Genomic DNA, 95,239 nt, shown 5'->3' with positions numbered 1-95,239 from the left:
GGCGTAGTGTCGAAAATCGTCGAGTAATTCGCGTAAGCGAATGATCAAATGGAAAGGGCGCCCATCCGGCGCCCTTTTTGATGCTAGGTTCTGATCAGTGCGTTTTCCTCAATGTAATCAGCGCATTCTGAGAAGCCACGCAAACGAATCTTTTGCAGTTCGTTCACTGTTACCGGAAGGTCGTACCCTGCTTGTCTGGATAGCCCTTCGCACTGGGGGCCAACTCTGGCGGCGCAACCAGACAGGACACCAGTTCCGATCCAAATCAAAATCAGAAATCGCATTGCGGAACCTCAACTATCGTTTCTTCGTTGTAGATGGTGCTGTCCACAAGTGTCATTTGCCCTCGTAGCATAATCGCGTTTTCGCTGGTTATGCCTTCCGGCAGCTTGAGTGACAGAACTCGGGCAAAGGTCTCACCAATTTTTGCCGCGTTTTCCAAAGTCATTACTTGCTCAGATATTCGGAGCTGATTGTCCGGCGCATCGACAATTTCCCGGTAGTCGAGCTTATATGCCTGAATGGAAAAACTGACGGGCTCAATAATTATTCCTTTTGGGTTTTTCACCTGGATTCTGGCGGCAAGCGTACAGTCATCGTGAATTTTCGAGGTAACGGTCAAGGTCGCGTGGGAAGAATGATCATGTCGAACAAGAACATACCAACCAGCGACCAACGCGGCTGTTATCACAACAATTTTTTGGACAATGTCCAACAACTTATCGGCAGTTTCCATTCACTAACTCTCCACCATCGTTTGGTCACCTGCGGCATTGGCACGCAAGAAAATGCCAGGCAAAGCCTATTTGAGGTGAACCATCGTATATTGGTTGGCTTGAAATCAAGAAGTTAGCTGGAATTTCCCCCGGAACCCTTCTGTGGCCACCAAAAGGCGTGAGATCCAGAAATGCGACAACAAGAGGAGTGGTCCTTACCTGTGCCAGTTTGGTAAGGGTCGACAATTTGAGTGTGACCACTCGTGATCAGCCTGCTCGGAGTTGCGAAGGATCAATCCGCCGCCAGTTGAGCAGCAGCCCTAACAGCCTTGATATTCTTGCCGTAAATTTCAGGTTTGTCCACCGACCCGCCCTTGAAAACCGCCGATCCGGCGACCAGAACATCGGCTCCTGCTTCCGCAACCAACGGGGCAGTTTTGGGGTCTACACCACCGTCGATTTCGATGTGCACCGGGCGGTCGCCGATCATCTGGCGCAGGCGGCGGATTTTGCTGGTCATGTCGATGAACTTCTGGCCGCCAAAGCCGGGGTTTACAGTCATAACGCAGATGAGATCGGTCAGGTCCAGCAGATGCTCGACCGCTTCGGCCGGAGTGCCCGGGTTCAGCGCGATACCGGCCTTCATCCCTGCGGCGCGGATGGCCTGCAGGGTGCGGTGCGAATGCGGTCCGGCCTCGATATGGGCGGTCAGCACATCGGCCCCGGCATCCGCATAGGCCTGAATGTAGGGATCGACCGGCGCGATCATCAGATGCACGTCCATCACCGTTTTGACATGCGGGCGGAAGGCTTTGACGGCGGGCGGGCCAAAGGTCAAGTTCGGGACAAAATGGCCATCCATCACGTCGATATGCACCCAGTCGGCGCCCTGCGCCTCGATGGTCTGAATCTCGGCACCGAAATTGGCGAAATCGGCGGACAGGATCGACGGGGCGATCTTGATAGTGCGGTCAAAGCTCATGGTGGCCTCGTGTCATCTGAACAGTTGAGGATGCGTATAGCGTTGAGGTCAGATGATGGATAGCCCCCGCGACAATCGCGCCGTAACAAAACTTTCACCTTACTGACACACAGCCGTTGAACAGTGGCTGTAGCTGACCGCCAAGACGAATTGGGGGTGGCCTGTGCTGCGTATCGACAAACTGACCAAACGCTTCGGCGATAATCTAGCCGTGGATGCGGCGACCTTGGATGTGGACAAACCGTGCATGATCGGCATCATCGGGCGATCCGGCGCCGGGAAATCCACCCTTTTGCGGATGGTCAATCGCCTGACCGATTCCAGCGAAGGCAAGATCCTGTTCGAAGGCCGCGATGTCACCCAGTTGAAGGGGCGGGACAAGCGGGCCTGGCAAGCCGAATGCGCCATGATCTTTCAGCAGTTCAATCTGGTCCCGCGCATGGATGTGGTGTCGAACGTGCTGCATGGCACGCTGAACCACCAATCGACGCTGGCCACCATGTTCAACCTGTTCCCGATGGAAGACATCCACCGCGCCATCGACATTCTGGATCGTCTGGGCATTGCCGAACATGCGCCGAAACGGGCCGAGGCCCTTTCGGGCGGACAGCAACAGCGTGTCGCTATTGCTCGGTCGCTGATGCAGGACCCGAAAATCATTCTGGCGGACGAACCGATTGCCTCTCTGGACCCGATGAATGCCCAGGTGGTGATGCAAGCCCTGCGCCGCATCCACGAAGAGGATGGCCGCACGGTCATCGCCAACCTGCACACGCTGGATACCGCGCGCCGCTATTGCGACCGCGTCGTCGGCATGCGCGATGGTCGCATCGTCTTTGATGGGCTGCCGGAACAGCTGACCACCGGCGTCGCCCGCGAGATCTATGGGGCCGATGCGAGTTTCTCGGAAGAGGCGACCTCGACCGAGATCGAGACGCTCGACGCCACCCAGAAGGCCCTGATGGAAGCCGAAGCCACCATCTGAGCCACCCCAACCACCTTTCATCGCCCGACCCGATGAGAGGTCGGGGACATCAACCTGGAGAGAGACAGATGAAAAACCTAATTGCTGCCCTTGTTGCGACCACTGCCATGGCCGCGCCCGCTATGGCGCAGGAAATAAGCGAATTCCGCATTGGTATTCTGGGCGGCGAAAACGCCCAAGACCGAATGAGCAAAAACGAATGCCTGCGCGAATACACCGAAGAGCTGCTGGGCGTTCCGACCAAGCTGTTCGCCCCTGCCGATTATAACGGTGTGATTCAGGGCCTGCTGGGTGGCACGATTGACGTCGCTTGGTTGGGTGCGTCGGGTTACGCCAAAACCTATCTGAGCGATCCCGAAGCGGTTGAGCCGGTTCTGGTCAAGGTCAACAGTGATGGCGGCTATGGCTACTACGCGGTAGGCTTTGCGCGCAAAGACAGCGGAATCGCTTCGCTGGACGACATGAAGGGTAAGGCCTTTGGTTTTGGTGATCCGAACTCGACCTCGGGCTACCTGATCCCTTCGATCGAGATTCCACAGGCCACCGGTGCGACCATGGACTCGGGCGATTACTTCGGTGAGGTCAAGTTCACCGGCGGTCACGAACAGACTATCGTTGCGGTAAACAACGGTGACGTTGACGGCGGCGTGACCTGGGCCGACGGTCTGGGCGATTGGGAAGACGGCTATCAGTCGGGCGCGCTGCGCCGTGCTGTGGATGCCGGTCTGGTCGACATGAACGATCTGGTCCAGATCTGGAAATCTGCTCCGATCCCGGAAGGCCCGGTTGTTCTGCGCAAGGCTCTGCCCGAGGATGTCAAAGTTCAGGTCACCGAACTGTGGAATACGCTGGATGAAAAAGACCGCGAGTGTTTCTACGGCGTGGCAGCAGGCGAAGCCAAGAGCTTTGATCCCATCACGCACGAAGCCTACGAGGTCATCATCGAAGCGCGTAAGCTGAAGTCGAACTAAGCCTGCAACTCACATGATCGGGGTCCGGTGTTATACCGGACCCCGTTTTCTCAGGAGCATTCTATGACAGACCTGACCGCAGGGTCCCACAGTGTCGATCAGATCCGCGACGAATACTCAGAAATGACCCGGCGAAAACGGGCTTATGGTGGCATTCTCCTGATCCTGTTTGTGGCTTTGATGGCCGCAGGGTTCCGCACTGCGGATGATCGAAACGCAGGCAGTTTCGTTGACGGTTGGCGCAGGGTTTTCGACTATCCGGCCGAAGTTCTCTCGGAAGCGTGGGAAAAGATCGGCGCGATGCCGGAAAATCTGATCCGGTTCTTTCCGGCCTTGATCGAGACGATCAATATCGCGGCAGCATCAACCCTGATCGGTACGATTGTGGGGACATTTCTTGCCCTGATGTCGACACGGGGCATGGCGCAGTGGCCATCTCTGATCCCATTGTTTCGTCGGATTTCCGATATCTGCAGGGCCATCCCTGAAATCGTTATCGCGCTGGTTTTGATCTTTATTCTCGGCGGCGGTCCGGTTCCAGCAATGATTGCGATTGCCATCCATACCGCCGGTGCATTGGGCAAGCTATTCTCGGAAGTGAACGAGAACGCTTCGCTGAAGCCGATTGAGGGGCTGCATTCGGTGGGCGCGAACTGGTCGCAACGGATGTATTTGGGCGTGATCCCACAGGTCGGACCGAACTATGTCAGCTATGCCTTGCTGCGGTTCGAGATCAACATCCGTGCCTCGGCCATCCTTGGCTTCGTCGGTGCTGGCGGGCTGGGCTATGAGCTGCGCAACGCGATGTCATGGGGGCAGGGGCGCTACGACGAGGCCGCGGCCATCTTCCTTCTGCTTTTTGTCACAATCATGGTCGTGGATCAGCTGTCCGGCTATCTGCGGGATCGCCTGACCCACGGGTCTGAAAAAGGAGCTTCGGCATGACGACCTTTGCCACTGATCTGTCGACAGTTGACCTCAAGGCCGAGGCCGGTCGTCTGTTCAACCGCAAACGGATCGTGAATTTCGGGTTGCCCGGCCTTGTCGCTTTTTACCTGATTTACGTGTTCTTTGCCTTTGACGTGCCTGGTATTGCCGGGCGTGCAAATTGGGAAAACGGCAAGACGCTTGTTGCCGACAGTTACAGCTACAAAACTCATGTCACGCGGGATAACCGCAATGGTGATGTGTCCGTTGCGGTCGAAGGGGACCGCAAAGGCACCTATCCTGACGGGACCGCACCCGACTGGGTGGCGTTGGGCGAAACCACGATCATTGACCTGGAAGATGGTCACGTGGTGCGTTTCGGCCCCGAGACAATCGAATACGATATCCCTGGCTATGGCGTCGTGCGCGCTTCGCCCAGCCGGGCCTCTGGTGTGCAAGCAGAGTTACCGGCGGGCGATGTTCCAGACTGGATCAATGTCTCGAAAAATCGGCTGGCGATCACCACCGATGCCGGGCGTCTGACCGTGACCCGCAACCGGTCCGAAGTGTTTCGCTATTTCCCAGGGTGGGAGCTGTTTTGGTTCACCCTCGACAGCCCGTATTATGGCAAATCCTTCCCCGAGTTGGTCAGCCGCGCCACCGCCGGTGAGGCCGGTGCTATTTTCAACGATTTCTGGACCAACAAGATCTGGCGGCATAAGGATGTGGCCTGGGCCATCTTCGAGACGATCCTGATGGCGTTTCTGGGCACAATGGGGGCAGGGATTATCGCCTTGCCACTGGCGTTCCTGGCGACGCGGAACTTTAACCCCTTGCGGTCGGTGCGCTTTGCCACACGGCGGGTGTTCGACTTTGTACGCGGTGTGGACGCCTTGATCTGGACCGTTGTTCTGGCACGGGCCTTCGGACCGGGGCCGCTGACAGGAGCACTGGCAATTCTGGTGACCGATACCGGGACATTCGGCAAGATATTCTCAGAAGCGCTGGAGAATGTGGATGAGAAGCAAATCGAGGGCGTGCAGTCGACCGGTGCGAATGCGCCGCAGCGCTATCGCTTTGGCGTGATCCCACAGATCACTCCCGTGCTGTTGAGCCAGCTTTTGTACTTTCTCGAATCCAACACCCGCAGCGCGACCATAATTGGCGCGATTACTGGCGGCGGCATTGGTCTGTTGCTGACGCAGGCGATCATCACTCAGAAAGATTGGGAAGAGGTCGCCTATTACATCGTTCTGATCATTCTCATGGTGATGTTGATGGATTGGTTCTCGGGCTGGTTACGGCGTCGTCTGATCCAGGGCGACAGCGGCAAGAAGAGCAAGCCGAGCAACGCGAAAACCAAAGATTTTATTCTGCCGTGAGCGCAGCTTGAAAGGTCAGGACTATGGCACGATTGCGCGTGGATGAACCGTTCATCCATCCCGATTGCCAGATTACCAACAGCAGCTTTGGTGCATTTGTCGAGATTGGCACCGGCAGCCGGATCGCCAACGCGGTCTGGGGCGACTATTCCTATTGCGACCGGACCTGCGACATCGCCAACGCCCAGATCGGCAAGTTTTCGAACATTGCCAGCTTTACCCGGATCGGCGCCACGGATCACCCGTTGCAAAAGGCCTCGCTGCATCATTTTAGCTATCGGTCTGCTGACTATTGGGACGATGCCGAGGATGATGCGGAGTGGTTTGCCCATCGCGCAAGCCGGATCGCATATATCGGGCATGACACATGGATCGGTCACGGAGCGATCATCAAGCCCGAGGTGACAATCGGTAATGGTGCGGTCATCGCATCCGGGGCGCTGGTGACCAAAGACGTACCGCCCTACATGATCGTTGCTGGGGTGGCGGCCCAACCACTCCGCCCCAGGTTCCCACAAGCGGTTGCGGATCGGATGGAGCAGTTGGCCTGGTGGGACTGGGACAACAGCGGCTTGCGTGACGCATTGCCGGATTTTCGCAAACTAGAGGCTGAGGCGTTTTTGGAGAAATACGAATAGCTGGCCCTGTGACCCTGGGTGCTCCGCGCCCGCAGAAGCATCGGCTTCGCCGATCCCCCTTTGCGGCCTTGGGCCGGGCGCCGCGCTTTGCGCGGCGCTACGCCCAATGGGATGAAACCTCCGATAGGAGGTTGAAGACGGGCGGGAGGCTTACGGGATCAATCCTCGTTCAGGGTCAGCGTAACTCGTTCCCCGGCAAAGGTTGTTCTTCCGTACTCGACAGGATTGCCCTCGGGGTCTGCATTGATGCCGATCGAAAACAAGACTGGTGCGCCCTCGGACAGGTGCAGGTGCAGAGCTTGAGTTGCCGTGGCCGCGCGCGCGGTCAGGCGGGTTGAGATGCGCGTGTAATCCGGCACATCGCATCTTTGCAGGGCTTTGGTGACGGATTGGGTTTCGGTCAGAATCTGCAGAATATCAGGAAATCGCTTGGCCGGAAAAACGCTTTGAAACAGGCCGATGGGTTGCCCGTCGGCCAGAGACAGACCGTCATAGACATGCACCGTGTCGCCGGTTTCAAGCCCCAATGCATCGGCCTCGGCTTCATCCGCGGCCCGTGTGGTCAGGGCGAGGATCTTCTTGCCGGGCATCTTGCCGCTGGCCGAGATGCTCTTGTGGTATCGCACCCGCTTACCAATCGGATACTCGGTTGGTCGGGTGGCGACGAATACACCGGCCCCGCGCCTAGAATGGACCAGCCCCTGGTCGGCCATGTCAGACAGCGCCCGACGAACCGTGTGGCGGTTAACGCCATGCGTTGCGGCCAGTTGCGCTTCGGTCGGCAGCCGGTCACCGGTTTGATATCGCCCTTCGGCAATGTCCGACGTCAGGCTTAGGGCGATGCTTTTCCAGATCGGCGTTTTGTTCATGTCACCAAAAATTCACACAGTTGCGATTGCGAGTCGCCGGGCGGCGGTCTATGATTTGTATAGTTGTATAGGATAAGTAGACAACCCCGCCAAGAGGCTTTGATGACACAACAGACAGATTCCGCGACCGAGGCGCGTAAGACCTGGATGGGCCTGCTGGCCCGCGCGCCAGATGACGCCACGTTGGCGCTGTGGAAGGGCCTCACGGACCGTCCCGGCTTTGAATGGCTGCGCAGCCCCGAAGTGGGCGGCGTGATGGTGCGCGGACGTACCGGCGCCACCGGGGCGCCCTTCAACCTGGGTGAAATGACGGTCACGCGCTGCTCGGTGGTCTTGCAGGATGGCACGGTCGGACATGGCTATGTTCAGGGCCGGTCAAAGCCCAAGGCCGAAGCTGCAGCTGTGATTGATGCGATGATGCAGACTGCGGCAGCAGACCATGTGCGGGAAAACCTGCTCGGTCCGCTGGAACAGAAAATGCTGGAGGTCAAAATCGCGCGGGCGGCAAAGGCGGCGGCAACCAAAGTAGAATTCTTCACGCTGGTTCGGGGAGAAGATTGATGACTGCGCAAACTCAATTCTCGGGCGGGTTCCAGAACATACCGGTTGATTCCGCGCATGCTTTTCGCGCGGCGATGACGGTGATGGCACGCCCTGGCGAAATCCGCAGCCTGTCAGGGGCCGTGCCCCCAGCGCCTTTGTCGGTAGCAGCGGGCACCTTGTTGCTGACATTGTGCGACCCGGAAACCAAGGTACATCTGGCGGGTGAGCTCGACACCGACGCTCTGCGCGAATGGCTGACCTTCCACACCGGCGCGCCGCTGGTTCCTGCTGTCGAGGCGGATTTCGCCGTCGGCACTTGGGGCGAGCTTGGTGGGCTGGATCGCTATCGCATCGGAACTGCCGAGTATCCGGATCGGTCAACCACTCTGATTGTTGAGCGTGACAGCCTGGATCAGTCCGGTGCCATTTTGCACGGTCCCGGTATCAAGCAGAGCGCAGGCTTGAACCTACCCGATATCCCTGCGTTGCAACGTAATGCGGCTCTTTTCCCTTTGGGATGTGACTTCTTCTTTACCTGCGGTGACAAGGTCGCGGCCCTGCCGTGCAGTACCCAGATCAGCGCGGAGGGTTAAGCGATGTACGTTGCCGTCAAAGGAGGCGAAAAGGCGATTGAGAATGCCCATGCCTGGTTGGCCGAAGAGCGCCGAGGCGCCCCGGATGTGGCCGAGCTTAGCCTGGTCCAGATCCGGGAGCAGCTGAGCCTGGCGGTGAACCGGGTGATGGCAGAAGGATCGCTGTATGATCCGGACCTTGCCGCACTGGCGATCAAACAGGCGCGTGGCGATCTGATCGAAGCGATCTTTCTGATCCGCGCCTATCGCACGACATTGCCGCGTTTTGGTTATTCCGAACCGGTTGAAACTGGCAATATGGCCTGTGACCGTCGGATATCGGCGACGTTCAAGGATGCGCCGGGCGGGCAGGTGCTGGGCCCGACATTCGACTACACCCACCGCCTGCTAGATTTCAAACTGGCTGCGGATGGCGAAACTCTACCCGCGCCCGAAGGTACGGCGCGACACGAGCCGACCCCGCATATCACCGAATTCCTCAAGGGTGAGGATATCATTCAGGACGAGCCGGTCAGCGATGCTACGCCCGGCGACCTGACCCGCGAGCCGCTGGAGTTTCCGGCGGGCCGTCCGCTGCGGTTGCAATCGCTGGCGCGCGGGGATGAGGGGTTTGTGCTGGGCATGGCCTATTCGACTCAGCGCGGCTATGCCCGCAACCACGCCTTTGTTGGCGAGCTGCGGATCGGCAAGGTCGCGGTCGAAATGGACATTCCCGAACTGGGCTTTGCCATCGAGATCGGCGAAGTTGAGTTGACCGAATGTGAGACGGTGAACCAGTTCCAAGGCTCAAAGACTGAGCCGCCACAGTTTACACGCGGCTATGGGCTCGTCTTTGGCCAGTCTGAACGCAAATCCATCGCCATGGCTCTGGTCGACCGGGCGCTGCGGTGGGAGGAGCTGGGCGAGGACAATCTGGGCGCACCTGCACAGGACGAGGAATTTGTCCTGAGCCACTCAGACAATATTCAGGCAACGGGTTTCCTCGAACATATCAAGCTGCCGCATTACGTGGATTTTCAATCCGAACTGGAACTGGTGCGGAAGCTGCGACGCGAGGCCGAGGAACGGACTGCATCGAGGGAGGCTGCGGAATGAGCTCTGAACGCTTTGCCCTACAGGCTCGTCCTACGGTTCAAAAACCAGTCGCTGCCCTGATTGGGCGATTTTCTGCCGAAAGCTTCGCGCGAATTCACGATTTCAAGCGATTCCCATTCGCACGAAAGGTCGCGGGCCATGGCCCCGAGGCGCCACTTTGCGCGAAAATTGCGCCAGATAAAATAGAGCATAATCGCCAAAAAGAGCGAACAAATACCAAATACGTCCATAAAAACACCAGAAACAAAATAGTTACATCAAATGACTGAATATAACTTCGCATATCTGGACGAACAAACCAAGCGGATGATCCGTCGGGCGATCCTCAAGGGGTTGGCTATTCCCGGATATCAGGTGCCATTTGCCAGCCGAGAGATGCCGATGCCTTATGGCTGGGGTACCGGAGGCGTGCAAGTATCTGCCGCAACTTTGACCCCGGACGATACGTTCAAGGTGATTGATCAGGGCGCGGATGATACGACCAATGCCGTGTCTATCCGTAAGTTTTTCGAGAATACGGCGGGCGTCGCCACCACCGAGGAAACCGAGAAGGCGACGGTCATCCAGACCCGCCACCGCATCCCCGAGGCGAAGCTGCGCGCGGATCAGATTCTTGTCTATCAAGTGCCGATCCCGGAACCGCTGCGGTTTCTGGAACCGCGCGAGACCGAGACACGCAAGATGCACAGCCTCGAAGAATACGGGTTGATGCACGTGAAACTGTACGAAGACATCAGCCAGCATGGTGCGATCTCAACCGCCTATGCCTATCCTGTGATGGTCTCGGACCGCTATGTGATGGACCCGTCCCCGATCCCGAAATTCGACAACCCAAAGCTTGAGATGGACGCGATCCAGCTGTTTGGCGCGGGCCGCGAGCAACGCATCTACGCGGTACCACCGCATACCAAGGTCGTCAGCCTCGATTTCCAGGACTACCCGTTCGAGGCCACCAAGGCCGACCATCCCTGTGATCTGTGCGGGGCCGAGGACAGCTATCTGGATGAAGTCATCATGGATGATGCAGGCACCCGCATGTTTGTTTGCTCGGACACTGATTATTGCCGGTCGCGCCGCGAGGCGGGCCATGTGGGCCGTTTGGCCAGAGAGGATGCCGCATGAAACGAGAAGATGTGCTTGGAATTGACCACCTTGGCCTTACGGTTTCGGACCTCGACGCCACTCGGACGTTCTTTGTCGATGCGCTGGGTTGGGAGGTCTTCGGCAGCAATCCGGATTATCCGGCGGTTTATGTAACCAATGGCGCGGCGAAGCTGACGCTTTGGCAGCAAAAAGGCAAGGGGCTACAGGGGTTTGACCGGCACAAGAACGTGGGGTTGCATCATGTTGCCTTGAAAGTTCCCGATGAAGAAGCGCTGACTGCGGTTTTCGATGCGGTCAAAGACTGGCCTGCCGTCGCTGTCGAGTTTGCACCTGAACCCTCGGGTTCAGGTCCGAAACTCCATTTCATGATCCGAGAGCCGGGCGGCAATCGGATCGAGTTTTCATATGACCCAAGGTGAATGAAATGACACCGCTGCTGAGTGTACAGGATATCAGAAAATCCTACGGGGCCCGTATCGGCTGTACCGATGTGAGTTTTGATCTCTATCCCGGCGAGGTGATGGGGATCGTGGGTGAGAGTGGTTCGGGCAAGTCAACCCTGCTGAACTGTCTGGCGGGTCATCTGGTGCCGGATGCGGGGCAGGTGATCTTTGACACTCGTGCAGACGGTCCGGTGGATACCGTGACCATGTCGGAACCTGAACGCCGGATGCTGAGCCGCACCGATTGGGCATTCGTGCACCAACATGCGCGCGATGGCTTGCGTATGTCTGTCAGTGCGGGCGGAAATATAGGCGAACGACTGATGGCCGTAGGTGGCCGCCACTATGGCGATATCCGCGACAAGGCGATCGACTGGCTGGGTCGGGTTGAGATCGAAGCGGAGCGGGTTGATGATCGTCCGTCCGCGTTTTCCGGTGGCATGCAGCAGCGCCTGCAGATCGCGCGGAATCTGGTGACCGGCCCCAGGCTGGTCTTCATGGATGAACCGACTGGTGGTCTGGACGTCTCGGTACAGGCTCGCCTGTTGGACCTGTTGCGCGGGTTGGTTCGGGAAATGGGGCTGAGCGCCATCATTGTCACCCATGATCTTGCCGTTGTCCGTCTGCTGGCGGATCGGCTGATGGTGATGAAAAGCGGTCATGTGGTCGAGGCCGGATTGACTGATCAGGTTCTGGACGATCCGCAGCATGCCTATACGCAACTGCTGGTGTCCAGCGTGTTGCAGGTATGAGGGCCGGGACAATGATTGAACTGAACAATGTCAGCAAAAGCTTTACCCTGCACAATCAGGGGAGCGCGGTGATCCCGGTCATGCAGGGCGCTACGCTCAGGGTTGAACCGGGTGAATGCGTGGCGCTGACCGGCGCGTCGGGGGCAGGTAAATCCACCTTGATGAGGGTGATCTATGGCAACTATCTGGCTGCCTCGGGCCAGGTTCTGGTCGGTGGTTTAGACGTCGCCAAGGCTGAACCGCGCGAGATCTTGACCCTGCGGCGCGAAACGCTGGGCTATGTCAGCCAGTTCCTGCGTGTTGTGCCCAGAGTGCCAACGCTTGAGGTCGTGGCCGAGCCGCTTCTTGCCGTTGGTTGCGATAAACAGAAGGCACTGGACAAGGCCGCGGGTCTGCTCGAGCGTCTGAATATTCCTGAACGGCTCTGGTCCCTTAGTCCGACGACCTTTTCGGGCGGCGAACAGCAGCGCGTGAACATCGCGCGCGGCTTTGCCCATGAATACCCGGCCATGCTGCTGGATGAACCCACAGCCAGTCTGGATGCGCAGAATCGCGAAACCGTCCTGTCCCTGATCCTTGAGGCGAAAGAGCGCGGAGCGGCGATTGTCGGCATCTTCCATGATGTTGACGGGCGGAAGCAGGTTTGCGATCGCGAGATCAACGTTTCGCAATTCACGCCGGGAATTGCGGCATGACGCTTGCCCCGGTCATAGCGGTTGTCGGTCCGTCAGGTGTCGGCAAAGACAGTGTGATTGAGGCGTTGGAAACCCGCGCAAAAGGTATCCAGCGGCTGCGCCGTGTCGTCACCCGCCCCGAAGGCGAAGCGGGGGAAGATTTCAAACGGGTCACAGATGACGCGTTTCGACAGATGCAAGGTGAGGGCGCATTCGCGCTCAGCTGGCATGCACATGGGTTGCTCTATGGTGTGCCGAAAGAGATTGCGCAGCAACGTCAGGTGGCGGAGGCAGTTCTGGTCAACCTGTCGCGTGCTGTGTTGTTGCAGGCGCAAGAGATCTTTGGCGATCTGATTGTTATCTCGTTGACTGCAGACGCGAGCGTTCTAGAGCAACGCTTGTCATTGCGCGGGCGCGAAAGTGACAGCGAACAGGCGCGTCGGTTGGGCCAGGCCAAGACCCCATTGCCTAAGGGGCTGGTCCGGGTGATCGAGGTCGACAATTCTGGTGCTCTGCAGGATACGGTGGCAAAAATTTTGTCCCGCCTTCAGTTGGAAAGCGCATAGCGATGGATCAGGTGAAACCGTCCATCCTCGGCCTCGCCCATCAGGGCCAGATCCGCAATTCGAAAGGGCTTCGGCAAAAGCGGCCCCAGATGGTTTTCCAGGGTGCGCTGGACCGAATCCAGCACGGGCTTGTCCAACCTACCGCTCAAGGTGATGTGAAACCGAAACGCGTTCAGCACATAAGGGTAACCCCATTTGACCAGGTTGGCGTCCTGATCCGGCGTCAGTCTGGAGGCGCGGCGATGGTCAAGTTCAGCCGCCGACGGTGGGGACCGGAACATATCAAGCTCTTGAACACAGGCGGCGGCCAACGCGTTCAGCGCGGCTATGTCGCCCAGTGGTCGCAGGGCCAGAAACCGGCCAAGGCGGGCAATCTCAAGACCCTCCATCATGATTGCGCATTGGCTGGCAGCAAGGGTGGCGCAGGCCTCTTGCAACGCTGTGACGGATTGCCCCTCGCGCAGGCGGAACGGGGGTTTCATGGTCGCGTGCAGCCCGTATTTTCGCGGTACCTCCGTAACCGCTGCAACATCCACACCATCCAGCCCAGGATGGGCGACCGCGGTGCCAGCCTCCATGTCCCAGCCCAGCCAACGGGTTGCGAATTGCGTCCACTCCGCCGTGGCGGGTGGCGCAAAATAGATCGCGTATCGCGTGAATGTCACATTGGCCTCCTATTGCGTGGCCTTCCAATACCTCAAACTGTGTGAAGTTCAGATGACAGAAGAATTGATCCTTGCCAATGCCACGCTGATCCTGCCCGACGAAACCATTACCGGCAGCGTCCGGGTTCAGGGCGACAGCATCACCGAGATCGATACAGGCGCGGCGGTTCCAAGCGGTGCAATCGATTGTGAGGGTGACTATGTCAGCCCCGGCCTGGTCGAGCTGCACACAGACAATCTGGAACGTCATATCCAGCCCCGCCCCAAGGTCGACTGGCCCCATGCGGCGGCAATTCTTGCCCATGACGCCGAGCTGGCCAGCACGGGCATCACAACCGTGTTCGATGCGATGCGCGTCGGGTCGATCCCGACTGGTCCGCGCTACAACAAATACGCACGTGGCCTGTCCCGCGAGCTGTGGCAGTTACGAGAGCAAGACGCCTTAAAAATCAGCCATTTCCTGCATTTGCGGGCCGAGTTGTGTTCAGAAACGCTGGTCGAAGAACTGGATGAATTCGGCCTCGAAGACCGTGTCGGGCTAGTGTCACTGATGGACCACACGCCCGGTCAGCGTCAATTCCGCGATATCTCAAAGCTCGAAAGCTATCTGAAAGGAAAGCTGGGGTTGGAGGGCAAGGAATTCCAGCAGCATGTCGCGGACCTCAAGGCGATGAGGGACAGGAACGGCGAAAAGCACGAGGTGGAAACCGTAAAGGCGGCCAAACGTTTTGGGGCCATGCTGGCCAGCCATGACGACACCACCCGGGAACAGGTACATGTGTCAGCGGGCCACGGTATCCGGTTGGCCGAATTCCCCACTACCGTCGAAGCGGCGCGGGCTTGCCATGATCACGGGATCAAGGTGATGATGGGGGCGCCGAATGTAATCCGGGGCGGGTCACATTCGGGGAATGTCGCCGCCAAACAACTGGCCGATCTGGGACACCTGGATATTCTGTCATCGGACTATGTGCCGGCCGCGTTGTTGCTGTCGGCGGCACGGCTGGGCGAGATGTGGGGCAACATGGCCCGTGGACTGCGGACCGTTACGATGTCCCCGGCGCAGGTGGTCGGGCTGGAAGACCGTGGCGAGCTGCGCGCAGGCGCACGCGCCGACGTCATACGGTTCCGGATGCGTGAAGGCGCGCCTGCCCTGAACGGAGTGTGGTCGCAAGGGCGACGTGTGGCCTAATCAGGCCCTGTAGAAAAGGTATCGGTCGGGTGCGATGGTCTCCGGTCCGGTGATCTGTTCAAACCCAACCAGTGGTTGGCCGGATATCAGCAGCCCACCGGGCAGCATGACCTGAGCGATCAGCGGGCTGAGCATCGCCGCCTCAGCCACATCATCCTGCTTGATACCGCGCCCGAAATCGTAATGTGCCAATGCTATTTTCGGGCCACCGGCTGCTAGTTTCTTTAACATAGGACCCGCTTCGCCCTGCAGAAAATCCTCTGCCGGAGGGGTGCTGGACGGGTGGCACTGTAAAACCCGGTCCATGACCCAGATGCGACGGTCTGGTAGAATTTCACGTAGGTGATCATAGGTGCGGCCATTCCCCAAACCCATGTCCAGTATATCGCCGCTCGTATCTGTAATCTGATCGACCGCCCAGTTCAGCCCGTCGCGTTGGGCCGTCAGGCGGCGCAGCATTGAATCCAATCGGCTCATTCGGGTCTCCGTGATTTATCGTTTTTTGGGGCGGTCCAGACGGTCGCCGGACCATCCAGAAACCGCGTCAGAATGTCCCGCGTAAAGGACCAGATATCTTCATCATGCACCAGGTGATGCGTCAGGATGCCAAACGGCTCGGTATTGTCCGCAGGCCCTTCGCGCCTGTCCCGCAGCAGATCTGTGGCCTGAGCGATCAGCTTGTCCCGAGGGGCCAACCCCCGTGACCCGCGCCAGTCGATCGGGTCCAGATGCGTGTTGACCTGCATAAGGCCAGGTGCCGCCATCTTTACCTTTCGGGGGGTGGCGGTGGACAGGATGCGATATCCCAGGCCCGGCAATTCCTGAACCATCTCTGACGCGATCCGGTTCCAGGGTGGCACAAACATAGGGCACAGCTTGTCTGGGAACAGGCTCTGTAACCGGATCAGCCCGGCCCGCGCATCGCTGCGGATGTCCTGAATGGGGCGATGCAGTCGAAACTCCGATTTTTTCTCGTTTGTCGGAGCGTGGTTTTGATGGGCCCAGCCATGGACCACCGGTATCAATGCGGACGAGCCTTCGACATGGGTAACTAGATCTTCATCTGCGTCACGCGGAATAATCGCCAGATGAACCGGCAGTTCCAGTGATGCGGACAGCGCCTCCAAACGTTCCAACTGTGGCGTGACACAGACCGCGTCATCATCCCTCCACCACAGCGGCAGAGACAGCCCGTCCCGCCGCCACAGATCAAGCTCGGTCATCAGGGGGTGCCAATCACCGGTCATGAGCGTGATCCAACAGTGATCTTACAATCTCGACAGATTTTGCAGCCCCGTCAAAACCCTGACCGGCACTTGGCCGCGCGGGGGCGGCCAGAACGGCCTCGACAGCCTGCACCAGGGTATCTTCGGTCAACTTGTTGCTTGGCAATACGTCGATCGCGCTGAGCTTCGACAGGCTTTGGCTGCGCAAAGTCTGTTCGACTTCGCTTCCGTCGTCGAAGGGGATGAAAACCGAGGGTACGCCAGACTGCAGAATGTCCAACGCCGTGTTGTAGCCGCACATGCTGACCGATGCGGCGGCCAAGGGCAGCATTTGTCGAAAGTCCGGGCGCACCGGTTCCAGCGTGACAGGGGCGTCGCCAACACCTGCTGTCAGGCGTTCTATGCGTGCTGCGGAGTCCAGCCCGCCTACCAACAGGCGCCAGCGCCAGTTGGTCATCTTTCGTGCGGCCTCGATGGCTGCCCGAAAGATCGGCTCGCCCACCGATCCACCGCCAGCGCTCACCAGAATCTCACCTTTACCAATCCCGTCGGGATGCGGGGTCGGTGCCGTAGGGGCCACGAACCCGGTATAGAACAGGCGATGCGCCAGACGTTCCGAGACTGGCCAGCTTACACTCAGCGGGATCATGCTTGGGTCTGAATGGACAAGGACACCGTCAAAGAGGTCAAGAATGATCTCCTCGGTGCGCTGGGCTTTGGCAGGTTTGGACGGGGGCGCCAGTATATCCCTGACTGATCCCAAAATAACCGGACGGGGACCCTGTGCGTGGGCCGCCTCCAACAGGGCGTCGAACTCATCCGCCAGGGATCTGCGGCCAAAGGGGTACAGCTCGGTGATCAGCGCATCCGGGGCAAAGCTCCGCAGCGCTTCTGTCAGGGCAACTTTGCGAGCGTCGAAATAGGCAGCATCTGCGACCTCATCCGTTTGCGTCAGCAATCGCGTGAAATTGGTGCCGTCTGAGCGCAATGGCGGCAGCCCTAGCAAGTCGATCCCGATATGGTCCAGCTGCGGCGCGGGCATTCCACCTGAGACCAGCAATACCTTGTGACTCTTATCCGCAAAGGCCCGGCCCAATGTAAGCGCGCGGCTGAGATGTCCGGTGCCCAGCAGATGGGTCACAACAATCATCACCCTCATATGCGGGTCTCCTGCCGGATCAAACGGATAGGGTCAGTTTCGGGGCGCATGGACTCCATGTCCACGATATAGAGGCGGTTGCGCTTGATCTTAAAGGGGGCGGGGCCGTCAAAATCCCATTCCCAGGCGCGGGCCAGAATGACCCGCATGATACCGATATGGCAAACGGCTACGGTATTTTCGCCAAGACTGGCAAGCCAAGGTTCCAGCCGCTGCCAGATTTCGGCAGGGCTTTCACCTCCGGGGGGTAGGAAATCCCAACCCCAATCCTCGATATGGCGATAACCGCTTGCGGGATCGGCAATGAGATCGGTGCCGTGCTGCCCCTCCCAAGCACCCCAGTTCATTTCCGTGAGGGCCTCGGACTTCAACGGTTCGCGCCCAGTAACCAGTTGTGCCGTCTGGGCCGCACGCGCCAAGGGACTGGACCAGACCATAGCTTGATCCCAAGGGGAGGGCAGGGAATAGCATGCCAGTTCTGTCTGAGCCTGTTCATCCAATGGAATATCGCTGCGCCCCTGAATGCGCCCGGCGCGGTTCCACGCCGTATGCCCGTGGCGCAATAGGGCGAGCTTGCTCATGTGGATGCCTCCAGCAAAGGATCAACAGCCGTCCAGAACCGATTAGTTGCATCGGGCATCAGGTGGCGCGCGGCTATATATGCGGCCGATTGGCTGCCTTGAGAAGACCGCAGTGCCGGATTGTCCAGAAGAGTGCGCAGCCTTGCGGCCAGCCCTACGGGCCCATCCGCAACCGAAGGATAGTCGGACGGCATCAGCACATCCCGAACGCCCGGCCTGTCCTGTGCAACCACGGGGATACCATGTGCCTGAGCCTCTAGATAGATCATGCCATAGGCCTCATTCACGCCGGGCCAGACCATCAGGGATGCGGTAGCATAAGCCTTGCGCAGCGCGTCGCGATCAAGTTGCCCCAGAAACCGGACTTTAGTGCCAAACTTGGCCATCAGCGCTTCGATTTCGGCGCGGGCGGGACCATCGCCCGCAATAGACAGGGACCAATCGCCCGGCAGGTGGCGCAGTGCCTGTTCAAGCACCCGGTAAGAGGCCAGCTTGTCGCCGTGTCGCATCATGCCCACGGCCAGCATCGGGCCATCGCAGCTAGAGGCGTGCGGCAGCGAGGAGGCGGGAAGAAACGGCGGAAGCTCGACAAGCGCCTGATTTCCGAACTGCTCGCGTTCCAGCGTGATGAGGTCTTTGGCGGTGTGATAAAAGATCACCCGGGCCGCGTCGCAGGCCTGATGGGCCGCTTGGGCAAACTCTGACCATGGCCCCTGAAGGCGGCTGTAGGCACGGGTGCTTTCAAGCTGAACATAGGGTATGTTTCGCGCTTTACTTACACGGGGTCCAATCAGATCAGGGGCCTTGTAATAATTGTGATAGGTCACCCATAGTGCAGTGTCAGCAGGCAGGTCGCAGGTCAGGCGCAGCACCTCGGCATCAGCCTCATGGCGTAGCTTGGCCTGGACCTCTTTGTCGCCGTGCTTGTCGAATACGCGTAGGTCCGAGGCCAGATCCACCGCATCCCCTCGGGCTTGGATTGCCAGAAGAAGATTTCGGGCCATTTCCCGGTCCCCCGACGGCACCGGGCTGTTGGGGGATTTCATCGGGGCATAGAAGGCGATGCGCGGCATCAGCTCTTATGCGCGCCCAGCGCGCTTAACCTGGCAGACAAAAGCGCTATGCCCGGGTCCATGCGGAATTCGGCGATCAGGCGATCATAGGCAGCGCCCGCCATACCAGCAGCCTGCGCGGGGTTGGCCGCCAGCTGTGCAATCGCATTTGCCAGCGCGACCGGATCGTCATCCGTCAGGACGCCATGCGTGCCTGTCTCGATAAACTCAGGAATAGCAGAAACGGGGGTCGACAGGATCGGCAGATATTGCGAGGCGGCTTCCATCAACACATTGGGCAGGCCATCCCGGTCCCCATCTGCGGCGATCCGGCTGGGCAGAACAAAGAGGTCTGCTGTGCGCATCGCGGCGATGACCTCGGGTTGGTCACAGGCCCCTTTCCAGGTGATGCGCCCGGACAACCCGGCCGATGCGGCCCGGTTCTGCAAGGTATCGCTCAGGCTTCCTCCGCCGATATGCGTCCAGTGCCAGTCAAGATCGTCCGGCAGCATGGCGAATGCATCAATCAGGCGATCGAAGCCTTTCTTTTCGACCAACCTCCCAACGGACAGCATATGAAAAGGGCTGTCAGCGGGGCGTAAGCCGCGTTCCGGCGGGGCGGGAAAGCGGCCCAGGTCCAGCCCGTGATAGATCAGTTCAACCCGTGCTGGATCGTCGGCGAGGCTGCGCAGATGCTGGGCGCCGATCGCGGTGCAGGTTGCACCAAAAGCTGCTCCGTAAGTGTCCGAGTGCAACTTTTCCGATTTTTCCCAGTCCGGTGACGTCCAGATATCTTTTGCATGGGCTGAAAAGCTCCACGGAAGGCCGCGCATGATCGCGGCATAGCGCGCGACCGACGAGGGCGTATGCATGAAATGCGCATAGAGAACCTGTGTGCTGGCGGGCAATTCCGCAGCCAGAACGCAGGCCTGGCCGAACCGACGGATGCGGTTATGCGTGGGATCGCGGCGCAAATCAGCGCGCCAGACCTTATGGGCCGCGCCGTATCCCGGCAGGCGCTGCGTTAGTTCGCGCGCAGCCCATATGCGCTGAGGTTCTTGATACAGATATTCCGGCAGATATCGAACCTGGCCACGAAACCTGTCGTGCAGCGGATGCCGTTTCACATCGGTTGGATGACGCAGGGACCAGATGTCGAACTGATGGCCTGCCTCTTGCAGAGCAACAAGTTCCTGCGCGATGAACGTTTCGGACAGGCGCGGCCACCCTTTGACCAGCACCGCCAGATTGGGCGCGCCTGCGGTCATCCGGTTGCCCGTTCCTGTTCCTGATTCAGCAATACCTCAATGCGCCCGGTGACATAGTCCAACCCGTCCAGCAGGCCCTGTTCAATGGCCTGAGACGGCAATGGCTGATGTGGTAGATCGCGAATGGCACGGACCATGGAATCGGTTGTTAGCCCGTCACGGAACTCGTCCAACATCCGGATCAGTCCCAGATCCTCGGCGCGTGAGGCACGGATCCACTGTTCCATACGCGGACTGGTCCGTGGAACAATGACGGCGCGTTTGTCAAAGGACAGGACCTCGCAGAACGTATTATACCCACCCATACAGACGACGCCAGCCGCGCCGTGGAACAGCGTTTCGATCTGGGATTCAAAGCCGACGGCGGTCACACGCCCGTTCAAGGCGGCCACACGGGTTTCGAATTCGTCCCGCAGATCACCAGACAGGAACGGGCCATAGACCAATACCGCTCGTGGTGACAGGTCGGGGTCCTTTTCGTAAGCCGAAAGAACCAAGTTTACCATCGCCTTGCCGTCCCCACCACCACCTGGGGTAATCAGGATATAGGGCTGTTCCGGTGGGGTACCGATTGGCCCCAGATCACGACGCAAATAGCCAGTCCAGTGAATGCGCGACTGGGCCGCGTGATTCAGAGGCAGCCCCTTGGTCGGATCATAGATCGAACGCAGTCCGTAAACCCAGATTTCATGATAGAATCTTTCGGTCGCTGCAGTTGCCTCTTTCCGTTCCCACTCTGCGGCCAGAACTTCGGGTTCATCCAGAACATCACGCAAACCCAGCACCAGTTTGGTGCGCTGCGAGAGCAACAGGTTTTCGAGTGTTGGCAATAGCTCGCCGCGGAACCCGGTGGGTTCTTTGTCTACGATCAGAATGTCCGGGTCGAACTGCTGAACGGCGGTCTGAATCAACCCCGATCGCAACTCGGTCACCTCGTCGATCCCCATCCCGATTGTCTGAGACGCGTATGACCCGTCCGCCCGTTTGGTCACGCCAGGCAGACGCACGTGGTCGACCCTGCGCGGAAATGTGAACCGGCCAGCGACAGGCGATCCGGTCAGGATCAGGGATGATGCTGTTGGATCCGCCTGCGTAATTGCGGCGGCCAGTGCACGAGACCTGCGCAGATGGCCCAGCCCGAACGTGTCATGGCTGTAGAACAGGATCCGTGGCGCGCGGCCAGTAGTATCGTTTTTTCTTCCTAGGCTCATGCCTTCGCCTGTCTTAAGTGTCTTGGTGTCGGTCCGCGCATCGGCACCTGTTAGCTTATCGTCTTTCACCCGTCTTGCCAAAGGGCCTTGTGACCCGCCGACTGGAAGGGACTGCGTAAAACGTCAGCCATTCCCCTGGTAAGCCGCAAAGTGCCTTTTCGTTTTTGCGCAAAGACCTTAGCTGCTTGCCCGAAAGTGTATGCCCAGCCCGTCATATTCAGTTTTGAAGCGGATGAAAACATCCGATTCCAACTCATTGCACCCGGAACACGCCTGTGCACTTTATCGGGACCGCAGCGGCGCACAAATTGAAGTGTTCGGAAAGCTTCTGTAACCTGCCACAACATGCGACCCGGAAGCGAGAATTCATGAGATTTAACCTATTGGCTGCAATGGCCCTGTTCGTCTGGGTGGCTATGCTATCTCTGGGGTCGGAAGCGACGGCGCAGACTTCGCTTATACCCGGGTATGGCTCGGGGTCTGGCACGACATCCGAAGCAGATAAGGAAAGCGATCTGGCTGACGCGATCCGATCGGCCACCGAAGCGGGTGCAAGCGTCATTGTCATCGACAGCGCCGGTCAGCTTGTCTCATCTGGTGGCAATACCGCCTCGACGCACGACGATATCGCCCATGACCCGATGTCCGAAGGGTCACAGTTGATGAAGGCGCAAGAGCGGTTCTCGAAGTTCCGCGAGTCGATGGAGTCGCGCCTGCAGGCTTTGCCGTATTCGATCTTCGAAGTGCAATATGTTTTGCGAGAGACCAGCCCGGACGGCCGAATACAGACCTATGTCGAAGTGTTGGGCTGGAATATACTCTTCCTTCTTCTGGGGCGCTGGCTGTCGATAGAAATCTACGGCAAGCGTCTTGCAAAAAGGCTGGTGGTGGCGCGGTCAAAAGAAGATCCGCAAGGCTATCGCGAAAAAATGCCCTTTCTGGTCTTTCGCTTTTTCATGGGTGTTGGGGCCACGATCTTCGCGATGCTGATGGCCCTGATCGTGGGCTATCTGATCTTTGGCGAGGCTGAAGATCTTTCGATTCAGTTCACGACCACCGCCATATTCACGGCTTTCTTTCTTGCACGCACAGTTTCCGATCTTTGGCGTATGGTGTTGTCTCCTTACCTCAGTCAGTACCGGCTGCCGCCCTTTTCCGACCGGGAGGCAAAACGCCTTTACGTCTGGGCCTCGGCAATCGCGACATATGATATCTCGGTAGTATTGTTTTCTACCTGGGTTGCGGATTTTGGTCTGAACTACAATGTCTATGCGATGGTCTATGGCGGCCTGACCATGTTTGGCGCCTTGGGCAATGTTCTGATGATTCTGTTCAACGCCCGCGCCATCTCGAACGCGATCCGAGGCGGGCGGTCAAAGGAACAGGTATCCTGGATTTTGCGCCTGATATCGATTGCCTGGGCGCCGGTTCTGGCAGTTTATATCGTGTTCAGCTGGTTCAAACTGGCTGTTGATCTGGTGCTTGAGAACGAGAATTCCATTCCGATTGTTGCCAGCAGCTATGCCATCTTCATGTCTGTGGTCATTGCCTATGGCGCGATGAACTATCTGCTTGAACGCTACTTCGTCCGCAATCGCCAGATTGAAGAGCTGAACACAGAGACTGGCGCCGGCGTTGAAGAGGATGAGATTCCCCAAACCCCGCAAGCTGAAAAGAGAAAGCACTCGATCGTCACCTATGAGGATCTGGCGCGACGTGTGGCCGGCATCCTGGCATTTGTCGTCGGGTTATATGCTCTGGTCGTAATATGGAATCCGGACGCAAGCTGGAGCGAAGACCTGCCTATTGAACGGGCTCTGGACGTGATGGTTATCCTGTTCATGGGCTATATCTTGTTCCATTTCTTCCGTGTCTGGATTGATACCAAGATTGCTGAGGAAGAAGACGTAGCCGGTGGAGAGGTTGAACTGGGCGACGAGGGCGGGGAAGGCGGGCAAAGCCGTCTTGCGACACTGCTTCCATTGTTCCGTGGCGCAATTCTGGCGGTTGTTGTTGTGACCATCGTTCTGATTGTCCTGATGGAATTGGGTATCAATGTCAGCCCGCTGTTCGCCGGTGCCGGTGTCGTGGGTCTGGCCGTTGGGTTCGGGTCGCAAACGCTAGTCCGAGATATCTTCTCGGGCGCGTTCTTCCTGATGGATGATGCCTTCCGCAAAGGCGAGTATATCGACATTGGCGATGTGAAGGGGACGGTCGAGAAAATCTCGGTCCGGTCGTTCCAGTTGCGGCACCATCTGGGCGCACTGAATACGATCCCCTTCGGCGAGATCAAGGTTCTTACCAACTATTCGCGTGATTGGGTGATCATGAAGCTGCCCCTACGGGTGACCTATGACACCGATGTCGAAAAAGTACGGAAACTCATCAAGAATTTGGGCCAAGAGCTTTTGAGCGATCCGGTGATTGGGGATAATTTTATCCAGCCGTTGAAATCGCAGGGCGTGATCGAAATGCAGGATTCGGCGATGATCATTCGGGTCAAGTTCATGACCAAGCCGGGCGATCAGTGGCTGGTGCGTAAGAAGGTCTATCAGGATATCCGCGAATTGTTTGCCCGCGAAGGGATCAAGTTTGCGCATCGTGAGGTGACCGTCAGGCTTGCCGACGGAAAAGAGGCCGAAAACCTGACACCGCAGGAACGCGAAGCGGTGACCGGTGCAGTGCATGCGGCCATCGACGAGGATTATCTGGACGATATCGGTCCTGGAGGCGACGACCGCTAGGGACCGCTCCCGCCTCTTTGGGCTGCGTCTCTGACGAGACCCCTTCCAAAGCGTTGGGCCGGGCCGCGCGGCTGCCGGCGAGGGCGTAGGCGTAGGGCTATGACCAGGTGGCGCTCGACGTGCCCAGCTTGCTTGCGGGCAGGTCCCACGACATCTGGGCCGGACCAACTGAGAGCGCGGGCTTCAACCTGTGACCAGGTCCCCATCCAGAGGTTTCGGTCTTGGTCGTGAAATCCGCAGGAACCGAAGCGCCAATTTCTGTCTTGGTGTCGAACTTGCCTAGAATGGTCAGCAGGTCAGCCGTGCGTGCCAGCGACAATCGGGCCTGCATGATCGGCGCACCCTTCGCGGCTTCGGACAATGCTGACAGGACGGCGGCAGCCATCAGATATCCAGTCGCGTGGTCCAGCGCCTGCACCGGCAGGGGTGTCGGCTTGTCTGCACCGGCCCATACCCGACCTGCATCGGCAATCCCGCTGCTCATCTGTACGAGGCTGTCAAATCCGCGCCGCGAAGACCATGGGCCTTGCCAGCCATAGGCATTCAGTGTGACTTCTACTCTGTTCGGGGCAAGCTCGTCCCGTTTGGCTTGGGTGAGGCCCAGCGCGTCCAGTGCGCCAGGGCGATAGCCGTGAATGAAGACATCCGCCTGGGTCAGCAAGCCGTGTAGCAACTCGATCCCTGCGGGGGATTTCAGGTCCAGATAGGCACAGCGCTTACCCAGAGAAATATCCGGGATCACACCCGGCTCGTCCCAGTCCGGAGGATCAATGCGCAGAACCTCTGCCCCGAACCCCGCCAGAGTTCTAGTTGAAACCGGACCGGCCAGAACGCGGGTCAGATCAAGCACGCGCAGACCTGCCAGCGGGCGCTTGGCCGTTGCCTGTGGCCGATTGCGAAGCGTAATCTGTCGGGGTTTGTGCCACCCGATCAGCGGATCTCGTGAAACCGCGCGCCCCTGTGGATGATCCTGCCATTCCCCGCGGCTGCGCATGGCGGCTGCGACACCGCCCTCGGCCACGATAGCGTTTTCAAGACTGGCCGCCGACAAGGTTGCAACGGCCTTTGTAACCGCGTCCCGATCTCCTTTGACCTTCAGGACTTTCAGGGCGGCCGCACGGTGCTGAGGCAGGTTCGTGTGCAACCTGATCCAACCGTCATTGGCAAGGTAGTCACCGGCGATGCTGTCCCAGAGGTTGGGCATTTCCCAGCCATCGGGTTTGAAAGAATATCCGTACCAGAGAGACGCCAACCGGTGATCGACCAAAATCTCGGGCGGGTTTTGTGTCAGGTTCAGCGCGCCCATCAGGTGTGCCAGTTCCTGGCCAACAGCCGCAAAGCTGGCGGTCGCCAATTCGGAGACTGCATACACGCTGGGTCGGGCTCCGGTGCCGGTTGTCCGATACCCTTCGGGTGATGGCAGTACGGATAGCAGTGTCATTGCTGATACGGATCCAGGCTGTCACGAAGCCCGTCACCCAGAAAGTTGAATGCCAGCACGATGACAATGATCGGCAGCATCGGGATGGCCGTCCAGGGGTAGATCTCGATCGACGCAAGGTTCTGCGCATCGTTCAGCATCACACCCCAGCTGACGGCCGGGGCGCGCAGCCCAAGCCCAAGGAAGCTGAGCGCCGTTTCGCCCAGGATCATTGCCGGGATCGACAGGGTTGCCGATGCGATCAGGTGCGACATGAAGTTGGGTAGCAGGTGCTTGCGGATCACCCGGCCCGAGCTTGCTCCCATCATTTCGGCTGCACGTACGTATTCTTCTTCGCGCAGCGATAGGAATTTGGCACGAACAGATCGCGCAAGGCCAGGCCAGTCGAGAATCCCCAGGATAATTGAGATGATGAAGAATACCGCGACCGGGCTCCAATTCGAGGGGACCGCCGCTGATAGCGCGAGCCAAAGGGGCAATTCAGGTAGTGAGCGCAGAATTTCGATTATACGGTTAATCACCCAGTCGATTCTGCCGCCAAAATATCCCGCAATCGAGCCGAACAGGATACCAAGAAAGAAGGACACTGAAATCCCGATCAGACCCACCGTCAATGACAGCTGGGCGCCAAAGAGGATACGGCTGAATACATCACGGCCCAGCCGATCCGACCCCCATAGGAACAAAGTCGCGTCTTCAGGTGCGCAGAACAGATGCGTGTCCGACTTGATCAGACCCGCCAGCTTGTACTCGGCCCCTTCGCAGAAAAACTTGATTGGCCGCGGGGTGTCGGTGTCGGCGACAAACTTCCACTGGAAGGTCTCCAGATCCGCCTCGGCCACCATCGAATAGACATAGGGGCCGATGAATTCGCCCTCATGGAACCAGTTGATGCTTTGCGGCGGGGCATAGAGGTGCTCGTCATTACGTTCATTCGGGCCATAAGGCGCGATGAAACCCGCAAAGGGCAGCATGAGATAGCACAGCAACAGGAAGACGCCGGAAATCAGGCCCAGCTTGTGGGTTCGGAATTTGCGCCAGACCAGAATCCAGTTCGGAGCATCCAAATCGGCGCGCTCAAGTTGTTGCAGGGCGGCATCGGGATCGAATGGTGCGTCGTCGACATAGCGACCATCAGGATGTTGGGTCATGCTTCACGCCCCTCATATCGGATGCGCGGGTCCAGCATGACCAGCAGAATGTCAGAGATCATCGTACCGATCAGTGTCAGCAAAGCCACAAACATTAGGATGAAGGCGGACAGGAACTGGTCCTGGGTTTTCAGCGCGGTCAGCAATGTCGGGCCGATTGTCTGAAGGCCCAGAACAACCGATACCAGAACAGAGCCGGACACCATCGAAGGCAGCAGGTTTCCGATATCCGCGACAAAGGGGTTGAAGGCCACGCGCAGCGGGTATTTGGTCAGCATCCGCGACGGGGCCATGCCTTTGGCGATTGCGGTTTCCACATAGGGTTTGCCCAGCTCATCCAGCATATTCGCCCGTAATCGCTGCATCATCGCCGAGGCGCCAGATGTGCCGATCACAAAGGTCGGTACGATCAAATGGACGAGGATGGATTTCAGCTTTTCCCAACTCATCGGCAGCCCTTCAAAGGACGGGTCCATCAGGCCTCCGATTGGCAGGTTGAAATAGCGGTGCCCATAGTAGAACAGGATCAGTGCCAGTAGAAAGTTCGGCGTTGCCAGACCCAAATAGCCCACAAAGGCCGAGGTATAGTCGATCCAGGTCCGCGACTTCGCGGCTGCAAGAACACCCAGGGGCAGGGCCACTGCATATACGAACAGGATGGCGGCCAGATTGACCACGACGGTCAGCCACAGCGTGTCGCCCACGATTTCTGCGACAGGGCGGTCAAATTCAAAGGACCAGCCGTAGTTGCCTTGCACCAGCCCATCGAACCCATGCGGGCCAGGCCAGAAACCGATCCAGATCAGATATTGTTCCCACATGGGGCGATCCAGCGCATATTCCGCGCGCAGGAATTCTGCCTTGGCCACACCCGCCGATTGTCCGGACGCCTGCAGTTCAGCGATCTGGTTGCTGAGATAGTCGCCCGGGGGCAGGTTGATAATCACGAATACCAGAACCGACACCACCAGAAGGGTCAGCAGCATCGTGAAAAAGCGATAGACTGCATAGCGCAGCATGACCATGTGGCTGCTCCTGATCAGTCGGCGAAAAAGAATTCGTCCGGCCGGTGAATGCCGAAATGTGCGCCGGGTTCCCAGGCCCACATGGCCTGCTCGGGGACGTTGCGCAGGCGGTTCGATACGACGATAGGCTGAGGCGCACCGTTCAGAATGCCAATGGCATAAAGTTGGTCAGCGTGGATTTTCAGCATCTCATCCCATGCGGCCTTGCGTTCCTCATCAGTCGAGGCGACCTCCCAGTTATGGGCCAGTTCCATCAGGCGCTCGGCCTCGGGCATATCGGGTTTCTCACCAACATCGCCTCCGGTCTGATAGTACTGCCCCCATTTTGGCCAAGCCAAAAACACTTGATCGGTAGGGGCAAGATAAGCTGGTGAGGTGTGGTGTTGCGGGATGCCGTCATCCCAGCCGAACCAGACGGACGCCATTGTGCTGCCGGCAAACACCCGGTTGCGCAGAATGTCCCTGTCCAATGGGCGCATAATAAGATCGACGCCAATGTCGCGCCATGTGTCCGTGACGATTTGCAAGGCGTTTTCGACCTCTTGCCGCTCACCTGCGGTTTCGATGACCAGCTCCATCGGGCGGCCATCGGGCAACAGTCGCGTGCCGTCTTTGTCGCGCTCGGTCAGGCCGGCCTCGTCAAGCAGCGCATTCGCCAATTCGATGTCGTACTGTGCCCATGCCTTTGCGTTTTCTTCGTTGAAGAAGGGCGAAGCGGGCAAGACCGACATCGCGGCGGGATGGGCCAGTTTGAAATACAGCGCCTGATTTATCGTTTTGCGGTCGATTGCCAGAGACAGCGCGCGGCGAACACGCGCGTCACGCAAAACGGTACGCCATGCTTCGTCTTCGTAGTTCAGATTGGGGTAAATCGCGATCTGTGAGGCCACCCCGGTTTTCCATAGTAAGGTTTTGTAGTCTCCGCCAGCCTCGCCTTTTTTCAAGATCGAAGCGTCGCGGAACGCCAGTCCGCGCCCCTGTAGATCGGATTCGCCAGCATTGGTTTTTGCAGCAACCAGACCCCCGGCCACGATCTCCATCTCGACCACGTCGATATAGGGAAGCTGCACCCCATGGCTGTCGATGCGATGAAAATAGGGATTGCGAACAAAGTTGTGACGGATCTTTTTGCCCGAACTTGCATTCAACCAGGGCTGCAAGGTTGGCAACTCGTGGTTGTCAAACTTGTAAAGGTTGTCGAGTTTGTTGTGTAAAGCTGCCCAGCTTTTGACGCGGGCATCTTCAACCTGAAAGGCAAGCTTTTCTGCGTCAGCGTATTTCTCGTGGTACTGTTTCAGGAACTCGGAAGGGCGGTAGATGAAAGGCGGGCGCGCTTGTGCCAGAGCCTGCAGGAAGCCGGGGTTGGGATCTTCCCATTCAAACACAACGGTCGTTTCATCGGGGAAGGTCACGGTCGGAGTCTTGCCTTCGACGATCAGAAAATCCGGTGGTCCCGACGGGCTGAGCAGTTCATTATTTGCCACATCCTCCCACCAGTATCGGAAGTCCTCGGAAGTGAACGGAGAGCCATTCGACCATTTGTGACCTTCACGCAGGTTGAGGGTGTATTTGCGGTTGTCGTCGTTCTGGAAGGATTCAAGCAGGTCTGGAACGACCTGATAGGTCTGGTCGAACCCAACAAGGCGGGCATATCCGTAAACCACCATCTGCCGGATGTCTTTGGACCGAGTAATCATTGTGCGCAAAGTGCCGCCCTGTTTGCCGAATTCCCTGCCTTTTGCAGCAAGATCCACAATCAGGGGTTCGGCGGGAATTCGGTCCTGTATGGGCGGAAGGTTCCCCGCATTCACTTCGGTTTCCCAGAAAGTACTTTCTTGCAACTCGGGCATGTCTGCCGTGGCGGGCAGGGCCCATGTTGCGGCCAGCGCAACGGCCAGTAACAGCGGGCGAGTGGTCTTAAACATGGCATCGTACCTTATGGCCGGGCTCCATCTCTACCAATGAAGGTACCACGGAGTCGGTAAATCGGAAGGCGTCATCCCAACTGTCAGGTGAACCAGCACCCAAAGCAACCAAATTCAGGTCGATGGGGCGGTTGATGTCGGGCTCTGGTTGCGCAGCAATCAGTGCCTTGGTGTAAGGGTGACGAGGGTTGTAAAACAGTGTCTCGGGCGGGGCCTGTTCCACGACAAGCCCACGACGCATCACAGCAACTTCGTCGGCAATGCGTGCAACAACCGCAAGGTCGTGCGAGATGAAGAAATACGACAAATTCAGGCTGTCCTGCAAATGTTCCAGCAACGTCAGGATTTGTTCCTGAACCGATACGTCCAGAGCCGAAGTGGGTTCGTCACAGACAATAAGCTGAGGGTCGAGCATCATTGCGCGGGCAATCGACAGGCGCTGTCTTTGGCCGCCGGAAAAAGCATGGGGATAGCGTTTCAGCATATCGGCGTTCAGGCCAACACGTGTCAGCATCTCGGCCGCTTTTTCGCGCTGCTCGGCGGTCGATCCGATACGGTGAATCTCCAACGGTTCGGTCATCGCATCCTGAATGCGCATGCGAGGGCTGAGAGAGCTGTAGGGATCCTGAAACACCATCTGCGCCTTGCGCTGAAACGCGGTGCGCTGGGTCCGGGTCATCTTGTGAACGGTGATTGCTTCTTCATCGGGGGAGGATCGAAACAGAACCTCTCCGCCCGGATCAGGCGGCTCAGCCCCTAGTGCGATGCGGGCGGCCGTAGTTTTGCCCGAGCCGCTTTCGCCGACGATCGCCAGCGTCTTGCCCCGCGCGAGGTTCAGATCGACTCCGCGGCAGGCATAGATCAGGCGTTCGCCCTGCCAGCCCTTGCTGGATCGCATCGTATAGGTTTTCGACACGGCCTTCATCTGAAGGATCAGATCTTCGTCGGGCATCGGGATGCCAACCGCGTCCTGATCCGGAATCTCGGGCGCGGCGTTGAACAACTGTTGGGTATAGGGGTGAGCAGGGCTGGTCAGGATCGGTGCCGCAGCTCCAGCCTCCATCACGCGGCCTTTGTGCATGACCACGACCTGTTCGGCCATATTGGCGACGACCCCCAAATCATGGGTCACAAGGATCAGTGCCATTCCCGTTTCACGCTGAAGCTCTTTGATCAGCCCCAGCACCTGGGCCTGTGTCGTAACGTCCAATGCTGTCGTCGGCTCGTCCGCGATCAGTAATTCCGGTTTGGAAACCATGGCCATAGCGATCATGGCGCGTTGGCGCATCCCGCCGGACAGCTCGAACGGGTAAGAATCATAGGCGCGCTGAGGGTCTGGAAAACCCACGCGTTCGAACTGTTCCAGAACCGTTTTGCGGGCCTGTGCCTCGGAGGCATTGCGATGCAGCCAAAGAACTTCGCTGACCTGATTGCCAATTTTGTGCAGGGGAGAGAGCGAGCGCATCGGCTCTTGAAAGATCATCGAGATCCGATTGCCACGAATGCCGCGCATCTGACGTTCGCTGATCTGGGTCAGTTCCTCCATGCCTTTAGAATCATTCAGAGTAATCGTGCCGCTTCGAATTTGGGCTGCTCGGGGAAGAATGCGCAACGCAGCCCGGCATGAGATCGTTTTCCCCGACCCTGATTCACCCACAAGCGCAAGTGTCTGTCCCGCTTCGACGTCGAAGTTGACGCCTTGAACCACAGACTCTCCGGCACCAAATCCGATGCTGAGGTCCCGGACAGACAACAACGCAGTCATGCGGGTATTCCACCCGTTAGGCCGTAGCTCGGCATAGGCTTGATCAACTCCCTGTGTTTTTTGTCGCAGTTTCGCGCGGTTGTGCCTGTATAGTCAAACCCGTTCTTAGGGTGAAATGTCGCGAAAACGTGAAACTGAGGCCGATTTGCCTACACAATGCCTTGAGGATTTGTCATCACATGCGATGTCGGTCACAGGTTATGTGTCGTCAAATATCAAGGAGAGATTTCCCAGTGCCCGATCCCCAAAGCCGTCTTGACCTGTTCATCGACCGTATGGTGTCGCAGCGTGCCTGCCTGGACCATGCCATTGCACAGACAAGCACCATGTCCGGTCCGGTGTTCGAGCTGGGATTAGGGAATGGTCGTACTTATCATCACATGGTTCAGTACATTCAAAACCGTCCGGTCTATGTGTTCGAGCGCGCCGTGGCCTCCCATCCGGACTCTACCCCGCCCGAGGATCTGGTGATTCTGGGGGATGTGCGTGAGACTCTGCCTGCGGCGCTGGAACGGTTTGGGGCGACGGCCAGTTTGATCCATGCGGATCTTGGCGGCCATAACAGGGACAAGAACGATGCTTTCGCGCGGTTGGTTTCCCCCCTGATAGAACCGTTGTTGGCAGAAGGTGGGCTGATGGTGTCCAGCGACCGGATGTATTTCGAAAACCTGACCGAAATCCCGCTGCCTGAACATGCGGTGGACGGACGTTGCTTTATCTACCGCCGCTAAGCGCGAGAAGGATACCAAATGCTTTTCTATGATTGCACGACCGCTCCAAACCCGCGCCGCGCGCGCATGTTCATCGCAGAAAAAGGGCTGGAGATTGAAACGCGCAATATCTCGATAGCAAAGGCGGAACAGTTGGATGGCGCTTTCCTTGCGGTAAACCCCAATGCGACGATCCCTGTTCTGGTGACGGATGAGGGTGCAACGCTGACCGAAAACCTGGGCATTGCCGCCTATCTTGAGGCGCGCTTTCCCGAACCACCTTTGATGGGACGTACGCCAGATGAAAAGGGGCTGGTCCTGATGTGGAACAGCATTGTCGAGCAGCAGGGTGGAGTGCCTATTGCCGAGGCTCTGCGCAACACCCATCCCGCGTTCAAGGATCGGGCGATTCCAGGCCCTGCGAACTATGCCCAGATTCCCGAGCTGGCTCAGCGCGGCACGGCTCGGGTGGGCCGGTTTTTCGATTTGCTTGAAACGCGGCTGAAGGATAGCGCGTTTGTTGCGGGGGCTGAGTTCACGCTGGCCGATATCTCGACCTTTGTGTTCGTTGACTTTGCCCGCGTGATCAAGATGCGGATTCCACAGGAAAATACCGCGACGCTGTCTTGGTTCGACAAGATCGCATCGCGTCCAAGCGCACAGCTTTAATGCGTTGAAATTGAGTGTCTGAACTTGCTCACTTGCACTGTACAGAAATGTCTAGACAGGTGTGAACAGTATCACTAGCGTCTCCCTCGAGTCATGCAGGGGAGAGCATAATGAAATCTCAGTATCGCGTTGTGGTCATCGGTGGCGGCGTTGTGGGCGCCTCGGTTCTGTATCACTTGGCCAAATTCGGCTGGTCAGATGTGGTCATGCTGGAACGGCGGCGGTTGGCGTCGGGATCGTCCTGGCACGCGGCGGGCGGTATTCACGCGCTGAACGCGGATCCGAACATGGCATCGCTGCAGGCCTATACAATCGACCTTCTCAGCGAAATCGAAAAGGAATCCGGGCAGAATATCGGCCTGCACATGACTGGTGGTCTGACTTTGGCTGGAACGCCCGAGCGGTGGGAGTGGCTGCAGGCCAACTATCGTATCTTCCAGTCCATCGGCATCGATGATTGCGAATTGCTGACCCCACAAGAGGCGCAGAGGCGCTGCCCCATCATGTCGACCGACGGCGTGTTGGGCGCGATGTGGGCCGATCGAGAGGGCTATATCGACACGACCGGTACGGTTCAGGCCTATGCAACTGCCGCCAAGAAACGCGGTGCCGAGTATTACGAGGAGACCAAGGTCGAGGAATTGATCCAGACCGATGATGGCTGGCAGGTCGTGACGGACAGGGGCACAATAACTTGCGAGCACGTGGTCAATGCCGCGGGGCTTTGGGCCAAGCAGGTCGGGCGCATGGCGGGTGTTGAGCTGCCAGTGTCGCCGCTGAAACATCACTATCTGATCACGGATACAGTACCCGAAGTGGCGGCGGCGGATTTTGAGATGCCAATGACCGTGGACCTCGAGGGGTTCACCTATATGCGGCAAGACCAAAAGGGCGTTCTGGTTGGTATCTATGAGGTCGACCATGAACATTGGGCCATGGACGGCGCGCCGTGGAATTATGGCGAGGAACTGTTTCAGGAGCAGCTTGACCGGATCGAGAATGAACTGACGCTGGGCTTTGAACGCTATCCGTCGATCCAGAATGTCGGCATCAAAACCTGGGTCAACGGGGCGTTTACATTCTCGCCTGATGGTAACCCGCTGGTCGGGCCGGTACCAGGCAAGCGCGGGTATTGGACCGCCTGCGCTGTCATGGCCGGGTTCCTGCAGGGCGGCGGCGTTGGCAAAACGCTGGCTGAGTGGATGATCCATGGCGAGCCCGAGGCCGATGCATGGCCGATGGACATTGCCCGCTATGGCGATTTTGCCCAGAACAAACGCTATATTCGTGAAACCACCGGGCAATTCTATTCCCGCCGTTTCGTGATGACTTATCCGAACGAACAGCTGCCTGCCGGTCGTCCGCTGAAGATGGCGCCAGCTCATGACGCGATGACTGGAGCGGGATGCAAATGGGGTGTCAGCTGGGACCTTGAGGTGCCGCTGTACTTCGCGCCGAAAGGGTTCGAAGAAACGCCGACCCTCAAGCGATCAAACGCGCATGACATCGTGGCCAAGGAATGCAAGGTGATCCGCGAGGGCGTCGGCCTGATGGACATCTCTGGCTTTTCCCGGTTCGAGGTCACCGGGCCAAATGCCGAGCTGTGGCTGGATCGCGTGATGGCTTCGAAACTGCCCGCGCCGGGACGGGCCAAGTTGGCACCAATGCTAGGTGAGAATGGGCGGCTAAAAGGGGATCTGACCGTTCTGAATTGGGGCGATGGCACCTGGTGGATCATGGGCAGCTATTACCTGCGCGCCTGGCATATGCGCTGGTTCGACGATCATATGATCGACGGAGTCGAGGTTCGCGATCTGGGCGAGGAGTATTGCGGGTTCGGTCTGGTCGGGCCGAAATCGCAGGAGGTAATCGAAAAACTGGCCGAGCAGGACGTCTCGGGCCTGAAATTCATGGGCTGTGGTGATTTTGATATCGGTCTTGTCAGGGCTCGCGTTGCGCGCATGTCAGTCACAGGTGAAAAAGGCTATGAGATCAACTGCCGCTATGGCGATCACATCAAGCTGCGTCGGATGTTGCTTGAGGCCGGGGCTGATGAGGGCATTCGTGAATGTGGGTTCAACGCGATGCTGTCCACGCGGCTTGAGAAAAGCTTTGGCATCTGGTCGGCTGAATTCACTCAGCTTTACACGCCGGGCATGACGGGTATGGATCGCTGGATCGATTGGGACAAGGATTTCGTCGGTAAAGAGGCCGCCTTGGCCGAACGCGATGGCAATGGTCCTGCGCAGGTTCAGGTGACGCTTGAGGTTGATGCTCTGGACGCAGATGCCAGCGGATACGAACCTGTCTGGTCAGGGGCAGAGCACGTGGGTTTTGTCACCTCGGGCGGCTATGGCCACTATACCAGAAAGTCGCTGGCGATGGCTCTGGTCAATCCAGATAAGGCCGTGCCGGGAACCGAGCTGTCGGTGCATGTGGTGGGGGTCGAACGCCCCGCGCGGGTGATTGCGCAGTCACCCTATGATCCGCAGGGCAAAGCGATGCGGGGCTGACAATGACCAACCCCGAACGTGGACGACGAAGGCGAGGGCGTGGCGCTGATGCCGCGCCTGCGACCAACCGCAAGGTCGACTACCGCCAGCTGAGGAATCCATTCCCGGTGATGGAGGTGTTTCCGGCGGATCAGATCGCTGACATGCACGAAACCGCGCTGCGTTTGTTGCAAGAGTTGGGCATCAAGGTGCTGCTGCCTGAGGCGCGGAGCATTTTTGCCAAAGCTGGCGCGCGCGTTGATGTCGATAGCGAAATGGTTTTTATTGGTCGCGACATGGTCGAGGCCGCCGTTGCCTCGGCCCCGAAATCCATCACCTGCCGAGCCGGTGCGTCGCACCGGGATTTCACTCTGGAGCTGGGTAGCCTTGTGTTTCAACCGGGGGCAGGGGCCCCCAATGCCACCGATCTGGAGCGCGGGCGTCGCCCGGCGACGGGGCAGGATTATCTGGAGTTCCTGAAACTCACCCATCATTTCGACGTCTTTCAAATGATCTCGCCGCAGGTCGAACCGCAGGATGTCCCGACCCCTCTGCGGCATTATTTCACCACGCAGGCGCAGATGGAGCTGACAGACAAGTTGCCATTCTTCTTCTCGCGCGGGACACCGCAGGTGATGGAATGCTTTGAGATGCTGACGACCGCGCGAGGCCTGTCGGATGACGAATTTAGGACCCACCCGCACAGCTATACGATCATCAACACGAACAGCCCGCGCACGCTGGACATACCGATGGCGCAGGGGCTGATCGACTTTGCACGCCACGGGCAGATGTCAATCATCACGCCCTTTACGCTGATGGGGGCGATGGCACCGATCACGGTGGCGGGGGCCATTACCCTGTCCCATGCCGAGGCTCTGGCCGCGCTGACCCTGACCCAACTGGCCAAGCCCGGCGCGCCGGTGTGTTATGGGACGTTCACCAGCAATGTGGACATGAAATCCGGTGCTCCGGCCTTTGGAACGCCCTCGCATTTTCAGGCCTCACTGGCGGCCGGGCAGTTGGCGCGGCATCTGGGCCTGCCGTGGCGCTCGGCTGCGGGGTCGGCTTCAAACATCAATGATGTGCAGGCGGCAAATGAAAACCAGTTTGGCCTGTGGGGGTGCCTGATGGCCGGGGCAACGGTGATCATTCACTCGGCGGGATGGCTAGAGGGCGGATTGACTGTGTCCTTTGAAAAACTGGTCTGCGACGCCGAAGTGTTGAACATGGTGGCCGAGCTGTGCGCCGGGGCGCAGGCTGGCGAAGCTGAAATTGGGTTCGGCTCTGCGCTAAGCGAGGTTGAGCCCAGCGGACATTTCTTTGCATCCAGCCAGACGATGGAACGCTACAATACAGAATTCTACGAGCCACATGTCCATGATTATGCCAATTTCGGCACCTGGGCCGAGCGTGGATCGTTGGACGCAAACAGTCGTGCGACCGGTGTATGGAAGGAAATCTTGGCCAATTTTCAGCCACCTGAGCAAAACAGCGACCAGATAGGCGCGCTGAAAGACTTTGTTGCCAAACGTACCGAAGAGGGCGGCGCGCCGCCGGAGAGTTAAATGAATACGAAACCCATCCTGCACCGGGACGATCCGGAAGCTGAACCGCTGATCGGCAATATCAAGGTCACGCGCGACGACTGGCTGAACGTGGCGTTGGATGTGCTAATCTCGGACGGGGTCGATCAGATCAAGGTGATGAATCTGGCGGAACGGATGGCCGTGTCTCGGTCGTCCTTCTATTGGTACTTCAAATCGCGCCAGGAACTGTTGGATGCTCTTCTGGCACGGTGGCAGGCCACCAATACCGCGGCATTGGTCGCGCAGGCTGAAGCTCCGGCAAAGACGATAACCGGTGCGGTGTGCAATGTGCATCGCTGTGTCGTCAATTCCGACCTGTTTGACACCGCGCTGGATTTCGCGGTGCGCGACTGGGCGCGCAAATCGGGCAAGGTGCGGCGCGCGCTGGACCAGTCTGACGCCCGACGGTTGCTAGCGCTGCACGCCATGTTTGCCCGCTTTGGCTATTCCGAGGTCGAGGCGGAAACCCGTGCGCGCGTGCTGTATTACATGCAGATAGGATACGATCTGGCGCAGCTGAATGAACCGATGTCCACGCGGATATCAATGGTGCCGCATTATCTATATGTCTTCACCGGGGTCGAGCCGAGGCCAGAGGAAGTAGAAGAATTCAGCGCCTATTCGCGCCATCACTGGAAAGGAGAGCCATCATGAGTCAACCAGATGCAATCATCATCGGAACAGGCGTGATCGGGGCGGCCATCGCGTTCGAAATGGCCAAGGCCGGGTGGAAAACCGTATCTCTGGACCGGAACGCTCAGGTTGGCCATGGCTCAACCGCCGGGTCCTGCGCGATCATCCGGATGCATTATTCCACCTTTGACGGCACGGCATTCGCCTGGGAAGGCTATCATTATTGGCGCGACTGGGCCGAGTATCTTGGCCTACCGCAAGGCGCCGATCTGGCCCAATTCCGCGAAACCGGCTGTCTGGTCATGAAAACCGAGGCGAACGGGCTGCTGGAAAAACACATGAAGAACAGCTCCGCGCTGAATTGCCCGTTCGAGGAATGGTCCCCCGAACAGGTCACCGACCGGCTGCCGGTCTATTCGCAGGACAGTTTTGCCCCCGCTCGTCGCATGGATGACCCCGAGTTTGGGCAGCCCAACGGACGCAAGATGCAAGGCGGCGTTTACTGGCCTCAAGCCGGGTATGTCACCGATCCGGCCCTATCCGCACAGAACCTGATGGATGCCGCCAAACAGCACGGGGCCGAAGTGCGGACCGGGGCCGAAGTGGTCGAGATTTTGACTGATGACGGGCGAGTTTCTGGTGTCAGGTTGGCATCGGGAGAAGACATTCATGCGAAAGTTGTGGTTAACGTAGCCGGGCCGGGTTCGGCCATCATCAACGGGATGGCAGATGTTCTGGATGACATGACCATTCAGACCCGCCCCTTGCGCCAAGAGGTCGTTCACGTCCCTGCGCCCGAGGGGTTTGACTTTGAAAATGACGGGACAATCGTGTCGGACAGCGATATCGCCTGCTATTGCCGGCCAGAGCATGGCAACCACATCCTGGTGGGCTCGGAAGACCCCGAATGCGACCCACATCAATGGTGCGAAGATGACGTAACCTATAATCGTGACTTTACCGACCAGTGGACGACGCAAGCGATGCGCTATGCCCAGAGAGTGCCCAGTCTTGGCATTCCTTCCAAGACCCGCGGTGTGGTGGACCTGTATGATGCGTCTACGGATTGGATTCCGATCTATGACAAATCCAGCCTTCCCGGTTTTTATATGGCCTGCGGATCCAGTGGAAATCAGTACAAGAACGCGCCGATTGCAGGCAAGATGATGACGGCGCTGATCGGGTATTGCGAAGACGGCGCGGATCATGACAGTGCGCCGCTACAATTTGAACTGCCCTATATTGGACGCACAATCGATGTCGGTTTCTATTCCCGCAAGCGCCCGATCAACAAAGAAAGCAGTTTTTCCGTTTTGGGCTAGCCGACGCGTCCTGATGCACTAGCATTCACGGGATCGAGTTGAGCCCGGACGCATAATGACCAAATCGAAGAACAAGGTTCTGATCCTCGGCAGCGCCCCCACCGCGCTGCGTGCGCGGGACTGGGCGCGTACGCCGTTCACGCATATCGTCGCTATCAACAATGCCTGGCGGGTCCGCGCAGACTGGGATTTTCTGATCCACCCCGAGGATTTCCCGACCAAGAACATGCCCACATCTGTCAGTGACATCCAGCGTATAGTCACTGCAAATGAATACGTTCCGATACAGAATGGTTTCGGTGGGTTTGTCTATGCCGGGGGAACGATGGCCTTTACCGCCGGATACTGGGCTTTGTCTGCATTACAGCCCTCGGTTCTGGCTTATTGCGGTTGCGATATGATCTATTCCGGACAGGGTCGGACGCATTTCTACGGCAACGGAGCCGCAGATCCGTTGCGATCCGATGTGACCTTGCGACTGCTTGAGGCGAAGTCGGCGCGACTAGGATTGTTTGCTGCGGCGCAGGGCTGTCGCACAGTGCGATTGTTCGAAGGGCCAAGCCGACTGGTTTACCCCTCGGTCGACAGCGAAGATTTGTCTTCGGTCGAGATGCCTTCTACATCGGGGATGGCTGAGATCATACGGTCGGAGTCGGATCTTGGATATTTCGTGGAGTCTGGCCGGTACTGGGAAGTTGAGACCGAGTTCGACCCGCAGAAGATCGATGCCATAGACCAGCGTTGGCTATCGCTCTATCCATCGGCCACTCAACTCTGAATTGCTGTGGTAATTCTGGTTCAGGCCGCGAATGTCGCCCAGGCCCAGACCATTGCCACATAGGTCAGATTATGCATGCACTGATCCAGCCCGGCTGCCCGCCAAAAGGCTGCCTGGGTTGGCATAAGCTGTTTTTTGTCGGAATAGCTGGCTTTGGCAAAGTCGATGTTGAAATGAACGATCCACTCTAGCCCGGCAATGATTACGATAAACGGCAGCGGGGTGCCGAATACCAAGAAAACCAACACCGACCCAATAACATGCACAGCGGCATGTTGGGCGCGTCCCCAGTGAAAATATTCGCCTCGGCCGGACAGCATCTTAGGCGTCTGGAGGTAAAAATCTGCAAACATATGTTTGATCTGCAATAAGCAGAGCATCAATAACACAGTGCCTAGAGTGGCAGGCAAATGAATCCTCCCGATATCGTCCTGAAGCAAACAGTAGGGGCTAATGTGAGGTTGCGCAAATGAACTTGTTCACATTCGGCAAATATCTGTTCAATTCGGAAACTATTTGCGTCTGCAGGCTTGATTGCGGTAAATTCAGACTGTTGAATTTACGAGAATTTCGTAAAGACCGGGTCAGTGATCCGCAGCAGGGGCAGGTTCCATAGAACGCACGATTTTCCGTTTTATCTGGAAATATTCAAAGCGCGACCAGCTGATTTTGCTGGCCGTAACCACGTCTTTGTTTCCGCTGCTATACCTGACGCTGGAACTGCCCAAGCGCATCATCAATGACGCGATCGGGGCTGCGACCCCTGTTGTTGATGTGCTGGGCTACAGCCTGTCGCAAACGAATTTTCTGATCATATTATGCATTGGGTTTCTGCTCGCCGTTCTGGCGCATGGTTTGATGAAAATGCGCATCAACACCATGAAAGGCGTCCTGAGCGAACGGATGCTGCGCCGATTCCGGTATCAGATGATCAGCCGCGCCTTGAGATTTCCGCAACCCTATTTCGAACGGGTCAGCCAAGGCGAAATGGTGTCGATGATCACCGCTGAAAGCGAGCCGATGGGTGGGCTGATGGGCGATGCGATCAGCCAGCCGGTATTGCAGGCGGGACAGATGATCACGATACTGTCCTTCCTGTTCCTACAGAGCTTTTGGTTCGGGCTTGCTGCCGTTTCCCTGATCCCGTTACAGGCCTGGTTGATCCCAAAGCTGCAGCGCCAGATCAATCTGTTGAACAAAAGCCGCATCCAGGAAGTGCGCGTGCTGGCTGCACAGATTGGTGAAAACGCAGCAGGTGCGTCAACGCTGCGGGCAAATGGTGGCTGGCGGTATCGCCGGGCAATGATCTCGGATCAGCTGGGCCGGTTGTTTGAAATCCGCTTCGATATCTACCAGAAAAAGTTCTTTATGAAGTTCATCAACAACTTCATTTCGCAGCTTACCCCATTCCTTTTCTATCTGGTTGGCGGCATTCTGGTCTTGCAGGGCTCGGTCTCGTTGGGTGCGTTGGTTGCGGCTTTGGCGGCTTACAAGGATCTCAGTTCGCCTTGGAAAGAGTTGCTGACCTATTACAATCAGACACAAGATATGTCCTTGCGCTGGGATGTTGTGATCGAACGCTTTGCGCCCTCTGGAATGCAGGACGAAAGCCTGTTCGAGGGCGAGCCCGACAAACATCCCAGGCTGGACGGGGATATTGTTCTGAAACATGCGTCTGTTCGTGACATGGACGGGAATCTGGTTCTGGACGACCTCGATCTGACATTCCCAGGCGGTAAGACCATCGGAATCGCTGCGCCCAGCGAAGAAGACCGGCGCGCGGTTTCGGAATTGCTGACCCGAGAGATCCTGCCCAGTTCCGGCAGGGTAACGGTCGGGCAGGAAGATTTGTCAAAGCTACATCAGGGAGTCATTGCTGCGCGGATCGGTTTTGCCTCATCGCGACCGGTTATGTTTCAGGGAACTTTGGGCGACAATGTGATGATGCCGATGCGTTTTCGTCCTCTGTCGACAGAATCAGACGACCCCGGCTTTGCTGAAACAAGACGAGCGGGCAACAGTACCGACCCGTTTAGAGTTGATTGGCTGGACCCGTCGCTGGCTGGTTTGAACACCGTGGAAGACCTGCGCGACTGGTGGTTACAACTGATCGACGGTCTAGGTTCGGGCGCTGCCCTGTTTCAGCGCGGTGCTGAACAGACATTCGAAGCCAACGAGCACCCCGAGTTGGTCAGAAAACTGGTTGAACTACGGCCCAAAGTTCAGGAGGCGGTGGTCAAGGCTGGGCTGCAACAGCAGGCTCTGATCTTTGACCGCAATGCATATAATGCGGCCTTGCCGGTCGCGGAAAACCTACTTTTCGCGACACCCTGCGTTCCGGTCACTCAGGAAATACTGACCCGTCAGGGCGTGTTTCTGGGCCAGCTGCGCGAGCTGGGCTTGGACGAAACCCTGGTCAGCCTGACGCGCGATGTCATTGATATGTTGCGCCAGATCTTTGGGTTGGACGGCACGGACCACCCGTTGTTCCGCAAGCTTGGCCTGCAGGCCGAAGTCTACGAAGCTGCAGTCGAACTGGTAGAGCGCACCCGAAACGAAGGTGTCAGCGGTCTGGATGATGGGCAACTGGCCAACCTTTTGGCGGTTCCGTTTGTCATCTCGGCTGAACAGATTGGTCCCGCGTTTACGGATGAATTGAAAAACCGCATACTTGAATTGCGGCAAAGCCACTCCGAAAAACTGCTGCAACATCTGAATGATGTCTTCGTACCGCTGAAGGAAACCGAGTTTGCCCCCGGTCTGACCGTGATGGAGAACGCTTTGTTCGGTAAGGTCAGCCAGATCGGCGGCGCGCGATCAGATGAGGTCCGTAAGCTGATCGTTGATGTCCTTTCTGAAAACGGAGCCCGACCTTTGGTGGTCGAGCTGATTTACGATGTACCGGTCTCGCTGGGCGGGCAGAACCTGCCTGCGGTTTTCGCCGAACCTTTGGCCTTTACGCGGGCTACGATCAAGAAACCCGACATTCTGATCCTTGATAATGCCTTGGCAAGCTATGACATGGAAACTCAGATTGCGGTCTATAAGAACCTGCGCGCCCTATTGCCAAATGCGACGGTGATTTATCTGAACGATCAGTACGAAAACCCTGACGTATTCGACATGTTCATAGAAATAAGGCAAGGTCGTGTGGTTTCAGACGAAGGACCCGCCGACGTGGAAGAAGATAGCGCAGCATCAGCCGATTTGGCGCGCAAGCTTCGTGCGCTGGAACAGACGCCGCTGTTTTCCGGTCTTGACCGCAGACAGCTGCGCCTTCTGGCATTTGGTGCGCGCTGGTTCCAGGCCCAACCGGGAGAGGTGGTGTTCCTGAAAGACGACCAGCCCACCGATGGGGCCTATGTCGTTTTGGAAGGCGAGGCAGGCCTGTATTTGCCGCAATCAGAAGGTCCCGATCAACTGATCGCAACGGTTGGCTCCGGCGCATTGGTCGGAGAGTTGGGGTTGATCCGAAAGGAACCCCGCGCCCTGAGCATGATTGCGGAAACCGACCTGTCTTGTCTGCGTATCGGTGAGGAAGAATTCCTGGCCGTGGTCGAAAACGATGCCGCAACCGCTTTCAAGCTGATGCAGGTGATCGCCGGCTATGTTTCGAACTAGGGGTTGGCTTCAGGTTTGCAGAACAGGTCGTATAGCAACTGGATGACTTTCTCTGTATTTCCGTCCTGCAGGGAATAGTAGATGGTTTTGCCATCGCGCCGTGTCGACACCAGCTGTTCTTCTCGTAGGCGTGCCAACATCTGACTGACTGCGGCCTGCCGGATTTGTAGCAGTTTTTCCAGCTCACCAACCGATTTCTCGCCATCACCCAGATGGCACAAAATCATCAGGCGGCCTTCATGCGCCAGCGTCTTCAGGTACGCGGCGGCACGTGCTGCACTTTCCTGCATGCCGGGCGGAGTTTCGTCCGTATTCAGTGTTTCGTGGTCTTGAACTGTCACGCGCGTATAGGTTCCAAACTTGGCTTTGGCGCAATATGACTCAGAATTTCAGTACTTGTCACCCCTTTGCAGCAGGGGCACCGCCCTGAAAGGCGTTGCCGTTGGCATAGTCGCAAGGTTCTTCCTGCATCTGAAGGTGCAACCCATCGCCGGTATAGGGGTGTGAGCGGGCCAGATCTTCGTCCACTTCGATCCCCAACCCTGGCGCATTCGGTGCCACGACAAAGCCATTTTCAACGCGCAGTGAACCTTTGATCAAAGCGTCGTGATACGGCGTATCAATGGTTTCCAGCAACAGCAGATTTGGGATTGAGGCTGCCAGATGGATGTTGGCGGCCCATTCAACTGGACCAGCATAGAGATGCGGAGCCATCTGGGCGTTGAATATCTCGGCCATGGCTGCGACTTTCTTCATCTCCCATATCCCACCTGCACGCCCAAGCGCGGGTTGCAGGATTTCTGCAGCACCTGCGCGCAAAACTGCACCGAATTCGGCTTTGGTGGTCATGCGTTCCCCGGTTGCCACGGGTATTCGCACGTTGCGAGCGACGCGGGCCATGTCGTCGATCATGTCAGGTGGGGTAGGTTCTTCGAACCAAAGCGGTGAATAGGGTTCCAGCGCCTGACCCAGCCGGATTGCGCCTGCGGTGTTGAACTGACCGTGGGTGCCAAACAACAGGTCGGCCCTGTCGCCGACCGCTTCACGGATCGCTTTGCAAAAGGCAACTGACATCGAGATGTCGGACATAGCAGGCATATGCCCGCCACGGATCGTGTAGGGACCAGCGGGATCAAATTTTACTGCCGTGAAGCCGCGGCTCACCATTTCAGCTGCACATTCCGCGGCCTGGTCGGGCGAAGTCCAAAAGTCGGCCAGGTCATGCCGGGGCAGGGGGTAAAGGTAGGTGTAGGCCCGGATGCGTTGATTAACCAGCCCACCCAAAAGCGCATAAACCGGACGGTCGCGATCTTTACCCAGAATGTCCCAACACGCGATTTCCAGCCCTGAAAACGCACCCATTACGGTCAGGTCGGGGCGCTGGGTAAAGCCGCTGGAATAGACGCGGCGGAACATAAGCTCGATATTCTCGGGGTTCTCGCCGAGCATATGCCGTTCAAAGACATCCCGGATTACGTGACACATAGCTTCAGGTCCAATGGATGAGGCATAGCATTCGCCCCAACCGGTGACGCCTGTGTCGGTGGTAACCTTTACCAGTATCCAGTACCGGCCACCCCAACCCGGAGCAGGGGGGGCCGTGACAATGATATCGAGATCCTGCAGTTTCATAGGATATACTCCAGCCGGGGCTGCTTAGGCCCTGTCAAACATGATGACGTTTCGTTTGGCCGATCCGGTTTTGGTATCCGCAATCGCCTCGTTGATTTGCGACAAGGGCCAGCGGCCCGAGATCAGTTCATCCAGCCTCAGCCGCCCCTGTTCATAGAGGTCGATCATCCAGGGAATATCACGTTGGATCACCACATCCCCCATCTTTGACCCGATCAGCCCCTGACCAAGTGCGGCCAGGACAACAGGTTCATAGCTTGCCATGTCGCCGGAATGGGGCATCCCGATCATGATGGCCTTACCGCCTCGGCCAAGATAGCGAACGGCCTGGTCATAGGCTGGGATTGCACCGACTGTGATCAGCACGGCATCGGCCCCTCGACCGCCAAGTGCGCGGTAAGCTGCCTTCCATGGTGCGTCCAAAGTGGCCAGAACGCCGTGGGTTGCACCAAATTCCTTTGCAATGGCCAGTTTGTCCTCGGTCATGTCGACAGCAACGATACGCCGGGCACCCGCAATCCGTGCGCCTTGTATGGCGTTCAGGCCAACTCCTCCGGCCCCGATCACGACGACATCCTGACCCGGGCGCAGACCGGCTGCATTCACGGCAGCGCCCACACCGGTGATCACCCCGCAAGACAGCAGACTGGCCACATCCTTCGGCATGTCCTCGGGGATTTTCACGATCTGCCGGTGGCTGACCACGACTTTTTCGGCAAAAGCCCCGCACGCCATTGCTTGCTCCAGCGGGCCCCCGTCAGCGGTGCGCAACGGACCTTTTACAGTGTCGTGGGGTGTTTCACATAAGGTTGGCTTGCCACCCGCGCAGGAGGGGCAGGAACCGCATGCACGGATCAGCGTCACCACGACGGAATCGCCAACCTCGAACCCTTCGGTCATGCCGCCCGTTGCGGTGATCACACCCGCGGCCTCATGGCCATATACAGCGGGCAGGAATCCACCCCAGGCGCCGCTGGCGAAAGAAATGTCGGAATGGCAGATCGCAACCGCATCTAGGGTGACCTCGACTTCGCCGGCGGCGGGCGGGGCGATCAGCACGTCTTCTATGACCAGGGGTTTGTCGAATGCCCGACATACGGCCGCCTTGATGGATTGCATGATGTCCTCGTATTCGGTTTTAATCACGGTGGCGCGGTTCGGAATGACCTGCAAGGCCGAAACCGTCATCGTCATGTCGTTGTTATGCAGAAATGGGGCGAGATCTGTAAAAGAGGATAAGGCCGACAATCATAAGGCACATGGCCAGAAGAAACGGCGCGCCGGGAAAATAGATGGCGGTGCCGGGCTTTGCGAACCAGGCAAATACGCTGCTCATGACCAGAGGGGAAATCACCATGGAAAGCGCGTGCAGTGAAGTTAGCACGCCCTGAAGCTCTCCTTGTTGCGAATCTGGTGTTGCGCGCGAGGCCAGAGCCTGGATTGCCGGGGTTGCGACTGCGCCGATAGCCGTGATCGGGATCAGCATCAGCGCGATTATTCCATTGGTCAGAAAAGCCAGAAGCAAAAAGCTGACAATCTCGAACACCATCCCGAGAAGGATTGTTACGCGTTCGCCGAGATAACGTGTGGCAGGGCGTATCAATCCGCCCTGAACCGCGGCCATTCCAATTCCGTAAAGACCCAGCGACACACCAATCATCTGGGGTGACCATCCAAAACGCTCGGCGGTGAAATAGGCCCAAATGGCCGGATAGACATAGATTGAGACAGAATAGAGGAAATAGACCCACAACATCGGACGGATCCCCGGCAGCGCCGCGATGGCACGCAGTGAATTCACGGGGTTAGCGCGGCGCAGGCTGAACGGGCGCCGGTTCTTATCGGTCACCGTTTCAGGCATCACTATCAAACCGACGCCGAATGTTATCGCCGAAAGCGCTGCGGCAGCCCAGAAGGGCGCACGGGTCCCATATTCGCTCAGCAATCCGCCGATGACCGGACCCAGGACAAAGCCAACCCCGAATGCCGCCCCTAACAGACCGAAATTCGCAGCTTTTTCGTGGGGTTTCGACACATCCGCCATGAACGCCGCGGCAGTGGAATGAGTTGCGGCTGTGATCCCGCCGACGATCCGACCGGCAAGTAATAGCCAGATACTGCCAGCAAGCGCCATGACCACATAGTCCAGCGACATGACAAACAGCGATACCAACAATACACCCCTACGCCCGAAAGCGTCAGACAGGTTGCCCAGGATCGGTCCAAAGATAAATTGCATCGCTGCAAAAGCGGTGCTTAGGACGCCGCCCCAGATCGCCGCGCTGGCCAGTGTACCACCCTGAACATCAATAATGAGCTCGGGCATAATGGGCAGCACAAGGCCAATCCCCATTGCATCAATCATGACAGTGGCAAGAACAAACAGGAAAGGTAAGCGCATGGGAACCGACAAAGAAAGTTTCGGGCACCCTATCGGGGGTCAGGTTCAGAGGAAAGCCGCAAGATTTCGCAGATCAGTCAAGAGTATCAAAGCCCTGCGCGATGTCGTCCAATAGATCAGCCAGTTCTTCAGGGTGCGAAAAGAATGGCGAATGAGAGCTTTGGATGGAATGGCGCATTCCCTCGGGCATGCTGAGGCTCATGATGTGCTGGTATTCAGGCGGGATGGTATGGTCGTCGAGTGTTCGGATATATGCTTTGGGCATATCCTGAAAATGTGCTGTCAGGGTAAGCCGTGTCTCCTGAGGTGCAATGGCCTGCGGGCAAAGCCGAGCCAGCGCATAAAGCAGGACCTCTTCCGGGCAGTCGTGGTAAAACAAGGCCTTCACTCTATCGGGTTTGACCGTATAGGACAGCCCGTCAGTCGATTTTTCGACGGCATCAACTATTGTTTGCCGCGGTGATTTCCGGCGCATCTCGACCATCGACAATCCGTTCTCGGGGACGTAGGCGGACAGGAAAACAAGTCCGCGCATCGCATCCGGTCTCAATTCGGCAGCGGCACTAATGGGGTATCCCCCCCAAGAATGGCCAACGATGATCGTATCCGATCTGCTCGCAGCCAGAACGGCGTTCCGGCAACTGTCCAGAGTCACCTGGTCGATCGACGTCGGGTCAGATCCGTGGCTGGGCATATCAATTGCGCGGACCGAATGGCCGCGTGTTTCAAGTGCTGGGATCAAATCTCTCCAACACCAGGCACCATGGCATGAGCCATGGACCAACAGAAAATCCGCCAAAGCAATGCTCCTTCAGATATGACCGATGCCAGTCAAAAAGTCTTTTAGTAGGGTCGCGTATTCAATGGGTTGTTCGACGCAAGGCAGATGGCCCGCTTTGCGTATCAATTCGAAACGGGCACCGGGAATTAGATCAATGGTTTCTTTTACTAGATCCGGCGGGGTAGAGCCATCCTCACTGCCCGCAATGCCCAAAGTCGGCAAACGCAGGCCACTTGTCGGCGTGTAAAAATCGGTTCCGGAAATGGCGGCGCAACATCCCAGATAACCTTCAACAGGTTGCCGCACCATCATGTTGCGCCATAGCAGGTGCTGGGGCGACGCGTAGAAAGCCCGCGAGAACCAGCGCTCCATAGTTGCGTCGGCTAGCATTTCGATGCCGCCGATCCGGACGGCTTCCATACGGTCCGCCCAAATCGCCGGGGTGGCTATTTTGGCCGCTGTATTTGACAGAACCAGCCCGCGAATCAAATCCAGGCGTTTGACGGCCAGACCTTGCGCGATCATCCCGCCGATGGACAGACCGACAAAAACGCAATCTCGGACCTTTAGGTGATCCAGAAGGCCTTCGGCATCGCGGATCAGCGCCCCCATCGAATAGGGCGCCTGAGGCGCCGAGGACAGGCCATGCCCGCGTTTGTCGTATCGAATGACTCGCAGCCCATCAGGCAGGTATGGCAGCATCGCATCCCACAGGCGCAGATCGGTGCCCAGTGAGTTCGCGAACACGATCGGCGCGCCTTGTGGGTCGCCGTCGATCCGGTAATGAAGCTGTACATCCCCAAGGTCAGCTATCTGCATAAAAATCCTCTGTCTTTGCATGCTGAACTGACACGCTGCCGGAACCGGCGGCGGTTGTCAGGTCAGGAACTCCATAGCTTTGGCAAAGACGTCCGGGTCCGCATTGCCACCCGATGCGACAATGATAACGGCGTCTCCTTGAATTTCGGACCTGCGAAACAACGCTGCGGCCAGGGAAACCGCACCACCCGGTTCCAGCACGATCTTCAGGCGCAGAAAGGCCAAAGCCATGGCGCGCATCGCCTCTTCTTCGGTCACAGACAGGCCGGGACCGCACAGCCGTTGCAGGATCGGAAAGGTGATGTCGCCGGGTTGCGGGGTCAGAATGGCGTCGCAGATATTGCCAGATGTGGCCGCGTTGTTCTGTATTCGTCCCAGTGCCAACGAGCGTTTGACGTCGTCAAACCCTTCGGGCTCGCAGGGGCGGGCGCGCAGACCGGGTGCGTGCCCCTCTAGCGCAAGCGCAATACCCGAGGTCAGCCCCCCGCCGCCGCAACAGACCAGCACATCAGCCTGTTCGACGCCCAGCACAGCCGCCTGGCGCGCGATTTCCAGCCCGGTTGTGCCTTGTCCGGCGATCACCAGCGGCTCATCATAGGGGCGGATCAAGGTCAGGCCGCGCTCGGATGCCAGGGCTTCGCCGATCGCTTCGCGGCTTTCATTGGCGCGGTCGTACAGAACCACCTCGGCCTCCAGCGCGCGCGTGTTGTCGATTTTGAGCTTTGGGGCATCCGAGGGCATGATGATAACAGCCGAAATACCATGCTGTGCGGCGGCATAAGCCACGCCCTGAGCATGATTGCCCGAGGAATAGGCGATCACACCTTTCTTTCGGTCTGCTTCACTGAGGCCCGAAATGGCCGACCACGCCCCGCGAAACTTGAAACTGCCGGTGTGCTGCAGGCATTCCGGTTTTACCAACACGCGGCGTCCCGCGATTTCATCCAAAAACGGAGAGGTCAGGATTGGTGTTTCTCTGACGTGCCCTTGCAGACGCAGGGCTGCGGCTTCGATCATTTCAAGTGTGCTCATGCCGCGTCCAGTACTTTGCGAATAACGCCCAATGATTGAGGTTCGTCCAGAAACGGCACGTGTCCGCGATCGGGAACGGTAGCCGAGATCAACCCCGGATGCCGGTTCTGCATCTCGGCCAATGTCTGCGCGCTCAGAAGATCGGAATTTTCACCGCGAATGACACCCGTTGGGATGTCGTGCAGGGCCTCGAAGAACATCCACATATCCGGGATTGCCCCGGCTGCGGCCTGTTCCAGCAGCGCTGTGCGCAGGGCCGGATCATAGCGCAGGGTCAAACCTTCTGTCGTTTCCTGATTTTGAAATTCAGCCATCTGCCGCCATCTTTCCAGTGAAATCCCTGGAAACTGGGGGCCCATCATGTGCTGAAGCGCCTGCGCGGCCTCGTCATAGGTTTTCGAGACCGGTTGCTTGCCGACATATTCCATTATTTTGGCGATGCCCGATGGGTTAAAGACCGGACCAACATCATTGAGCACAACAGCCGCCAGCCGCTTTGGGTGGGTGGTGGCCAAGGTCATCGCGATCAGGCCTCCACGTGAGGTCCCAATCACGGCCACCTGATCCAGGCCAAGATGATCCAGCAGATCGATCACGTCCTGAGATTCGCGTAACAGGCTATAGTTCCCGTGATCCGAGTCATGTTCGGATTGCCCGCGCCCGCGATAATCCATCGCGATCATCCGCCAATCGGTCATGTGCGGGGCAAGAAATGAGAAATCCCGGCTGTTTCGGGTAAGGCCAGCCAGACACAGGACCGGCTTGCCGCTGCCGGAGTCTTCGAAATAGAGGCGTTTGCCGTCGTTGGTCGAAAAAAAGGGCATCAGAGTCCTGCAAGTTCCGGAATGGATGTCAGGTCGGACAGTACATGCGTTGGCTGCCATGGCAACCGATCCATTGGTTCGTTCGCACGGTTGACCCAGGCGGTGACGAAACCATAGCCACTGGCCCCCGCCGCGTCCCAGCCATTTGAGCTGACGAACAAGACTTCGTCGCGCTCGCAGCCGAACCTCTGCGCGACCAGATCATAAACCTTGGCATGCGGTTTGAAGACGCCGACGCTTTCGACCGACAGAATATCATCCAGAACGCCGCTTATACCTGCGGATTGAACCGCACCATCCAGCATCGGCGGTGATCCGTTCGACAAGATCGCAGTCTGCATTCCGCCGGCCTTCAGGGTGGCCAGCATTTCGGGAACCTCGGGATAGGCCTGCAATTCCCAGTAGAGATCAAGCAGGCGCTGGCGTAGGGCAGGGTGCTGGTCCAGCCCCGTTGCCTCTAGTGCCCAATCCAGACCGTCTTGGGTAACGTCCCAGAAATCTGCATGTGCATCGGCCACCGCACGCAGCCAGGTGTATTGCAACTGTTTCAGGCGCCAGTGATTGGCCAGATCCGGCCATTTCTGCTGTAACGCCTCAAAGCCGGGTTCTGATGCAGCTTGCCTTGCGGCTGCGGCCACATCGAACAACGTGCCGTATGCATCAAAAATGCAGGTTGTGATCGGCATCAATTCCCCTCCGTTCATTCGGTGCAGGTTTGCAAAAGTGCTAAGGGTTTACAATGTTGCTTCATTGCCTAGGTTTGACCGCTCAATTTTTTATCGGCCGGAGGCCAAAATGACAGCGATAAAACAGGGCGACACAGTTCGCATCCACTATACCGGTACGTTGCAGGACGGGAATGTCTTTGACAGTTCACAAGGGCGCGATCCGCTGGAATTCGAGGTGGGGTCCGGGCAGATCATTCCCGGATTGGACAGTGCTATGCCTGGTCTGGTGGCCGGGGACAAAAAACGTGTCGAGATCGCCTGCGTTGATGCTTATGGGCCGATCAATCCCGAAATGCGCCAGAGCATTCCACGCGAAGGTATTCCGGACGACATCCCGCTTGAACCCGGCACCCAGTTACAGATGCAAACGCCCGAAGGGCACGCATTGCCGGTAACTGTTGTCGAGGCTGATGAGGTGACCGTCACGCTGGACGCGAACCATCCTCTGGCCGGAAGGGACCTGATTTTCGAAATCGAAGTGGTTTCGGTGAATTGAGTTTCGTGATCTGGATCAGCCTGAAAACAGGCTGGTCCATGATGCAAAGATCTCGCGTACATGCGGCTGAGTGAAGAATACAAACAGCATCAGCAGCATTGTTAGGGTCATCAAGGCGACGCGGCCCCTAAACCCCAGAAAACCCGGTTTTCGGCGGGAAACCCGCTTGCTGCTGGCGATGATTTGCTCTGCTTTGTTCATGCAACTATCCCTGCCTGCGAAAGATGGTCAAATCTTGGCACTGACAGGGAAAGAAATGGTCACATATGGTCCGGTTGAGGCATTCCCAGAACGTGGAAGCCACCATCAACACGAATAACTTCGCCCGAGGTGCAGGCCCCCGCATCCGAAGCCAGATAAACCGCGGTGCCGCCGACAGCCTCAAGCGTGGCATTGCTGCGCATCGGTGCGTTCTGGTCGCAGAACTTGAAGGTCTTGCGGGCCCCACCGATGGCCGCACCGGCCAGAGTTTTCATCGGACCCGGAGAGATTGCGTTCACCCGGATTCCGTCAGGTCCAAGATCGTTGGCCAGATAACGGGTCGCTGATTCCAGCGCAGCTTTGGCCACACCCATTACGTTGTAGTTGGGCACAACCCGGTTAGACCCCTGATAGGTCAGCGTCAGGATCGTGCCGCCGTTTTCTTTCATCATCGGATAGGCGCGGCGGGCCACTTCGATCAGCGAATAGGCCGAAATATCCATCGAATTCTTGAAATTAGCCCGGCTGGTGTCCAGGAACCGTCCGGTTAGTTCGGACTTGTCGGAATAGGCGACGGCGTGGACCACAAAATCTATGGTGGGCCAGCGCTGGGCAAGCTCGTCAAAAGCGCGATCCAACGACTCGTCATCGGTGACGTCCGCATCGACCATGAAATCGCTGCCAAGGCTCTGCGCCAGCGGTTCCAGCCGCTTTCCGAATGCCTCGCCCTGATAGGTGAATGCCAATTCGGCGCCCGCTTCGTGCATGGCTTTTGCGATGCCCCATGCAATCGAACGGTCATTCGCCACGCCCATAACGAGGCCGCGTTTGCCTTTCATTAGATCTGACATTCCATTCACCCGTTATACTTTGAAAGAACCATGGACCCGTTCGTCCCACCAAAGCCGAAGCTGTTGGTCATGACGCTGTCCAAACCTGCATTTTCAACTAGCTGAGTTGCAATTTCTCCGGGCTGGATGCCCTCGGCAAGCGTGTCGACGTTGATCGACGGCGTTATAAAATCATGTTCCAGCATCAAAAGGCAGAAAATAGCCTCCAGCGCGCCAGCCGCACCTTGTGCATGGCCTGTCATCGACTTGGTCGAGGAAATCGGCGGCACGCTACCCTCGCCAAAAATACGGCGTACAGCTTCGACTTCGCCGACATCTCCGACCGGGGTCGAGGTGCCATGGGCATTGATGTAGTCGACCTTGCGTCCTTCGGGCAGGGTGTCCAGCGCCAGACGCATGGCGCGTTCGCCACCTTCGCCAGATGGGGCTACCATGTCGTGACCGTCGGAGGTTGCTGCAAAACCCGTCACTTCAGCATAGATTTTGGCGCCGCGTGCCAATGCGTGTTCCAGATCTTCCAGCACGACAATACCGCCTCCGCCGGATATCACGAACCCGTCGCGGTCTTGGTCGAATGCACGAGAAGCTTTTTCGGGCGCATCGTTGTATTTCGACGACATCGCACCCATTGCATCGAACAGACAGGACAAGGTCCAGTCCAGCTCTTCCCCGCCGCCCGCGAACATTACATCTTGTTTGCCCATCATGATCTGCTCTGCGGCATTGCCGATGCAATGCAGCGAGGTCGAACAGGCCGAAGTGATCGAGTAATTGATGCCCTTGATCTTGAAGGCGGTCGCAAGGTTGGCCGAAATGGTTGAGCACATGCATTTAGGAACTGCAAACGGACCGATTCGCTTGGTTGCCCCGTTTTTCAGAACGGTCTGATGCGCCGTCAGCATGGCGCTGGTCGACGGTCCGCCCGATCCGGCGACAAGGCCGGTACGTGGGTTGGCAACCTGGTCTTCGGTCAATCCTGAATCGGCAATCGCCTGGCTCATTGCGATATGCGCATAGGCCGCTCCGGGACCCATAAAGCGCAGGGTGCGCTTGTCCACATGTTCGCTAACGTCGATTTTGAGCGACCCGGCGATCTGGCTGCGAAAGCCATGTTCGACCATCTGGTCATTGGCCACGATGCCGGACTTGCCGGCCTTGAGTGAGGTCAGAACCTCTTCGGCATTGTTCCCGATGGAAGAGACAACTCCCAAGCCGGTGACAACTACTCGACGCATGTGCGTGCTCCTTATTTGGGGCCGGTCAGGCTCAGGCTTCGGACAAAACTACTTTCATGTCCTTGACATCGTAAATCATCTCACCGTCGGCTTCGACGATACCATCTGCGACACCCATAGTCAGGCGGCGGGTCTGGATCGCTTTCTTGAAGTCGATTTTATAGGTCAGCATCTTGCGGTCCGGGCGTACCATACCTGTCAGCTTGACTTCGCCCACTCCAACGGCCATGCCGCGCCCTTGCCAGCCGCGCCAGCCCAGGTTGAATCCGGTCAGCTGCCACAAACCGTCCAGGCCCAAGCAGCCGGGCATGATCGGGTTGCCGGGGAAATGGCAATCAAAGAACCAAAGGTCGGGCGTAATGTCGAATTCAGCAAGAATATGACCTTTGCCATGGGCGCCACCATCGGCCGAAATCTCGGTGATCCGATCCATCATCAACATCGGCGGGGCGGGCAACTGTGCGTTCCCGGGGCCGAATAGTTCGCCGCGGGCGCATTTCAGCAGATCGTCCTTGTCAAAGCTGCTTGGGAATTGGGCCATTCTGCGCCTCTCCTGCCAGGGGTCTTTCCATCTAATTTGGTCTCGTCTAGCACCCGTATGCAAGGTCCTGCAAGAGCAGTGGCCTACATCATGTTGTGTTTACATTATTCTCTGCGAATGAAATTCATTTGAAATTACCTGACTACAGCACTTATATATACCTCAGCAACAAATTGGTATTGGACTGATGACAGCAGATTGCCAGAGCATAGCCACAGGTTGGTTGGTTCACGCCGGATTGCGTCCGACGCGTCAGCGCGTAGCATTGGCAGAGCTGCTGGTCGGTGATGGCCGCCATCGCCACGTCACCGCCGAAAGCCTGTTTGAATCGGCCAAACAGAACGGAGATGCTGTTTCTCTGGCGACGGTTTACAACACGTTGCGCGCCTTTTGCGATGCCGGGGTTCTGCAGGAAATTACCGTTGACGGATCGAAAAGCTATTTCGACACCAACACGCATGATCATCCGCATTTCTATTGGGAAGATGAGGGCCGGCTCAGCGATGCTCCGTCCGAACAGCTGGTCATCCAGCGACTGCCCGACGCGCCTGAAGGGGTTGAGATCGCGTCAGTCGACGTTGTGATCCGTCTGCGTAAAAAGTAAACTTAAGTCATCAGTCCGGTCAGGATGTGCTGTGCCTTTTCGCTATGCGGATCCATAGGGCCTGTTCCATGCCGTGCCACAACAACGGGTTCTGCTGCGATTTCATCTGACACAGGTATGCTGACCAACGGCATCCCGTCATAGCTGGTCTTGGCAGGAATGTTGGCATAGCTGATGGCAACGCCTTCGCCATGCGCCGCGAGGCTGCGTTGGATCTCGGGCGACGCGGCCCGATGTGCAACATTGGGGTTCTGCCCAAGTTGACGGAAGAGACTCAGGAAATGCTGCGCAGATAGTCCCTCGTTCGATAGGATCAGGGGGTAGGCCACGACATCTTGCAATGATACCTGCGCCCGATTGGCCAAGGGGTGGCCTTTTGTCATAACCGCGATTGGTCGATTGGTGAACAAGGTGGTCGTGGAAAAGGCCGCATCCAGTGTCAGACCATAAGTCAAGGCAAGGTCGATCTCACCATTGACGAGGCCGGAAATCAGGCCCTGAAATTCGTCTACGCGATACGTGATATCAACTTCGGGCATGTTCTGTCGCAGGCTATGCAGAGCTTTTGCCAGCAGGAAAGGCGCGAGGTCGTCGAAACAGCCCAGACGCAGGCGCGTGGTTGCGGTCCCGTCTGTTCCAGAATTTTCCAAACGTGCGGCACGTGTCAGCAGGGCCTCGGCGTTTTCAATAAAGCTGCGTCCCTGCGGTGTCAGCGCCATGGCCGCTCCGCGCTTTCGGATAAATAGCGGATAGCCCAACTGGTCTTCGACCCGGGTTAGCGCATTCGACAGAGCTGGCTGCGAAACATTTAGATGCAACGCAGCAGCAGACAGGCTGCCATGCCGTCCGATGGCGCAGACATATTCATATTGGCGTAGGGTAACGTATAACATAAAGTTAACTATACATTTCAAAGATATTATTTGAATAGATGAAAATTTCATGAGCAAATTCAGGTTAAATTCGAACGGAGGCACAGATGGCTCACCCCCTGGTTACGCAAGAGATGATTAACACATACCAACAGGACGGCGTGGTTCTGATCAAAGGTTTGTTTGCCGACTACGTGGATACGCTGCGTGACGGCATCGCGGTCAATATGGCTGAACCCGGACCATATGCGTCGGACAACCAAAAACAGGGCGAAACCGGTCTGTTCTTTGATGATTACTGCAACTGGTCGCGTATCGAACAGTTCCAGAACGTGATCCACAATTCACCGGCAGCCGAGGTCGCAGCGGATCTGATGCAGTCGCAAACCGTACAAATGTTCCATGACCATGTTCTGGTGAAAGAACCAGGCACGTCGATGGCAACGCCGTGGCACCAGGATGGGCCATACTATTTCGTCGAGGGCAGTCAGACGATCAGTTTCTGGTCGCCATTGGACCTGGTGACACAGGCCACCCTTCGTTGTGTGGCAGGTTCACATAGATGGGAGAAAGAGGTTCTGCCCACGCGCTGGGTCTCGGAAGAAGGGTTTTTCGCGGATGAAGGCCAGTACATCCCCATTCCCGACCCCGATGCCGAAGGTATGAGGGTGGTTGAATTCGAAATGGAACCCGGTGACGCGGTTGCCTTCAACTACCGTACGCTGCATGGCGCGCGTGGAAACCAGTCTGACAGCCGCCGCCGTGCTTTTTCCTTGCGGTTGGTTGGGGAGGATGCGCGATATGTGGAACGTCCGGGGCGCACTTCGCCTCCGTTTCCGGGCCACGACATGCAGCCCGGGCAGCGTTTGCGGGAGGATTGGTTCCCGGTTCTGCTGCGACGCTGAGCTGCCTAGAACCACTGCCCCGATTCGATGAGCCCCAGTTCCAACAGCTGCTGGGATGACCACTGGAACCGAGCCGAGTTGCGCCAGCGGAAACTGGGGATGTCGAAGGTCGACCCCGCGTTGCTTTTAAGCGCCTTGGCTGCGCGGAAGGAACAGATCGCCGCCGTCAGATTGTGGTGCCATGGGCAGGAATAGGTGTTGTACTCGGGCTCATTGAACGTGTGGTCAGGCAGTAACAACAGATCATTTCGCGATTTGAACAGCCCGATTCTGTCGATACGGCGGCGTTCATAGGGGATGTGATCTTCGAACCGCCAGCGCAAACCGCCGGATATGTCCAGCTGTCTTTCCAGCGGGTGTCCTTCGGCATTGTGTCGGGCATGTGCGTAATACCCGGTGCTGTCCAGCATGGCTTGGTCTGGGGCAACCCCATTTGGAAACGCGCCCAAGTCATCAGCATACAGGTCAATCACATGGGTTAGCATGGCGTTTCGGCGTTCTTCGGTGTGAAAGGCCAGTAACTCGCCGATCGTGCGCGTTTCGCAGAAGGGGAAGAACAGGTATTCAGCGTTATAGCAGTAATACATCCAAAGGTCAGGAGCGGCCCGGATGACCTGATTAACCGTGTCAAAGACGACGGTTCTCGGTGCGCAGGTCAGTGTCACTCTGTGGATACGCTCGGTCAGTTCAGGATCCAGCGTAAAGGCTTCGGGCATAAACACGATCAGTGACTTGAAGCCAAGGTTCAGATGGTGCCGGATGGTGCCGTCGATCTCGACATCGTCTTCGGCGAAGATCATCGCAACCGGACCTTTGGCCAACGCGGCCTTGCCGGATTGAAGGAAAGAAGTGAGACTGTCGTACTGCATTGCCTGTCCGGCCCCGTCCAACTGGAGTTTTCGGCCAAAATCGGGTAATCGCGCTGGCATTGCAAGCGGCGTTCGTTGGGTATAGATGACGCCGATCGCGCGAACGCAAAGGCCCAACCCCATGTCAGAACCCAAAAAGCTGTACATCAAGACCTATGGTTGCCAGATGAACGTCTATGACAGCGAGCGTATGGCCGAGACCCTGGGCGGGCAGGGCTATGTCGAAACCCAGAGCCCGGATGACGCGGATATGATTCTGCTGAACACCTGTCACATCCGGGAAAAAGCAGCCGAAAAGGTCTATTCCGAGCTGGGGCGTTTCAAAGGGTTGAAAGCCGAAAAACCCGATCTCAAGATCGGGGTCGCGGGCTGCGTCGCGCAGGCCGAGGGCGAAGAAATCATGCGCCGTCAACCCCTGGTCGATCTGGTGGTTGGCCCGCAAAGCTATCACCGTCTGCCTGAGATGGAAGCAAAGACGCGCGATGGTGCCAAGGCACTGGACACGGATTTCCCCGAAGAAGACAAGTTCGAAAAGCTCAAGAATCGTCCCAAAGCCAAACGTGGCCCCACCGCTTTTCTGACCGTTCAGGAAGGCTGCGATAAATTCTGTGCCTTTTGTGTCGTGCCCTATACCCGAGGCGCCGAAGTCAGCCGTCCGGTGGACCGTATTATCCGCGAGGCACAGGATCTGGTCGAACGTGGCGTGCGCGAGATCACTCTGCTGGGTCAGAACGTCAACGCCTATCACGGTGCTGGACCGAACGGCGACATGACGCTGGCGGGACTGATCTGGGAGTTGAACAAGGTCGATGGGCTAGAGCGCATCCGCTTCACCACGTCGCACCCGAATGACATGGCCGACGACCTGATCGAGGCGCACGGCACCTGCGAAAAACTGATGCCCTATCTTCATTTACCGGTCCAGTCGGGTTCGGATCGCATTCTGAAGCGGATGAACCGCAGTCACACAGCCGAAAGCTATTTGCGTCTGATCGAGCGTATCCGCGCTGCGCGTCCGGATATTGTCATGTCTGGTGATTTCATCGTTGGGTTCCCTGAAGAAACCGACGAAGATTTTCAGGCCACCATGGATTTGGTCGAGCAGGTCAAATACGGCTATGCCTATTCGTTCAAGTATTCGACGCGCCCGGGAACGCCCGCAGCCGAGCGGTCTCAGGTTGATCCTGGGGTGGCGGATGACCGCCTACAGCGGCTGCAGGGATTGATCACGCGTCATCAGCGCGAAATTCAGGATGCCATGGTTGGACGCAAAGTCCGCGTTCTGTTCGAAAAAACCGGCCGGTTGTCGGGACAGATGGTGGGAAAATCTGAATATCTTCATTCGGTTCACGTCTCTGACGCGGATGTGGAAATCGGCGCGCTGCGGGACGTTTTGATCACCGGATCAGGCGCGAATTCTCTGGCGGGGCAGTTGCTCTGACCCGTCCTTTATCTGTGATGTGGATACCATCGCTGGTATTTGTTTCCAAGATTTACCCTTGATTTATCACTTGGAATTATGTTCCGAGAAAAGTCAGGTTTTTTCGGGACCTAGGCTAACGCCTCCTGAAACGGCATATCAGTGCTGATCCTGGTGTCGGATCGGGATGACGGAGGGTGCGAGTGAAACTTTTGAGATTTAGTGCAGGGCCTAATATCAGGGTTGCCCTTCCCGCAATGGCCGCGTTGTTTCTGGTATTCAATTCCGCTGCCGCAGGGAATCTGGATCCGGATTTATCTGAACCGCCGGTAATATCGTCAGCACGTTATGGCAGCGATGTCAGCGCCTTCTATCTGGGCTTGACAGCCGGCTATTCGACCAGCGGCTCGGACCGCTTTGGCCTGACGACGCCTACAGATACGTTTGCTGTCGGCGAATTGGACCTCACCGGCAGTTACGGTGGTATTCGGGGCGGTTGGCGCGGTCTTCTGCCCGCAAAAGGCGGGCGTGACTACGTCTATGGGGTCGAGTTGGGCTATGATTTCGGATCTCTGGACGATGAAGTGTCGACGCAGATCGGAACCTCGGTCGTCAATGGCGGTTCAGAGATTTCGGATGTCATCTCAATTCGCTTTCGGAACGGTCTGACAAACCCAAGTGGCAGAGTGTTATACTTTATTTCCGTTGGTTACGTGCATGGCGATATAACCACGACCAGTTCGATTACATCCGGGGCAACAACCCAGTCCTTTCAGGATAAAGACAGTCGAAAAGGGTTCTCGGCCAGCATTGGCGCCGAGCACAAATTGAATGAGAACTGGTCGATCACTGGGGAATATGAATACGTCCGGTTCGATTCTGAAACCGTCGAATTTGACAACGGGTTTACGACCAAATCGACGCCCCGTTACCGTGGTTTGCGGTTTGGCCTGAACTATCAGTTCTAGGTTTGCCTGTATGGAACGTTCGCGGTGCCTCCAACTTGATCGGCGGTTTTACCATTCTGTACGGAAAATTTGAATCTCTGGCTTGCGCCCACCAAGAAATGTTGTCTACGCTTGGGGTGAAACGCCCAGACAGGAGAGCGGATTGGCCATTGGTGCCCTGAACCCACCGCAAAATGAAACGCCCCAGCGGGAAGCGTTTGTTGAATTTCCAGACAATCGGTTATTGATAGATCTTTGCGGCGAATATGACCGCAACCTGACCGAAATCGAACAGAAGCTGACCGTACAGATCGTGCGCCGTGGCAACCAACTGGTTGTCATGGGTGACGACGAATCCCAAAAACAGGCGATCGAAGTTCTGCAAGCGCTGTATACCCGCCTGGAAGGTGGTCGTGACGTAGAAGCAGCGGATGTAGACCGCGAACTTCGCATGGGCGGGTCGGAAACAGGAACCGGCAGCCGGGATGGCGATCAGCTTGAGATGTTCAAGGGTGGTTCGGTTGAGATCAAAACCCGCAAAAAGCTGGTCGAGCCGCGTACTGACGCCCAGAAGGTCTATGTTCAGTCCTTGTTCAACAATGAGCTGGCCTTTGGCATAGGTCCGGCGGGCACAGGTAAGACCTATCTGGCCGTGGCCGTTGGCGTATCGATGTTTATCGGCGGGCATGTCGACCGCATCATCCTCAGTCGTCCCGCCGTCGAAGCGGGCGAAAAGCTGGGATATCTACCTGGCGACATGAAGGACAAGGTCGATCCCTATATGCAGCCGCTCTATGATGCGCTGAATGATTTTTTGCCCGGGAAACAACTGGCCAAGCTGATCGAGGAAAAGCGCATCGAGATTGCACCTCTGGCGTTCATGCGTGGCCGTACGCTCGCGAACGCCTTCGTTGTGCTGGATGAGGCGCAGAACGCCACGACCATGCAGATGAAAATGTTCCTGACCCGTTTGGGCGAAGGCAGCCGCATGGTCATAACAGGCGACCGGTCACAGGTTGACCTGCCGCGCGGGGTTCAGTCGGGATTGGCGGATGCAGAACGGCTGTTGAGTACGATACCAAATATCAGCTTCAACTATTTCACCTCCAAGGATGTTGTCCGGCACCCACTTGTCGCCGCGATCATCGAAGCGTATGAGGCCGATACGGGCCGTGAAACGGGTTGATCTTCTGGGTCCCGGTATCGGGATTTTGGACATGGTGGCATGAACCTGGAACTATCGGTTGAAGACCCGCGCTGGGACGGGCTCGAATTTTTGGCAGAGCGCGCCACAAGGGCGGTTTTGGATCATTGCGATCTTGATGCGGACCTGTGTGAGGTTAGCCTGCTGGGATGCGACGATGCACGGATCGCCCAGTTGAACACGGAATTCCGCGAAACGGCGTCACCGACCAATGTGCTTAGCTGGCCAGCCGAAGATTTGGCTGCGGACTCTGCCGGGCAGACTCCGATACTCCCTGAACCCGATTTCTCAGGGGAAATTGCTCTGGGCGATATTGCGATTTCTTATGATACTTGTGCTCGCGAGGCGGCAGAGGCAGGGAAAAACATGGATGATCATGTCACACATCTGATCGTTCACGGCCTGTTGCATTTGCTGGGTTATGATCACATTCGTGATCTCGACGCCACGCTGATGGAGGGTGTTGAGGTGGAGATACTTGGCAAACTGGGTATTGATGACCCATATAATGCTTAGAGCGAGCCTTTCGGCTTATCATTTGGAATGGGAAAATGGGCGAAACAGACGGCAGTTCTATGGCGGCGCAGGGCGCGCAACCGAAGGACGGCAACGAAAATGTCACTGAGAGACCAGGACTTTTCTCTCGAATAGTGGATGCGTTCTCAACGCAGAGTGAAGACTCGGCTTCTGAGGTCAATGGGCAAGAGGTCGATCCGGCTCAACCTCGCGGCATGATTAACCTGCGCCGGATGCGGGTCGAGGATGTGGCGATTCCCACGGTCGAGATCGTGTCAGTACCGTCGACGATATCCAAAGATGAGCTGGCCCAGGTTTTCCGGGAAAGCGGTCTGTCCAGGATACCTGTATATGAAGGAACGCTGGATACGCCTTTGGGCTTTATCCACCTGAAAGATTTCGCGTTGACGCACGGGTTCAACGGCGGCTCGACTGAGTTTGATCTGGTGTCGATGTTGCGGACATTGCTGTTCGTGCCGCCTTCGATGCCGATCGGTGTGCTGATGACCAAAATGCAAACCGAGCGCCGCCACATGGCATTGGTGATCGACGAATATGGTGGTGTCGACGGGTTGCTGACGATCGAAGACCTGATCGAACAGGTTGTTGGTGAGATCGCGGATGAACATGACGCGGATGAAAGCCAACTTTGGGTTCAGGAAAAACCTGGATGTTATGTGGTGCAGGCGCGGATACCCCTTGAAGACTTCGAAGCCGAGATCGGGCGATCCCTGACCAGCCACGAGGATGTCGATGAAGAAGAGATCGACACGCTTGGCGGGTTGGTCTTCATGTTGTCCGGACGGGTTCCGGCACGAGGAGAGGTTGTTCTGCATCCGGAAGGGCCTGAATTTGAGGTGATTGATGCGGATCCGCGGCGCATCAAACGGCTGCGTGTCATGCTGCCGGATATTGTTGCATGAACCTGATACGGGCTTGGCCCATTTGGCTTAGATTTGTCCTTTCTGGTTTGTTGGGAGGGCTGGCTGCATTTGGACTGGCTCCCTTTGGGTATTGGGTGGCTTCTGTATTGGCGCTGGTGTTGGTCGCACCGATATTTCAGAGCACCGAGACACGTGCGCGTGCGGCGTGGATCGGTTGGGCGTTTGGGACCGGGTATTTCGCCCATGCACTCAGCTGGATTGTCGAGCCGTTTCTGGTGGACGCCGATCGTCACGCTTGGATGGCTCCGTTTGCTTTGGTCTTCATGGCTGGTGGTTTGGCGCTGTTCTGGGCGCTGGCATTCTGGGTTGCTCGCAGGCCCGGCGCGCGCGGGGTTTCACAGGCGTTGTTTCTCGCCTTGGCAATCTCGTTGGCGGAATGTGCCCGGGGTTATGTTCTGACCGGGTTCCCCTGGGCCGGGCTGGCGCAGGTCTGGGTCGAGACCCCTGTTGCGCAGCTACTGTCACTTTTTGGGCCTTACGGGCTTGGGGCGCTGACCTTGGTGGCGACTCTGCCACTAGGGGCGGCTTTGGCGCTGCGTTCCAGAGTATTCGTGCCCTTGGGCATCAGTGTGGCATCGGTCGCATTGGCTTTGGGCTATGCGGGGACGCGGCCCGCTGTGGTCGAAACGGGACATATCGTTCGCTTGGTTCAGCCCAATGCTTTGCAACATCAGAAATGGGATCCAGAGTTTGCACCTCTGTTCTTCGCACGTCAGATCGAGTTTACTGCCGCCGAACCACAGCCTGACCTGATCGTTTGGCCTGAAACCTCGGTTCCCGCCTGGCTGGGCAGCGCGCAGCCGTATCTGGATGCCATCGCCGAGGCGGCGCAAGGCACGCCGGTTGTTCTGGGAATTCAACGAGGCGACGGGCCGCGTATCTACAACTCGATGATCTACCTTGATGTGGATGGGGCTCAGCAGGGGCTGTACGACAAACATCATCTGGCGCCTTTTGGCGAATATGTTCCGTTTGGCGACGTGATGGCGCGGTTCGGGATCTATGGCATGGCTGCAACCACCGGACATGGGTTCAGCGCCGGGTCGGGGGCGGCGCTGCTGGATGCAGGCCCATTGGGTAAAGCGCTGCCGTTGATCTGCTACGAAGCTGTGTTTACCCAAGATGTCCTATCCGCGCCGGGGCGCGCTGATTTCCTTCTGCAAATCACCAATGATGCGTGGTTCGGAACGCGCTCGGGACCGTATCAGCACCTGGCTCAGGCACAGATGCGCGCCATCGAGCAGGGGCTGCCCATGATGCGTTCGGCCAATACCGGCGTCTCCGCCATGATTGACCCGCTGGGCCGGATCACCGAGGCCCTGCCGCTTGGGCAGGCGGGCTATATTGATGCCGGACTTCCGGCGCCTCATTCTCCGACGGCTTATTCCCGAATGGGGGATAATCCTGTCTTTGCCGTGTTATTGGTGCTGTTTAGCCTGTTATGGTACCGGCTGCGGCGGCGAAACCTATGATTTCGCATTGACCCTCAGTTTCGGGGGGCTTATCCCCTCTTGTGCCCATCACAACGGCTTCCTGGCGTGACGGGGTAATCTTAATGGAGCACTTGTATGTCCCGACAGAACTATACCTTTACTTCGGAATCCGTTTCCGAAGGGCATCCGGATAAGGTTTGTGACCGTATTTCCGATGCTGTACTTGACGCATTTCTGAACGAAGAACCCGAGGCACGCGTTGCGTGCGAGACCTTTGCGACAACGGATCGCGTCGTGATCGGCGGCGAAGTGGGGCTGTCTGATCAGGACAAGCTGCATGACTATATGGGCCGCATCGACGAGATCGCCCGCGCCTGTATCAAGGATATCGGCTATGAGCAGGATAAGTTCCACCACGAGACGGTAGAAGTTACGAACCTGCTGCATGAGCAATCTGCACATATTGCGCAGGGCGTAGATGCGTCGGGTGACAAGGACGAAGGTGCTGGTGATCAGGGCATCATGTTCGGCTATGCCACCACCGAGACACCCGCGCTTATGCCTGCGCCGATCCAGTATTCCCATGCAATCCTTCGCCGTTTGGCCGAGGCGCGCAAGAACGGGACCGAGCCTGCGCTGGGCCCGGATGCGAAATCGCAGCTGTCAGTGATCTACCAGGATGGCAAGCCGGTTGGCGTCAGCTCGATCGTTCTGTCGACCCAGCATCTGGATGAGACGCTGAGCTCGGCCGATATTCGTGCCATTGTTGAGCCGTATATCACCGAAACTCTGCCCGAGGGTTGGCTGACCGATCAGACCGATTGGCACGTCAACCCAACCGGCAAGTTCGTCATTGGCGGTCCGGACGGAGATGCGGGTCTGACCGGTCGTAAGATCATCGTGGACACTTATGGTGGTGCAGCGCCTCATGGTGGCGGAGCGTTTTCGGGTAAAGACCCGACCAAGGTGGACCGTTCGGCGGCTTATGCCGCGCGCTATCTGGCCAAGAATGTCGTAGCCGCGGGAATGGCCGAGCGTTGCACGATCCAGCTGAGCTATGCCATTGGCGTTTCCCGGCCTCTGTCGATCTATGCGGACACGCATGGCACGGGGCAGATCGCGGATGATCGGATTGAAAAAGCCGTCGGCCAGGTGATGGACCTGACCCCACGCGGCATCCGTCAGCATCTGGAGCTGAACAAGCCGATCTATCAGCGCACAGCAGCCTATGGCCATTTTGGCCGCCAGCCGGAAGCGGATGGAGGTTTCAGCTGGGAGCGCACAGATCTAGCAGACGCGTTGAAAGCGGCGGTTTGATCTGACTGTTATCAATAGGTGCGCCCTTGCGGGCGCGCCTATTTCTTGGGAATTGTATGAGAGGCGGCGGCTATTCTGCTCTGCCGCCGCCCCTTGCCTCTGAGCCGTCCCCGCAGTATGGGCACCGCCATGAGCACCCAGACCCCACAACGCCCCCGCAGAAACTTTTATGGCCGCTTCAAAGGCAAGACCCTGAAGCAAAGCCAAAAGACGTATCTAAGCGAAGACCTCGTTGCGCTGTCTCCGGGTGCTGTGGACTGGGAGAGCAATCCTGAACGCAGCCCGCTGGATCTGAAGGCCCTGTTCGGTGGCAAGGATGTCTGGCTTGAGATCGGCTTTGGCGGGGGCGAGCATCTGGTGCATCAGGCGGCCAGCAATCCCGATATCGGTATCATTGGGGCTGAACCCTATATCAACGGTGTTGCCATGTTGTTGGGCAAGATTCGCAAGGCTGGGGTCGAGAATCTGGCGGTGCATCCCGGCGATGCGCGCGATCTTTTTGATGTCTTGCCCGAAGCCAGCATATCACGCGCCTTTCTTCTGTACCCCGATCCCTGGCCCAAAACCCGGCATCACCGCCGTCGGTTCGTGACCCCAGAGCATCTGGAGCCGTTGGCGCGGTCGTTGAAACCGGGCGCGATCTTTCGCGTTGCAACAGATATTCCCGACTATGTCCGCCAAACGTTGGAAGAGGTGCCGGGCGCTGGTTTCGAATGGTTGGCGGAACGCCCCACCGATTGGCGCGAGCCCTGGGAAGACTGGATTTCCACGCGCTATGAGCAGAAGGCCCTGCGCGAAGGGCGGATACCGCATTACCTGACCTTCCGCCGCAACGACTGATTGCGGCTGGACCAAGCGGCCCCAATTCGCTAATCGGCTTGGGAACTGATAGCGAAAACAGGAGCCCCCATGTCCGGACACGGCACGCCCATCCCGATGACCTCGCACCCTTGCGGTCCGCTGACCGGAACGGCCGAGGTGCCTGGTGACAAGTCGATCTCGCACCGATCGCTGATCCTGGGCGCGATGGCCGTGGGTGAAACCCGGATCACCGGTCTGTTGGAGGGTGAGGACGTTCTGGACACCGCAAAGGCGATGCGTGCCTTTGGCGCCGAGGTGACGGATCACGGAGGCGGCGAATGGTCGGTCCATGGTGTGGGCGTCGGCGGTTTTGCCGAACCTGATCAGGTCATCGACTGTGGCAACTCGGGCACCGGCGTTCGGTTGATCATGGGCGCGATGGCGACCTGTCCGATTTCGGCGACATTCACTGGCGATGCCAGCCTGAACAAGCGCCCTATGGCGCGGGTGACCGATCCTTTGGCGCTGTTTGGCACGCAATCGGTGGGCCGCTCCGGTGGGCGCCTGCCGATGACGATTGTGGGCGCGGCAGAGCCTGTTCCGGTACGGTACGTGGTTCCCGTTCCCTCCGCGCAGGTGAAATCTGCCGTTTTGCTGGCGGGGCTGAATGCTCCGGGCAAAACCGTGGTGATTGAGGCCGAAGCGACCCGCGACCATTCCGAGCGGATGCTGGCAGGCTTTGGGGCCGAAATCACGGTCGAGGATACCGATGAGGGGCGCGTTATCACCCTGACCGGGCGACCCGAGTTGAAACCGCAGGTCATCGCGGTCCCCCGCGATCCCTCGAGCGCGGCCTTCCCGGTCTGTGCGGCGCTGATCACGCCCGGGTCTGACGTTCTGGTTCCGGGCATCGGTCTGAACCCGACCCGCGCGGGTCTGTTTACCACTCTGCGTGAGATGGGTGCTGATCTGACTTATGAGAATGAACGTGAAGAGGGCGGCGAACCGGTTGCGGATCTGCGCGCGCGTTATTCGCCCGATATGAAGGGAATCTCGGTTCCTCCGGAACGGGCGGCGTCGATGATTGACGAATACCCTGTTCTGTCTGTGGTCGCGGCAAATGCCACTGGCACCACGATGATGGGCGGCGTGAAAGAGCTGCGCGTCAAGGAAAGCGACCGCATTGATGCGATGGCCCGCGGCCTGCGCGCCAATGGTATCACCGTCGATGAGGGCGATGATTGGTGGTCGGTGGACGGTCTGGGAATTGGCAATATTCCTGGCGGCGGCACCTGTGAGAGCTTTCTGGATCACCGGATCGCGATGTCCTTTATGGTTATGGGTATGGGGGCGAAAAATCCGGTCGAGGTCGACGATGGCGGCCCGATCGCAACGTCTTTCCCGATCTTCGAACCGTTGATGGCTGGCCTTGGTGCGCGGCTGCAGCGAAACAACCGGTAAATGCGATGGCAGTTGCCAGTTTCACCATAGCAATCGATGGCCCGGCAGCAGCGGGGAAGGGCACAATTTCCAATGCCGTTGCCGCCCATTTCGGGTTTGCGCATCTCGATACCGGCCTGCTTTACCGTGCGGTTGGCCGCAGAACGCTGGAAGGTGCCGACCCGGTTAGTGCCGCGCAAACGCTGACGGCCGAGGACCTGGATCAGGGTGATCTGCGCACCACTGAAATCGCGCAAGCGGCCTCGAAAGTTGCAGTTATCCCCGAGGTGCGGGCTGCATTGGTCGATTTTCAGCGCGCCTTTGCGCGCCGCGCGGGCGGTGCGGTGTTGGACGGCCGTGATATCGGAACCGTTATTTGCCCGCGGGCCGAGGTGAAACTGTTTGTCACCGCCAGCGCCGAAGTGCGCGCTGAGAGACGGTTTCTGGAACTGGACGCCAAGGGCCATGAGGTGACACGCGCACAGGTGTTGGCCGATGTGCGAGAGCGGGACGCTCGGGATGCCGAACGCAGCACGGCACCTATGAAGCCAGCTGAGGATGCGGTCATACTGGATACCTCGGACCTGAGCATTGACGCTGCTCTTGCCCGCGCGATTGAGGTCATCGAACCAGTTCTGCCCTAGGGCCGTTTGCCAGAGCAAACACAACTTTGTTCACTAAGCTTTGTTTGGCCAGCGCCCGAGGCGTCGATTACCTTTGTATCGACATCTGCCGGAGGTAATCGATGTTCCGCCTTATTTTGATTTTTACCTTTCTCGCCAGTGCGCTTGCAGCGCAAGAGGCAGAACCGCCAATGACCTACGAGCGTTTGGGCAAGATATTGTTTGCGCTTGATCCTGAGACAGAGCCTCTTGGGCCAGGCTTTCAGCTTACCATCGCGGAGGTTCCCGTTCTGGTGATTACCGACGTCAATGCGGACCGGATGCGGGCCATGGTGTCGATCCAAAGTGTCGAAGATCTGAGTGCTCAGGACATGCAACGGATGATGCAGGCGAATTTCGACAGTACCCTGGATGCGCGATATGCGATTGCCAATGGCACCTTGTGGGCTGCGTTCCTCCACCCCTTGTCGCGGCTGGAAAGGGATCAGTTGATCTCGGGGCTGGCCCAGACGGTGAACATCGCCAACACCTACGGCACCTTGTATTCCAGCGGAGTTGCGGAATTTGGCGGCGGCGATAGCAATGATCTTCAGCGCGCTCTGATCGAAGAGCTTCTGAAAAAAGGCGAGGATATCTGACGCAGGGCCGGTACTTGCGCATATCCTTTCTCGTAGCATCCACCATCCTAAAGAAAGTCGCGCAGTGGCGAGCGGCCTGTGTTGCTGGGTCTGATGACCCGATATGTATGCAGGTTCGGCCGTCATAGTGCCTAGCTGGATGCAGGAAAGCTGTTATAGTTTCTCTCAGGCAAAAAGGGAAAGCTGCTTTACAAGCCCCAAAATCAAAAAGGGCAGGCGGCTAAAAAACCCAAAAACCAACAGGGACAGAAAATATGAATAATCGTTTGCGCAAGATCACCATTGTGGGTGGCGGCACGGCAGGTTGGATGACCGCGCTGATCCTGGAAATGGTGTTTTCACGCACGTCAGCACCCAAGGATCGCCCGCGTATCTGCCTGATCGAAAGCCCCAATATCTCGACTGTGGGCGTTGGCGAGGCCACGGTTCCACGGATGCCGGTCACGCTGCGCCAGGCCGGCATTTCAGAGCGGGATTTCTTCCGTGAGACCAACGCCTCGTTCAAGCTGGGCGTGAAGTTTTGTAATTGGAACAAGGACGCCAAAGGCAATCGCATTGATTACGTGAACCCTTTTGCGCATGGCCAGTTGTTAGAGGGGTTAGAGCCCGCGGAATACTTCCTGCGCTTTGGCAATGGCGATAGGGATTTCACGCAGTCCATCTCGCCCCATGATGATCTGGCGCGCCTGTGCAAAGGTGGGCGGCCACTGGGTCAACCAGAGTTTGAGCAGCGGTTCGGCTATGCCTATCATCTGGATGCTGTGAAGTTTGCAGGCATGTTGACCAGGGTTTGCACCAAGCGCGGCGTTGAGCACATCCAGGACGAGGTGAAATCGGTCGAGCTGGATGAGCAGGGCAATGTCAGCCATCTGATGCTGGAAAAGAAAGGCCGCCATGACATTGAGATGGTCGTGGATTGCACCGGGTTTCGCGGCTTGATTATCAACAAGGCGCTGGGCGAGCCTTTCATGGATTATTCTGACTATCTGCCCAACGACCGCGCCATGGCGTTGCAGATCGAGCACCCGGATCCAGAAAAAATCGAAAGCGTCACGCGCTCCACCGCACTTGGTGCGGGGTGGACCTGGAGGGTGCCACTCTTTAACCGTGTGGGCACGGGCTATGTCTACTCATCTGCGCATCGCACGGATGAACAGGCGGCGGATGAATACCTCGAATGGCTGGGCGACAGCGGCAAAGGTGCGACGCCGCGCGTGATCCCGATGCGTATCGGACGTGTGCGCAATGCCTGGGTCAAGAATTGCGTGGCGATCGGACTGGCCGGAGGGTTCATCGAACCGCTGGAAAGTACAGCGATCCACATGATTGATCATGCGGTGCGCTGGTTCGCCGAGCATCTGCCTACGCGGGACATCGAACCGTCGCTGCGGGCGAGATATAACAAGCAAATGGACAAGCTCTATGACGAGGTTCTGGATTTCATTTGTCTGCACTACCGCTTGGGCAACCGCACGGATGATCAATATTGGATCGACGCGCGGACCGAAATGAAGATACCGGATCGGCTGGCCGAGAACCTTGAGCTGTGGCAGCACCGCCTGCCTTTGGAACGAGATATCGAGTTTGCAACGCTTTTCGATTTCCGCGTCTATCAAACGGTTCTTTTGGGTAAGCAGGTCTATGATACGGGCTATGGTGCCGGCATCCGCGATCGCTTGCGGCCGTTGAAGAAACCGATCTGGTTCCAGTGGTGGAAAGGCGCGAAAGTGGATCTTGCGCAGATACTCAGATCAATGCCTGATCACAAAACCCTGCTGCGCGATATCCGGGGCGAGCTAGAGCGCCCGGCCTTTGGAAAGGCCGCAGCAGCGAAGCCAACAGTCGCGATGCCGGGCACAGCCCCGGCACCTTTGGCGGTCCAGAACATGCCGAATTTCGCCGAAATCCAAAGCGGCTCAAAAGATCTGCAACTGTTTTAGGCGCTCTGTCCTTTCGGAGCTGAAGAAGAATGCAAATCGACCCGACCTCAGCCATGCAAGGCTGGGGTTTGCGTGTTATTTTGTGATATGCACGGTAAAACTTGCAGCGCCTGTGCGAACCCGTTATAGAGCGCGCGTCGACAAGGCGATTTGAGCCATAAAACAATGAGACGAGCAGGGTCGGACCAACCGGCCCTCTTTGTTTTGCGGTATATGTCAGGTCGTCTGACCAATCCACTAAGACCGGCGGAGACAACCGCTCGGCCAGCAAAAACGTTATGTAAAGGAAAACACTGCCAGATGGCTGATACAACCATGGAGGAATTCGAAGCCCTCCTTAATGAAAGCTTCGAAATGGACACGCCCGAAGAGGGTTCTGTTGTCAAAGGTAAGGTTCTGGCGATCGAAGCCGGCCAAGCCATCATCGACGTCGGCTACAAAATGGAAGGCCGCGTTGATCTGAAAGAATTCGCAAATCCTGGCGAAGCCCCTGAAATCACTGTTGGTGACGAGGTTGAAGTTTACCTGCGCGCCGCAGAAAACGCCCGTGGCGAAGCTGTCATCTCACGTGAGATGGCCCGCCGTGAAGAGGCATGGGACCGTCTGGAAAAAGCATATGCCGACGACCAGCGCGTCGAAGGTGCAATCTTTGGTCGCGTCAAAGGTGGCTTCACGGTCGATCTGGGCGGCGCAGTTGCGTTCCTGCCCGGTTCGCAGGTTGATGTACGCCCTGTGCGCGACGCGGGCCCGTTGATGGGTCTGAAGCAGCCGTTCCAGATTCTGAAAATGGACCGCCGCCGTGGCAACATCGTTGTTTCGCGCCGCGCAATTCTGGAAGAATCGCGTGCCGAACAGCGCGCCGAGGTTATCGGCAACCTGACCGAAGGTCAGACCGTCGAAGGCGTGGTCAAGAACATCACCGAGTACGGTGCGTTTGTTGACCTGGGCGGTGTTGACGGCCTGCTGCACGTCACCGACATGGCATGGCGCCGTGTGAACCACCCGTCCGAGATCCTGACGATCGGCGAGACCATCAACGTTCAGGTCATCAAGATCAACAAAGAGACCCACCGGATCAGCCTGGGCATGAAGCAGCTGCAGGAAGATCCGTGGGATCTGGTTGCAGCCAAGTATCCGCTGAGCTCGGTTCATCAGGGTCGCGTCACCAACATCACCGACTACGGCGCGTTCGTCGAGCTGGAAGCTGGTGTCGAAGGTCTGGTGCACGTGTCCGAGATGTCCTGGACCAAGAAAAACGTCCACCCCGGCAAGATTGTTTCGACCAGCCAGGAAGTCGACGTCATGGTTCTGGAAATCGATGGCGCCAAGCGTCGCGTGTCTCTGGGCCTGAAGCAGACTCAGCGCAACCCGTGGGAAGTGTTTGCAGAAACACACCCCGAGGGCACCGAAGTCGAAGGCGAAGTCAAGAACATCACCGAATTCGGTCTGTTCATTGGCCTCGAAGGCGACATCGACGGCATGGTTCATCTCAGCGATCTGTCCTGGGACGAGCGTGGCGAGGATGCCATCCAGAACTACCACAAGAACGACGTGGTACAGGCCGTTGTGTCTGAAGTGGATGTCGAGAAAGAGCGTATCTCGCTGTCGATCAAAGCCCTGGGCGGTGACAAGTTCGCCGAAGCCGTGGGCGGCGTGAAGCGTGGCTCGATCATCACCGTTGAAGTCACCGCGATCGAAGATGGCGGCATCGAGGTCGAGTACGAAGGCATGAAGTCGTTCATCCGTCGCTCGGACCTGAGCCGTGACCGTGCCGAACAGCGCCCCGAGCGTTTCTCGGTCGGTAACAAGGTCGATGTCCGCGTCACCAATGTCGACAGCAAGACCCGTCGTCTGGGTCTGTCGATCAAGGCACGTGAGATCGCCGAAGAGAAAGAGGCCGTGGAACAGTACGGTTCCTCCGACTCGGGCGCATCGCTGGGCGATATCCTGGGTGCAGCGCTGAAGTCGGGCGACTAAGCCCAGGCCTCAGCCAAGCCGAATTTGCGGCCCCGCGTGAAAGCGCGGGGCCGTTTTTGTTGCGAATCAACATGTTCGCATTTTCAGGCTAAATGGGGCTTAGGTTCATGCATTTGTCGGGCAAATTACATGAACTGGCAAAAATTCGCGTTACTTAACTGTAATTTTCAGCCTTTGCCCGCAGAGTTTACGTTCCCCCGAACCCAGTTTTTTCCTATACTGTTCAGAATAATAGGCATGGTTAACCGGTCGCCTGGGAGGGTAACGCACATGATCCGTTCAGAACTGATTCAGAAAATCGCCGACGAGAACCCGCATCTTTATCAGCGTGACGTCGAGCGAATCGTGAACACTGTGTTCGAAGAGGTGACGGATGCGATGGCGCGAGGGGATCGGGTTGAACTGAGAGGCTTCGGGGCGTTTTCAGTGAAACAGCGCGATGCCCGTGTGGGCCGTAACCCGCGCACCGGCGAAACTGTGCAGGTCGAAGAAAAATGTGTTCCGTTTTTCAAAACTGGCAAGTTGCTAAGGGACCGCTTGAACGGTAAAGCCTAGGCCATGATGCGCTACATTCGATATGCTTTTCTGGCGATCCTCGGGATTGCTTTGATCTCCGTCTCACTGGCCAACCGCGAAGCGGTTGAGCTGACGCTTATTCCTTCGGCTATTGCAGATTTGCTTGGCTTCAACTTCAGCGTCTCGTTGCCGCTGTTTCTGGTTGTGCTGGGTGGTATCGTCGCCGGTCTTGTCATTGGCTTCCTCTGGGAATGGCTGCGCGAGCATAAACATCGCCGCGATGCCACCACCAAGAAAGGCGAAGTGCGCAAGCTTGAGCGTGAGGTCAAGAAGCTCAAGAAGAAGCAGAACGAAGGGCAGGACGAAGTTCTCGCCCTGTTGGATGAGGCCAGCTGAGGCCACATATGTCGGATGTATCGGTTAAAATCTGCGGCCTGACCGCACCGGATCACGTGCGCGCTGCCGTCGAAGCGGGCGCGCGCTATCTTGGGTTCAACTTCTTCCCGAAATCGCCTCGATATGTTTCGCCTCAACAGGCTGCAGCTTTGTTCGCGCATGTCCCCGTTGGGGTGGCAAAGGTCGCCTTGGTTGTGAACGCCTCGGATGAGCTGCTGGATGACATCACCGCTGCTGCGCCTTTTGACATGTTGCAACTGCATGGCTCGGAAAATGTCGAGCGGGTGCAGGAAATCAAAGCACGCTATGGGTTGCCTGTGATCAAGGTGATCGGCGTGGCGGATGCCGAGGATCTGGCAGCGATCGACCTCTATAGTGACGTTGCCGACCAGCTTTTGATCGACGCAAAAGCGCCGCGGAATGCGGTTTTGCCGGGCGGCAATGGGCTGACATTTGACTGGCGTCTGCTGGCCGGGCGCAAATACTGGCGCAAGCCGTGGATGCTGGCCGGTGGGTTGAACCCCGACAATGTGGCCGAGGCCATCCGTATGACGGGCGCGCGTCAGGTCGATGTCGCCTCGGGCGTGGAAAGCGCACCGGGGATCAAGGATGCCGCGATGGTTCGCGCGTTTGTTGACGCTGCGATTCAGGCTGGCTGAGCCGTCACATGTAGGGATTTCCATGTGCGTTTTGCCATGGCAAATCCCGCCGCTACCTCCTATGAACAACGGGTATGACGAGGGAGACACCCATGGCCAACGATCTTTTCAATTCCTTCATGTCCGGCCCGGATGAACAGGGCCGTTTCGGTATTTTCGGCGGGCGCTTTGTCAGCGAAACGCTGATGCCGCTGATCCTGGCGCTGGAAGAGGAATATGAAAAGGCCAAGGACGATGCCTCTTTCTGGGCCGAGATGGATGATCTGTGGGCCAACTATGTCGGTCGCCCCTCGCCATTGTATTACGCCGAGCGCCTGACCGAGCATCTGGGTGGTGCCAAGATCTATCTCAAACGCGATGAGCTGAATCATACTGGCGCGCACAAGATCAATAACGTATTGGGCCAGATCATTCTGGCGCGGCGCATGGGCAAGACCCGGATCATTGCTGAGACCGGCGCAGGGCAGCATGGCGTGGCCACAGCCACCGTTTGCGCCAAGTTCGGTTTGAAATGCGTGGTCTATATGGGCGCGCATGATGTGCAGCGACAGGCCCCGAACGTGTTCCGCATGCGCTTGCTGGGGGCCGAAGTGATCCCTGTGACGTCAGGTCGTGGCACATTGAAAGACGCGATGAACGATGCGTTACGTGACTGGGTGACCAACGTGCGCGATACTTTTTATTGCATCGGTACAGTTGCTGGCCCGCACCCGTATCCGGCGATGGTGCGCGACTTTCAGTCGATCATCGGCAAGGAAGCAAAGGAACAGATGCACAAGGCTGAGGGCCGTTTACCCGACACGCTCATCGCCGCCATCGGTGGTGGATCGAACGCAATGGGTCTGTTCTATCCGTTCCTGGATGATAAATCCGTCAACATCATCGGTGTCGAAGCCGGTGGTAAGGGCGTGAACGACAAGATGGAACATTGCGCCTCGCTGACCGGCGGCCGCCCCGGTGTTCTGCATGGCAACCGCACCTATCTGCTGCAGGATGATGACGGGCAAATCCTCGAAGGATACTCGATCTCGGCTGGTCTGGATTACCCGGGCATTGGCCCTGAACATTCATGGCTGAATGATATCGGCCGCGCGCAATATGTGTCGATCACCGACAAAGAGGCGCTTGAGGCGTTCCAGCTTTGCTGTGCAACCGAAGGCATCATCCCGGCGCTTGAACCTAGCCATGCGCTGGCTCATGTGATGAAGATCGCGCCAGATCTGCCCAAGGATCACCTGATCTGCATGAACATGTGTGGACGTGGTGACAAGGATGTTCAGACCGTGGCGAAATATCTGAACTTCGACATGTCGGATACCGAAGGCCGCAGCGCCGATTGACCAGGCGGTAAAATTTGAAATTTCTGACAAAAGCTGTGTGCCTTTGAACGGTGTGCAGCTTTGGTTTCCAGCCTGCGGCTTTTCGAATGTTGCGCAGCTGGGTAATTTTGTTGCGCACCCGCCACAGGTGCATTTCCACCTCTCAGAATATCATTGAGCGAATCCTGCCCCTTCGCCTAAACCCGCCGTTACCGGTCAAAACGGGCCGGACCCTAGCGAGCAGAGGTGATCACTCTCTCGGTGCGGACGGCGCTGCCGAAACCGTATGCCAGGGCCGAAACCGGGGATTGGTACATGCTTTGTAGCTCAGGTGGAAGAGCGGCAGATGGCAAATCTGTGAGCGGAGGTTCGACTCCTTCCAAAGCTCCAAATGTAGCTCATTCTGGTTAGAGCAATCGACTGTTAATCGATGTGTAGCGGGTTCGAGTCCCGCCATTTGAACAAACGCTGTTAGGTCAGCACCGGCCTTCAACGCCGGTCCGTGAAAACGGTCCAAATCATTAAGGTCCGGGTGTTCCCCAGCAGGGGTGGCACCGCGCTACGTCAGGCTTTGGCCGGGCGGGGCAGGGGTCTTCGCTGCTCTGGTCTTGGGCCGGAGGGCAGATGACGGTGTCGCCGGATTGGCGCCCCGCTTGATCCCTTGGGAACAGGCGGCGCATTGGTCCCGCGCCCCTCTCTCTGACCCTCTCGCAAAAGGGCACGGCGCGGGGGATGCCCGGTCTTTCACAGCCTTTATCCGAAGGCTTCACACCTGTCACCCAATCGGGGTGCAACCCACTGAAAACATGAAAAGGAGTTCGCTTTTGCGACGACGATAGAGCGAGACGAAAAGGAGAAATGAAATGACACTATTCCAAGATCTGATCGACCGGCTGACCGGTCATCAACGGCTGACCCTGACCGAGACCCAGCGGATGCTGGTTTTGCGCAAGGGAGTAATTGACACCATCCTCGGCCCCGGGAAACACCGGCTGCCACGCAGGGATGTGCTGACCGAGCTGCACGATCTGGAGGCTCTCTTTTTCGTGTCGCTCTATGAGCGGGCGCTGATGCAGAACCGGCCCGAACTGGCCGAGGCGCACCTGACCGAGTTTCGGGCAGGGCCCGACGAGGTTCTGGTTCTGCTTCGGGATGGCGTGCCCGCTCGAGTGCTGATTCCCGAAGTACGGGCGCTAGTTTGGAAGGATGCCGGCCCCTGGGCCGTTGAGCAACACGCGCTGACCGAGTCCATGGTTGTGCACAAAGCGGTCGCGCAGCGGCTGGTTCGGGTGGGGCTGCAGATGCACCTGACGCGGGTCGAGATTGCCGAAGGGCATGTCGGTTTGCTGACGGTGGATGGCGTGCTGGTGGATCGGCTGAACCCCGGCGCCCATGCCTTCTGGAAGGTGGGCCGGAACGTCGAGGTCAAGCAGATCGACCTGCGGCAACGAACCCATGAGGTAACGGGTCAAGAGATTCTGACCAAGGACCGGGTGACCATCCGGGTCAACCTCAGCGCCGATTACCGGGTCGTCGATCCGGTCAAGGCGATGGGGGCGGTGAAGGATTTTGATCAGGCCCTGCACCGGGCCCTGCAACTGGCGTTCCGGAAGACCCTTGGGTCGATGACGCTTGACCGGCTACTTGCCGAGAAGGTGGGCGTTGACATCGAGGCTGCGGATCGGGTGCGGACACAAATGGCCGGGATCGGCATCGAAGTGGGTGAGATCGCGTTGAAAGACGTCATCCTGCCCGGCGAGATGCGCGAAATCCTGACCGCCGTAGTCGCTGCCGAGAAACAGGCCGAGGCCAACGTCATCCGGCGGAGGGAAGAAACCAACGCCACGCGGTCTTTGCTGAACACCGCGAAAGTGATGGCGGAAAACCCGGTGATGCTGCGACTGAAAGAGCTGGAAGCGCTGGAAACCATCGCCGGCAAGGTCGAGCGGCTGACGGTTCATAACGGAACCGAGGGTCTGATGTCTGACCTTGTGAAATTGCGGGATTGATCCCGAATAAGGGCCGGTCCGGGTGATCCCGGGCCGGTCTGCCTAGTCCTGAACCGCGTGTTGGTTGAGAATGCGCAGAGGCACGATGTCCAGCGCCCGTTGATGTGTCGCCTCAAGATGAACCTTGGGCGCGCATCCTTCGTCGTGGGCTTGCAGGAAGCGACCCGCACATAAACACCAGCTGTCACCGGCACGCAGCCCTGGAAAATTAAACTCGGGGCGCGGCGTGCTGAGGTCATTGCCGACATATTTCGAATAGGCCAGAAACTCGACCGTCATTACCGCGCAAACCGTGTGGCTGCCCTGATCCTCGGGGCAGGTATTGCAGGCGCCATCGCGAAAGAACCCGGTCAGCGGATCGCGGGAGCAAGGGGCGAGCACGCCCCCCAGAACATTTATGCTTTCCTGTTTCTGCATAAGAGCATCTTACAGGCTTTGCGCAATCTTGCGGAACATTTCTATGTTGATCTCATTCACGCCAGGGTCTCGAAACTTGCGATCGGCTCCGGTGGACACGATCAGAACCCCGCGCGGCTGGTCGAAATAGATATACTGACCATAGACGCCGCGGGCCATGAACTCGCCCTCATGCGCGCCCACGGGAATCCACCACTGATATCCATAGCCGATCTTGCCCGATGCGGTCGGGGCACTGGGCAGGACCGAAGCGGCGATCCATTCAGCCGGTACCAGTTGCTGCCCATCATGAACCCCGTTTTGCAGGATCATCTGACCGAAACGCGCATAGTCGCGGGTGGTGAAATTCAAGCCCCCCAGAACAAAGGCAACTCCGGCCCCGTCGGTCACGTAATAGCCATCCCGCTCCAGCCCAAGCGGCTGTACAATGCGCTCTGTAAGCAGTTCGGCCACGCTGCGACCGGTTGCTCCTCGGACCACCATACCGATAACATGGGTGTCGATTGACACGTATTTCCAGGTTTCTCCGGGTGTTGCGAAACTGTCTTGCAGCGAGGCGGCAAAATCGTCCAGTTCTCGGCCTAAGGCGACCACTCGACCCATCCGGTTGATGTCAGAATTGTAATCCAGATAATCCTCGTTGAAGGTCACACCGCTGGCCATGTTCAACACGTTGCGGATCGTCGTACCATCATAGGCCGTGCCTTGCAGTTTGGGTACGTATTGCACGACAGGATCGTCCAATGAGGCGATTGCGCCTTCGTCCAGCAATATGCCGAACAATGCAGAAAGATAGCTTTTGGCAACCGACCACGAAATGCGTCGATCGTCTGGTGTGGTGCCCAGATAGTATTCCTCAAACCGGATCTGCCCGCCCTGCATCACAAGCAAGGATGTGACCGACCGGTCTTCGATCCATTGATCCGTGCCTGCTGGCAGGTCAAACCCGGGCCCGTAAGGCAATTCCCATGTGGCCCCATCCCCACGCGGCAAGTTGACGGTTTTGAAAGCTGCATCCATATGCGAGAAGTTGTGAACGATCTTTTCGGGGGAAAACAATGAGTTCACCGCCATCAAGCGTTGAATTTCCTCGCGTTTCCAGAACCCGACAACGGCGGCTGCCAGCACAAGCATCAGCGCGATACGCAGCACCCATTTAAACAAAGCTCTCATTTGTCGCCTCCCATGATTGCCGGTATTGGAGCCTGCCCGGGAAAATTCCGCAATCCGGACGTAGGGGCAACGGCAAGGGCGCTATTTGAACTTGTCCATCAGCTTCTGCATGGCTGACCTGCTGTCCTCGGCGGGTTCGGTAATCGTCTGGGCCGTTGGTTTTGGGTGCTCGGACGGTGACTTGGACGAACGTGGCGGTGCCGTTCGCTGGGCAACGGCGTTCATGAACTTACCGCCATCGCCATTGGCCAGGTGCCTTGCGCCATCCGCAACGCCGCGCAGGACATCTTCCAACCAGTCGTTGTCAGCCTTCGCGAAATCGCCCAAGACATATGGCGAAACCAATTCTTTCCGCCCGGGATGACCGATCCCAAGGCGCACCCGATCATAGGCTGGGCTGATATGTTCGTGGATCGACCGAAGCCCGTTGTGACCGGCATGGCCTCCGCCTGCCTTGACGCGGACCTTACCGGGCGCCAGATCCAATTCATCATGTAGGACAGTGACGTCGGTCGAATCCAACTTGTAAAACCGCATGGCCTCGCCCACCGATTGACCGGACCGGTTCATGAAGGTCTGAGGCTTGATAAGCAAAACCTTTTCTTGACCCAGCCGCCCTTCGGCGATTTCGGCCTGAAATTTGGATTTCCAAGGACCAAAGCCGCAATCCTCGGCGATCCGGTCAACGGCCATAAAGCCAATATTGTGCCGGTTTCGAGCATATTTTGATCCGGGATTTCCCAGGCCGACAAACAGCTTCATCGTCATGTCCTTGTCTCAAGCGCGATATCGCAACTGGTTGATGGCACGGATCGGGGCCGATTTTCCAGCCCAATGGGCAAAAGAAAACGGGACCCCGATGGGGCCCCGTCACAAAAACCGAAACTTTGGATCCGGCCTTATTCTTCTTCGCTTCCGACGACTTCGACTTCATCGGGTGCAACATCACCCTCTTCGCCATCTTCGTCATCGCTTGTAGCCAGGCCGGTTGGGGCCGAGATGTTGGCGATCACAAAGTCACGGTCGATGGTCGGCTTGGTGCCAGCAGGCAGATCGACCGACGAGATGGTGACAACGTCGTTGATGTTCAGACCGGTCAGATCAACGGTGATCTTCTCAGGAATCTCACCAGCGGTACACATCAGCTCGACCTCAGGACGGACAACGGTCAGAACGCCGCCTTTCTTGATGCCGGGGGCCTCTTCCTCGTTGATGAAATCAACCGGAATAAACAGTGCGATCTTGGTGGTCCGACGCAGGCGCATCAGGTCCAGGTGGGTCGGCAGGTCTTTGACAACGTCACGCTGAACGTCGCGGCAGATGACGCGAACGTCTTCCTGGCCTTCAACCTTCAGGTTCCACAATGTCGACTTGAACCGGCCCGCTTTCAGGCGCTTGAACAGTTCGTTGAACGGGATCTGGATCGGCAGCGGCTCTTTGTCGCCACCAAAAACAATGCCCGGAACCATGCCGTCGCGGCGTGCCTGACGAGCGGCGCCCTTGCCTGTCCCCGTCCGTTCCAGAGCTACGAGATCAGGAATCTCTCCAGCCATGATATTTCTCCAATGTTAGGGCGGGTATCCTCCAAGGCTGTATACCCGCGTGAAGCCGCGTCCTTAGCTTGATTCATTGAGTTTGGAAAGGGGTTTTTGCAGCTCGTCTATTTTGCGAGGCTCTGTCCCGCGCTCCGAGGTATTTTCGGCCAGATGAAGCAGGGAATCCTTACTTCAACTGGCTCTAAATATCTCGGGGGAGGCGGCCAATCGGCGACAAGGACAGAGCCCCCATGCGCGCGATCAATCTGTCCAGCTCCCTCCGAAGTCTTTCGGGACAAGCAAATTGTGCCGGCCCAGATCGCTCACATTGCGTTCACCGCAAAGTGCCATGGTCGTATCAAGTTCTTTCTGAATGATCTCAAGTGCCGTGGTCACGCCTTTCTGGCCCATTGCGCCAAGACCGTAAACAAAGGCGCGCCCGATAAAGGTGCCCTTCGCGCCAAGTGCCAGTGCTTTCAGAACGTCCTGGCCAGATCGGATGCCACTGTCCAGATGCACTTCGATGTCGTTCCCGACAGCGTCCATAATCTCGGGCAGGACACGAATGGAACTGAGCGCCCCGTCCAACTGGCGTCCGCCGTGGTTTGAAACCACGATGGCATCGGCGCCCAGCTTGGCGGCCATCTTGGCATCCTCGGAATCCAGGATACCTTTGAGGATCACCTTGCCGCCCCATTGGTTCATCAGCTTTTCAACCTTGCCCCAATCCAGGCTGGGGTCGAATTGTTCCGCCGTCCATGTGCCCAGCGATCTTGTATCAGTGATATTATCAACATGGCCAACAATATTGCCGAAGTTCCGCCGTTTGGCGCCTAACATTTCGATGCCCCAGGCCCATTTTGTCATTAGATTGGCGATGGTCTTGGGCGTCAGCTTTGGCGGCGCGGACAGACCATTCTTTAGGTCCTTGTGGCGCTGCCCGAGTATTTGCAAGTCCAGGGTGATCACAAGGGCCGAACATTTTGCATCCTTGGCGCGTTGGATCAGTCGAGATACATAGTCCTGGTCCTTCATGGTGTAGAGTTGGAACCAGAAGGGCGCGGTGGTGTTCTCGGCCACCTCCTCGATAGAATTGATTGACATCGTGGACAGGGTAAAGGGGACGCCAAAAGCCTCGGCTGCTTTGGCGGCTTTGATCTCACCATCCGCGTGCTGCATGCCGGTCAGACCAACGGGGGCAAGGGCAACAGGCATGGTAACATCCTGTCCGATCATCTGCGACGCCGTCGTGCGCCCGGTCATATCAACCGCTACCCGCTGGCGCAGGCGGATATCTTCGAAATCCGAGCTGTTGTCGCGAAAGGTCTGCTCGGTCCAGCTGCCGCTTTCGGCATAGTCAAAGAACATGCGCGGGACGCGTCGTTCATAGATGTGTTTGAGGTCTTGGATATTGGTGATGACGGGCATGAGATGCGGCTTTCGAAAGATTGGTCCTTTTTCTTTACCAATTTTTCGAAAGCCTCGCAACGCCACGTTTCTGTGCGCAACGTTAGGTGCAATAGAAAAACCGCAGCCGGGTTGCGCCGACTGCGGTCAAGATTGCGAAACCGGTCGTTGGATCAGGCCGAATGTGCCCCATCTGCCAGCGATTTGACAAAATCCAGAACTTCACCAACCGACTTCCCGGCGGCGATCTGGCTGACAATGGCCGAGCCGACCACAGCGCCATCGGCAACAGTTGCGATTGCCCGCGATTTTTCCGGGGTATTGATTCCAAAGCCCACGATCACTGGCAAATCCGTGGCGGATTTGATCCGAGAGACCTCGGGGCCTACATTCGTGGCCTGGGCTTCGGCTGCGCCTGTGATCCCCGTGATCGAGACGTAATACACGAATCCCGAAGTGTTCTGAAGAACGCGCGGAAGCCGTTTGTCATCCGTTGTCGGCGTGGCGAGGCGGATAAAGTTCAATCCAGCCGCCTGTGCAGGCAGACAAAGTTCGTCATCTTCTTCGGGGGGCAGGTCAACGACGATCAGGCCGTCGATGCCAGCCTCAGTAGCGTCCGCCAGAAACCTTTCCACACCGCGGCTGTAGATGGGATTGTAATACCCCATTAGCACAATAGGCGTTGTATCATCCGTTTCCCGAAAAGCACGTGCAAGATCCAGTGTGCGTTGCAAGGTCATCCCGCCCTCTAGGGCGCGTTGTCCTGCTGCCTGGATGGTCGGACCATCCGCCATCGGGTCGGTGAACGGCAGCCCAAGTTCGATCACGTCGACACCGGCACCGGGCAAGCCCCTGACGATCTCAAGCGAGGTGTCGAAATCGGGGTCACCGGCCATGATGTAGGATACGAATGCCTTTTTGCCCTCGGCCTTGAGGGCGGCGAACTTGGCGTCGATACGGGTCATCTGCGGTCCTTGCATACGGATTTGAACCTGATGTGCAGAAACTTTGCACGGAAATCAATCCCGCCGCGCCAGATTGCTTCAGAACCCGTAGTGATAACGCATGAACACTGAGTTGACGCCGGGATTGAAACTGTCCGTGCTCGCGTTCGAATTATGGGTGATGGCCAGCGAGAGCTTGTTTCCGTTTTCCAGGGCATATCCAATTCCGAAAAGGCTGCGGATCTGGAAATTTCCGCCGAGATCATTGTCATCATTTGAGGCGTTGTAGTAGCCAGGCATCACGCTGGCCTCTGCGAACCACCGGTCAGAGATCGTATAGAGACCGACCAAACCGGCGCCAATATGCGTGTCGGCATCTGCATCCACCGTCAGAGCCACACCCCAGCCAGCACTGAGGCGCGTGGCTTCGTGAAACGGGCTGTGCTGATATTCCAGTGACACGACCGCCTGATCATTGCTGCTGGTGTGGGTGAAATCCGCATATCCTGCTCCCAATACGATGGACTGCCCGTGTGCCATGGTCGTGGTGGCCAGCAAAGTGCTCATTAAGAAAAGTGTTTTCATCTCGGTACTTCTTGGTTTTCTCAACTCCCTGTCAGTTGGTGACGTGGCGGTGGCAGAATCAAGTATTCGAAGTACACGTTTGATTAACAGATAAGTGATGTTGCAACTGGGACTCGACCTGTTGCCGCCGTCTGGGTTGCGCATTTGCCCGGACGTGAATAGAAGACGCCGTCGTATCGCTTCAGGAGGCCGAGATGGGCTTTAAAATGGGAATCGTGGGTTTGCCGAATGTGGGCAAGTCAACTCTCTTCAATGCGCTGACCAAGACAGCGGCTGCTCAGGCGGCGAATTTCCCGTTCTGCACCATTGAACCCAATGTGGGCGATGTGGCGGTGCCCGATGACCGGCTGGACAAGCTGGCGGCGATTGCAAGTTCAAAGCAGATCATCCCGACGCGAATGACATTTGTGGATATCGCGGGCCTGGTAAAGGGCGCGTCAAAGGGCGAGGGGTTGGGCAACCAGTTTCTGGCCAACATCCGTGAGACTGACGCCATCGCTCATGTGTTGCGCTGCTTCGAAGATGGTGATGTGACCCATGTCGATGGCCGCGTCGATCCCGTGGCGGATGCCGATACGATTGAGACCGAACTGATGCTGGCCGATCTGGAAAGTATCGAAAAGCGCCGTGCCAATCTGGTGCGCAAGCTGAAGGGCAACGACAAAGAGGCACAGCAACAGGAACGTTTGCTTGCCGAAGCGCAGGCCATGCTGGAAGACGGCAAACCCGCGCGTCTGGTCGAAGTTAGCGACGAAGACGACAAGGCGTGGAAAATGCTGCAACTGCTGACCACCAAACCGGTTCTCTATGTCTGCAACGTCTCGGAAGAAGAGGCCGCCGAGGGCAATGAATATTCAGCCCGTGTGGCTGAAATGGCCGCAGCGCAAGGCAACTCGCACGTCATTATCAGTGCCAAGATCGAAGAAGAGATTAGCCTGCTGGAAGAGGACGAAGCGCAGATGTTCCTCGAGGAAATGGGGCTGGAAGAGCCCGGTCTCGACCGTCTGATCCGCGCAGGCTACGACCTGCTGAAGCTGGAAACCTATTTCACCGTCGGCCCGAAAGAGGCCCGCGCCTGGACCATCCGCACCGGCACCGCCGCGCCGCAGGCTGCTGGCGTGATCCATGGCGATTTCGAAAAGGGTTTCATCCGCGCCGAGACCATCGCCTATGATGATTACATCACGGCAAACGGAGAGCAGGGCGCCAAAGAGGCAGGCAAGATGCGGGCTGAGGGCAAGGGCTATATTGTCAAGGACGGCGATGTGATGCACTTCTTGTTTAATACCTAAACGCTTTGGCATTACGTGCTGCAGAAACGTCAGATGCGTCCAGCATCGCTGCCATCTCGATTGAGGTTTGGATCGGAACCTACCTCAAACATGGTGTCAGCGGGTTTTTTGCAGATTTCGCTTTGTCGGAATTCACGGCAAGCAAAGTATTAGAACAGATTCAAAACCCGGATGAATTCGTTCTGGTGTCCGACAATAACCAGGGGATTGACGGGTTAATCCGTGTTTCCCCTGCACGCAGCGCCCCTGTTTCCGGGTGGTGGGGAATGGAGATATCGACATTCTACGTCCAGCCGCGCCATCACGGAAAAGGCATCGGAAGTCGTCTTTTGGCAGCCGCGCTGGAACATTGCCGGGATCAGGGGGCAGATGTGGTCTGGCTGATGACCAATGCTGAGAACCCCTCGGCCATCAAGTTCTATCTGGCCAAGGGTTTCGAGTTCATTGGAGAGACCCACTTTCAGATCGACGATCAAAAGTATTTGAACAACGTCTATGCGTTGCACTTTTCCTGATCAGGGAAAGAGGCCTCTTTCCAGACCAAATATTCTGGAAGATGGTCTTCTTTCCCTCTGCTTCAAGCGCTCATCTGCTTTGCGGCATCTTCCAGAATGAGGTCCGCACCGCGTGCGGCCAGCATCATCACCGGGGCGTTGGTGTTGCCTGAGGTGATGCTGGGGAATGAGGATGCGTCGACCACCCGAAGCCCTGCGACCCCATGGACGCGTAGCCGGGAATCCAGAACTGAATCCTGTCCAGATATCCCCATGCGACATGTACAGCTTGGATGAAATATAGTTCCGGCGTTGGCGCGGAAATTTTCCAACAGCTGGTCGTCATTCATCCGCGTAACATCTGGTTCTATCCGGGTCCGCGTAACACTGCGGATCGCCTCAGTCTGCGCTAGTTTCTGTAATACCCGACCCGCTTTGATAGCCATGTCGCAGTCATGGTTTGTGGAGAGAGAGTTCGGTTGGATGGCGGGTGCATCCATGGGATCTGCCGAACGGATGTTGATCTCCCCTCTGCTTGTCGGCCTGCAGGGCTGGGCGCACAGAAGAAAGCCTGCTTCGGTATCAACGCCCGGCTGTCCTTTGGAGTCGGTCTTATAGGACATCGGATTGCAATAAATTTGCATGTCAGCAAATTCGGCGGTTTCGTCCGAACGCACAAAGCCGCTGACCTGGTTGACGGGGACGCTGAGTGGCCCGCTGCGGGACAACAGATAACGAATACCGGACAACATCTGTCCCAACCGATTGCCAAGCGTATTATTCAATGTCGGCTCGGTCGCATGAAAGAAATGGGATATGCCAAGATGATCCTGCAATCCCTGTCCAACCTGCGACAGGTTATGGCGCACTTTGATGCCGTGCCTTTTCAACAGGTTCGCAGGCCCGATCCCTGAAAGCTGCAAGAGCTGTGGCGAGTTTACGGCTCCGGCAGATAGGATAACTTCACGGGTCGCCATGGCCTCGGCCATTTGACCCCCGACACGATAGCGAACACCGGTGGCTTTGCCCTGATCCAGAATGACGTTCTGCACCAGAGCATTGGATACCACCCGCAGATTGCCGCGTTTCAGGGCAGGGCGCAGGAACGCAGCAGCGGATGACCAGCGGCGGCCGTTTTTGACGGTGCTGCGCAGGTTCATCATCCCCTCGGCATCCTGACCGTTCAGATTGTCAGAAACATGCCAGCCCATCTGCCGTGAGGCCTCTAGGAAGTGGCGGGAAAACGGGTGCATGCCCTTGCTGACATCGCTGACCACAAGGGGGCCGCCCTCGGGCGAATGCGTTTGGCCTCTTTCGACATGGGTCTCGATCGCCTCATAGGTCTGGCGCACGGTCTGCCAGTTCCAACCGTCGGCACCTGCCTTGGCCCAGTCGTCAAAATCATGCGAGAGGCCGCGCAGATAGGCCATGGCGTTGATCGAGCTTGATCCGCCAATAACCCGCCCGCGCGGCCAATAGGCCTGACGGTTGTTCAACCCGGGATCAGCCTGGGCCGAGTAACACCAGTTCACCTTGGGATCGTTGAAGGTTTTGCCGTATCCCAGCGGTACATTGATCCAGAAACGGCGATCGGTTCCACCGGCTTCTATCAGCAACACTTTATGGCTGCCACACGCGCTCAGCTTATTTGCCAGCACGCAGCCGGCAGATCCGGCGCCCACGATGATATAGTCGAAGGTCTGCGTCATCTCGAACCGTTCTGGGTAATTGGCCCCATGATTTGCACGCAATGATTGTCAATACAAACAATGTATATTACCCATTAGGCATAATTTTTATTGAAGGTAAGAAATGGCGAAACTGCCCCATGTCACCTGGTTGCGGGCTTTTGAAGTTGCCGCGCGTCACAACAGTTTCTCTGCGGCAGCAGAAGAGCTGGGGCTGACATCAGCCGCCGTCAGTCAGCAGATACGGTTGTTAGAGAAGCATCTAAACGTATCCCTGTTCGAACGCTTGCCGCGCGGGGTTGCCCTGACCGAAATCGGGCGGGCCTATGCGATGCCGGTTCAAAAGACGTTCTCCGAGTTAAGAGACGCAACCAGCGGCCTTTTCACCAATTCCCGCAGGCGGGTGGTCAAAATACGGGCCTCCATCTCATGTGCGGGGCTGGTAATCGCACCAAGACTGGCTGAGTTTGAAGACCTGCACCCCGACATCAAAGTGGACCTCTCCACCTTCGTCTGGGCGACCCAGTTTGGAGAGGAAGAAAGCGATATTGATATCCGGTTTGGCTATGGTGACTGGGATGACGGGATCGTTTCGCATCTGGGCCATGAATGTGCGGTGCCGGTCTGCCATCCCGATTATGCGGCATCTTTTGGCGCAGATCTGAGCATTCAAAATCTGGCTCAGGGCCGGGTCATCACAATCAAAGGGTCTGAGAATGACTGGATGAGATTGTCCGATCAATACACGCTCAATTTGGGCGCGCCCTCCAGAACGCTTCGAATGGATTCGTCACTTTTGGCCTTGCAGGCCGTCACGGCGGGGCAGGGCGCGGCCATGGTATTAGAGAGCTTTGCCCATGAGTACATTAAGCAGGGTCTGCTGGTGGCACCCTTTGATTACCGTCTACCCATTCAGCCTTCGCACTATCTGGTTAAACGCAAAGGCGCTGAAGACCGCATCGAGGTACAGGTTTTCGCAAGTTGGGTGACGTCACTCTATTAGCGGGCTATTCCAGCGATACCCAAAGCACACGGGCATCTTCGGTACTGGTTGAAATACAGCCGTGCCCCATTCCACTGTCATAATAGAGCGAGTCCCCGGCTTTCATCGGCAGCGGACGGTAGTGTTCCGACACAAAAGTCAGCTCTCCGCTGAGGACAAACATGAACTCTTCTCCAGAATGGCGAATCCAGTTATCAAATTCGGAAATGTCGCGCGCCTTGATTGTCGCGATATAGGGCAGCATCCGTTTGCTGGTCAGCTCTGAACACAGCAACTCATGGATATATGTGGAGGTGTCCTTGATCTCACCGTCGCCCTTGGGCGTATAATCGCGACGGCCTGATATACCCGATTGACCGGACTGTAGAAACAGCTGCGGTGTACTGAGGTCAAGCGCCTGTGTGAGCCGCCGAACAATATCAAAGCTGGGCTTTGTCTGGTTGTTTTCGATTTTTGACAGGGTTGATCTACCTATCCCGGCAGCACGACCGGCTTCTTCCAATGTCCAGCCTTTTGCACGGCGCGCGTCGCGGATCGAGCGGCCCAGAGCCATACCCTCGTCCTGATCGTCCATTCCGGAAACATCCGTTAAATTCTCTTCTGCCACGTTAAATCCCCCTGTTTTATCGATGCTTGCATAATTTCCAATCAAAATCAAATTCACCATTGTAAGAAAAATGTTGCCTTAAGGATGAAAATTCCACTATAGGAAACAAAGTTTCGCAATTTGGATTCGGAACCGTGGGAGGAGACCATGTTTAAAACGTCGCTGGCTGAGGCCGATCCGGTAATCTCTGCGTCGATTTCCCGTGAGGGTGCCCGTCAGGCGGATCAGATCGAACTGATCGCATCTGAAAACATCGTCTCGCAGGCGGTGATTGATGCGCAGGGGTCTGTGCTGACCAACAAATACGCCGAAGGGTATCCCGGTCGCCGGTATTACGGTGGCTGCGAATATGTCGACGAGGTCGAATCCGAAGCTATCGAGCGGTTGAAGAAACTGTTTGGGTGCGAATACGCAAACGTACAACCTCATTCCGGTGCTCAGGCGAATGGAGCGGTCAAGCTGGCGCTGCTTAGCCCCGGTGACACGATACTGGGAATGTCGCTGGATGCTGGCGGGCACCTGACCCACGGCGCGAAACCCGCGCAATCGGGCAAATGGTTCCGTCCGGTGCAATACGGTCTGAACGATGCCGGGCTGATTGATTATGATCAGGTCGAGGCATTGGCAGAAGCTGAGAAGCCCAAGCTGATCATCGCGGGCGCATCGGCCTATTCGCAGAAAATCGACTTTGCGCGCTTTCGGGCAATCGCTGACAAGGTTGGGGCCTGGCTGCTGGCAGATATGGCGCATATCGCGGGTCTGGTGGCGACTGGGCTGCATCCGTCGCCTGTTGGGCACGCTCATGTGGTGACGTCGACCACTCATAAGACCCTACGTGGACCACGCGGCGGGATCATCCTGACCAATGATGAAACACTGGCCAAAAAGATCAACTCGGCTGTGTTTCCGGGTCTGCAGGGTGGCCCGCTGATGCATGTGATCGCGGGCAAGGCCGTAGCCTTTGGTGAAGCTTTGAAGCCTGAGTTCAAAACCTACATGCAGCGCGTAGTCGACAGCGCGGCGGCTTTGGCGAATGTGATGATGGCGCGAGGCTGTGACATCGTTTCTGGCGGAACCGAGAACCATCTGATGTTGGTCGATCTGCGCCCCATCGGCGTGACCGGCAAAGATGCCGAAGCCGCGCTTGAGCGTGCAGGTTTTACTTGCAACAAAAACAGTGTTCCCGGCGATCCGCAAAAGCCAACGATTACCAGTGGTATTCGTCTGGGCACCGCTGCCGGATGCAGCCGTGGATTTGGCCCCGAAGAGTTTACGACGATCGGTCATCTGATTGGCAACGTGCTGGACGCTTTGGCTCAGTCTTCTGACGGGGATGCGACCGTCGAAAAACAAACTCGTGAAAAAGTCCGCGCCCTGTGCGCGAGCCATCCGATCTATTGAGGTTAAATCATGAGCACCTATGACCTGATCGTTATTGGCGGTGGCCCCGGCGGATATGTAGCGGCCATTCGTGCCGCTCAGCTGGGCATGAATGTCGCTTGCGTCGAGGGGCGGGGTGCTCTTGGCGGGACCTGTCTGAATGTGGGGTGCATACCCTCCAAAGCGTTGCTGACCTCCTCGGCCAAATATGCCGAGATCAGCCATCTCTCCTCCCATGGCATTGAGGTCGAGGGGGCCAGCATCGACATCGGCGCGATGATGGGGCGCAAGGACAAGATCGTTGGTGACCTGACCAAAGGGATCGGATTCCTGTTCAAAAAGAACGGTATCGACCTGATCGAAGGTTGGGCCAGTATTCCGGCTGCAGGGCAGGTTCAGGTCGGCGACACGATCCATGAGGCAAAGAACATCCTGATCGCCACTGGGTCCGAGCCCACCTCGCTGCCGGGGATTGAGATTGACGAGCAAGATATCCTCAGCTCGACCGGGGCGATTGCGCTGGACACCGTGCCGGATCATCTGGTGGTGATCGGTGCCGGTGTCATCGGATTGGAACTGGGTCAGGTCTGGGCGCGTCTGGGTGCCAAAGTCACGGTGGTTGAATATCTCGACCGTGTTCTGCCCGGCATTGATGGAGAGATCGCCAAGCTGGCACAGCGCGCCCTGTCAAAGCGCGGGCTGAAATTCCAACTGGGCAGGGCGCTGAAATCGGTCGGGAAAACCGACGTGGGCCTGTCCCTGATCGTGGACCGAGTTGGCAAGGACAAGGAAGAAGTGATCGAGGCCGACAAGGTCCTGATCGCTGTAGGCCGCCGCCCTGTGACGCGCGGACTGGGGTTGGACGCGCTTGGCGTTGCCCTGAGCGCGCGCGGCTTCATCGAGGTTGATGGCACATTCCAAACCTCGGTCCCCGGCATCTATGCAATCGGTGACTGTGTGCCCGGACCTATGCTGGCGCATAAGGCCGAAGAAGACGGCGTCGCCTGTGTCGAAATCCTGGCCGGTCAGGCCGGGCATGTGGGTTACAACACCGTTCCGGGCGTGGTTTACACCGACCCCGAGGTCGCCTCGGTCGGTTTGACCGAGGAGGCGCTGAAAGAGGCTGGCACTGACTACGCGGTCGGCAAGTTCGCCTTCATGGCAAATTCGCGCGCGCGCTCGACCGGCGAAACCGACGGTGCGGTCAAGGTGCTGGCCGATCCCAGCGGCAAGATCCTCGGCGCGCATATCTGCGGAGCGCATGGCGGCGACCTGATTGCCGAGTTGGTTCTGGCAATGACCAAATGCGCTACTGTTTCCGAAGTTGCCGCAACCTGTCATGCGCACCCTGCCATGGGCGAGGCGGTCAAAGAGGCCTGCCTTGACGCCCTGGGCCGTGCGATTCACGCTTAACGAGGATCAGCCAGATGACCATCCAGCTTCGCCCTCGCCACCCGGAAAAAGCCAAAAAGGCTGACAGTGTCATTCCGCGTAAACCGAAATGGATTCGGAAGAAACGGGTTGAGAGTGCAGAATATTACGAAACCCGCCGCCTGATGCGTGACCATAATCTGGCTACCGTTTGCGAAGAGGCTGCTTGCCCAAATATCGGCGAATGCTGGTCCAAGCGCCACGCCACCATGATGATCATGGGCGAGGTCTGTACCCGTGGCTGTTCCTTCTGCAACGTTGCCACTGGCCGCCCCGACGCTCTGGACCAGTTCGAACCCGGCCGTGTGGCCGTTGCGGTGAAAAAGCTGGGCCTGCGTCATGTCGTGATCACCTCGGTTGACCGGGATGATCTGGCTGATGGCGGCGCTGAACATATTGCCCAAACCATCCGTGCTGTGCGCCACCAGAATCCCGGCACAACGGTAGAAGTTCTGACCCCCGACTTTCTGGGCAAAGGGGACGCGGCCGATCTGGTATTTGCGGCCGCCCCCGACGTATTCAATCACAATCTCGAAACGGTTCCGCACCTGTATCCCACGGTGCGTCCGGGCGCGCGGTATTACACTTCGCTGCGTCTGTTGGACGACGCCAAGCGCGCCAACCCCGAGATCTTTACCAAATCGGGCCTGATGGTCGGGCTGGGTGAAAGCCTTGGCGATGTGCGGCAGGTGATGGATGACCTGCGCGCCGCGAATGTCGATTTTCTGACAGTGGGGCAATATCTGCAGCCGACCGCAAAACATCACCCGATTAACCGGTTCTGGACACCGGAAGAATTCGCCCAGCTTGAGCAGATCGCACGCTCAAAGGGCTTTCTGCACGTGTCAGCTACGCCGCTGACCCGTTCGTCGTTCCACGCGGACGAAGACTTTGCCGCCCTCAAGCAAGCTCGCCAACGGGCGATTGCTGCCGGGGCATAATCCAAACGCGCTAGGGAGGAATACCATGGAAGCGTTAAATTCAATCGTAGGGGCCATCAATGGCGTCGTGTGGGGGCCGCTGATGCTGGTCCTCATTCTTGGCGTTGGCTTCTTCCTGCAGGTGGGGCTGAAATTCATGCCGATCCTGCGTATCGGCACGGGCTTTAAGCTGCTGTTCGCCGGTCGAGAAAGTCAGGGCGATGGGCAGATCAGCCCGTTCAACGCACTGATGACGTCGCTGTCGGCGACAATCGGTACGGGTAACATCGCCGGTGTGGCTACTGCTGTCTTCCTGGGCGGTCCGGGCGCTTTGTTCTGGATGTGGATGACCGCCCTGGTGGGCATGGCCACCAAATATGCCGAGGCTGTTCTGGCGGTGAAATACCGTGAGAAGGACGAGCTGGGCAACTTTGTCGGTGGTCCGATGTACTACATCAAGAACGGTCTGGGTGCGAAATGGGCCTGGCTGGGTGTTGCATTTGCCCTGTTCGGCGCAGTTGCAGCCTTTGGTATCGGCAACGGTGTGCAAGCCAATGGTGTTGCACAGGTTCTCGAAGCCAATTTCGGCCTGAATACTTCGGTCACCGGTATCGTGCTGATGGTCCTGACCGCAGCCGTAATCCTAGGCGGTATCACTCGTATCGGCGCTGTTGCCGGTAAGCTGGTTCCGTTAATGGCGATTGCCTATATCACTGCCGGTCTCATCGTGCTGCTGATCAACATCGGTGAAATCGGCAACGCTCTGTCGCTGGTCTTTACCCATGCCTTCACACCCTCGGCCGCCGAAGGTGGTTTCGCGGGCGCCGCCGTTTGGGCCGCCATCCGCTTTGGTGTGGCGCGCGGTGTCTTCTCGAACGAAGCCGGTCTGGGTTCCGCCCCGATCGCGCACGCAGCAGCCGAAACCAAAGGTCCGGTAAACCAGGGCCTGATCGCGATGCTGGGAACGTTCATCGACACTATCATCGTCTGCTCGATCACCGGTTTGGCAATCATCGCCTCAGGTGCGTGGACCACGGGTGAATCCGGTGCCGCGTTGACTTCGGCCGCCTTCGAAATGTCGTTGCCGGGCATTGGTGGCTACTTGATCGCCATTGCGCTGTCGATCTTTGCCTTTACCACCATCCTCGGTTGGTCGTTCTATGGCGAAAAATGCGTCGAGTTCCTGTTGGGTGTGAAATCTTTGGTGCCATACCGCGTCTTGTGGATTATCATGATCTACTTCGGCGCAACCGCGGATCTGGGCTTTATCTGGCTGCTTGCAGATACGCTGAACGCCATGATGGCTATCCCGAACCTGATCGCCTTGGCATTGCTGAGCCCAATCGTCTTCAAATTGACGAAAGAGTTCTTTGCCTCCGGTGGCAAATCCGAAGAACCGGGCGGCACGCCTGCCGAATAAACCGGGCACTGAAAACCTACGGGGGGCCATTCCGGCCCCCCGACTTGAAACAGTATTCCTATCTCGAGGAGAGGCGTGATGGCCACGAAAATCCTGCTGCCGATTGATCACTCTGACGACCGTTCCTGGAAACAGGCATTGCCGGTCGCATTGGAACAGGCGAAATTCTACGGTGCCGAACTGCACGCGGTCGCCGTCATCCCCGAGATCATCCAGCTTCCGAACCTGCCTGCCAATTATGGCGCGGGTGCCAGAGAACATGTGCGTAACGCGGTTCAGACCATTTTGGACAATTGTGGCGCTGCTGGCGTAGCTGTCCATGTCCAAGAGGGCAGCGTCTATCGCGAAATTCTGAAGCTTGCTCATAAAGAGGGCTTCGACCTGATCGTCATGGCGTCGACCAAGGGCGATTTCCCGAATTATGAAATTGGTCCGAACCTGGCACGCGTGGTGCGCAATGCGCATTGCACCGTCATGGTAGTTCGTGACCAGTCCCGCTGATCGAAAGGTACCTGAAATGACGGATATTAAGCGCACGCCTTTGCATGGTTTGCATGTTGAGTTGGGTGGGAAGTTGGTTGATTTTGCGGGCTG

General features: G+C 57.5%; 94 protein-coding genes, 1 tRNA gene and 1 riboswitch. Of the genes, 54 read left to right on the top strand and 41 right to left on the bottom strand.

Going from position 1 to position 95,239, the window contains the following annotated elements:
• Window positions 1-271: 271 nt before the first annotated feature.
• Both AC2FLG_RS20085 and rpe read right to left on the bottom strand, forming a co-directional pair.
• Window positions 272-736 (bottom strand): hypothetical protein, encoded by a 465-nt coding sequence (locus AC2FLG_RS20085; RefSeq protein WP_496707711.1) that lies wholly within the window; start codon window positions 734-736, stop codon window positions 272-274.
• 272 nt (window positions 737-1,008) lie between these two features.
• Entirely contained in the window at window positions 1,009-1,698 is a 690-nt protein-coding gene (rpe, locus tag AC2FLG_RS20080; RefSeq protein WP_496707709.1) for a ribulose-phosphate 3-epimerase, read from the bottom strand.
• Between the two features lie 163 nt (window positions 1,699-1,861).
• Between rpe and phnC the strand changes: the two genes are divergently transcribed.
• The 5 genes from phnC to AC2FLG_RS20055 all read left to right on the top strand — a co-directional run bounded on the left by phnC (window position 1,862) and on the right by AC2FLG_RS20055 (window position 6,601).
• Window positions 1,862-2,683 (top strand): phosphonate ABC transporter ATP-binding protein, encoded by an 822-nt coding sequence (gene phnC / locus AC2FLG_RS20075; protein ID WP_496704074.1) that lies wholly within the window; start codon window positions 1,862-1,864, stop codon window positions 2,681-2,683.
• Between the two features lie 68 nt (window positions 2,684-2,751).
• A complete protein-coding gene (gene phnD / locus AC2FLG_RS20070) occupies window positions 2,752-3,654 on the top strand; it encodes a phosphonate ABC transporter substrate-binding protein (protein WP_496707707.1) in 903 nt (300 codons plus the stop codon).
• A 63-nt stretch (window positions 3,655-3,717) separates the two neighbouring features.
• A complete protein-coding gene (gene phnE, locus AC2FLG_RS20065) occupies window positions 3,718-4,599 on the top strand; it encodes a phosphonate ABC transporter, permease protein PhnE (protein WP_496698859.1) in 882 nt (293 codons plus the stop codon).
• Complete coding sequence (gene phnE, locus AC2FLG_RS20060; RefSeq protein ID WP_496707706.1) at window positions 4,596-5,963, top strand: phosphonate ABC transporter, permease protein PhnE; 1,368 nt, start codon at window positions 4,596-4,598, stop codon at window positions 5,961-5,963. Before phnE (AC2FLG_RS20065) ends, phnE (AC2FLG_RS20060) begins: the two co-directional genes overlap by 4 nt.
• A gap of 23 nt (window positions 5,964-5,986) precedes the next feature.
• The gene (locus AC2FLG_RS20055) at window positions 5,987-6,601 is read left to right on the top strand and encodes an LbetaH domain-containing protein (RefSeq protein ID WP_496707705.1); all 615 of its coding nucleotides are present in this window, start codon (window positions 5,987-5,989) and stop codon (window positions 6,599-6,601) included.
• Window positions 6,602-6,759: 158 nt separating this feature from the next.
• Here AC2FLG_RS20055 and phnF read toward each other — a convergent pair whose 3' ends face one another.
• Window positions 6,760-7,470, bottom strand: a complete 711-nt coding sequence (gene phnF, locus AC2FLG_RS20050; RefSeq protein WP_142639335.1) for a phosphonate metabolism transcriptional regulator PhnF — start codon at window positions 7,468-7,470, stop codon at window positions 6,760-6,762.
• Between the two features lie 102 nt (window positions 7,471-7,572).
• On the opposite strand from phnF, the gene phnG reads away from it, so the two are divergent.
• From phnG to AC2FLG_RS20005, 9 genes are read left to right on the top strand one after another with little or no spacing between them, the layout of a single operon-like run.
• A complete protein-coding gene (gene phnG / locus AC2FLG_RS20045; RefSeq protein WP_496707704.1) occupies window positions 7,573-8,031 on the top strand; it encodes a phosphonate C-P lyase system protein PhnG in 459 nt (152 codons plus the stop codon).
• Window positions 8,031-8,606 carry a phosphonate C-P lyase system protein PhnH gene (gene phnH, locus AC2FLG_RS20040; protein ID WP_496707703.1) on the top strand — a complete coding sequence of 192 codons (576 nt, stop codon included), beginning with the start codon at window positions 8,031-8,033 and terminating at the stop codon, window positions 8,604-8,606. The genes phnG and phnH overlap by 1 nt, the downstream gene beginning before the upstream one ends.
• Window positions 8,607-8,609: 3 nt before the next feature.
• The gene (locus AC2FLG_RS20035) at window positions 8,610-9,701 is read left to right on the top strand and encodes a carbon-phosphorus lyase complex subunit (RefSeq protein ID WP_496678898.1); all 1,092 of its coding nucleotides are present in this window, start codon (window positions 8,610-8,612) and stop codon (window positions 9,699-9,701) included.
• Window positions 9,698-9,970, top strand: coding sequence for a hypothetical protein (locus tag AC2FLG_RS20030; RefSeq protein ID WP_496707702.1), 273 nt, complete (start codon window positions 9,698-9,700; stop codon window positions 9,968-9,970). Before AC2FLG_RS20035 ends, AC2FLG_RS20030 begins: the two co-directional genes overlap by 4 nt.
• Window positions 9,963-10,823, top strand: a complete 861-nt coding sequence (locus AC2FLG_RS20025) for an alpha-D-ribose 1-methylphosphonate 5-phosphate C-P-lyase PhnJ (protein ID WP_142639343.1) — start codon at window positions 9,963-9,965, stop codon at window positions 10,821-10,823. The genes AC2FLG_RS20030 and AC2FLG_RS20025 overlap by 8 nt, the downstream gene beginning before the upstream one ends.
• A complete protein-coding gene (locus AC2FLG_RS20020; RefSeq protein WP_282027594.1) occupies window positions 10,820-11,224 on the top strand; it encodes a VOC family protein in 405 nt (134 codons plus the stop codon). Before AC2FLG_RS20025 ends, AC2FLG_RS20020 begins: the two co-directional genes overlap by 4 nt.
• A gap of 5 nt (window positions 11,225-11,229) precedes the next feature.
• Complete coding sequence (phnK, locus tag AC2FLG_RS20015; protein ID WP_496707701.1) at window positions 11,230-12,000, top strand: phosphonate C-P lyase system protein PhnK; 771 nt, start codon at window positions 11,230-11,232, stop codon at window positions 11,998-12,000.
• Between the two features lie 11 nt (window positions 12,001-12,011).
• Complete coding sequence (phnL, locus tag AC2FLG_RS20010; RefSeq protein WP_282022252.1) at window positions 12,012-12,695, top strand: phosphonate C-P lyase system protein PhnL; 684 nt, start codon at window positions 12,012-12,014, stop codon at window positions 12,693-12,695.
• Entirely contained in the window at window positions 12,692-13,240 is a 549-nt protein-coding gene (locus AC2FLG_RS20005) for a ribose 1,5-bisphosphate phosphokinase PhnN (RefSeq protein WP_496707700.1), read from the top strand. Before phnL ends, AC2FLG_RS20005 begins: the two co-directional genes overlap by 4 nt.
• Here the strand turns inward: AC2FLG_RS20005 and AC2FLG_RS20000 are convergent.
• Window positions 13,222-13,905, bottom strand: a complete 684-nt coding sequence (locus AC2FLG_RS20000) for a DUF1045 domain-containing protein (RefSeq protein ID WP_496707699.1) — start codon at window positions 13,903-13,905, stop codon at window positions 13,222-13,224. The genes AC2FLG_RS20005 and AC2FLG_RS20000 overlap by 19 nt on opposite strands.
• Before the next feature lie 52 nt (window positions 13,906-13,957).
• Between AC2FLG_RS20000 and AC2FLG_RS19995 the strand changes: the two genes are divergently transcribed.
• Complete coding sequence (locus tag AC2FLG_RS19995; protein ID WP_496707698.1) at window positions 13,958-15,097, top strand: alpha-D-ribose 1-methylphosphonate 5-triphosphate diphosphatase; 1,140 nt, start codon at window positions 13,958-13,960, stop codon at window positions 15,095-15,097.
• Here AC2FLG_RS19995 and AC2FLG_RS19990 read toward each other — a convergent pair whose 3' ends face one another.
• Genes AC2FLG_RS19990 through AC2FLG_RS19960 form a run of 7 tightly spaced genes read right to left on the bottom strand, consistent with a single transcriptional unit; the run spans window position 15,098 to window position 21,594 of the window.
• Window positions 15,098-15,574, bottom strand: a complete 477-nt coding sequence (locus AC2FLG_RS19990) for a class I SAM-dependent methyltransferase (RefSeq protein WP_496698837.1) — start codon at window positions 15,572-15,574, stop codon at window positions 15,098-15,100. It lies immediately after the preceding gene.
• Window positions 15,571-16,344, bottom strand: a complete 774-nt coding sequence (locus AC2FLG_RS19985) for a polysaccharide deacetylase family protein (RefSeq protein ID WP_496707696.1) — start codon at window positions 16,342-16,344, stop codon at window positions 15,571-15,573. Before AC2FLG_RS19985 ends, AC2FLG_RS19990 begins: the two co-directional genes overlap by 4 nt.
• Window positions 16,334-17,482: a glycosyltransferase family protein gene (locus AC2FLG_RS19980; protein ID WP_496707695.1), complete on the bottom strand. Its 1,149-nt coding sequence runs from the start codon at window positions 17,480-17,482 to the stop codon at window positions 16,334-16,336. The genes AC2FLG_RS19985 and AC2FLG_RS19980 overlap by 11 nt, the downstream gene beginning before the upstream one ends.
• Window positions 17,479-18,063, bottom strand: coding sequence for a histidine phosphatase family protein (locus tag AC2FLG_RS19975; protein ID WP_496707694.1), 585 nt, complete (start codon window positions 18,061-18,063; stop codon window positions 17,479-17,481). The genes AC2FLG_RS19980 and AC2FLG_RS19975 overlap by 4 nt, the downstream gene beginning before the upstream one ends.
• Window positions 18,060-19,136 carry a glycosyltransferase family 4 protein gene (locus tag AC2FLG_RS19970; RefSeq protein WP_496707692.1) on the bottom strand — a complete coding sequence of 359 codons (1,077 nt, stop codon included), beginning with the start codon at window positions 19,134-19,136 and terminating at the stop codon, window positions 18,060-18,062. Before AC2FLG_RS19970 ends, AC2FLG_RS19975 begins: the two co-directional genes overlap by 4 nt.
• Window positions 19,136-20,383 (bottom strand): glycosyltransferase, encoded by a 1,248-nt coding sequence (locus AC2FLG_RS19965; protein WP_496707691.1) that lies wholly within the window; start codon window positions 20,381-20,383, stop codon window positions 19,136-19,138. Before AC2FLG_RS19965 ends, AC2FLG_RS19970 begins: the two co-directional genes overlap by 1 nt.
• Window positions 20,380-21,594, bottom strand: a complete 1,215-nt coding sequence (locus tag AC2FLG_RS19960; RefSeq protein ID WP_496707690.1) for a glycosyltransferase family protein — start codon at window positions 21,592-21,594, stop codon at window positions 20,380-20,382. The genes AC2FLG_RS19965 and AC2FLG_RS19960 overlap by 4 nt, the downstream gene beginning before the upstream one ends.
• Before the next feature lie 368 nt (window positions 21,595-21,962).
• Between AC2FLG_RS19960 and AC2FLG_RS19955 the strand changes: the two genes are divergently transcribed.
• A complete protein-coding gene (locus AC2FLG_RS19955) occupies window positions 21,963-24,338 on the top strand; it encodes a mechanosensitive ion channel domain-containing protein (RefSeq protein ID WP_496707689.1) in 2,376 nt (791 codons plus the stop codon).
• A 97-nt stretch (window positions 24,339-24,435) separates the two neighbouring features.
• Here AC2FLG_RS19955 and AC2FLG_RS19950 read toward each other — a convergent pair whose 3' ends face one another.
• Genes AC2FLG_RS19950 through AC2FLG_RS19930 form a run of 5 tightly spaced genes read right to left on the bottom strand, consistent with a single transcriptional unit; the run spans window position 24,436 to window position 31,645 of the window.
• Window positions 24,436-25,779, bottom strand: coding sequence for a CoA transferase (locus AC2FLG_RS19950; RefSeq protein ID WP_496707687.1), 1,344 nt, complete (start codon window positions 25,777-25,779; stop codon window positions 24,436-24,438).
• Window positions 25,776-26,930, bottom strand: a complete 1,155-nt coding sequence (locus AC2FLG_RS19945; protein WP_142639373.1) for an ABC transporter permease — start codon at window positions 26,928-26,930, stop codon at window positions 25,776-25,778. Before AC2FLG_RS19945 ends, AC2FLG_RS19950 begins: the two co-directional genes overlap by 4 nt.
• Window positions 26,927-27,955, bottom strand: coding sequence for an ABC transporter permease (locus AC2FLG_RS19940; protein WP_271951540.1), 1,029 nt, complete (start codon window positions 27,953-27,955; stop codon window positions 26,927-26,929). Before AC2FLG_RS19940 ends, AC2FLG_RS19945 begins: the two co-directional genes overlap by 4 nt.
• Window positions 27,956-27,969: 14 nt before the next feature.
• Window positions 27,970-29,880 (bottom strand): ABC transporter substrate-binding protein, encoded by a 1,911-nt coding sequence (locus AC2FLG_RS19935; RefSeq protein ID WP_282022264.1) that lies wholly within the window; start codon window positions 29,878-29,880, stop codon window positions 27,970-27,972.
• Window positions 29,873-31,645: an ABC transporter ATP-binding protein gene (locus tag AC2FLG_RS19930; protein WP_142639379.1), complete on the bottom strand. Its 1,773-nt coding sequence runs from the start codon at window positions 31,643-31,645 to the stop codon at window positions 29,873-29,875. Before AC2FLG_RS19930 ends, AC2FLG_RS19935 begins: the two co-directional genes overlap by 8 nt.
• A 200-nt stretch (window positions 31,646-31,845) precedes the next feature.
• Between AC2FLG_RS19930 and AC2FLG_RS19925 the strand changes: the two genes are divergently transcribed.
• The 7 genes from AC2FLG_RS19925 to AC2FLG_RS19895 all read left to right on the top strand — a co-directional run bounded on the left by AC2FLG_RS19925 (window position 31,846) and on the right by AC2FLG_RS19895 (window position 39,838).
• The gene (locus AC2FLG_RS19925; protein ID WP_142639381.1) at window positions 31,846-32,376 is read left to right on the top strand and encodes a class I SAM-dependent methyltransferase; all 531 of its coding nucleotides are present in this window, start codon (window positions 31,846-31,848) and stop codon (window positions 32,374-32,376) included.
• An 18-nt stretch (window positions 32,377-32,394) separates the two neighbouring features.
• Complete coding sequence (locus AC2FLG_RS19920; protein ID WP_142639383.1) at window positions 32,395-33,024, top strand: glutathione S-transferase; 630 nt, start codon at window positions 32,395-32,397, stop codon at window positions 33,022-33,024.
• 110 nt (window positions 33,025-33,134) lie between these two features.
• On the top strand, window positions 33,135-35,537 hold the full coding sequence (locus AC2FLG_RS19915) for a GcvT family protein (RefSeq protein ID WP_496707684.1): 2,403 nt from the start codon (window positions 33,135-33,137) through the stop codon (window positions 35,535-35,537).
• A gap of 2 nt (window positions 35,538-35,539) precedes the next feature.
• On the top strand, window positions 35,540-37,084 hold the full coding sequence (locus AC2FLG_RS19910; RefSeq protein WP_496707683.1) for a trimethylamine methyltransferase family protein: 1,545 nt from the start codon (window positions 35,540-35,542) through the stop codon (window positions 37,082-37,084).
• Window positions 37,085-37,759 carry a TetR/AcrR family transcriptional regulator gene (locus AC2FLG_RS19905; RefSeq protein WP_496707682.1) on the top strand — a complete coding sequence of 225 codons (675 nt, stop codon included), beginning with the start codon at window positions 37,085-37,087 and terminating at the stop codon, window positions 37,757-37,759.
• A complete protein-coding gene (locus AC2FLG_RS19900) occupies window positions 37,756-39,060 on the top strand; it encodes an NAD(P)/FAD-dependent oxidoreductase (RefSeq protein WP_282027601.1) in 1,305 nt (434 codons plus the stop codon). Before AC2FLG_RS19905 ends, AC2FLG_RS19900 begins: the two co-directional genes overlap by 4 nt.
• Window positions 39,061-39,115: 55 nt before the next feature.
• Window positions 39,116-39,838 carry a hypothetical protein gene (locus tag AC2FLG_RS19895; protein ID WP_142639393.1) on the top strand — a complete coding sequence of 241 codons (723 nt, stop codon included), beginning with the start codon at window positions 39,116-39,118 and terminating at the stop codon, window positions 39,836-39,838.
• Window positions 39,839-39,858: 20 nt separating this feature from the next.
• Here AC2FLG_RS19895 and AC2FLG_RS19890 read toward each other — a convergent pair whose 3' ends face one another.
• Window positions 39,859-40,248: a DUF3307 domain-containing protein gene (locus tag AC2FLG_RS19890; protein WP_416383939.1), complete on the bottom strand. Its 390-nt coding sequence runs from the start codon at window positions 40,246-40,248 to the stop codon at window positions 39,859-39,861.
• A 214-nt stretch (window positions 40,249-40,462) separates the two neighbouring features.
• Between AC2FLG_RS19890 and AC2FLG_RS19885 the strand changes: the two genes are divergently transcribed.
• Window positions 40,463-43,459 carry an ABC transporter transmembrane domain-containing protein gene (locus tag AC2FLG_RS19885; protein WP_496707718.1) on the top strand — a complete coding sequence of 999 codons (2,997 nt, stop codon included), beginning with the start codon at window positions 40,463-40,465 and terminating at the stop codon, window positions 43,457-43,459.
• Here AC2FLG_RS19885 and AC2FLG_RS19880 read toward each other — a convergent pair.
• The 9 genes from AC2FLG_RS19880 to AC2FLG_RS19840 all read right to left on the bottom strand — a co-directional run bounded on the left by AC2FLG_RS19880 (window position 43,456) and on the right by AC2FLG_RS19840 (window position 51,634).
• On the bottom strand, window positions 43,456-43,749 hold the full coding sequence (locus AC2FLG_RS19880; protein ID WP_496692965.1) for an ArsR/SmtB family transcription factor: 294 nt from the start codon (window positions 43,747-43,749) through the stop codon (window positions 43,456-43,458). The genes AC2FLG_RS19885 and AC2FLG_RS19880 overlap by 4 nt on opposite strands.
• 109 nt (window positions 43,750-43,858) lie before the next feature.
• The gene (locus AC2FLG_RS19875; protein ID WP_496707680.1) at window positions 43,859-45,091 is read right to left on the bottom strand and encodes a mandelate racemase/muconate lactonizing enzyme family protein; all 1,233 of its coding nucleotides are present in this window, start codon (window positions 45,089-45,091) and stop codon (window positions 43,859-43,861) included.
• 24 nt (window positions 45,092-45,115) lie between these two features.
• Window positions 45,116-46,210 carry a Zn-dependent alcohol dehydrogenase gene (locus tag AC2FLG_RS19870; RefSeq protein ID WP_496707716.1) on the bottom strand — a complete coding sequence of 365 codons (1,095 nt, stop codon included), beginning with the start codon at window positions 46,208-46,210 and terminating at the stop codon, window positions 45,116-45,118.
• A gap of 82 nt (window positions 46,211-46,292) precedes the next feature.
• Window positions 46,293-47,492, bottom strand: coding sequence for a TCR/Tet family MFS transporter (locus tag AC2FLG_RS19865; RefSeq protein ID WP_496692934.1), 1,200 nt, complete (start codon window positions 47,490-47,492; stop codon window positions 46,293-46,295).
• Between the two features lie 73 nt (window positions 47,493-47,565).
• Entirely contained in the window at window positions 47,566-48,291 is a 726-nt protein-coding gene (locus AC2FLG_RS19860; RefSeq protein ID WP_496707678.1) for an alpha/beta fold hydrolase, read from the bottom strand.
• A gap of 12 nt (window positions 48,292-48,303) precedes the next feature.
• Window positions 48,304-49,092: a 3-oxoadipate enol-lactonase gene (gene pcaD / locus AC2FLG_RS19855; protein WP_496707676.1), complete on the bottom strand. Its 789-nt coding sequence runs from the start codon at window positions 49,090-49,092 to the stop codon at window positions 48,304-48,306.
• Window positions 49,093-49,149: 57 nt separating this feature from the next.
• Window positions 49,150-50,124, bottom strand: a complete 975-nt coding sequence (locus AC2FLG_RS19850; protein ID WP_496707675.1) for a threonine ammonia-lyase — start codon at window positions 50,122-50,124, stop codon at window positions 49,150-49,152.
• Entirely contained in the window at window positions 50,121-50,948 is an 828-nt protein-coding gene (locus AC2FLG_RS19845) for an alpha/beta fold hydrolase (RefSeq protein ID WP_496707673.1), read from the bottom strand. Before AC2FLG_RS19845 ends, AC2FLG_RS19850 begins: the two co-directional genes overlap by 4 nt.
• Window positions 50,948-51,634: a haloacid dehalogenase type II gene (locus AC2FLG_RS19840; RefSeq protein WP_496692939.1), complete on the bottom strand. Its 687-nt coding sequence runs from the start codon at window positions 51,632-51,634 to the stop codon at window positions 50,948-50,950. The genes AC2FLG_RS19845 and AC2FLG_RS19840 overlap by 1 nt, the downstream gene beginning before the upstream one ends.
• Window positions 51,635-51,743: 109 nt before the next feature.
• Here AC2FLG_RS19840 and AC2FLG_RS19835 point away from each other — a divergent pair, with 109 nt between their 5' ends.
• On the top strand, window positions 51,744-52,172 hold the full coding sequence (locus tag AC2FLG_RS19835; protein WP_142639411.1) for an FKBP-type peptidyl-prolyl cis-trans isomerase: 429 nt from the start codon (window positions 51,744-51,746) through the stop codon (window positions 52,170-52,172).
• A gap of 15 nt (window positions 52,173-52,187) precedes the next feature.
• On the opposite strand, the gene AC2FLG_RS19830 is transcribed toward AC2FLG_RS19835, so the two are convergent.
• The 4 genes from AC2FLG_RS19830 to fabA are packed head-to-tail and all read right to left on the bottom strand — an operon-like array spanning window position 52,188 to window position 55,000.
• Window positions 52,188-52,373, bottom strand: coding sequence for a hypothetical protein (locus AC2FLG_RS19830; protein WP_142639413.1), 186 nt, complete (start codon window positions 52,371-52,373; stop codon window positions 52,188-52,190).
• A gap of 59 nt (window positions 52,374-52,432) precedes the next feature.
• Complete coding sequence (locus AC2FLG_RS19825) at window positions 52,433-53,224, bottom strand: enoyl-ACP reductase FabI (RefSeq protein ID WP_142639415.1); 792 nt, start codon at window positions 53,222-53,224, stop codon at window positions 52,433-52,435.
• A gap of 5 nt (window positions 53,225-53,229) precedes the next feature.
• Window positions 53,230-54,459, bottom strand: a complete 1,230-nt coding sequence (gene fabB, locus AC2FLG_RS19820) for a beta-ketoacyl-ACP synthase I (RefSeq protein ID WP_142639417.1) — start codon at window positions 54,457-54,459, stop codon at window positions 53,230-53,232.
• Between the two features lie 31 nt (window positions 54,460-54,490).
• On the bottom strand, window positions 54,491-55,000 hold the full coding sequence (gene fabA, locus AC2FLG_RS19815) for a bifunctional 3-hydroxydecanoyl-ACP dehydratase/trans-2-decenoyl-ACP isomerase (RefSeq protein WP_142639419.1): 510 nt from the start codon (window positions 54,998-55,000) through the stop codon (window positions 54,491-54,493).
• A 187-nt stretch (window positions 55,001-55,187) separates the two neighbouring features.
• Here fabA and irrA point away from each other — a divergent pair, with 187 nt between their 5' ends.
• On the top strand, window positions 55,188-55,604 hold the full coding sequence (irrA, locus tag AC2FLG_RS19810; protein WP_142639421.1) for an iron response transcriptional regulator IrrA: 417 nt from the start codon (window positions 55,188-55,190) through the stop codon (window positions 55,602-55,604).
• Between the two features lie 2 nt (window positions 55,605-55,606).
• On the opposite strand, the gene AC2FLG_RS19805 is transcribed toward irrA, so the two are convergent.
• Window positions 55,607-56,497, bottom strand: coding sequence for a LysR family transcriptional regulator (locus tag AC2FLG_RS19805; RefSeq protein ID WP_271951570.1), 891 nt, complete (start codon window positions 56,495-56,497; stop codon window positions 55,607-55,609).
• A gap of 86 nt (window positions 56,498-56,583) precedes the next feature.
• On the opposite strand from AC2FLG_RS19805, the gene AC2FLG_RS19800 reads away from it, so the two are divergent.
• Window positions 56,584-57,381 (top strand): phytanoyl-CoA dioxygenase family protein, encoded by a 798-nt coding sequence (locus tag AC2FLG_RS19800; RefSeq protein WP_496707672.1) that lies wholly within the window; start codon window positions 56,584-56,586, stop codon window positions 57,379-57,381.
• A 5-nt stretch (window positions 57,382-57,386) separates the two neighbouring features.
• Here the strand turns inward: AC2FLG_RS19800 and AC2FLG_RS19795 are convergent, their stop codons facing one another.
• Window positions 57,387-58,250: a glycosyltransferase family protein gene (locus AC2FLG_RS19795; RefSeq protein ID WP_496707715.1), complete on the bottom strand. Its 864-nt coding sequence runs from the start codon at window positions 58,248-58,250 to the stop codon at window positions 57,387-57,389.
• A gap of 121 nt (window positions 58,251-58,371) precedes the next feature.
• Here AC2FLG_RS19795 and miaB point away from each other — a divergent pair, with 121 nt between their 5' ends.
• The 19 genes from miaB to AC2FLG_RS19700 all read left to right on the top strand — a co-directional run bounded on the left by miaB (window position 58,372) and on the right by AC2FLG_RS19700 (window position 78,349).
• Window positions 58,372-59,691 (top strand): tRNA (N6-isopentenyl adenosine(37)-C2)-methylthiotransferase MiaB, encoded by a 1,320-nt coding sequence (miaB, locus tag AC2FLG_RS19790; protein ID WP_496707670.1) that lies wholly within the window; start codon window positions 58,372-58,374, stop codon window positions 59,689-59,691.
• Window positions 59,692-59,927: 236 nt separating this feature from the next.
• Window positions 59,928-60,638, top strand: a complete 711-nt coding sequence (locus AC2FLG_RS19785) for an outer membrane protein (RefSeq protein WP_271951576.1) — start codon at window positions 59,928-59,930, stop codon at window positions 60,636-60,638.
• A gap of 142 nt (window positions 60,639-60,780) precedes the next feature.
• Window positions 60,781-61,803: a PhoH family protein gene (locus AC2FLG_RS19780; protein WP_142639428.1), complete on the top strand. Its 1,023-nt coding sequence runs from the start codon at window positions 60,781-60,783 to the stop codon at window positions 61,801-61,803.
• Window positions 61,804-61,842: 39 nt separating this feature from the next.
• Window positions 61,843-62,337 (top strand): rRNA maturation RNase YbeY, encoded by a 495-nt coding sequence (gene ybeY / locus AC2FLG_RS19775; protein WP_496707668.1) that lies wholly within the window; start codon window positions 61,843-61,845, stop codon window positions 62,335-62,337.
• A gap of 35 nt (window positions 62,338-62,372) precedes the next feature.
• Window positions 62,373-63,260, top strand: coding sequence for a hemolysin family protein (locus AC2FLG_RS19770; protein ID WP_142639432.1), 888 nt, complete (start codon window positions 62,373-62,375; stop codon window positions 63,258-63,260).
• Window positions 63,257-64,753: an apolipoprotein N-acyltransferase gene (lnt, locus tag AC2FLG_RS19765; protein WP_496707667.1), complete on the top strand. Its 1,497-nt coding sequence runs from the start codon at window positions 63,257-63,259 to the stop codon at window positions 64,751-64,753. The genes AC2FLG_RS19770 and lnt overlap by 4 nt, the downstream gene beginning before the upstream one ends.
• A 42-nt stretch (window positions 64,754-64,795) precedes the next feature.
• Window positions 64,796-64,844: riboswitch (SAM-SAH riboswitch) on the top strand.
• A 5-nt stretch (window positions 64,845-64,849) separates the two neighbouring features.
• Entirely contained in the window at window positions 64,850-66,031 is a 1,182-nt protein-coding gene (gene metK, locus AC2FLG_RS19760; protein WP_496707665.1) for a methionine adenosyltransferase, read from the top strand.
• A gap of 129 nt (window positions 66,032-66,160) precedes the next feature.
• Window positions 66,161-66,871 (top strand): tRNA (guanine(46)-N(7))-methyltransferase TrmB, encoded by a 711-nt coding sequence (gene trmB / locus AC2FLG_RS19755; RefSeq protein ID WP_496707663.1) that lies wholly within the window; start codon window positions 66,161-66,163, stop codon window positions 66,869-66,871.
• Window positions 66,872-66,940: 69 nt separating this feature from the next.
• Window positions 66,941-68,293, top strand: coding sequence for a 3-phosphoshikimate 1-carboxyvinyltransferase (aroA, locus tag AC2FLG_RS19750; RefSeq protein WP_496707661.1), 1,353 nt, complete (start codon window positions 66,941-66,943; stop codon window positions 68,291-68,293).
• A gap of 5 nt (window positions 68,294-68,298) precedes the next feature.
• Window positions 68,299-68,916: a (d)CMP kinase gene (locus tag AC2FLG_RS19745; RefSeq protein WP_496707660.1), complete on the top strand. Its 618-nt coding sequence runs from the start codon at window positions 68,299-68,301 to the stop codon at window positions 68,914-68,916.
• A gap of 101 nt (window positions 68,917-69,017) precedes the next feature.
• Window positions 69,018-69,533: a hypothetical protein gene (locus tag AC2FLG_RS19740; protein ID WP_496707658.1), complete on the top strand. Its 516-nt coding sequence runs from the start codon at window positions 69,018-69,020 to the stop codon at window positions 69,531-69,533.
• A gap of 254 nt (window positions 69,534-69,787) precedes the next feature.
• Window positions 69,788-71,473, top strand: a complete 1,686-nt coding sequence (locus AC2FLG_RS19735; RefSeq protein WP_496707656.1) for a tryptophan halogenase family protein — start codon at window positions 69,788-69,790, stop codon at window positions 71,471-71,473.
• A 300-nt stretch (window positions 71,474-71,773) separates the two neighbouring features.
• On the top strand, window positions 71,774-73,450 hold the full coding sequence (gene rpsA, locus AC2FLG_RS19730; RefSeq protein WP_142639449.1) for a 30S ribosomal protein S1: 1,677 nt from the start codon (window positions 71,774-71,776) through the stop codon (window positions 73,448-73,450).
• A 270-nt stretch (window positions 73,451-73,720) separates the two neighbouring features.
• A complete protein-coding gene (ihfB, locus tag AC2FLG_RS19725) occupies window positions 73,721-74,005 on the top strand; it encodes an integration host factor subunit beta (RefSeq protein WP_037310872.1) in 285 nt (94 codons plus the stop codon).
• A 6-nt stretch (window positions 74,006-74,011) separates the two neighbouring features.
• Window positions 74,012-74,362: a lipopolysaccharide assembly protein LapA domain-containing protein gene (locus AC2FLG_RS19720; RefSeq protein ID WP_496707713.1), complete on the top strand. Its 351-nt coding sequence runs from the start codon at window positions 74,012-74,014 to the stop codon at window positions 74,360-74,362.
• An 8-nt stretch (window positions 74,363-74,370) separates the two neighbouring features.
• A complete protein-coding gene (locus AC2FLG_RS19715) occupies window positions 74,371-75,021 on the top strand; it encodes a phosphoribosylanthranilate isomerase (protein WP_496707654.1) in 651 nt (216 codons plus the stop codon).
• A 92-nt stretch (window positions 75,022-75,113) separates the two neighbouring features.
• Window positions 75,114-76,361 (top strand): tryptophan synthase subunit beta, encoded by a 1,248-nt coding sequence (gene trpB / locus AC2FLG_RS19710; protein WP_142639455.1) that lies wholly within the window; start codon window positions 75,114-75,116, stop codon window positions 76,359-76,361.
• A 366-nt stretch (window positions 76,362-76,727) separates the two neighbouring features.
• Window positions 76,728-76,802: transfer RNA gene (locus AC2FLG_RS19705), tRNA-Asn, on the top strand.
• 401 nt (window positions 76,803-77,203) lie between these two features.
• Window positions 77,204-78,349 carry a slipin family protein gene (locus AC2FLG_RS19700; RefSeq protein ID WP_496707653.1) on the top strand — a complete coding sequence of 382 codons (1,146 nt, stop codon included), beginning with the start codon at window positions 77,204-77,206 and terminating at the stop codon, window positions 78,347-78,349.
• Window positions 78,350-78,391: 42 nt separating this feature from the next.
• Here AC2FLG_RS19700 and AC2FLG_RS19695 read toward each other — a convergent pair whose 3' ends face one another.
• The 7 genes from AC2FLG_RS19695 to AC2FLG_RS19665 all read right to left on the bottom strand — a co-directional run bounded on the left by AC2FLG_RS19695 (window position 78,392) and on the right by AC2FLG_RS19665 (window position 84,410).
• Window positions 78,392-78,766, bottom strand: a complete 375-nt coding sequence (locus AC2FLG_RS19695; protein WP_142639459.1) for a DUF2237 family protein — start codon at window positions 78,764-78,766, stop codon at window positions 78,392-78,394.
• A gap of 9 nt (window positions 78,767-78,775) precedes the next feature.
• On the bottom strand, window positions 78,776-79,939 hold the full coding sequence (locus AC2FLG_RS19690; RefSeq protein ID WP_496703561.1) for a serine hydrolase domain-containing protein: 1,164 nt from the start codon (window positions 79,937-79,939) through the stop codon (window positions 78,776-78,778).
• A gap of 81 nt (window positions 79,940-80,020) precedes the next feature.
• Window positions 80,021-80,701, bottom strand: a complete 681-nt coding sequence (gene pth / locus AC2FLG_RS19685; protein WP_496704108.1) for an aminoacyl-tRNA hydrolase — start codon at window positions 80,699-80,701, stop codon at window positions 80,021-80,023.
• A gap of 137 nt (window positions 80,702-80,838) precedes the next feature.
• Window positions 80,839-81,492 carry a 50S ribosomal protein L25/general stress protein Ctc gene (locus AC2FLG_RS19680; protein ID WP_496692954.1) on the bottom strand — a complete coding sequence of 218 codons (654 nt, stop codon included), beginning with the start codon at window positions 81,490-81,492 and terminating at the stop codon, window positions 80,839-80,841.
• A 243-nt stretch (window positions 81,493-81,735) separates the two neighbouring features.
• Window positions 81,736-82,902, bottom strand: a complete 1,167-nt coding sequence (locus AC2FLG_RS19675) for an alpha-hydroxy acid oxidase (protein WP_496707652.1) — start codon at window positions 82,900-82,902, stop codon at window positions 81,736-81,738.
• Between the two features lie 152 nt (window positions 82,903-83,054).
• The gene (gene trpA / locus AC2FLG_RS19670; RefSeq protein WP_142639469.1) at window positions 83,055-83,846 is read right to left on the bottom strand and encodes a tryptophan synthase subunit alpha; all 792 of its coding nucleotides are present in this window, start codon (window positions 83,844-83,846) and stop codon (window positions 83,055-83,057) included.
• Window positions 83,847-83,924: 78 nt separating this feature from the next.
• Window positions 83,925-84,410, bottom strand: coding sequence for an acyloxyacyl hydrolase (locus AC2FLG_RS19665; RefSeq protein WP_142639471.1), 486 nt, complete (start codon window positions 84,408-84,410; stop codon window positions 83,925-83,927).
• Between the two features lie 194 nt (window positions 84,411-84,604).
• Here AC2FLG_RS19665 and ychF point away from each other — a divergent pair, with 194 nt between their 5' ends.
• Window positions 84,605-85,702: a redox-regulated ATPase YchF gene (gene ychF, locus AC2FLG_RS19660; protein ID WP_496707650.1), complete on the top strand. Its 1,098-nt coding sequence runs from the start codon at window positions 84,605-84,607 to the stop codon at window positions 85,700-85,702.
• Window positions 85,703-85,707: 5 nt separating this feature from the next.
• Window positions 85,708-86,217, top strand: a complete 510-nt coding sequence (locus AC2FLG_RS19655; RefSeq protein ID WP_496707648.1) for a GNAT family N-acetyltransferase — start codon at window positions 85,708-85,710, stop codon at window positions 86,215-86,217.
• 62 nt (window positions 86,218-86,279) lie between these two features.
• Here the strand turns inward: AC2FLG_RS19655 and AC2FLG_RS19650 are convergent, their stop codons facing one another.
• On the bottom strand, window positions 86,280-87,905 hold the full coding sequence (locus AC2FLG_RS19650) for a GMC family oxidoreductase (protein ID WP_496707646.1): 1,626 nt from the start codon (window positions 87,903-87,905) through the stop codon (window positions 86,280-86,282).
• 103 nt (window positions 87,906-88,008) lie between these two features.
• On the opposite strand from AC2FLG_RS19650, the gene AC2FLG_RS19645 reads away from it, so the two are divergent.
• On the top strand, window positions 88,009-88,887 hold the full coding sequence (locus AC2FLG_RS19645) for a LysR substrate-binding domain-containing protein (protein ID WP_496707645.1): 879 nt from the start codon (window positions 88,009-88,011) through the stop codon (window positions 88,885-88,887).
• Window positions 88,888-88,891: 4 nt separating this feature from the next.
• Here the strand turns inward: AC2FLG_RS19645 and AC2FLG_RS19640 are convergent, their stop codons facing one another.
• Entirely contained in the window at window positions 88,892-89,461 is a 570-nt protein-coding gene (locus AC2FLG_RS19640; RefSeq protein WP_282022285.1) for a helix-turn-helix domain-containing protein, read from the bottom strand.
• 180 nt (window positions 89,462-89,641) lie between these two features.
• Between AC2FLG_RS19640 and glyA the strand changes: the two genes are divergently transcribed.
• The 5 genes from glyA (at window position 89,642) to AC2FLG_RS19615 (ending at window position 95,146) form a co-directional block, all read left to right on the top strand.
• Window positions 89,642-90,895: a serine hydroxymethyltransferase gene (glyA, locus tag AC2FLG_RS19635; protein WP_496707643.1), complete on the top strand. Its 1,254-nt coding sequence runs from the start codon at window positions 89,642-89,644 to the stop codon at window positions 90,893-90,895.
• Window positions 90,896-90,904: 9 nt separating this feature from the next.
• Window positions 90,905-92,287, top strand: a complete 1,383-nt coding sequence (lpdA, locus tag AC2FLG_RS19630) for a dihydrolipoyl dehydrogenase (RefSeq protein WP_496707641.1) — start codon at window positions 90,905-90,907, stop codon at window positions 92,285-92,287.
• Window positions 92,288-92,301: 14 nt separating this feature from the next.
• Entirely contained in the window at window positions 92,302-93,246 is a 945-nt protein-coding gene (lipA, locus tag AC2FLG_RS19625; RefSeq protein WP_496707640.1) for a lipoyl synthase, read from the top strand.
• Between the two features lie 25 nt (window positions 93,247-93,271).
• The gene (locus tag AC2FLG_RS19620) at window positions 93,272-94,645 is read left to right on the top strand and encodes an alanine/glycine:cation symporter family protein (protein WP_496703570.1); all 1,374 of its coding nucleotides are present in this window, start codon (window positions 93,272-93,274) and stop codon (window positions 94,643-94,645) included.
• A 78-nt stretch (window positions 94,646-94,723) separates the two neighbouring features.
• Complete coding sequence (locus AC2FLG_RS19615) at window positions 94,724-95,146, top strand: universal stress protein (protein ID WP_496703572.1); 423 nt, start codon at window positions 94,724-94,726, stop codon at window positions 95,144-95,146.
• Window positions 95,147-95,239: the final 93 nt, after the last annotated feature.

This window comes from Ruegeria sp. CDSA193 (genome assembly GCF_059611885.1).
Note: the sequence above shows the minus strand (reverse complement) of the source record. Positions and strands in the feature narration are given on the sequence as shown.

Bases quoted from the DNA above. Each gene is read 5' to 3' on its own strand.
- AC2FLG_RS19830 (WP_142639413.1), bottom strand. From the start codon at position 52,373: ATGAACAAAGCAGAGCAAATCATCGCCAGCAGCAAGCGGGTTTCCCGC.
- AC2FLG_RS20035 (WP_496678898.1), top strand. From the start codon at position 8,610: ATGTACGTTGCCGTCAAAGGAGGCGAAAAGGCGATTGAGAATGCCCAT.
- AC2FLG_RS19985 (WP_496707696.1), bottom strand. From the start codon at position 16,344: ATGACCGGTGATTGGCACCCCCTGATGACCGAGCTTGATCTGTGGCGG.
- AC2FLG_RS20030 (WP_496707702.1), top strand. From the start codon at position 9,698: ATGAGCTCTGAACGCTTTGCCCTACAGGCTCGTCCTACGGTTCAAAAA.
- lnt (WP_496707667.1), top strand. From the start codon at position 63,257: ATGAACCTGATACGGGCTTGGCCCATTTGGCTTAGATTTGTCCTTTCT.
- AC2FLG_RS19910 (WP_496707683.1), top strand. From the start codon at position 35,540: ATGACCAACCCCGAACGTGGACGACGAAGGCGAGGGCGTGGCGCTGAT.
- AC2FLG_RS19620 (WP_496703570.1), top strand. From the start codon at position 93,272: ATGGAAGCGTTAAATTCAATCGTAGGGGCCATCAATGGCGTCGTGTGG.
- AC2FLG_RS20085 (WP_496707711.1), bottom strand. From the start codon at position 736: ATGGAAACTGCCGATAAGTTGTTGGACATTGTCCAAAAAATTGTTGTG.
- AC2FLG_RS19955 (WP_496707689.1), top strand. From the start codon at position 21,963: ATGAGATTTAACCTATTGGCTGCAATGGCCCTGTTCGTCTGGGTGGCT.
- irrA (WP_142639421.1), top strand. From the start codon at position 55,188: ATGACAGCAGATTGCCAGAGCATAGCCACAGGTTGGTTGGTTCACGCC.
- pcaD (WP_496707676.1), bottom strand. From the start codon at position 49,092: ATGCAGATAGCTGACCTTGGGGATGTACAGCTTCATTACCGGATCGAC.
- phnK (WP_496707701.1), top strand. From the start codon at position 11,230: ATGACACCGCTGCTGAGTGTACAGGATATCAGAAAATCCTACGGGGCC.
- AC2FLG_RS19825 (WP_142639415.1), bottom strand. From the start codon at position 53,224: ATGTCAGATCTAATGAAAGGCAAACGCGGCCTCGTTATGGGCGTGGCG.
- AC2FLG_RS19945 (WP_142639373.1), bottom strand. From the start codon at position 26,930: ATGACCCAACATCCTGATGGTCGCTATGTCGACGACGCACCATTCGAT.
- rpe (WP_496707709.1), bottom strand. From the start codon at position 1,698: ATGAGCTTTGACCGCACTATCAAGATCGCCCCGTCGATCCTGTCCGCC.
- AC2FLG_RS19975 (WP_496707694.1), bottom strand. From the start codon at position 18,063: ATGAGCAAGCTCGCCCTATTGCGCCACGGGCATACGGCGTGGAACCGC.
- metK (WP_496707665.1), top strand. From the start codon at position 64,850: ATGTCCCGACAGAACTATACCTTTACTTCGGAATCCGTTTCCGAAGGG.
- aroA (WP_496707661.1), top strand. From the start codon at position 66,941: ATGTCCGGACACGGCACGCCCATCCCGATGACCTCGCACCCTTGCGGT.
- AC2FLG_RS20005 (WP_496707700.1), top strand. From the start codon at position 12,692: ATGACGCTTGCCCCGGTCATAGCGGTTGTCGGTCCGTCAGGTGTCGGC.
- AC2FLG_RS19745 (WP_496707660.1), top strand. From the start codon at position 68,299: ATGGCAGTTGCCAGTTTCACCATAGCAATCGATGGCCCGGCAGCAGCG.
- AC2FLG_RS19675 (WP_496707652.1), bottom strand. From the start codon at position 82,902: ATGCCCGTCATCACCAATATCCAAGACCTCAAACACATCTATGAACGA.
- AC2FLG_RS19935 (WP_282022264.1), bottom strand. From the start codon at position 29,880: ATGTTTAAGACCACTCGCCCGCTGTTACTGGCCGTTGCGCTGGCCGCA.
- AC2FLG_RS19865 (WP_496692934.1), bottom strand. From the start codon at position 47,492: ATGCGCTTACCTTTCCTGTTTGTTCTTGCCACTGTCATGATTGATGCA.
- AC2FLG_RS19990 (WP_496698837.1), bottom strand. From the start codon at position 15,574: ATGAGCCGATTGGATTCAATGCTGCGCCGCCTGACGGCCCAACGCGAC.
- AC2FLG_RS19940 (WP_271951540.1), bottom strand. From the start codon at position 27,955: ATGGTCATGCTGCGCTATGCAGTCTATCGCTTTTTCACGATGCTGCTG.
- AC2FLG_RS19925 (WP_142639381.1), top strand. From the start codon at position 31,846: ATGTGTCGTCAAATATCAAGGAGAGATTTCCCAGTGCCCGATCCCCAA.
- AC2FLG_RS19930 (WP_142639379.1), bottom strand. From the start codon at position 31,645: ATGACTGCGTTGTTGTCTGTCCGGGACCTCAGCATCGGATTTGGTGCC.
- AC2FLG_RS19875 (WP_496707680.1), bottom strand. From the start codon at position 45,091: ATGAAACTGCAGGATCTCGATATCATTGTCACGGCCCCCCCTGCTCCG.
- phnE (WP_496698859.1), top strand. From the start codon at position 3,718: ATGACAGACCTGACCGCAGGGTCCCACAGTGTCGATCAGATCCGCGAC.
- AC2FLG_RS19720 (WP_496707713.1), top strand. From the start codon at position 74,012: ATGCGCTACATTCGATATGCTTTTCTGGCGATCCTCGGGATTGCTTTG.
- AC2FLG_RS19665 (WP_142639471.1), bottom strand. From the start codon at position 84,410: ATGAAAACACTTTTCTTAATGAGCACTTTGCTGGCCACCACGACCATG.
- AC2FLG_RS19795 (WP_496707715.1), bottom strand. From the start codon at position 58,250: ATGCAGTACGACAGTCTCACTTCTTTCCTTCAATCCGGCAAGGCCGCG.
- ihfB (WP_037310872.1), top strand. From the start codon at position 73,721: ATGATCCGTTCAGAACTGATTCAGAAAATCGCCGACGAGAACCCGCAT.
- AC2FLG_RS19715 (WP_496707654.1), top strand. From the start codon at position 74,371: ATGTCGGATGTATCGGTTAAAATCTGCGGCCTGACCGCACCGGATCAC.
- phnG (WP_496707704.1), top strand. From the start codon at position 7,573: ATGACACAACAGACAGATTCCGCGACCGAGGCGCGTAAGACCTGGATG.
- AC2FLG_RS19805 (WP_271951570.1), bottom strand. From the start codon at position 56,497: ATGTTATACGTTACCCTACGCCAATATGAATATGTCTGCGCCATCGGA.
- AC2FLG_RS19980 (WP_496707695.1), bottom strand. From the start codon at position 17,482: ATGAGGGTGATGATTGTTGTGACCCATCTGCTGGGCACCGGACATCTC.
- fabB (WP_142639417.1), bottom strand. From the start codon at position 54,459: ATGCGTCGAGTAGTTGTCACCGGCTTGGGAGTTGTCTCTTCCATCGGG.
- rpsA (WP_142639449.1), top strand. From the start codon at position 71,774: ATGGCTGATACAACCATGGAGGAATTCGAAGCCCTCCTTAATGAAAGC.
- trpB (WP_142639455.1), top strand. From the start codon at position 75,114: ATGGCCAACGATCTTTTCAATTCCTTCATGTCCGGCCCGGATGAACAG.
- AC2FLG_RS19690 (WP_496703561.1), bottom strand. From the start codon at position 79,939: ATGAGAGCTTTGTTTAAATGGGTGCTGCGTATCGCGCTGATGCTTGTG.
- AC2FLG_RS19845 (WP_496707673.1), bottom strand. From the start codon at position 50,948: ATGCCCTTTTTTTCGACCAACGACGGCAAACGCCTCTATTTCGAAGAC.
- AC2FLG_RS19740 (WP_496707658.1), top strand. From the start codon at position 69,018: ATGTTCCGCCTTATTTTGATTTTTACCTTTCTCGCCAGTGCGCTTGCA.
- AC2FLG_RS20055 (WP_496707705.1), top strand. From the start codon at position 5,987: ATGGCACGATTGCGCGTGGATGAACCGTTCATCCATCCCGATTGCCAG.
- AC2FLG_RS19615 (WP_496703572.1), top strand. From the start codon at position 94,724: ATGGCCACGAAAATCCTGCTGCCGATTGATCACTCTGACGACCGTTCC.
- AC2FLG_RS19995 (WP_496707698.1), top strand. From the start codon at position 13,958: ATGACAGAAGAATTGATCCTTGCCAATGCCACGCTGATCCTGCCCGAC.
- lipA (WP_496707640.1), top strand. From the start codon at position 92,302: ATGACCATCCAGCTTCGCCCTCGCCACCCGGAAAAAGCCAAAAAGGCT.
- pth (WP_496704108.1), bottom strand. From the start codon at position 80,701: ATGAAGCTGTTTGTCGGCCTGGGAAATCCCGGATCAAAATATGCTCGA.
- AC2FLG_RS19960 (WP_496707690.1), bottom strand. From the start codon at position 21,594: ATGAGCCTAGGAAGAAAAAACGATACTACTGGCCGCGCGCCACGGATC.
- AC2FLG_RS19770 (WP_142639432.1), top strand. From the start codon at position 62,373: ATGGGCGAAACAGACGGCAGTTCTATGGCGGCGCAGGGCGCGCAACCG.
- AC2FLG_RS19950 (WP_496707687.1), bottom strand. From the start codon at position 25,779: ATGACACTGCTATCCGTACTGCCATCACCCGAAGGGTATCGGACAACC.
- AC2FLG_RS19895 (WP_142639393.1), top strand. From the start codon at position 39,116: ATGACCAAATCGAAGAACAAGGTTCTGATCCTCGGCAGCGCCCCCACC.
- AC2FLG_RS19970 (WP_496707692.1), bottom strand. From the start codon at position 19,136: ATGCCGCGCATCGCCTTCTATGCCCCGATGAAATCCCCCAACAGCCCG.
- AC2FLG_RS19680 (WP_496692954.1), bottom strand. From the start codon at position 81,492: ATGGCTGGAGAGATTCCTGATCTCGTAGCTCTGGAACGGACGGGGACA.
- glyA (WP_496707643.1), top strand. From the start codon at position 89,642: ATGTTTAAAACGTCGCTGGCTGAGGCCGATCCGGTAATCTCTGCGTCG.
- phnE (WP_496707706.1), top strand. From the start codon at position 4,596: ATGACGACCTTTGCCACTGATCTGTCGACAGTTGACCTCAAGGCCGAG.
- AC2FLG_RS19905 (WP_496707682.1), top strand. From the start codon at position 37,085: ATGAATACGAAACCCATCCTGCACCGGGACGATCCGGAAGCTGAACCG.
- ybeY (WP_496707668.1), top strand. From the start codon at position 61,843: ATGAACCTGGAACTATCGGTTGAAGACCCGCGCTGGGACGGGCTCGAA.
- AC2FLG_RS20025 (WP_142639343.1), top strand. From the start codon at position 9,963: ATGACTGAATATAACTTCGCATATCTGGACGAACAAACCAAGCGGATG.
- AC2FLG_RS19695 (WP_142639459.1), bottom strand. From the start codon at position 78,766: ATGCAGAAACAGGAAAGCATAAATGTTCTGGGGGGCGTGCTCGCCCCT.
- AC2FLG_RS19915 (WP_496707684.1), top strand. From the start codon at position 33,135: ATGAAATCTCAGTATCGCGTTGTGGTCATCGGTGGCGGCGTTGTGGGC.
- trmB (WP_496707663.1), top strand. From the start codon at position 66,161: ATGAGCACCCAGACCCCACAACGCCCCCGCAGAAACTTTTATGGCCGC.
- AC2FLG_RS19640 (WP_282022285.1), bottom strand. From the start codon at position 89,461: ATGGACGATCAGGACGAGGGTATGGCTCTGGGCCGCTCGATCCGCGAC.
- AC2FLG_RS19870 (WP_496707716.1), bottom strand. From the start codon at position 46,210: ATGCAATCCATCAAGGCGGCCGTATGTCGGGCATTCGACAAACCCCTG.
- AC2FLG_RS19965 (WP_496707691.1), bottom strand. From the start codon at position 20,383: ATGACCGCAGGCGCGCCCAATCTGGCGGTGCTGGTCAAAGGGTGGCCG.
- trpA (WP_142639469.1), bottom strand. From the start codon at position 83,846: ATGACCCGTATCGACGCCAAGTTCGCCGCCCTCAAGGCCGAGGGCAAA.
- AC2FLG_RS19645 (WP_496707645.1), top strand. From the start codon at position 88,009: ATGGCGAAACTGCCCCATGTCACCTGGTTGCGGGCTTTTGAAGTTGCC.
- AC2FLG_RS19700 (WP_496707653.1), top strand. From the start codon at position 77,204: ATGACACTATTCCAAGATCTGATCGACCGGCTGACCGGTCATCAACGG.
- AC2FLG_RS19800 (WP_496707672.1), top strand. From the start codon at position 56,584: ATGGCTCACCCCCTGGTTACGCAAGAGATGATTAACACATACCAACAG.
- AC2FLG_RS19840 (WP_496692939.1), bottom strand. From the start codon at position 51,634: ATGCCGATCACAACCTGCATTTTTGATGCATACGGCACGTTGTTCGAT.
- AC2FLG_RS19735 (WP_496707656.1), top strand. From the start codon at position 69,788: ATGAATAATCGTTTGCGCAAGATCACCATTGTGGGTGGCGGCACGGCA.
- AC2FLG_RS19785 (WP_271951576.1), top strand. From the start codon at position 59,928: ATGGCCGCGTTGTTTCTGGTATTCAATTCCGCTGCCGCAGGGAATCTG.
- AC2FLG_RS19835 (WP_142639411.1), top strand. From the start codon at position 51,744: ATGACAGCGATAAAACAGGGCGACACAGTTCGCATCCACTATACCGGT.
- ychF (WP_496707650.1), top strand. From the start codon at position 84,605: ATGGGCTTTAAAATGGGAATCGTGGGTTTGCCGAATGTGGGCAAGTCA.
- AC2FLG_RS20020 (WP_282027594.1), top strand. From the start codon at position 10,820: ATGAAACGAGAAGATGTGCTTGGAATTGACCACCTTGGCCTTACGGTT.
- AC2FLG_RS19920 (WP_142639383.1), top strand. From the start codon at position 32,395: ATGCTTTTCTATGATTGCACGACCGCTCCAAACCCGCGCCGCGCGCGC.
- AC2FLG_RS19880 (WP_496692965.1), bottom strand. From the start codon at position 43,749: ATGCAGGAAAGTGCAGCACGTGCCGCCGCGTACCTGAAGACGCTGGCG.
- fabA (WP_142639419.1), bottom strand. From the start codon at position 55,000: ATGGCCCAATTCCCAAGCAGCTTTGACAAGGACGATCTGCTGAAATGC.
- AC2FLG_RS19850 (WP_496707675.1), bottom strand. From the start codon at position 50,124: ATGAGCACACTTGAAATGATCGAAGCCGCAGCCCTGCGTCTGCAAGGG.
- phnL (WP_282022252.1), top strand. From the start codon at position 12,012: ATGATTGAACTGAACAATGTCAGCAAAAGCTTTACCCTGCACAATCAG.
- AC2FLG_RS19650 (WP_496707646.1), bottom strand. From the start codon at position 87,905: ATGACGCAGACCTTCGACTATATCATCGTGGGCGCCGGATCTGCCGGC.
- phnH (WP_496707703.1), top strand. From the start codon at position 8,031: ATGACTGCGCAAACTCAATTCTCGGGCGGGTTCCAGAACATACCGGTT.
- phnD (WP_496707707.1), top strand. From the start codon at position 2,752: ATGAAAAACCTAATTGCTGCCCTTGTTGCGACCACTGCCATGGCCGCG.
- phnF (WP_142639335.1), bottom strand. From the start codon at position 7,470: ATGAACAAAACGCCGATCTGGAAAAGCATCGCCCTAAGCCTGACGTCG.
- miaB (WP_496707670.1), top strand. From the start codon at position 58,372: ATGTCAGAACCCAAAAAGCTGTACATCAAGACCTATGGTTGCCAGATG.
- AC2FLG_RS19900 (WP_282027601.1), top strand. From the start codon at position 37,756: ATGAGTCAACCAGATGCAATCATCATCGGAACAGGCGTGATCGGGGCG.
- lpdA (WP_496707641.1), top strand. From the start codon at position 90,905: ATGAGCACCTATGACCTGATCGTTATTGGCGGTGGCCCCGGCGGATAT.